The organism is Variovorax sp. FW301-JW7 (genome assembly GCF_058788795.1).
The window spans coordinates 2,541-115,901 of sequence record NZ_JBYTBC010000008.1 but is presented as its reverse complement, the minus strand read 5'-3'; the positions used below and the strand labels follow the sequence as shown (position 1 = coordinate 115,901).

Sequence of the window (113,361 nt, the reverse complement as noted above, 5' to 3'; positions counted from 1 at the left end):
CTTGTTCACCGTGATCGCCGCGCTCGGCGTGCACATCGACCAGCCGGCGGTCAAGAACCTCGTGTCGTACTACCTGGCGGAGCCGCGCGACGGCTTCCTGTTCGGGCTGCTGCTGATCTACGAGCCGCCGCTGCTGGACATCCTGCCGATGTACATCTTCTTCATGCTCATGAGCCCCTGGGTGCTGGCCTTTGCCATGCGCCACGGCTGGACGCTCGTGATGGTGGCCAGCGCCACGGTCTGGGCGATGGCGCAGTTCGGGCTCAGCGAGTGGGTCTATGGGTTGGCGGTGCGCTACCTCGGCATGCCGGTGCCGTTCCACGAGATGGGCGCCTTCAACACCTACGCCTGGCAGTTCCTGTGGTTCGCCGGCCTGTGCCTGGGCGCCAGCCGCAACGCGCCCGACGCCCGGCCGCTGCGCTTTCCGGCCTGGCTGCTGGTGCTGGCGGCGGGCATTGCGCTGTACGGTTTCTACTGGCGCCACACCGGCATCAACGGCCAGGCGCCGTTCGGCGGCGATGTGGAAATGAACCTGCTGTTCGACAAGTGGCAGCTCGGCCCGCTGCGCATCGTGAACCTGGTGGCGCTGGGCATTCTGGCGGTGCGCTTCGGGCCCTGGCTCATGCGCAAGATCCCGCGCCTGCACTGGCTCGAAGCCATGGGCTCGGCCTCGCTGCCGGTGTTCTGCGCGCACCTCGTGGCGGTGCTGCTGGTGCTGGCCTTCTACGGCGACAACCAGATGGCGCGGCCCTGGTGGGGCGACGGCCTGCTGCTGGCGGCGGTGTTCGCGGGGATGTACTTCGTGGCGCGCTTCACGCGCGGCGCCGACGTGCCGCCGCCGGCGGACGATGTGCCTTCGGAGCCTGCGCCGGCGTGAAAGAACTCGCCCCCAGGCTTCGCGCACTTCGTGTCGCTTCTCCTACCCCCTGCCGGGGGCGACACCTGCAGCCCGGCAAAGCCGGTTCCGCGGTGTCTCGCGAATGAATCGCGTCGGCTGTCGGCTCAGGGCTGTACCGCAGGCGGCATCGGCAAGTGCGGCGCCACCACCGACTGCCACAGCCGGTAGCCCTCGTCCGTCAGGTGCAGCCGGTCGCCGCGGAACAGCTCGGGGCGTGGCCGTCCATCCGCGCCGAGCATCGGCGTGTGGATGTCGATGTACTCGCTGTTGGGCAGCAGGTTCAGGTAGGCCGAGATCACGTGGTTGGTCTCGCGGATCTGCGGCATGAGCTGCTCGCGCGACGGGCTGGGCTTGACCGAGATGAAGCTGATGCGCGCGTCGGGCAGCTCGGCGCGCACCGCGTTGGCAAAGCGCGCGAAGCTGTCGAGCACCTGCAGCGGCGTGCGGCCTTCGGCCAGGTCGTTGTCGCCCGCATAGAGCACCACCTGCCGGGGCTTGTAGCGCACCACGAGGTCGCGCGCGAACAGGGCGCAGTCGGCCAGCGTCGAGCCGCCGAAGCCGCGGTTGACGATGCCGCCCGGCACGCGGGAAAAATCCTGCGACAGGCGCGTCCACATGCGCACGGTCGAGCTGCCCACGAACACCACGCCGCCGGGTTGCGGAAAGCGCTCCTGGTCGGCGCGCGCGAAGGCGGCCAGTTCGTTGTGCCAGCGGGCCTTGGCGGCGAGGTAGGCGGGGGCGGTGTCGGCGGCCGTGGCGCCGTCGGCTTCGTAGGGGAAGGCGGCGGCTGCGGTTTGCGCTTGGGCGGTGAAGGCGAGGGCGGCTGCAAGAAGCAGCGCCGCCGCGCGGACGGATTTCATCGAAGGCATCGAACGGACAGGAGACAGGGAATTCAGAACAGGGTCAGAGCGTCTTTTCGATCAGCGGGCCATGGAACAGCACCGGCCCGGTCGGGCCGCCCGCGCTCGGGACGCCGCCCTTGGGCTCCAGGCTGATCGCCAGCGCCGGCACGCGCACATCGGATTCCGAGGCGGCCAGCCGCAGCGCCGGTGCATTGTCCAGCACGCCGAGCGAGCGCGGCGCGCCGCCGGGCGGCAGGGCCCACAGCTGCAGCGACTTGTCGGTGCCTTCGCGGAAGTTGCCCACGCGCTGCAGCACGAGCTGCTTCTTCTTCGGATCGAAGGTCACGAGCATGGAGGCGGCGGCCTTGTCGTCGGACAGCACGGCCACGTACTGCACGGCGGGCGCGTTGATCAGCTGTTCGCGCAGGTTCAGGCCCACGCCCACGGCGAGCACAGCCACGAGCGCGCCGGCCGCGGCGGCGCCGCGCCACAGCGCGAGGCTGCGCAGCCAGCCGCCCGTCGATGCAGACGCAATGGGCGCGGCCTTGTCGCGCTGCCGCGCGAGGGCCTGCTGCGCCTGCTCGGCGTCGATCAGGTTGCGGATGCGGGTCCAGACGGCCGGGTCGGGCGTGACCGGCTGTTGCAGCTCGGTCATGCCGGCCAGCCGGCCCTGCCAGACCAGCGCGGCGGCGCGCACGGGCGCCTGCTCGCGCGCCAGGGTTTCGAAGCGGCGGCGGGCGCCGCCGCGCAGCGTGCCGAGTGCATGGCTGGCGGCCAGCAGTTCGAGCAGTTCGGGGTGGGCAAGGAGGTTCATGGGGCGGGTCTCGTGATCAGGCGAAGCGGCCCATGCAGGTGCGCAGCTTGTCGAGCCCGCGCCGGATCCAGGTCTTCACGGTGCCCAGCGGGAGCTTGAGCTGGTCGGCCAGCTCGCTGTGGCTCATCTCGCGCAGGTAAGCCAGGCTGACCATCTCGCGCTGGCGGCCCTCGAGCTGGCTCAGGCACTGGTGCAGCGCCCAGGCCTGCTCGCTCGCATCGGCCATGTCGGCCGGGTTGGGCGTGTCGGATTCGAAGGTGTCGGCCATCAGCTCGTCGAATTCCTGCGTGAGCTGGGCGCGGTCGGCGGTGCGGCGGCGCAGCAGGTCGAGCGAGCGGCTGCGCACGATGAGCCCCAGCCAGGCCAGCGGCGGACTCAGCGAAGCGCGGTAGTCGCCGGCCACGCGCCAGACGGTGAGAAAGGACTCCTGCAGCACGTCTTCGGCCCATTCGCGCTGGCGCACCACGCGCATCGCCAGGCCCATGAGGCGGGGCGAGGTGCGGTCGTACAGCTGCCGCAGGGCGGCTTCGTCGCGATGGCCGATCCGGTCGATCAGCGCCATCAGTTCGGCGTCGGGGCTGGGTGCGGTCATCCGCGGATTGTGGGGCATCGGTGCGCATGCCCAAGGTACGGCCCGGTGGCGTCGGCGGATTCAGCGCGACCGGTCTGAATCCAATGGGCGTCGGGCTGCGTACACGGGGCAGGGGGGCGTCGACATGCAGAACTCCAGACGGCGGCTCTTTCTTTTTCACCACCGATCAGACACCAAGGAAACGACCATGCACATCCGCACCCTGACCGTCCTGGCCTCCACCACCGCAGCGGCGCTTGGCCTGGCCGCCTGTTCCGGCATGGGCGCCCAGCCCCTGCCGATGTTCTCGCAGGCCAGCCTGCCCGACGCCGTGAAAGTGCCCGCCGGCCACCGCGTGGCCATGGAAACCGTGGGCGCCGGCGACATCACCTACGAATGCCGTGCCAAGGCCAACACGCCGGGCGCGCACGAGTGGGTGTTCGTCGGCCCCGACGCCCGGCTGATGGACCGCGCCGGCAAGCAGGTCGGCAAATACTACGGCCCGCCTGCCACCTGGGAGAACGCGGACGGCTCGAAGGTCACGGCCACACAGGTGGCGGTGGCGCCGAACGGCACCGGCAACATTCCCCACCAATTGGTGAAGGCCAACCCCGCCACCGGCATGGGCGCCATGCAGGGCGTGAGCTACATCCAGCGCGTCGCCACGCAGGGCGGCGTGGCCCCCGCTGCCGCTTGCGGCGCCACGAACATGGGCCAGAAACAGGTCGTGAAGTACCAGGCCGACTACATCTTCTACCGCGCGGGCTAAGGCCGGCCGAGCCCCCGTTTCGCCGCCGTTTGGAAACATTCGGCAACGTATACTGCGCCGCAAAACGGAGCGGGACCGCGTGCGCGCGGGGGCGGGAATGAAGCAAATTGCGATCGTGATCGCGCTCTGTGTGGGCGCGTGGTTCTTCTTTGTCGGTGGCCGCAAGCTCGACGAGGCGATGGTGCGCGACTACTACCAGAAGGAAGCCCACGCCGTGTACGCGCGCGACGCCGACGCGCTGTGCAAGCGGCTGAGCCGCAAGGCCGTGATCGAGGGCAAGGTCACGGCGATGGGCCGCACCGTCGAGAGCAGCCAGACCCGCGACGAAGCCTGCGAGACGATGAAGACGAACCTCGAGCTGTTTCGCACCGTCGGCGACCGCATGGGCGGCATCCTCACCATCGAGTACGACTACCACATCGACAACATCGAGGTGGCCACCGACCGCAAGAGCGCGACCGTCACGGGCACCAGCGTGCTGAAGATGGGCGAGTCGGTGCTTCAGTACAAGAGCAGTTTCACCCAGCGCCTGGAGCGCGAACTCGGCCAGATGCGCCTCGTGCATTCCAACGGCGTCACCGTGGTGCGCCTGGGCGGCGCGGGCGCGATGAGCCAGAGCGATTTCTTCCGCAAGTAGCCGCAGCCGCAGAACAGGCCCCGCCATGATCGACCGCGACTCCCTGCCGCCGCCTCCGCCGTTCTGGCACCGCCTCAACAGCTTCTTCGCCTTTCCGCTCCAGCTGCGACCGCTGGCCTACGGCCTGGTGCTGTCGTTCTGCAGCCTGCTGTTCGAGGCCGTGTTCTTCCTGCCCGATGCGTTGGCCTTCATCGTCATCGAGGTCGGCATCATCCTGGCGGCCAGCCGCTACGGCTTCAAGGTCATTGCGCTGGGCGCGCGCGGCATCCGCGACTCGGCGGACTTCGGGCGCGAAGCCAGCGACGAGTGGACCTACCTGCCGTGGAAGCTCTTCGCCATCTCGCTGGTGCAGACGATGCTCATCGGCTGGCTCGCGTGGTACGAGCCGGTGCTGGGCACGGTGGGGCTGTTCATCATGTCCTTCACCTTCCCGGCCGCGGTGATCGTGCTGGTGCAGTCGGGCAGCTTCTTCCAGGCCATGAACCCGGGCTACGTGATGGACGCGATGCGCACCATCGGCTGGCCTTACGCGCTGCTGTGCTTCTTTTTGTTCCTGCTGAGCACGGGCGCGCAGGTGGCGATCTCGATGGTGCTGCCGGTGTTCGACGGGCGCATCGTGCTGCCGATCGTCAACTTCGCGTTCATCTACTTCGGCTGGGTGATGGCGAGCCTGCTGGGCTACGTGATGTACCAGCACCACGACGCCTTCGGCATCGACCTCGTGCCCGGCGCGGGCGCCGACGAGGGCGCGCCGGCCGACCGCCGCACGCCCGCGCAGATCGCCGCGCAGCGCACCGATGCCGAGGTGGCGCAGTGCATCACCGAAGGCGACCTGCCTGCCGCGCTGGGCATTGCGTATGAGGCGCAGCGCACCGCCGACGCCGACGACCTGGCCGCGCAGCGCCGCTACCACCGCGTGCTGGCGCTCATGCCCGACAAGAAGGACACGCTGTTCGACCACGCGCGCCGCTTCATTCCGCTCTTGATGCGGCGCGACCTCGCATCGGACGCGCTGAAGGTCTTCAAGGCCTGCCGCGCGATCGACAAGACCTTCGTGCTCGACGACCCGGCCATGGTCATCGCGATGGCCCGCGCCGAATGGCGTGGCGGCGACGCGCACGGCACGCTCGCGCTGCTGTCGGGCTTCGACAAGCGCTTCCGCGGCCACGCGGCGATCCCGCAGGCCTACGAACTCGCGGCCCGCGCGCTGGTGCAGGGGCTGGGCCGCGCGGACATGGCGCAGCCGATCCTCACCACGCTCGAGGCCCGCTACCCCGAGAGCGAGCAGACGCAGGAAGTGCGCTGGCTGTTGCGGCCGGCGGCCTGAGAGAGGGCCGGCCCGCGGATCAGGGCAAAATTCCGCACGCCGCGCCGGCCGGACCTGCGGACCTGCCTCCCATGCCGCCCCTTTCGCCCGAACCGTCCCTTCCTGCTTCCTCTTCTGCCCCCACGCGCTCCCGTCGCCGCGCGCTGGTGGCCTGGGCGGCCGTCCTCGTGCTGGCCCTGCTGCTGATCGCCGTGGCCGGCCAGTGGGCGGCGCGGCGCGAGGCGAACTTCCAGGCCGACTCGATCCGCCGCGCCATGGAAGTGCACGTGCTCGGCCTGCGCGACGCCGCCGGCAAGTACGGCTACCTGCCGTTCACCGCCGGCATGCACCCCGACGTGCTCGCCGTGCTGGCCCATCCGCAGGACCCCGCCGCGCGGCAGCGCGCCAACCACCACATCGAAGAGGTGAACCGCCTCGCGGGTTCCGACGCGCTGTACCTCACCGATCCGCAGGGCCTCACGCTGGCCGCGAGCAACTGGGCCACGCCGCAGAGCTTCGTGGGGGAGTCGTACGCCAACCGGCCGTACTTTCTCGACGCGCGGGCCGGGCGGCGCGGCCTGTTCTACGGCGTGGGCCAGACCACGGGCGAGCCGGGGCTGTTCATGTCGGCGCCGGTGCGCGCCGAGGGCGGCGGCGAGGTGCTGGGCGTGGTCACCGTCAAGGTCAGCCTGCGCCAGCTGCACGACGCCTGGGCCTTCGTGCGCGATCCGATTTTGCTGACCGACGCGCGCGGCATCGTGTTCCTGAGCTCGGTGCCGGACTGGATGTACCAGGCCACGCGGACGCTGAGCCCCGCCGACCTGGCCGGCATCGCGCACGACCAGCAGTACGGCGCGCGCACCCGCTTCGCGCCGCTGCCCTGGCGCGTCGAGCACCTCGAGGGCGCGCCGGGCTACCTGGTGCGCACCACGGTCGGCGGCAAGGCGCGCCGTTTTCTTGCCGTGGACGAGCCGCTGCCCGACCTGGGCTGGACCCTGACGGTGATGGCCGACCACGCCGAAGTCACGCGCGCGCGCGAGCGCACCTGGATGCTCGGCCTGCTGGGCGCCGGCGTGCTGCTGCTGGGCGCGCTGTACTGGCGGCTGCGCGAGCGCCGCTTCGCCGAGCAGCGCGACGCGCGGCGCGACCTCGAGCTGCGCGTGCGCGAGCGCACCCACGAGCTGGACCAGGCCCATGCCTTCCGCAAGGCGATGGAAGACTCGTTGCTGGTCGGCATGCGCGCGCGCGACCTGCAGGGCCGCATCATCTACGTCAACCCGGCCTTCTGCGAGATGACCGGCTACGGCGCCGACGAGCTGCTGGGGCGGCTGCCGCCGTACCCCTACTGGCACCCCGACGACGTGACGCAGCACTGGTTCCACTACGAGGCCATGATGAGCGGGCAGCCCGCGCGCTCGGGCTTCGAGTCGCGCCTGCGGCACCGCGACGGGCACGAGGTCATCACCATGGTCTACACCGCGCGGCTCATCGACGCCGACGGGCGCCACAGCGGCTGGATGAGCTCGGTGGTCGACATCACCGAGCAGAAGCGCGCCGAGCTGCGCCAGCGCCAGAACGACGAGCAGCTGCAGCACGCGCAGCGTCTGGCCAGCCTGGGCGAGATGGCCTCCACGCTGGCGCACGAACTCAACCAGCCGCTGATGGCGCTGAGCAACTTCGCCAGCGCCGCCAAGGCCTTCGCCGCGCAGGGCAACCAGCCGCTGCTGGCCAGCAGCCTCGACGAGACCGTGGCGCAGGCCAAGCGCAGCGCCGAGATCGTGCGGCGCATCCGCGGCTTCGTGCGCCAGCGCACCGCCGGCACCGAAGACTGCGCCGTGGCCGCGCTGGTGGCCAATGCGCTGGCGCTGCTGCAGGGCGAGATGCGTCAGCGGCAGGTGCGCGCCGAGGTGCGCATTCCGCCCGCGCTGCCGCCGGTGCGCGGCGACCGCGTGCTGCTCGAGCAGGTGCTGCTGAACCTGCTGTCCAACAGCCTGCAGGCGATGCAGCAGGGCACGCCGCCCGACCGGCGCGTGGTCGAGGTCGAGGCCGAACTGCGCGAAGGCCGCGTGCACATCCGCATCGCCGACCACGGCCCGGGCATCGACGCCGCGCTGGCCGAGCAGGTCTTCGCACCGTTCTTCACCACCAAGGCCGGCGGCCTCGGGCTGGGCCTGAACATCTGCCGCACCATCGTGGAGGCCCACCGCGGCCGGCTGTCGTTCGCCGACCGGCCTGGCGGCGGCACGGTCTTCACCCTCGAACTGGAGGCTTCCCCGTGAACGCACCCCTGCTTGCCAACCACCTGTGCGTCGTCGACGACGACGAGGCCGTGCGCCGCTCCCTGGGCCTGCTGCTGCTGTCGCGCGGCCATGCGGTGCAGGCCTTCGCCTCGGGCGAGGCCTTCCTGGCCGGCGCCGACCTGCAGCGCCCGGGCTGCGCCATCCTCGACCTGCGCATGGAGGGCATGAGCGGCCTGCAGGTGTTCGACGCGCTGCGCGCGCAGGACAGCCCGCTGGTCGTGATCTTCCTGTCCGGGCACGGCGACATCCCGATGGCGGTCGAGGCGGTGCAGAACGGCGCTTTCGGCTGGCTGGAAAAGCCCTGCAACGACGAGCGACTGCTCGACAGCATCGCCAAGGCACTGCACAAGGCCGAAGAGATCGCCGTGCGCCGCCAGGCCCGGCAGGCCGCGCAGGCGCTGTGGGCCAAGCTCACGCCGCGCGAGATGCAGGTCGCCCGGCTCGTGGCCGAAGGCCTGCCCAACAAGCGCATCGCGCAGGAACTGGCGCCGCTGGAGTTGCGCACGGTGGAGACGCACCGGGCGCACATGTTCGCGAAGCTGGGCTTTTCGAGCAGCCTGGAGCTGGATCGCTTCTTGCGCGAGCACGGCCTCTAGAACTTAGGGTTTACCCCTGCGTACGGGTACGCAGTCCCGCGGCCGGGGTCTACGGACGACAGCGAGCCCCCGGCGGACCAGACTCCCCGGCACGGCTTTCCGCGGGCTTCGCGGGGGCTGCAGCCAGAGACAAGGACCCCCGCATGACCGCCATTGCCAGCAGCAGCACGAGCGCCGGCGCTTCCAGCCCGGACGCGACCCGCGACACCACCCCCTACACCTTCGAGGAAAAGCGCAAGCGCATCTTCGCCATCTTTGCCGCCTCGTCCGGCAACCTGGTGGAGTGGTTCGACTTCTACGTCTACGCCTTCTGCGCGATCTACTTCGCGCCCTCGTTCTTCCCCAAGTCGGACCCGACGGTCCAGCTGCTGAACACCGCCGGCGTGTTCGCCGCCGGCTTCCTGATGCGCCCGATCGGCGGCTGGCTGTTCGGCCGGCTGGCCGACCGCAAGGGCCGCAAGACCTCGATGGTGACCTCGGTCGTCATGATGTGCGTCGGTTCGCTGGTCATTGCCTGCCTGCCCACCTACGCGCAGATCGGCGCCTGGGCGCCCGCGCTGCTGCTGGCCGCGCGCCTGCTGCAGGGCCTGTCGGTCGGCGGCGAGTACGGCACCACCGCCACCTACATGAGCGAAGTGGCGATGCGCGGCCAGCGCGGCTTCTTCTCGTCGTTCCAGTACGTCACGCTGATCGGCGGCCAGCTGCTGGCCGTGGTGGCCGTGGTGGTGCTGCAGCAGCTGCTCACCGAGGCCGAGCTCAAGGCCTGGGGCTGGCGCATTCCCTTCGTGCTGGGTGCCCTGGCCGCCGTCGTGGCGCTGATGCTGCGCCGCACGCTGACCGAGACCGCCAGCACCAAGACCCGCGCCGCCAAGGGCGCCGGCAGCGTCGCGGAGCTGTTCAAGCACCACAAGCGCGCCTTCCTCGTGGTGCTGGGCTACACGGCCGGCGGCTCGCTGATCTTCTACACCTTCACCACCTACATGCAGAAGTACCTGGTGAACTCGGCCGGCATGTCGATCAAGACCGCCAGCAACGTGATGACGGCCTGCCTCTTCCTGTACATGTGCATGCAGCCGCTGTTCGGCGCGCTGTCGGACCGCATCGGCCGTCGCAGCAACATGCTGCTGTTCGGCGCCCTGGGCGCGCTGATGACGGTGCCCGTGCTGAGCAACCTGCAAAGTGTGAGCAGCCCGCTGATGGCCGGCGTGCTGATCACGCTGGCGCTGGCGGTGGTGAGCTTCTACACCTCGATCAGCGGCATCGTGAAGGCCGAGATGTTCCCGCCCGAAGTGCGCGCGCTGGGCGTGGGCCTGTCGTACGCGGTGGGCAACGCCATCTTCGGCGGCAGCGCCGAGTACGTGGCGCTGGGGCTGAAGTCGATCGGCCACGAGTCGTACTTCTACTGGTACGTGACGGCGATGATGGGCGTGGCCTTCCTGGTCAGCCTGCTGCTGCCAAAGCAGGCAACGTACCTGCACAACGACAAGTAAGCGCAGCGCCGCTTCATCAACGAACCCGGCCTCGCGCCGGGTTTTTTACGTGCGCTGCAAGGCGCGCGTGACCATGTCGTTGGGCGCCAGCCGCAGCAGGTGCGGCAGCAGGCCCAGGGCGCGATCGCGTTCGCCCGCGTGCAGCAGGCCGTTGGCGCACACCGAGAGCGTGTCGGCCAGCTCGGGATGGTCGGGCGCGGTCTTCAGCAGGATGCGGCAGAGCTTGTCGGCGTCGCCGAACTGGCGGATGCGCGCGAAGCGGCGCGCCAGCCGGGCCATGTCGTCGGGCTTCAGGCGCACGCCCGGTCTGGCCTGGTCGAGGTAGGTCGTGAAGCTGGCGTGCTGCAGCGCCAGCGTGTCGGCGTCGGTGGCGGGCAGGCGGAAGATGCGGCGCGCGGCCTGGTGGAAGTCGTCGCTGGCGGGCTGCAGGCGCGCCGTGTTGAACCAGGCGCGCAGCGTGTCGGTGTCGCCGGGGCGCAGGGCCGCGGCGGCGCGCCATTCGGCACACGCGGGCTCGAACTTCATCGCCGCCGACAGCTTGCGCGCGGCGGCCACGTGCTGCTCGAAGCGGTGGTCGTCGGTCACCATTTCCGACTTGACGGTCTCGGGCGTCTTCACGCGGCCCAGCCACATGGCGCCGGCCATCAGCGCCGCGCCCGTCAGCAGGCCGCCCAGGTGGGCCATGTAGCCCACGCCCTGGTCCCCCATCCATTGCTGCAGCAGCTCGTTGGCGATCCAGGCCGGCAGCAAGAGCAGGGCGGGCGCCGTGACGTAGCTGAAATAGAAGAACAGCTGGTAGAAAAAGCGGATGCGCCGCAGCCGGTACATCACGGCGTACATGCCCATCAGCGCCGAGATCGCCCCCGAGGCGCCCAGGCCGTGGCCGCCGTTGCCGGCATAGGCCCAGCTGGCCAGCAGCGACGAGCCGACGGCGCCCAGCAGGTAGAAGCACAGGTAGGTGCCGCGCCCCAGCGCCAGTTCGACCGAGAAGCCGAACAGGAAGAGGAACAGCATGTTGCCCAGCAGGTGGCCGGTGTCGGCGTGCAGGAAGGCCGCGGTGACCCAGGTCCAGGGCTTGAACGCGGCGCCCTTGTTCTGGTCGAGCGACCAGCGCTCGGTGAAAGGCGCGGGCAGCATCGCTTCGTACTGGCGGCGTTCGCGTTGCCATTCGTCGAAGCGCGGGTTCGCGGGCGTCACGACCTCGTCGGCACGCAGCTTCTTCAGGAAGGGCTGGTCGTTCTGCAGCGCTTCGAGCAGTTGCGGGTAGGCCTCTTCATGCCCCAGCGCGCGGCGCGCCCTCTTGCCGCGCTTGGGGTCGGTTTTTTCGAGCCATTCGACGAAGGGCGGCAGTTCCAGCTCGGGCAGCACGCTCTGCACGTAGAACTGCGCCGCGCGCTCGCGGCCGTTCTCTTCGCTGCGCTGCGGACCCCAGAACACGATCATGTTCAAGAGGATCAGCAGCACCGTCATCCACGGCGGGTTGTGCCAGCTCGGTTTGTTTTCGAGCGGGATGGCGTAGAACATGAAGCGCGGCCCTCGGTGGTGCGGCCGCGGGCTTCAGCCCAGGCGGGCGCGGTGGCGGGCGACCTGTGCCTTCACTTGCACGGGCGCGGTGCCGCCCAGCACGTTGCGTGCGTTGAGCGAGCCGCGCAGGCTCAGCACGTCGTACACGTCCTTCTCGATGTTCGGATTGAACTGCTGCAGCACCGACAGCGGCAGCTCCGACAGGTCGACCTGGTGCGAGGTGGCGGCCTTCACGGCGTGGGCCACGGTTTCGTGCGCGTCGCGGAAGGGCAGGCCCTTCTTCACGAGGTAGTCGGCCAGGTCGGTGGCGGTGGCGTAGCCGCGCAGCGCGGCGGCTTCCATGGCCTCGGGCTTCACGGTGATGCCGCCGATCATCTCGGCAAAGATGCGCAGGGTGTCCTTGAGCGTGTCGACGGTGTCGAACAGCGGCTCCTTGTCTTCCTGGTTGTCCTTGTTGTAGGCCAGCGGCTGGCCCTTCATGAGCGTGATGAGCGCCATCAGGTGGCCGACCACGCGGCCGGTCTTGCCGCGCGCCAGCTCGGGCACGTCGGGGTTCTTCTTCTGCGGCATGATCGACGAGCCGGTGGTGAAGCGGTCGGCGATGTTGATGAAGCCGAAGTTCTGGCTCATCCAGATGATGAGCTCTTCGCTCAGGCGGCTCACGTGCACCATGCACAGGCTGGCGGCAGCGGTGAACTCGATCGCGAAGTCGCGGTCGCTCACGGCGTCCAGGCTGTTCTGGCAGACGCTGTCCATCTTCAGGGTGCGCGCCACGAGCTCGCGGTCCAGCGGGTAGCTGGTGCCGGCCAGGGCGGCGGCGCCCAGCGGCAGGCGGTTGACGCGCTTGCGCACCTCGCCCATGCGCTCGGCGTCGCGGCTGAACATTTCCACGTAGGCCAGCATGTGGTGGCCGAAGCTCACGGGCTGGGCCACCTGCAGGTGGGTGAAGCCGGGCAGGATCACCTCGACGTTCTTCTCGGCGATGTCGACCAGCGCCTTCTGCAGCTCGACCAGCAGGTCGCCGATGAGGTCGATCTCGCCGCGCAGCCACAGGCGCACGTCGGTGGCGACCTGGTCGTTGCGGCTGCGGCCGGTGTGCAGGCGCTTGCCGGCGTCGCCGACCAGCTGGGTCAGGCGGGCCTCGATGTTCAGGTGCACGTCCTCGAGGTCGAGCTTCCATTCGAAGCTGCCGGCCTCGATCTCGCCGCGGATCTGCGTCATGCCGCGCTCGATGGCGGCGTGGTCCGTCACGCTGATGATGCCCTGGGCCGCGAGCATGCCGGCGTGCGCCAGCGAGCCCTCGATGTCGGCCTGCCACAGGCGCTTGTCGAAGAAGACGCTGGAGGTGTAGCGCTTCACCAGGTCGCTCATCGGTTCGGAGAACAGGGCCGACCAGGCTTCGGATTTCTTGTCGAGTTGGTTTTGGGTCATGGGAGCCGTCCAGGAAGGCAATAATGGGTTGGTCACCCGATGGATCTGATGTCTGCGATGCGCAACCCGGCGATTTTATCGGCCAGCTCCCCCTCCACGTCCGCTTCGTCCCCGGAACGCGTGCGCGCGCCCGTGCGCGGCGGCCCGGCGCTGTTCGACGCCTGCCAGATCGGCGTGGTGCTGCGCACCGTGGTGTTCGTCGAAGCGGTGGTGGCGGTGGCCACGCTGTTCGTGGTCGGCTCCTTCGGCGAATGGCTGGTGCAGGCGGCCACGGTCACCGGCGGCGCGCTGCCCGCCACGTTGCTGTGGCTGGTGGCGGCCTGCGGGCTCAAGAAGCAATTGCGGCGCCTGCCGCCCCCGGGCCAGTACGCCGCGGGCGCCGTGCTGGGCGCCGTGGCCTCGCTCTACGGCTGCGGCCTGCTGCGCCTGACCGGCGTGATCGCCAGCGCGCCCTGGCTGGCCAGTGCGCTGGCCGGCGCGCTGTTCGCGGGGCTGGTGATGGCGGCGATGGTGCTGCGCGCGCGCGGCCAGACGCCGGCCGCGACCACGGCCCGGCTCGAAGAGCTGCAGTCGCGCATCCGCCCGCACTTCCTGTTCAACACGCTCAACAGCGCCATTGCGCTGGTGCGCGAGGAGCCCGCCAAGGCCGAGACCATGCTCGAAGACCTGGCCGAGCTGTTCCGCCAGGCGCTCACCGTGCCGGGCGAATCGGGCACGCTGGCCGACGAGATCGCGCTGGCCGAGCGCTACCTGGCCATCGAGCAGGTGCGCTTCGGCGAGCGCCTGCGCATCCGCTGGGACCTCGATGCCGCCGCCAGCGACGCGCGCCTGCCGCCGCTGCTGCTGCAGCCGCTGGTCGAGAACGCCATCAAGCACGGCGTGGAGCCCAGCCCCGACGGCGGCAAGCTGCGCATCCGCACCGAGCGGCGTGGCGGCATGGTCGTGATCGAGGTGGTCAACAGCCTGCCGCCGCTGCGCTGGGCCGACGAGCCGCTGCCGCGCGGCCACGGCATCGCCCTGGACAACGTGCGCGAGCGGCTGCGCCTGCTGCACGACATGCAGATGCAGTTCAGCGCCGGCATGGACCAGAAGAACTACCGCGTACGCATTGCCATTCCCGCCGAATCATGAGCCTCAAGACCCTGATCGTTGACGACGAAGCCCTGGCCCGCTCGCGCCTGCGCACGCTGCTGCGCGACTGCACCTCGCCCGCCGCCGAGGTGACGGCCGAGGCCGCGCAGGGCGAAGAGGCGCTGGCGCACCTGGCCGCGATGGACCTCGACCTGGTGCTGCTCGACGTGCACATGCCCGGCGTCGACGGCATCGAGGTGGCGCGCGCGTTGCGCCACCGGCCCGACGCGCCGGCCGTGGTGTTCGTGACGGCGCACGCCAGCCACGCGGTCACGGCCTTCGAGCTGGAAGCGGTCGACTACCTCACCAAGCCCGTGCGCGCCGAGCGGCTGCAGCAGGCGCTGCAGAAGGTCGAGCGCTTCCTGAAGGAGCGCCGCGCCGCCCAGCCGGCCCCCGAGGCCACGCCCGAGTGCGTGCTGATCCAGGACCGGGGCCGCGCCGAGCGCGTGCCGCTGTCCGAGGTGCTCTACCTCAAGTCCGAATACAAGTACCTCACGGTGCGCACCGCCACGCGCAGCCACATCCTCGATGGCTCGCTCAACGATTTCGAGGAGCGCTACCCGAACCGCTTCCTGCGCGTGCACCGCAACGCGCTGGTGGCGCGCTCGGCGATCCGCGCGCTCGAGCGCTACGACGACGGCGAGGACGCCGATGGCTGGGCGCTGCGGCTGGACTCGGTGCCCGAGCCCGTGGCGGTGTCGCGCCGCCAGCTGGCTGCGGTGCGCGAGATGCTGAAGGAATCGCGATGACCGACGACGTCCCGGCCGGCCCGAAGCCCCCGCCCGAGCGGCCGGTGGCTGCGGACGAGCCGCCGCCTGCGCCTGCGCCCGCTCCGGCGCCGCCGGCCGAGCCCGCTGCGCCGGCCGAGCCCGCTGCGCCGGTCGAGCCGCAGGAAGATTCCTCCTCCGCCCTGCGCAGGCGCTTCGTGCTGCACATGCCGGTCGACGTGCGCAGCGCCTCGCTCGTGGTGCTGGCCGTGCTCGCCAGCGTCTTCGCGCTGCGCTGGGGCCAGGCCGTGTTCGTGCCGCTGATGCTGAGCCTGCTGCTGAACTACGCGTTGTCGCCGCTGGTCGAGCGCCTGCACCGCTGGCGCGTGCCGCGCTGGATCGGTTCGGCGGTGATCCTGCTGGGCCTGTTCGGCGGGCTCGGGTGGACCGGCTATTCGCTCTCGGGCAGCGCCTCGCAACTGCTCGACTCGCTGCCGGTCGCCGCGCAGAAACTGGGCCAGGCCATGCGCCGCGACAAGAACGCCAGCGCCACGCCGCTGGACAGCGTGCAGCAGGCCGCCGCGCAATTGGAGAAAGCGGCCGAGGAAAACTCCGCGCGCGTCGCCTCGCGCAAGGGCGTGGCGCGCGTCGTGATCGAGCGCCCGGGCTTCAACGTGCGCGACTACCTGCTCAGCGGCACCGTCGGCCTGCTCAACGCCTTGGGACAGCTCACGCTGGTGGCCTTCCTCACCTACTTCGCGCTCTGCTCGGGCGACACCTTCCGGCGCAAGCTCATCAAGATCACCGGGCCCAGCCTGCAGAAGAAGAAGGTCACGGTGCACGTGCTGGACGACATCACGCGCAACATCGAACGCTACCTGCTGGTGCAGATATTGGTGAGCGCGCTGGTGGGGCTCGCCACCGGCCTGGCGTTCTGGCTCATGGGCGTGGAGAACGCGGCCGTGTGGGGAATCATCGCGGCCGTGACCAACCTCATTCCCTACATCGGCTCGGTGATCGTGCTGGTGGCGGCGGGGCTCATGGCCTTCCTGCAGTTCAGCAGCATCGAGATGGCGCTGCTGGTGGGCGGCGTGTCGCTGGCCATCCACACGGTGGTGGGCAACCTGCTGATGCCCTGGCTCACCAGCCGCACCAGCCGCATGAACCCGGTGGCGGTGTTCGTGGGCGTGATCTTCTGGGGCTGGCTGTGGGGCATCTGGGGGCTGCTGCTGGGCATCCCGATCACCATGGTCATCAAGTCGATCTGCGACCGGGTGGAAGACCTGCAGCCGATCGGCGAGCTGCTGGGCGAGTAGCAGGCCCGCTCAGGCGACGGGCACCGGCAGCTTCTGCACCACGGTGTCGGCCGCCTCGAGCGGCTGGCCATCGCGCGTGCGCAGCTCGATCGGCGCCACGGGCTGGCCGCTGCCGCGCTCCAGCAGCACCGAGTGCGGCTCGCCGGGCGCGAACAGGTTGGCCTCGCCCCAGTGCCGCAGGCCGACCACCACGGGGAACAGGCCGCGCCCCTTGGCCGTCAGCGCGTACTCCTGGTAGAGCGAGCCGTCCGAGGCGGGCACGAGATCGAACACGCCTTCCTGCACCAGCCACTTCAGCCGGTCGGCCAGGATGTTCTTGGCCACGCCCAGGCTCTGCTGGAACTCGCCGAAGCGCCGCATGCCGTCGAAGGCGTCGCGCACGATCAGCAGCGACCACTGGTCGCCGACGATCTCGAGCGCGCGTGCCATCGGGCAAGCGTCGAACCTCAGACTTTTTCTCCTGGCCATCGTGTGTTTCCTCTGCGTCCCTGGGATGGCGGGATTAGACCGTAGCGCCGGATTGGTTGCAAATTAAAACCAATGCGACTAGCATCCACATGGTTTTAATTTGAAACCTGAAATGGCCATGACCCTCCCGACCCCCGCTCCCCACGACATCCCTTCCGGCGGCGACGCCGTGCCCGGCCTGCGCGCCAGCCCCGTGCGCGTGGCCGTCGTGCAGTTCGACCCGCAGGTCGGCGTCGAGAACCTCGCGCGCAACGCCGCCGCGGTGCGCGCACAACTCGACGCGGCGGTGGCCGGCGGCGCACAGCTCATCGTGCTGCCCGAGCTGGCGACCACCGGCTACTGCTTCAACGGCCGCGCCGAGGCTTTCGCCCATGCCGAGCCCGTGCCGCACGGCCCCACCGTGCAGGGCTGGGTCGCGTTCGCGGCGCAGCACGGCGTGTACCTCGTCGGCTGTCTGGCCGAGCAGGACGGCATGCAGCTGTTCGACACCGCCGTGCTGGTCGGCCCCGACGGCTACATCGGCCGCTACCGCAAGACCCACCTGTGGAACAACGAGAAGCTGTGGTTCACGCCCGGCAACGAGGGCTACCCGGTGTTCGAGACGAAGATCGGCCGCATCGGCCTGCTCGTGTGCTGGGACATCTGGTTTCCCGAGGCGCCGCGCATCGTGGCGCAGCAGGGCGCCGACATCCTCTGCGTGCCCACGGGCTGGGTCTGGACGCCGCCGCCGCTGTACGACGCCAGCGGCGTGTGCATGGCGGCCTACCTGACGATGACGGCCGCGCACGCCAACAACGTCTTCATCGCCACCGCCGACCGCGTGGGCCGCGAGCGCGGCACGGGCTTCATGGGCAACTCGCTGATCGCGGGCACGAACGGCTGGCCGATGGGGCGCATCGCCGGGCCCGAGGAAGAAACCATCCTCTATGCCGACGTCGACCTGGGCGCCGCGCGCTCCGCGCCGATCTGGACGCCGCTCAACGACCTGCACCGCGACCGGCGAACCGATCTGTACGACGCGATGCTGGGCTATCGAGGGGCGCAGGCCCTACCGCGCTGACTCGCGCTGAGCCGCGCGAAGCGCACGATCATCCACGGCCCGAGCAGCGCCCCGAGTCCGACCGAGCTCCACGCCGCCACCCACGCGTACGTGCTGCCGAAACCGAACCGTGCCTGCCCCCAGTCGAGCGCCAGCCCGAACACCCAGGGGCTGAGCGCGCCCGCGCCGAAGCCCATCACCGAGCGCACCGAGAAGGCCACGCCGAGCCGGTGCGGCGCCACCACGTCGGTCAGTGCGGTCGAGTAGACCGACGAATCGGCGATGGCGAGCAGGTTGTACAGCGCCGCCATCGCGGCCAGCAGCCACAGCGGCCAGGTCCACATCCAGCCGAAGCTGAACGACAGGGCCAGGCTCGCGAGGGTGGCGATCATCATCACGCGCGCGCGGCCCAGCCGGTCGGAGGCCGCGCCGCCCACCACGCTGCCGAACACGCTCACGAGGTGCGCGAACGCCGCCAGCGCGATGCCCGCGGCCGGCCACGCGGTCGCGCCGCCGCGGGACGAGGCCATGAGGTAGGCGGGCAGCCAGGCCCACAGCGCCATGAGTTCCCAGCAGTGGAAGGCGTAGGCCCAGTTGCCGGCCATCGCGGGCCGGTCGCGCACGGTCGCGTTCAGCGCCTGCAGCACGCCTTCGCGCGGCGCACCGGCGACCCGTGGCGCAGGCGGCGCCATGCGCCGCAGCGCGAGCTGGGCCAGCAGCACGCCCATCACCGTGCAGCCCGCCGCCACCAGCAGCCCGGTGCGCCAGTGCGCCACCACGCTGAAGCCCGCCACCACCGCGAGCGACAGCGCATAGCCCATCGACGCCGCGCCGAGGAAGAGGCCCATCGCGCGCCCGCGCACCGCAGGCCCGGCGTTGAGCGACAGCAGCTGCAGCCCCGGCGTGTACGAGGCGCCCGCGCACAGGCCCGCCAGGCCGTACAGCAGCAGCGCCGAGCGGTGGTCGTGCGCGAAAAGCGCGAAGGCCAGCGATGCGGCCGCGCCGATCACGCCACCGATCGCGAAGATGCGGTGCGGGCCAAAGCGGTCGGCCAGCAGGCCCACCGCGAACAGCGAGCTCATGTAGCCCACGTGCCACGCGCTCTGGATCGAGCCGGCCTGCGCGGCCGTCATCTGCCAGTCGTCGCGCATGAACGGCAGCACGCCCGAGTAGGCCGTGACGATCATCCCCTGCAGCAGCCGGCTCGCGCACAGCAGCGCGAGCCATCCGCGCCGCGGTGCCGTCGGGGTGGGGTCAGCGCAATGCACGCTGCATCAGCACGGTGTCGACCCACCGGCCGAACTTGAAGCCGACGTTGCGCAGCACGCCGACCGTCTCGAAACCCAGGCTCGCATGCAGCCGCTGCGAGCCCGCGTTGCCACTGTGGCCGATGCACGCGACCATCTGCGTGAAGCCGGCTTCGGTGCAGCGGTGGATCACCGCCTGCAGCAGCGCCGTGCCGATGCCGTGGCCGTGCATGTCGGGTGCGACGTAGATCGAGTCTTCCACCGTGTGCCGGTAGGCCGAGCGCGCGCGGTAGGGGCCGGCGTAGGCGTAGCCGGCGACCTCGCCATCCTTCAGCGCCACGAGGTAGGGCAGGCCGCGTTCCTGCACGTCGATGCGGCGCGTCTGCATCTGCGCGACGGGGGGCACTTCTTCTTCGAAGGAGCACAGGTCGTGCTGCACGTAGTGGCTGTAGATGGCCTGCACGCGGGCCATGTGGTGGGGCTCGGCATCGGCGATGTCGAGCGCGGTGGAGGCAACGGAAGAGGAGGACATGGCCCGATCTTGACGAGGCAAGATCGATAAGTGAAGCTTGGCCTGCCTATGCAGCGCATAAGGAATACTTTGGAAAAGAACCTCAACCTCGACCAGCTAGCCACCTTCACCCTGGTGATCGACACCGGCAGCTTCTCCGCCGCGGCCGACCGGCTCGGCCTGTCGCAGCCGGCCGTGAGCCTGCAGGTGCGCCAGCTCGAACGACGGCTCGCCGTGCGGCTCATTGAGCGCGTCGGCAAGCGCGCGCGGGCCACGCCGGCCGGCGCCGAGCTGCTGCGCCATGTGCCGCAGATCGAAGCGGCAGTCGAGAACGCCGTCGACGCGCTGGCCGACCACGCGCGCGGCGTCACGGGCCGCGTGCGGCTGGGCACGGGCGCCACGGCCTGCCTGTACTTTCTGCCCTCTGTGCTGCGCCAGCTGCGCGAGGCCTTCCCGGCGCTGAGCGTGGTGGTGAGCACCGGCAACACCGATGAGCACGTGCGCAAGGTGGAAGACAACAGCATCGACCTCGCACTGGTCACGCTGCCCGCCGCGGGGCGTTCGCTGAGCGTGATGCCGGTGTGCGACGACGAGTTCGTCGCCATCGGCCGCGCCGACCTCGCGCCGCTCAAGGCCCGCGTCACGCCGGCCGACCTGGCGACGCTGCCGCTGGTGCTGTTCGAGCCCGCGGCCAACACGCGCAAGCTGGTCGACCGCTGGTTCGCGGCCGAAGGCCTGCAGCCGCAGCCCGTGATGGAGCTAGGCAGCGTCGAGGCGATGAAGGAGATGGTGGCCGCGGGGCTGGGCTACGGCCTGGTGCCCGGCATGTCGATGGCGGGGCGCGGCGCCCACCCGGCGCTGAAGGCCAGCCGCCTCGCCCCGCGCATGCACCGCACGCTGGCGGTGGTGATCCGTCGCGACAAGCCGCTCAACAAGGCGCTGCGCACGGTGCTCGAGGCGATCGTGGCGGCCGGCAAGAAGCCGGGCCGCCGCTAGGAGTCTTTACTCTGGAATGGCCGCCAGCGGCGCCGCGCCGCCGCGTGCGCGGCCCAGCGTGCCGACGATGAGCGCGGCGATCAGCACCAGCACGCCGCTGAGCACCATCGTGGGCGAGATGCCACGGCTGTCGACCATCAGGCCGCCGATCAGCGCGCCCGAGGCGATCGCCACCTGGAAGCCCGTCACCAGCAGGGCCTGGCCGGCTTCCTGCGCGTCGGGCACGGCTTCCATCATCCAGCCGGTGAGCGCCACCGGGATCAGGCCGAAGGCCACGCCCCAGATCACCACCACCACCGCGCCGGCCACCATGCCGGTGCCGATCACCGTGGTCAGCAGCAAGGCCGTCGCGAGCATCAGCGCCGCCAGCAGCGTGGTGCCGCGCACGCTGCGCGCCACCAGGCTGCCGCCCAGGAAGGTGCCGATGAAGCCCACCGCACCGTAGACCAGCAGCAGCGTCGAGACCGCGTTGGCCTGCAGACCGAACACCTGCTGCAGCAGCGGCTTCAGGTAGGTGTAGGCCGCGAAGTGGCCGGCAATGAAGAACAGCACCGCGAGCAGGCCGACCTGCGCCATGCGGCGCGTGAGCGGCGTGAGCAGGTCGCGCGCACCGATGGCGCGTTGCGGCGGGATGGCGGGCAGCAGCCACAGCTGCACCAGCAGCACGGCTGCGGCCAGCGCGCCGGTCACGGCGAACGAGGCGCGCCAGCCGAACATCGTGCCCAGCCACGAGCCCGCGGGCACGCCGAGCACCGTGGCGGCCGACACGCCGGCCAGCACCAGCGACATGGCGCGCGGCTTCGAGGCGTCGGGCACCAGCTGCGTGGCGGCAGCGGGCGCGAAGGTCCAGAAGCCGCCCACGGCCAGGCCGAGCATCAGGCGCGCGACCACCATCGTCGTGAAGTTGGGCGCGAACGCGGCCAGCAGGTTCGAGGCGATCAAGAGCAGCGTGAGCGCGATCAGCACCGTGCGCCGGTCGAGCCGGCCCGAGGCGACGATCAGCGCCGGCCCGGCAAAGGCGGCGAGCACGCCGGGCATGGTGATCATCAGGCCGGCTGTGCCGTCCGACACGTTCAGGCCGCGCGCGATGTCGGTGAGCAGGCCGATGGGCATGAACTCGGTCGACACCATCGCGAAGGTGCCGACGGCGATGGAGCCGACCGCGAGCCACGCGGAGCGGGTGGGGGCGGCCACGGCGTCGCGCGCGGGCGCCGCCAGGTCGTCGATGCAGGGGTTGCTGCCGGAAGAATTCATCATGGAGATGCAGTCCTTGAACGCATCGGCGATGAAGGCGCCAATGCCGGTGAGGGGGCATTGGAGTGTGCGAGCCGGGGGGCTTGCGACCAAGGGGCGGTGGAGCAGTAGACAGTTTCCCTGCGGCGAACAATCGACCCCTTTGCTGTCTGCAGCCGCCCGGGGATGCGGCAATGGCGCCTTTCGCCATCACCGTCTTTTTGAGTTGCCGAGATTAAGTGTGGGCAGGGCGCAACTGCAGCGCTCGTCCATCGGCCACGAACGATTCGTCGACCAGCACGCGGAAGGCCGTGCCCTGAACGAACTTCGGCTGCGCGACGGCCGGCGAGAGAAATTCGATGTCGAGCGCGATCGGCGTGCCGCGCGCGAGCAACGTGCCCTGCGGCACGCGCCAGCGCACCGAGAAGCCTTCGGTGTCGAGCACCAGCGCGCCCCGGTATTCGCCGGGGCCCAGCGGCACGTCCTGCGACGGCACCGAGGGGCGGCGGAAGGTCAGCTCCGCTTGCAGGTGCGGCGTGAACGCGGGCAGCGCGTCGAAGCCCGCGGGCGGCGCCTGCTTGGGCGCGCGGCGCGGCAGCTTGCCGATGAGCCAGGTGATCACGTTGCCGATGATCGGCACCCACAGCACCATCAGCAGCGTGGCGATGTCGCGCGTGGTGGAGCCGGGCGCCGCGTAGTGCCGCACGATGCCGCCGCCCACGGCCACGCACAGGAGGATCAGGACGATGACGCGTCGGCGGAACTGGATTTTGGTCATGAATGCGCGGAGGGGCGGGGGTGAAAGCGGCTTCGGACCTTACCCTACCCGCAGCACCGCATCCGCCGGCAGCGCCTGCCAGTCGATCCATTCGCCCACCGCCACATGGTGCGTGGGTGCAGCGGCGCCTTCGACGGTGCCCCACTGCAGCGTGAGCCGGCGCTGGCCGAGTCGCAGCGCGACTTCGAAGCCCGGCCAGTGCGCAGGCACATGCGGCGTCATCGACAACTGCCTGCCCTTCACGTTCAGGCCCAACAAGGTCTCGATGGCCGCGCGATGCAGCCACGCGGCCGAGCCGGTGTACCAGCTCCAGCCGCCCCGGCCCACATAGGGCGCGGCGCCGTAGACATCGCCCGCCATCACATAGGGCTCCAGCTCGTAGACCGGGCCGCGCTCGGGGTGCTGCGAACGGTGGGCCGGACTCAGGCCTTCGAAGCTTTGCCACGCCGCTTCATGGTCGCCCTGCAGCGCCTGCGCCATCAGCGCCCACACGGCGCCGTGCGAGTACTGGCCGCCGTTCTCGCGCACGCCCGGCGGGTAGGCCTGGATGTAGCCCGGGTTGGGGGTCGACTGGGCAAACGGCGGCGCCAGCAGCCGCAGCAGGCCGGCCGGTTCGTCGTGCAGGTGCTTCTGGATGGCGGCCATGGCCGGGCCGGTGTGGGCCGCGTCCGAGGCACCCGACAGCACCGACCAGGCCTGTGCGATCAGGTCGATGCGGCACTCGCTGTTGATCGACGAGCCCAGCGGCGCGCCGTTGTCGAAGAAGGCGCGGCGGAACCAGGCGCCGTCCCAACCGGCGTCGTGCAGCGCGGCGATCCAGCCCGTGCGCGCTTCGGTCCAGCGCGCGGCGCGTTCGTGTTCGCCGCGCGCCTCTGCGACGGGCGCGAAGCGCTCGACCACGCTGCACAGGAACCACGCGAGCCACACCGATTCGCCACGGCCTTCATGGCCGACGCGGTTCATGCCGTCGTTCCAGTCGCCGGTGCCCATCAGCGGCAGGCCGTGCACGCCGGTCTTCAGGCTGCGGTCGATGGCGCGCGCGCCATGGTCGAACACGGTGGCCATGCGGCCGCTGTTCTGCGGCGCGTAGTAGGCGTCTTCGGCGCCCTCGGGAATGCCGGGGCCTTCGATGAAGCCGACCATTTCGTCGAGCAGCGAGGCATCGCCCGTCACCTCGACGTAGTGCGCCGACGCATACGGCAGCCACAGCAGGTCGTCCGAGAAATGCGTGCGCACGCCGGCACCGCCGGGCATGTGCCACCAGTGCTGCACGTCGCCTTCGGGGAACTGGCGCGCTGCGTTCACGAGGATCTGCGCGCGCAGGCGCGACGGGTCGGTGAGCGCGAAAGCCATCGCGTCCTGCAGCTGGTCGCGAAAGCCGAAGGCGCCACCGGCCTGGTAGAAGCCGGCCTTCGACCAGAGCCGGCACGCCAGCGTCTGGTACACGAGCCAGCGGTTGACCAGCGCATCGAACAGCGGGTCGGGCGTGCGCACCTGCAGGCGGCCCAGCAGCTCGTCCCAGAAGCCGCGCACCTGCGCCAGCGCCTCGGGCACGTCGCGCTGCCGCCAGCGGCGCGCAAGCTCGAGCGCCGCGTCGGCATTACCCGCGTGACCCAGCACGAAGCTGAAGCGCGCGGTTTCGCCGGCCGCCACGACAAACTCACCGCCAATCGCCGCGCAGGCATCGAGCCCGCTGCCCGCGCGTCGTGCCAGCGTGTCGGGCACTTCGACGATGCCGCGGCCGGCGAAGAACTCGCTGCGGTCGCAGGTCCATTGCGTGGCCCCGGTCGTTGCGCCCTGCAGGCCGGCAAGCAGCAGAAAAGCCGCGCTGCCGCCGAAGCCCGCGCTCGATTCGCGTTGCTGGCCGAACACGGCCGGCTGGTCTTCGGGCTTCCAGCAATGCACGGTGCGCCGTTCGCCGCGCGCGGCGCCCAGTTGCCACTCGACCATCGCGAGCGCGCGCAGGCGGCGCTGGCCGGCGCCTTCGTTGCGCACGCGCACATGCACCAGCTTGACGGCCTCGTCGCGGTCCGCGAAGAAGGTGGTGTCGAGCACGAGGTCGCCGTGGCGGCACTCGAAGACGGTGTAGCCCTGCCCGTGCCGCACGCGGTGGCGGGTGGTGCCGTCGCCACCGCCGGCAGGTGTCAGCGGCAGCATCTCGCGCGAGGCCACGTCCTGCAGCAGGTAATGCTCGAAGGCCGGGTCCTGCACCGGGTCGTTCGACCACGGCGTGACCTGGTGCATGCGGCTGTTGCCGGCCCAGGTGTAGCCGGTGCCCCATTCGGACACCTGGAAGCCGAAGGTGGCGTTGGCGATCACGTTGATCCACGGGCGCGGCGTGCGGCGGTCGGGGCCGACCTCGAAGCGGAACTCGCCGCTCTCGGCGTCGAAGTCGCCGGTGGGGGCTGTGTGGGTCGGCGAGGTTGCCTGCCGGCTCAACAGCGGCGTGCGGTGCTGCACCGGTGCGCTGCTGTCGTCCGCAATCGTGGGGCTGCGTGCTTCATGCAACGCCGCCACCTGCACTTCGAGCGCGCGGCCGTCGGCCGTGAACACCACGCGCGCCAGGCTGGAGAGCGCGGCCTTTTCCGACGGCACCACGTCCTGGTCGCGCAAGAGGTAGAAGCCGGCGGTGTCGTTGCGCGGAAAGCTGTTCTGCGTCTGCTGTGCGACGCGCGTGCGCAGCATCTCGATCTCGCGCTGCAGCGGCATGAGGTACGAGTTCGGTTCGCTGTTGAGCACCACCAGGTCGCAGGCCACGCCGCCGAAACCCCACCACGGCTGCGCGCGCAGCAGCGTGTTGATGAGGCCCATGCCGTTCATCGAGTGGATGTAGACGAGCACGATGGGCTTGTCGCCCGAGATGCCGAAGCGCCAGATCTGGCGCAGGTCGATCAGCCCGCGGTCGCTCATCACGCGCGGCGTGGTGTAGGTGAGGATGGTCGTCAGGTCCTGCAGCGCCAGGTTCTGCGCGGGCGCGATGCTCAGGTCGCGCAGCCGCACCTGCGCCAGCGTGGCGGCCATGCGGGTGGCGCGCTCCACGTGCATGGGCTGCAGATAGCGGTCGATGCAGGGCATCAGCGCCTCGATGCTCTCGTCGGCGGCGGTGGCGAAGCTCAGGCGCGCGGTGGTGCCCGGCGCAATCGACAGGCGCACGCGCAGGCAGGCGATGGGGTCCAGGCCGTTCATCGGCTTGCCCTGGGCCGTGAGCGGTTGCGGGTCGAGCGCAGGGTCGGCCAGCGTGCGGTTGCGGCCGATGAAGGCGCGCCGGTCGGTCATGCAGTCGATCGACAGCACGTGGGCATCGACCGAGGCCACGAAGTGCACCGCGGCCACCACCGCATCGCCATGCAGGCGCGGCTTGCGCGACAGCAGCAGCGCGCGCCACGTGGGCTCCCAGCGCGATTCGACGAACAGGTTGGCAAAGGCCGGATGCGCCTCGTCGGCCTTGGGGTTCGACAGCACGGGCTCGAAGTAGGAGACGAGTTCGAGCGTGCGCGTTTCGTCGCCCGAGTTGTGCAGCGTGATGTTGCGCAGCTCGGTGTCGTCCTCGGGGCTGATGAGCACCGTGGTGCGCACCTGCAGGCCGGGGCCGGCCGCATCGAACTGCACCTGGTCGGCCAGGAAGCGGGTGCGGTAGTGCCAGTCGGCGCCGGGCGCGGGCAGGGCGGTGAGCGAGGTGAGCTCGGCTTTCCCTTCGTCGCGTACATAGAAGAAAGTGCCGTAGCTGTCGCGCAGCGGATCGTCGCGCCAGCGCGTCACATTGAACGCGCGCCAGCGGCTCACGCCCGCGCCGTTGGCCCGCAGCGCCACCGTGTAGCGGCCGTTCGACAGCAGGTGCGTGGGCTGGAAGCCCGGCCCCGTCGGATCGACCACGCGCGGCTGGAACAGCGGCGCCAGCTCGGCCTGGCTGGGCTCGGGCGGCGTGCGCGGGTCGGCGCTGCCGATGATCTGGCGCGGCGTGCGCTCGTGCAGCAGCGACTCGTGCGCCTGCACCAGCGCGGCGCTGCCGAACCAGCGGCGCGGCGCGTCGTCGCGCAGCACGTTGCACAGCGCCACCAGCGACATGCCCTGGTGGTGCGCCATGAAGTTGCGCACGACGGTGAAGTCCTGGCCCTCGGCCTGGCGCGAGGTGGTGAAGTCGATCGCGTCGTGAAAACCGAATTCGCCGCGCGCGCCGAGCGATTCGAGTAGTTCGAGATTGATGACGGCCGCTTCGGGCGCGAACGGTGCGGCCATCAGGCTGGCGTAAGGCGCCACCACGCGGTCGGTCGGTGGCGTGCGCCGCAGCGCCAGGCGCGGCACGCCGAAGGGCGAGTACTGGTACGCCAGCGAATGGTCTTGCGCGAAGTAGGCCGACTCGGACACGCCCCACGGCATGTTCTGCGCACGGCCGAAAGCCTGCTGCTCGGCGATGGCCGCGGCGTTGGCCACCTGCAGCAGGCCATCGGTGGGCTCCGTCATCACGAGCGCCGGCATCAAGTACTCGAACATCGAGCCCGACCACGACTTCAGGCTGGGCTGGAAGCCCACCAGCAGGAACGGGCGGCCCAGCGCCATCCAGTGGCGGCGGGGCACGTCGCCCTTCGCAATCGCCAGGAAGCTCAACAGGCGCGACTCGGAGGCCAGCAGGTCGTAGTAGCTCGCGTCGAGCACGTTCTCTTCGACGCGCAGGCCGATGTGGAACAGGTGGCGCTTGGCGTCGTAGAGGCCGCTGAAGTCCATGCCGTCGTGCAGTGCGTCGCAGCGTCGGGCCAGTGCTTCCAGCGCGGCGGCTTCATGACTCTGGCAGCTTTCTTCCGCCGCGAAGGCGCGGCAGGCCTGCGCCACGGCCACGAGGTGGCCCGCGAAGTTGCCGCTGTCCACGCTCGACACATAGTCCGGCGGCAACGGTTTGAGTGTCTGCGTGTCGTACCAGTTGAACAGGTGGCCGTTGTGCTTGTGCATGCGGTCGACGGTGTCGAGCGTGGCTGTGAGGCGCGCCAGCAAGGCTGCTGTGTCGATCCAGCCGAACTCGCGCGCGCAGCAGGTGGCCAGCAGGTACATGCCGATGTTGGTCGGCGAGGTGCGGTGCGCGAGGGTCGGCTGCGGCTCGAGCTGCAGGTTGTCGGGCGGCAGGTGGTGGTCGCCCGGGCCCACCACGTGCTCGAAGAAGCGCCAGGTGTCGTGCGCCAGCGTCTCGAGGTAGCTGCGTTGCGCGGGCGCGAGCGGGTCTTCGGCGTGTGCGTCGACACGGCTGCCCCACCAGGCCGCGAGGGGCGCCAGCGACCACAGCACGAAGAGCAGCGGCCCGAGCACCGGCCAGGCGCTCCAGTTGGCGAGCACGGCCAGCACCAGGCACACCGCGCTGCTGAGGGCCGCGCTGCGCACGAAGGGCTTCAGGCGCTGGCTCGATTGCGCCTGCGCCTGGTCGGCCGTCGTCCACTGCAGCAGGTGCCTGCGGCTCACGACCAGTCGCCAGGTGGCGAGAAAGGCCGCGTCGAGCAGCAGGCGCGTCTGCGCCGCCAGCTGCACGAACTGCCAGGCCGCACCGGCCATGGCGCGCAGCAGCTCGACCGCGCCCACGTCGAAGAAGTGGCGCAGCTCGATGGCGCGCCGCGTCGGCACCAGGCCGGCCAGCGCGCCCAGCAGTGGGCCCAGCGTGAGCGCCGCGCCGACGGCCGCCAGCGCCCAGCCGAGCGGCATGGCCTGCGTGAAGATCACCAGCACCAGAAGCGCGAAAGACGCCGGCGCGACCAGCGAGCGGCGCAGGTTGTCGCACATTTTCCAGAGGCCCAGCGCGTCGATGCCGAAGCGGCGCGCGCGCCACATCAGCGGCAGCAGCTGCCAGTCGCCGCGCACCCAGCGGTGCACGCGCGAGGCGGCCACGCCGGCATGGTGCGGATGGTCTTCGACCAGCACCACGTCGCTGACCATCGCGCAGCGCGCGACGCTGCCTTCGAGCAGGTCGTGGCTCAGCACGGCGCTGTCGGGCAGGCGGTCGTTCAGCGTGGCGTGCACGGCGCGCACGTTGAGCAAGCCCTTGCCGGTGAAGGAGCCGCTGCCGAACACGTCCTGGTAGATGTCGGACGCGCCGCTGCCGTACGGGTCGAGCCCGCACTGCCCGGCGAACACCCAGTGGAAGAAGGAGCGCTCGCTGCGCATCGGGAACGGCGTGACGATGCGCGGCTGCAGGATGCCGAAGCCCGCGACCACGCGCCGGCTCGGCATGTCGATCTCGGGCGCGTTCAGCGGGTGCGCGGCAATGGACACGAGGTCGCGCAGCGCGCCGGGCGGCAGGCCCGTGTCGCTGTCGAGCGTCAGCACATAGGGCGTGCGGCCGGGCGCGAGCTGCTGGCCCGGTGCGAGCGGCAGAAAGCCGCTGGCGTCGCCGTTGGCCAGCAGGCGCATCAGCATTTCGAGCTTGCCGCGCTTGCGTTCCCAGCCCATCCAGCGCTGCTCGGTCTCGCTCCAGCTGCGCGGACGGTGCAGCAACAGGAAGCGCGGTGCCGTGCCTTCGGCCGGCGGGTACTTGGCGTTGAGCGCGGCGATGCGCTGCTGGGCGTCGTCGAGCAAGGGCGCGTCGTCGGGCATCGCGGCCTGCGACGCGTCGGCCCAGTCGGTCAGCAGCGCGAACTGCGCGTGCGCCTCGCGGTTGGCGAGCCAGTGCAGTTCGAGCCGGTGTGCGAGCTTGGCGTTGTTCGCGGTCGAACCCAGCATCGTGGGCATGACGACGAGCGCGCGGTGCCGCTCGGGAATGCCGTTCGCGAAATCGAGGCGTGGCAGGGCCTGCACGCGCACCGACTCCGCCATGATGCGTTGCGCCAGCGCAATCAGCGCTTCGGACAGCGGCCACGCGAGCAGCAGCAACGCCGCGACGGCGGTCCAGTCGCTGCGATGCGGCAGGCCGTGCAGCACGGCGGCCAGCAGCAGCGCGGTGCCGAGGGCGACGGATCCCACGTAGACGGGCAGGCGCCAACCGCGATGGTTGCGCGCGGGGCGTGTGCGCGCGGTGCGTGCGGCTTGGCCCGGCGTGGCGTTCGCCTGCAGCGATGCGATCAGCGCGGGGCGGCCCTGGCCGAAGAGGTAGTAGCCGGCGGTGCCGTCGGCGCGGTCGGTCTCCGCGCCGGCTTCGTCGGCCGGCGCACTGGACGCCAGCGTGACCACGGCCTGCGCCACTTCGCGCTCGGGCCGTTCGGTGCTGCGCGCCACCTGCTCCATCGCATGCGTGATCTGCTGGCGCGTGAGTTCGCTCTCGTTCGCAAAGCTCGGCAGTTCGCGCAGCACGCGCAGCGAGCGGCTCACGGGTTCGATGAGGTCGCTCCACTCGACCTGGCCGATCATGCGCAAGGTCGTGATGATGTTGCCGACCGTGAGGTTGGCCGCGGCCTGCGCGTTCTGCGCGTCGCCGATCAGCGCCGGGCCGTTGGGGCAGTGCTGTTCGGTCCAGCGCACCAGCGCGGGCATGTCGTCGCCGTGCTCGACGGGCAGGCGCTGCCACAGCTGCGTGAGGTAGCTGTCCTGCAGGCCGTGGCTTTGCAATGCGCGGTAGAGCACGTCGAGGTCTTGCACCGAAAGGTGCGGCGCCGCGTCCCACGCGGCATGCGCGATCTCGCGCGCGACCTTGTTCTCGGCAATGCGCTCGGCCACGCGGCGCAGGTTTTCGAGCAGCACCACGCGCAGGGTGGTGGGCAGCGCCCACAGCTCGCCGAGCATCAGCTCGTCGATGTCCTGGTAGGCGTTGAGGAAGGCCGTGAACAGCGTCTTGTTGAGCACGCTGTCGGTGTGCGCCACATAGGCCCACGCAATGCCGTACACGCGCGGCAGTCCCGCCAGGGGCGGCGTGACGAGCTTGGGCAGGCGCGCGTAGTAGCTGCGCGGCACGCCGTCATGGATCTGCTGGAGCTGCGCCTCGACGAGGTGGAAGTTGTCGAGCAGCCATTCGGCCGCCGGCGACACATAGCGCCCGCTCTGCGAGATCAGCGCGATGTAGTCGAAGGCGGCGCGCAGCGACTCGAGGTTCTCGTCGACCCGCGGAAAGAAGGGCGCGCCTTCGCGCGCGCGGTGGTGTGCGTCTTCCACCACCTGGGCACGGGCCAGGCTGTGGCCGTGCTGTTCGAAACGTTGGGCGCCGAAGAGTTCGGCGCGGATCGCGGGTGCTGCCAGGTCGTGCGGACCGAGCAGAAGGGTCCGGGCGTAGTGACTGAGCCCTTGGAGGCGGTCGACGACGGCAGCGGCGCTCAAGTGACGGCGAACAGGCCGATGCCCAGAACCACGGCCACGCAGGCCATCGTGACAATGCGGCCCGCAGCGAGCGCGCGCACACGTTGCATGTGGCTTCGCAGCGAGAACCACCGCCCGTGGGCACGCGCGCAATGGCGCATGTGGGAGGCCAGGGCTTCGAAATCGCTGCCGACGAAATCGACATGCGAATGGGAAAGGGACTGTGGGACGGACATTGCAACGGGCTCCTGTGAAACGACTTCGAGCTGCCGCGCGATTGCGAGAACTGTGAACGTGTCCCGACCGTACCCTTTTAAATGACCTTACAGGTACCTCATTGCCGACAGCGCACGTAGGAAAGGGCGCACAAGGCGCCCTTTGTCCATGGAGGCTGCCCGCCGATCAGCCCGTGTTGCGCAGCCCCGCCGCCACCCCGTTGATCGAGATGTGGATGCCGCGCTGCAGCCGCTCGCCGCCATCGCCCGCGCGATAGCGCCGCATCAGCTCGACCTGCAGGTGGTGCAGCGGGTCGATGTAGGGGAAGCGGTGGCGCACCGAGCGCTGCATCTCGGCATTGCCCTCGAGCCGCTGCTTGGCGCCCGTGATGAGCGTGAGCGCGTCCGAGGTGCGTTGCCATTCGGCCTCGATCATCGAGAACACCTTCAGGCGCAGCTTGCGGTCGATGACCAGCTCGGCATAGCGCGAGGCCAGCGCGAGGTCGCTCTTGGCCAGCACCATGTCCATGTTCGACAGCAGCGTGCGAAAGAACGGCCACTGCGCGTACATGCGCTGCAGCAGCGCCTGGCGTTCCTTCTTGCCCGCGGCGGTGCCGGCGGCGGCCAGGAACTGCTCCACGCCCGAGCCGAAGCCGAACCAGCCCGGCAGCGTGAGGCGGCACTGGCCCCAGCTGAAGCTCCACGGCACGGCGCGCAGGTCGTCGATCTTGTGGCTCGGGTTGCGCGAGGCGGGGCGCGAGCCGATGTTGAGTTCGGCGATCTCGCGGATCGGCGTGGAGCCGAAGAAGTAGTCGCCGAAGCCCGGGGTCTCGTACACGAGCTTGCGGTACGCGGCCATGCTCGCGGTCGACAGTTCGCCCGCGGCCGAGAGGAAGTTCGCCGGTGCCGACTTGCCCTGCGGCAGCAGCGTGGCTTCGAGCGTGGCGGCCACCAGCGTCTCGAGGTTGCGCCGGCCGATCTCGCGGTTGGCGTACTTCGAGCCGATGACTTCGCCCTGTTCGGTGAGGCGGATCTGGCCGCGCACCGTGCCGGGCGGCTGCGCCAGGATGGCCTGGTAGCTCGGGCCGCCGCCGCGTCCCACCGTGCCGCCGCGGCCGTGGAACATGCGCAGGCGGATCGGGTTCTTTTTCTTCTTGTTCAGCTCGTCGAACAGCGACACCAGCGCGATGCCCGCGCGGTACAGCTCCCAGTTGCTGGTGAAGATGCCGCCGTCCTTGTTGCTGTCGGAGTAGCCCAGCATCACGTCCTGCTCGGCACCCGAGCGTTCGATGAGCGCCTGGATGTTCGGCAGCGCGTAGAAGGCGCGCACGATGGGCGCGGCGTTGCGCAGGTCTTCGATGGTTTCGAACAGCGGCACCACGATCAGGTCGCAGGTCGCGTTGCTGTCCATCGCGCCGCGCAGCAGGCCCACTTCCTTTTGCAGCAGCAGGGCTTCGAGCAGGTCGCTCACCGTTTCGGTGTGGCTGATGATGTAGTGGCGGATGGCCGCCGCGCCGTAGCGTGCACGCGCGGTGCGCGCGGCCGCGAAGATGGCCAGCTCGCTTCTGGCGAGCGGCGAGTAGTCGGCGTCGGGCACGCGCAGCGGGCGGGCGTCGTCGAGCAGCTTGAGCAGCAGCGTCTGCTTGGCCTCTTCGGCCAGCGACGCATACGAGGGCTCGATGCGCGCGGTGGCCAGCAGCTCGGCGATCACGGCCTCGTGCTTGTCGGAACTCTGGCGCAGGTCGACCGTGGCCAGGTGGAAGCCGAACACCTCCACCGCGCGGATCAGCGGACGCAGGCGCGGCGCCGCGAGCACGGTGCCGTGCTTCTCGACCAGCGACTCTTCGATGGTGCGCAGCTCGGCCAGGAATTCTTCGGCGTTCGCATACGGGTTCTGCGGCGCGACCGCATGGCGCGCGGCCTCGCCGCCGCTGAGTTCGCGCAGCGTGGCCGCCAGGCGCGCGTACACGCCGGTGAGGGCGCGGCGGTAGGGCTCGTCCTTGCGGTGCTCATTGGTGTCGGGCGAGCGTTCGGCCAGCGCCTGCATCTCGACCGACACGTCGACCAGCGTGGCCGACAGCGACAGCTCGCCGCCCAGGTAGTGCACCTCGGTGAGGTAGTGGCGCAGCGCGAGTTCCGACTGGCGGCTCAGCGCGTACTCGAGCGTCTCGGCCGTGACGTTGGGGTTGCCGTCGCGGTCGCCGCCGATCCACTGGCCCATGCGCAGGAAGGGCGCGACCGAGGGCGTCTGTCCGCCTTGCACCAGCGCCTTCTCGAGGTCGGCGTACACGCGCGGAATCTCGCGCAGGAAGGTGGCCTCGTAGTAGCTCAGCGCGTTCTCGATCTCGTCGGCCACGGTGAGCTTGGAGAAACGCAGGATGCGCGTCTGCCAGATCTGCGTGACGCGGATGCGCACCTGGGTTTCGTTCTCGGCCAGTTCGATGGGCGAGAGCGCGTCTTTTCCGCCCGCGTAGGCGTTCTGGCGCAGCTTGATCTCGTCGCGCGTGGTGAGCAGCAGGGCGATGGCGCGCTCGGCGTCGAGGATGCTCTTGCGCTGCACTTCGGTCGGGTGCGCCGTGAGCACGGGCGACACGTAGCTGTGGGCCAGCGAGGCGACGATCTCGTCGGGCTTGATGCCGGCCTTGCGGATGCGGGCCAGCGCGGTCTGCAGGTCGCCGTCGGCCTGCACGCCTTCGCGCTCGGCCTCGGTGCGGCGGCGGATCTGGTGGCGGTCTTCGGCCAGGTTGGCCAGGTGGCTGAAGTAGGTGAAGGCGCGGATCACGCGCACCGTTTCGGCGGCGCTCAGGCCTTTGAGCAGGTTCTTCAGCGCGCGGTCGGCGGCATGGTCGGCGTCGCGCCGGAACGACACCGACAGGGTGCGGATCTTCTCGACCAGCGCGTAGGTTTCGTCGCCCTCCTGCTCCCGGATCACGTCGCCGAGGATTCGGCCCAACAGCCGGATGTCGTCGATCAATGGCTGGTCTTCGGTCTGGCGGCGCTTGGCGGGGGATGCAGGAGTCTTGCTGGCTTTCATTCGATGTTGTTCCTGGGGACTTGAATGGACGCGCCGCCTCCGTTGCTGCGGCGCAACATGCTAGCATTCCAGAGGTCAGAAACCATGTACTTTTTTGGGAGCGATCTTGAGCAACATCGTGATCGCCACGCGCGAAAGCCGGCTGGCCCTGTGGCAGGCCGAACACGTGCAAACGCTTTTGCAAGAACGAGGCCACAGCGTCAGCCTGCTGGGCATGACGACCCGTGGTGACCAGATCCTGGACCGCACGCTGAGCAAGGTCGGCGGCAAGGGCCTCTTCGTCAAGGAACTCGAAGCCGCGCTCGAAGACGGGCGTGCCGACATCGCCGTGCATTCGCTCAAGGATGTGCCGATGGAGCTGCCCGAGGGCTTCAAGCTGGCCTGCGTGCTGGAGCGCGAAGACCCGCGCGACGCGCTGGTGTCGCCGCGCTACGCCTCGCTCGACGCACTGCCGCAGGGCGCGGTGGTCGGCACCTCCAGCCTGCGCCGCGTGGTGCTGCTGCGCGCGCAGCGGCCCGACCTGCGCATCGAACCGCTGCGCGGCAACCTCGACACCCGCCTGCGCAAGCTCGACGAAGGCCACTACGACGCCATCGTGCTGGCGGCGGCCGGGCTCAAGCGGCTGGGCCTCGAAGACCGCATCCGCGTCGCCTTCGACCCCGACACCATGCTGCCCGCCGCAGGGCAGGGCGCCCTCGGCATCGAGGTGCGCGCCGACCGCCAGGACCTCATCGACCTGCTGGCGCCGCTGGCCCATAAGGGCGACTGGCTCAGCACCACCGCCGAGCGCGCCGTGAGCCGCGCGATGGGCGGCAGCTGCTCCATGCCGCTCGCGGCCCATGCGCGCCGCCAGCCCGACGGCACGCTGCGTATCGATGCCGCCTGGGGCGACCCGGAAGGCGACGCGCCGCTGGTGCGTGTGCACGCCCAGGCCGAGGCCGGCGACTTCGCGGGGGCCGATGCCCTCGGCCAGCACGCCGCCGGGCTGCTGCGCGACGCCGGTGCCCACTGATCACGGTGGGCGCCGAGCGATGCGCGCGGGGCCTGTCATCGTCACGCGGCCGGCGCACGAAGCGGCGGCGTGGGTTCGTGATTTCCAGTCGGCCGGCCTTGATGCCGTGGCGCTGCCGCTGATCGCCATTGCGCCCGCGCTCGACGTGGAACCGCTGCGCGCCGCGTGGACGCGGCTCGCGGACTACGCGGCGCTCATGTTCGTGAGCGCCACCGCCGTCGATCACTTCTTCCAGCACCGTGGCAGCTCGACCCTCGCCGGTTGCCGCTTCTGGGCCACCGGCCCCGGCACCGAGCGCGCGCTGCTGCGTGCCGGCGTGCCGCCCGCCGCCATCGACGCCCCGCCACCCGGCGCCACGCGCTTCGACTCCGAGGCGCTGTGGGCGCTGGCGCACGGGCAGGTGTCGCCGGGCGTGCGCGTGCTCATCGTGCGCGGCGGCGATGAAGCCGGCCAGCCGGCCGGGCGGCAATGGCTGGCCCGCGAGATCGATGCCGCCGGCGGCGTGCGCGACACCGTCGTGGCCTACCGGCGTCTCGCGCCCGCACTCGACGATGCACAGCGCCGCATCGCGACCGAAGCCGCCGCCGGACACGGCATCTGGCTCTTCAGCAGCTCGGAAGCCATCGGCAACCTGCAGCGCGCGCTGCCGGGCACAAGTTGGCAGGCCGCGCGCGCCATCGCCACCCATGCACGCATCGGCGAAGCCGCGCAGGCCGCGGGTTTCGGGGCGTTGCGTGTCTGCACACCCCTGCGGGAAGCGCTGATCGCGTCGATAGAATCCTTCGCATGAGCGCCGCGTCCCCGTCCGACGACCTTTCTCCCCCTTCCGCCGCCCCTGTGCAGGTGCCCGCCACGGTGGCGCCGCACCAGACGCCCGCCGCCCAGGCGGCCGCGGCCACCCTGCTGGCGCGCATCGGCATGGGCCTCGTGGCCCTCGTGGCGCTGATCGCGCTGCTGTCGACCATCGCGCTGTGGCAGAAGGTCAGCGGCATGAAGGAACAGCTCGCGCGCCAGAGCGCCGAGGCCACCGCCCAGTCGATGGAAGCGCGCACGCTGGCCCGCCAGGCCAGCGACACGGTGCGCGATGCCGCCGCCCGCGTGGCCCTCATCGAGACCCGCGTGGCCGAAGTCGCGCTGCAGCGCTCGCAGCTGGAAGAACTCATTCAAAGCCTCTCGCGTTCGCGCGACGAGAACCTGGTGATCGACATCGAATCCGCCGTGCGCCTTGCGCTGCAGCAGGCGCAGGTCACGGGCAGCCTCGAGCCGCTGCTCGCCGCCCTCAAGGCCGGCGACCTGCGCATCGCACGCGCCGCGCAACCGCGGCTCGCGCCCGTGCAGCGCGCCATGCAGCGCGATGCCGACCGCCTGCGCAGCAGCGCCAGCACCGACAGCGCCGAAGCGCTGCAGAAGCTCGACGAACTGGTGCGCAGCGTGGACGACCTGCCCACGCTCAACGCGGTGGCCGTGCGCGGCACCGGCGTCAACGCCTGGCGGCCCGAACCCATTCCGGCCGATGCGCCCTGGTGGCAGCGCGTGCTGCTGACCATCCGCGGCGAGGCCCGCTCGCTGGTGCGCGTGGGCCGCATCGAGAGTCCCGAAGCGGTGCTGCTGGCGCCCGAGCAGTCGTACTTCCTGCGCGAGAACCTCAAGCTGAAGCTGCTCAATGCACGGCTGTCGCTGCTGTCGCGCCAGATGGACGCCGCACGCGGCGAGCTGGGCCAGGTCACCGCGTCGCTCAACCGCTATTTCGATCCGGCCTCGCGCCGCACGCAGGCCGCGGCCACGCAGCTGCAGCAATTGCAGCAGCTCGTGCGCAGCACGGAGCCGGTGCGCATCGACGACACGCTGGCCGCGCTGACCACCGCGGCCGCAGGACGCTGATCCGTTCATGCGCGCTGCAATCTGGCTCCTCGCGCTGTTCGCCGTCGCCGCGGCGGTGGCGCTGTTCGCCGGCAACAACCAGGGCACGATCACCGTGTTCTGGCCGCCGTGGCGGGTCGATCTCTCGCTGAACCTCGTGCTCGTGATCCTGCTGCTGACCTTCGTGCTGCTGCACGTCGCGTTGCGCGCGCTCGCGGCGCTGTTCTCGCTGCCCACGCAGGCGCGCCACTGGCGGCTGCAGCAGAAGGAACGCATGCTGCACTCCGCCTTGCTCGATGCGATGGTGCAGCTGATCGCCGGCCGCTTCTCGCGCGCCCGCAAGGCGGCGCAAGCCGCGCTCACCCAAGAAAAGACACTGGCCGCGCTCGGCGCCGACCTGCCGCAGGCGCAGCAGGTGCGGGTGCTGTCGCACCTGCTGGCCGCCGAAAGCGCACAGGCCCTGCAGGACAAGGCCGCGCGTGACGCCCACCTGCAGCAGGCCCTCAACGAAAGCGCCGACCGCACCGTGCTCGCGAGCCCGGAAACCCGCGAAGGCGTGCAGCTGCGCGCCGCGCGCTGGGCGCTCGACGACCGCGACCCGACGGCCGCGCTCGCACGGCTCGAAGAACTGCCGCAAGGCGCGCAACGCCGCACGCTGGCGCTGCGGCTGCGCCTCAAGGCCGCGCGGCAGGACCGTCGCACGGTCGAGGCGCTCGACACCGCGCGCCTGCTGGCCAAGCACCGCGCTTTCTCCGACGCGGCGGCACAAAGCATCGTGCGCGGCCTCGCGACCGAACTGCTGACCGGCGCGCACGACCCGGCGCAGCTGCTGCGCGCATGGTCCGAACTCGATTCCGCCGAACGCCAGATGCCCGAAGTGGCCATCCACGCGGCCCAGCGGATGGTCGCGCTGCGCGGTGACCTGGCGCTGGCACGCGGCTGGCTGCTGCCGGCCTGGGAGCGCATGGTGGCGAACCCGCGCGGCCTCGGCGACGGGCTGCGCGTGAAGCTCACGCGCGCACTCGAAGCGGGGCTCGACTCGGTGGACGCCGACTGGCTCGCACGCATCGAGAGCGCGCAGCGCAACAACCCGCGCGACCCGAACCTGCAGTACCTCGCCGGCATGGCCTGCATGAAGCGTCAGCTCTGGGGCAAGGCCCAGCAGCTGCTCACGCAGGCCGGGCTGGGCCTGCAGGACCCCGACCTCTACCGGCGCGCTTGGCTCGCGCTGGCCCAGCTGGCGGAGGCGCGCGAAGACCACGCGCAGGCCGCCGACGCGTGGAAGCGCGCGGCGCAGATCGACAACACGCCCTGAGCGTTGATTGGTTCTGTCGTGCGTCCTGGCCTCAGGAGCACGCGGATTCCTTGGCGGCCGTCAGGCCCGCCGCTCGCGCCGACGGCTTGCCGTTGCCGAAGATCAACAGGCTCAGGCCGGCCAGCACCCACACCCCGATGCCACCGTAGAGCATCACCCATCCGAAGCTGTGCACAAGCGCCGCATGCACGGCGGCGCCTGACGGGTCGGCCTGTGACAGCACCGGAAAACTCTCGGGCAGCGACGCGAAGCTGCCCGCCGCGACCTTCTCCGCCAGCGCGCGCAGCTGTTCTGCATCCAGCGATGTCGACAGGGCGCTCTTCAGGTGCGCGTGAATGCCTTCGAGCAGCAGGAACCCCATCAGCGCGATGTTCACGGCCAGCGTGATCAGCCGCGCGCTCATGTCCATGCCCGAGGCCATGCCCGCGCGCGCGCTCGACACCGAGCCGGTGGTGGTGTTGGTCACGGGCGTGTTCGTCAGGCCCAGCCCGATGCCGGCCAGCAGGCAGCCGGGCAGCAGCGTGAGCCAGCTCGCATGCGCCACGCCGCTGCCCCAGCGCATCGCGATGAAACCGAGCCCGATCACGAACAGCCCCGCCGGAATGACGATGCCGGGCCGGTAGCGCATCGACAGCCGCTCGGCCAGCGGCGGCAGCACGAGCGTGGGCAGCGTGTAGGCCAGCAGCGCCGAGCCGGCCGTGACGGCGTCGTAGCCCAGACCGCTCTGGAAGTAGATCGGCAGGTAGATCATGAATGGCCAGAAGCTGAAGTTCATGCCGATGGAGCCGACGATCGAGCCCGAGAAGTTGCGGATGCGAAAGACCGAGAAGTCGAACATCGGGTGCGGGTTGATCTTCTCGACCCACACGAAGACCGCGAAGCAGGCCAGCGTCGCCACGAGGATGCCGATGGCCACGGGGCTTGCGAACCCGAGGCCCGGCCCCTGCGTGATGAAGTAGGTGAGGCCGAACACCGCGAGCGACAGCGTGACGATGCCTGGCAGGTCGAGCCGCTTCGCGTCGGGGTCGCTGGACTCTTCCACGCTGCCCCACACGAGCGCCAGCGCCACCACGGCCAGCGGCACGTGGACCAGGAACACCCATTCCCAGCTCGACAGCGCGACGATCGCGCCGCCGACGATCGGCCCGAAGCCCAGCCCCATGCCGAACACCACGCCCCAGATCGCGAAGGCCTTGCTGCGTTCCTTGCCTTCCTGGAACTGGTGCGACAGCACCGCGAGCTGGCAGATCAGCATCGCACCGCCGGCCAGGCCCTGCAGGAAGCGGCTGACGATCAGCACCCATGCGTTGCCCGCGATGCCGCACGCCAGCGAGGTGAGGCCGAACAGCACCACGCCGACGATCAGCACGCGCTTGCGGCCGTAGCGGTCGGCCACGGTGCCGGCCGCCATCAAGACCGTGGTGCAGGCGAGGGTGTAGGCGTTCATGATCCACTGCATGTCGCTGAAGTCGCCGTGCAGTGATTTTTCAAGCGTGGGAAGAATGACCGGCACGCTGGAGATTTCCAGGCCGAACATCAAGGCAATCAGGCAGACCGCGGACAGGGCGATCCGGTTCTTGCCGGCGGGGGAGAGGGACATCGGACGGTTTCCAAAAAGGCAGAGCGGCCGATTCTGGTGAAACCCTCTTCATGATGGAAATGATTTGATTTCCTAGAATTCATTAGGAAACATCATTGATCAAGATTCGCCATGGACTTCGACCCCACGCTGTTGCGCGCCTTCGTGGCCGTCAAGGAAACCGGCGGCTTCACGCGCGCCGCCGAGCGCCTGCACCTGACCCAGTCGGCCATCAGCCACCAGATCCGCAAGCTCGAAGAGCAGGTGGGCCGGCCGCTGCTGCACCGCACGACGCGCCGCCTCACGGTGACCGAGGACGGTGAAGACTTCCTGCGCTACGCGACGCAGATCCTCGACACGCTCGACGCCATGACGCGGCGCTTCCAGCCCTCGCCGATCTCGGGCGTGGTGCGTTTCGGCGTGCCGGACAACTTCATGGGCGACCGCCTGCCGCCGCTGCTCTCGCAGTTCGCGCGCGGGTTCCCGGCGGTGCGCATGGAGGTCTGCGTGAGCATGCACACCGACTTGCGCGCGGCCATCCGCGCCGGCGAGCTCGACCTCGCGGTCGTGATGTCGCCGCCCGACGTGGTGGAGGGCACCTGCCTGCGGCGCACGCAGCTGGTGTGGGCCGCGGCCGAGACCTTCGAGGTGCCGAAGGGCGCATCGCTGCCGCTGGCCTTCTTTCCGAAGCCGTGCGTCAACCGGCAGGTGGCCGGGTCGGCGCTCGACCTCACGTCGTCGCTCGACTGGCACGTGGTCTTCACCTCGGCCAGTCCGCAGGGCATTCGCGCGGCGGTGCTGGCGGGGCTCGCGGTGACGGTGCTCACGCGCGAGGAGGTGGAGCCGGGCATGAAGATCGTCGACGGCCGCTACGGCCTGCCGCCGCTGCCGAGCGTGAACTTCTCGCTGATCTGGAGCGAGAACGGCAAGACGCCGTGCGCCTGCCGCTTCGGGCAGCTGATCCTGGAGATGCCGGACCTGCCCGGCGTCGAGGCGCTGCCACCGCAGGCCTGAAGCAGCGCGAGACCAAAAAAAACGGCGCCACGAAGGCGCCGTTTTCATTTGCGAGGGAGCAGGGCTCAGAGCGAGCGCTGCTGTTCCTCCGGCTGCTGCTGTTGCTCGAACGGCAGCGACATCGAACCGAGGTCGCGGCGGGTTTCGACCAGCACCAGCGGACCTTCGTCGAGCACGATCACCGGCGGGCGCTCGCGCGGCACGTGCACCGGCTTCGGCTCGGCGGCGATTGCGGCGCGCGCCTGCGCGATGCGGTCGGCATCCGAGTTGACCCACTGCAGGCCCGAGCTTTCGGCGATCTGCGCGAGTTCGTTCAGCGGCAGTTCGAAGGCCTGCACCTTGGGCAGTGCGCGGCCGTTGCTGGCGGGCGCTGCGGCTGCGGGCTTGGCTGAGGCTTCGACCACGATGGGCGCTGCTGCGACAGGTGCCGGTGCGGGCGCAGCGGGGCGCTCGAAGTGCGGCTGCTCCTGCACCTGCGGTGCGGGTTCGCGCACTTCGACAGCGGTGGCCACCACAGCCACGGCAGCGGCTTCCGCCACCAGCGGCAGTTGCTGCTGGGGCTGGCGCTCGGCCTGGCCTTCGGCAGCAGCCACGGCGCCTTCGGCGACCGGTGCGGCTTCCGCGCCGTTGGCTTCGTTGCCACCGTTGCCGGCGTCGTCACGCGGACCGCGTTCGCGGCGGTCACGGCCGTAACGGTCACGCGAACGGCCGCGGCGCTCTTCGCCTTCGCGGCGCGGGGCTTGCTGCTCGTTGCCTTCGTTGTTGTTGCCTTGCTCGGCATCGCCAGCGGCAGCCGATTCGGCCACGCGTGCGTCGCCTTCGTTGGCGGCAGGTGCGTCGTTGCGGCGCTCGCGGCGGCCGTCGTTGCGTTCACCGCGCGGACCGCGCGACTCGTCGCCACGGCCGTTGCGGGGCTGGCGCTCGCCGTCGCCGGCGGGTGCTGCTTCATCGCGCGGCTGTTGCTGCTGCGCGTCGTCGTTGCGCTCACCGCGCTCGTTGCGTTCGCCGCCACGTTCACCACGCTCGCCGCGCTCGCCACGTTCACGGCGCTCGCCGCGGGCGCGCGGTGCGCGTTCCGCTGCGGCATTGCCGTTCTCGTCGCCGCCGGTTGCCGGCTGCTGTTGCTGCGCGTCGAGGTTCAGGTTGCCGTCGAGCAGGGCTTCGGCCGGCGCGTTGCGGCCTTCGCCGCCTTCGCGGCGCTCGCCGCGACCGCCACGGCGTTGTTCGCCGTCGCGCGGGGCGCGTGCTTCACGGGGCTCGCGTTGCTCGCGTGCCGGGTTGGTGCTGTCGTTGCGCTGCTCGGTGTTGCGAGCCTCGCCGCGGCGTTCGCCACCGCCGCCTTCACGGCGCTCGCCGCCGCGTCCGCCACGGCGGTCGCCGTCGCGTCCGCCCGAACGGCCGCCGCCTTCGCCACGGCCTTCGCCGCCGCGTCCGCCACGGCGCTGTTCGCCGTCGGCGCCGCGCGCACCGCGCGTTTCGCCGTCACGGCCTGCACCACGACCGCCATCGCGGCGGGGCTTCGGTGCTTCGACCGGAATGGCGCTGGGTGCCGGAGCCGGTGCGGGCGCCGGCGAGGCGCCGCCGAAGAAGCTCTTGATCCAGGCCATGAAGCCGGTCTGTGCCGGGGCTGGAGCAACCACCACGGGCGGGGCCACCGGCGCGGGAGCGGGCGCAGCGCGCACCGCTTCGGGCTTGGGCGGGACCACCGGCGCGGGCGCGTCGGGCAGCACGCCCTTGATGACCGGCGTTTGCTTGTTGGTGGGTTCTTGCGAACGGCGCGTGACCGAGGTCGGGTCTTCGATCTCGTCGGCCATCTTGTAGCTGGCTTCGATGTGATCGAGGCGCGGATCGTCGTGCTTGAGGCGCTCGAGCTTGTAGTTCGGCGTTTCGAGCGTCTTGTTGGGCACCATCAGCACGGTGACGCGCTGCTTGAGCTCGATCTTGGCGATTTCGGGGCGCTTTTCGTTCAGCAGGAACGAAGCGACTTCCACGGGCACCTGCACATGCACGGCGGCCGTGTTGTCCTTCATGGACTCTTCCTGAATGATGCGCAGGATCTGCAGCGCGCTCGATTCGGTGTCGCGGATGTGGCCCGAGCCGCCGCAACGAGGGCAGGGGATCGACGAACCTTCGGACAGCGCCGGCTTCAGGCGCTGGCGGCTCATTTCCATCAGGCCGAACTTGCTGATCGAACCGAACTGCACGCGGGCGCGGTCCTGGCGCAGCGCGTCGCGCAGGCGGCTTTCGACTTCGCGGCGGTTTTTCGACTCGTCCATGTCGATGAAGTCGATGACGATCAGGCCGCCCAGGTCGCGCAGGCGCATCTGGCGGGCCACTTCGTCGGCGGCTTCGAGGTTGGTGCGGGTGGCGGTTTCTTCGATGTCGCCGCCCTTGATGGCGCGGGCCGAGTTCACGTCGACCGACACCAGTGCTTCGGTGTGGTCGATCACGATGGCGCCGCCCGAGGGCAGTTGCACGGTGCGGGCGTAGGCCGACTCGATCTGGTGCTCGATCTGGAAGCGGCTGAACAGCGCCGCGTCGTCGCGGTAGCGCTTCACGCGGGCGGCATGCTCGGGCATGACGTGCGCCATGAACTGCTGCGCCTGGTCGTAGATGTCGTCGGTGTCGATCAGGATGTCGCCGATGTCGTGATTGAAGTAATCACGGATGGCGCGGATGACGAGCGACGATTCCTGATAGATCAGGAAGGCGCCCTTGCCGCCCTTGGCCGCGCCGTCGATGGCGGTCCACAGCTTGAGCAGGTAGTTCAGGTCCCACTGGAGTTCGGGCGCCGAGCGACCGATGCCGGCGGTGCGCGCGATGATGCTCATGCCCTTCGGGTACTCGAGCTGGTCCATCGCCTCCTTGAGTTCGGCCCGGTCGTCGCCCTCGATGCGGCGCGACACGCCACCGCCACGGGGGTTGTTGGGCATCAGCACGACATAGCGGCCGGCCAGCGAGATGAAGGTGGTGAGGGCGGCGCCCTTGTTGCCGCGTTCTTCCTTTTCGACCTGGACGGTGAGTTCCTGGCCTTCACGGATCACGTCCTGGATGCGGGCCTGGCTGGCCGACACGCCTTCGGCGAAGTACTGCTTGGAGATTTCCTTGAACGGCAGGAAGCCGTGGCGGTCTTCGCCGTAGTCGACGAAACAGGCTTCGAGCGAAGGCTCGACGCGGGTCACGACCGCCTTGTAGATGTTGCCTTTGCGCTGTTCGCGCCCTTCGATTTCGATTTCGTAGTCGAGCAGTTTCTGCCCGTCGACGATGGCCAGGCGGCGTTCTTCGGCCTGCGTGGCATTGATCAGCATCCGCTTCATGATGCGTTGTCCTTATATGTATCGTTCTTGCGGCTCATGACGAGCCAACGATGCACGGACGACGCCCGCGAAACCAGGGAATTGCCGCTTGGCCCCGGATGCTGTGACTGCCGCGCCAGGCGCGAGCAGGCCTCTCGAGCGTCAGCTCAAGAAGACAGCCGGGGTGGGGGCGCGTGGATGGGCGCGAGCCAGATTCGGTGTTGGGTAGCTATCTTTTTGATAGCCGATTGCGCAAGGGTGGCGCGCACTGCGGGCGATTCAATGCCTGAGGCGACTGGTCGAAACCAGGTCGACCAGCGCAGGCATATTTGAATCAGCAGCATCAACACAACAAGGGACTCGCTTCGATCCGCCTGCAGCTTGGAAGCTGCAGGCTGGGTATTCCGTATCGGTGTTTCGTGGGTGTCGGCTTGACTTGGGTGCCTGGCCTGCCACTTTGCGCGATTGCGCGGGGTTTGCAGGCTGGACGCCAAAGCGGCATCGACCTCACAGCATGGTCGTCAGTGCTCTAAACTTCTGTCTAATCAAGCACTTACACGACCGCGCTGGTGAAAAACATTATAGGTGCGAAGAAAAGCCCCGCGGGGGCTCCAAATCCCGCGGATCGACCCGCGGGCGCCGACACCGGCACGCCGCACGCCGCCATCCACTTCCTGACCGTCGACGCCGAATCGGCCGGGCAGCGGCTCGACAATTTCCTGTTTCGCCATCTGAAAGGCGTGCCGAAGACGCACGTCTACCGGATCATCCGGTCGGGCGAGGTGCGCATCAACAAGGGCCGCGCCCAGGCCGACACCCGCATCGAAGACGGTGATCAGGTCCGTATTCCGCCGGTGCGGATTTCGCCGCGCGCCGAAGAGGGCGCCACGCCGCCCGCGCCGGCGCGCGAGTTTCCGGTGCTGCTCGAAGACGAGGCGGTGCTGGCCATCGACAAGCCGGCCGGTGTCGCGGTGCACGGCGGCAGTGGCGTGAGCTTCGGCGTGATCGAACAATTGCGCACGGCGCGTCCGGGCGCCAAGTTCCTGGAACTGGTGCATCGGCTCGACCGCGAAACCTCCGGCATCCTGCTGGTCGCCAAGAAGCGCAGCGCACTGGTGGCATTGCAGGACCAGTTTCGCGAACGTGAAACCGGCAAGACCTACCTGGCGCTGGTCGAAGGCGACTGGCCGGCCAACAAGAAGGTGCTCGACGCGCCGCTGGCCAAGTACCTGCTGCCCGATGGTTCGGGCGCCGGTGCCGGCGAGCGCCGCGTGCGCGTGGTCGCCAAGGACCACCCCGACGCGATGCGCGCCGTCACGCTGGTGCGCGTGCTGGCCCGCCTCAGCCTGCCGGGCGACGCCACGCCGCTGTCATTGCTGGCGGTGACCATCAAGACCGGGCGCACCCATCAGATCCGCGTGCACCTGGCCTCGGCCGGGCATCCGATTGCCGGCGACGACAAGTACGGCGAGTCCGACCGCCAGCGCGCCTTGCACAAACTCGGCCTCAAGCGCATGTTCCTGCATGCGTGGCGGCTGCAATTCAACCACCCGGCCAGCGGCGAGCGCATCGCGCTGCAGGCCGGACTGCCGCCCGAGTTGCATGCGCTGATGTCGCGTGCGGCGCTCGAGGCGATGGCGCAACACCCCACCCCCACGGCCCATGACTGATTCTTCTGTTCGCCCCGCTCGCTTCGACCTGATCGCCTTCGACTGGGACGGCACGCTCTACGACTCCACCCGCCTGATCGTGCGCTGCATCCAGGCGGCCGTGGTCGATGTCGGCGGTGCCAAGCCCAGCGAGGACGATGCCGCCTGGGTGATCGGCCTGGGCCTGGCCGAGGCGCTCGCGCGCGCGGCGCCCGACGTGCCCAAGGAAAAGTACCCGGAACTCGGCGCCCGCTACCGCTACCACTTCCTGCAGCACCAGGACGACCTCGTGCTGTTCGACGGCGTGCTGCCCATGCTCGACGCGCTGCGCGCGCGCGGCCACAAGCTGGCCGTGGCCACGGGCAAGTCGCGTCGCGGCCTCAACGAGGCCCTGAAGACGGTGGCGCTGCGCGACCGCTTCGACGCTTCGCGCACCGCCGACGAAACCTTCGGCAAGCCGCATCCGCGCATGCTGCTCGAGCTGATGGAAGAACTCGACGTGCCGGCCGAGCGCACGCTGATGATCGGCGACACCACGCACGACCTGCAGCTGGCGCAGAACGCCGGCTGCGCCAGCGTGGGCGTGGGCTTCGGCGCGCATGCGTCGTCGACCTTCGACGAATTCAAGCCGCTGTACGTGGCGCAGTCGATCGCCGAGCTGCAGGCCTGGCTGCTCGACAACGCCTGAGGACGTCGGCATGAGCGACCAGCGCATCCCGTTGTGCAATGCCTCGGACCTGGTCGAGGGCGGCAACGCCGTGCCCTTCGACGTGGTCCACGGCGGCGAAACCTGCCGTGCCTTCGCGGTGCGCTTCGAAGGCCTGCCGCATGCGTACCTCAACCGTTGCAGCCATGTGGCGATGGAGATGGACTTCCAGCCCGACCGCTTCTTCGACGACTCCGGCCAGTGGCTGCTGTGCGCCACCCACGGCGCCGTCTACAAGCCCGACACCGGCGAATGCGCGGGCGGGCCGTGTCGCGGCGGGCTCGTGAAGATCGCGCTGAGCGAAGAAGACGGCGTGGTGCACTGGCATACTGACTGGAACCTCCAACCTCTTTCCTTCTGACATGACCGATCCGAACCGCAGGGAACCCCAAGGTTTCGACCCGCTGGAGCCGGTCGCCCCCCTCATGACATCCCAGGACAGTCCCAGCACCATGGCCCAAGATCCCACGCAGCGCCCCGGGTGGGAGCGCGCCACCCTCGAAAAGCTCGCCTTCGCCTCCCTGAACGAGCAGAAGGCCACGCGTCGTTGGAAGACCTTCGTGCGCCTGGGCTGGCTGGCCTTCTTCGTGTTCCTGGCCTGGTTTGCGTTCTCGCGCAGCACGCCCAGCACCGCCAAGACCACGGCCCACACGGCCGTCGTCGAGATCAAGGGCGAGATCGCCAACGGCGGCGACGCCAGTGCCGAGTTCGTGATCGCCGCCATGAAGACGGCCTTCGAGGACGAGGGCGCCAAGGGCGTGGTGCTGCTGATCAACTCGCCCGGCGGCAGCCCGGTGCAGGCCGGCATCATCAACGACGAGATCAAGCGCCTGAAGGCCAAGCACAAGAAGCCGGTCTACGCGGTGGTCGAAGAGACCTGCGCTTCGGCGGCGTACTACATCGCCGCGGCCGCCGACAAGATCTTCGTCGACAAGGCCAGCATCGTCGGCAGCATCGGCGTGCTGATGGACGGCTTCGGCTTCACCGGCGTGATGGAAAAGGTCGGCGTGGAGCGCCGGTTGCTGACCGCCGGCGAGAACAAGGGCTTCCTCGACCCGTTCAGCCCGATGAGCGACGCACAGCGCGCGCATGCCCAGACGATGCTCAACCAGATCCACACGCAGTTCATCAACGTCGTGAAGACCGGCCGCGGCGACCGCCTCAAGCTCGACACCCCGGGCCTGTTCAGCGGCCTCTTCTGGAGCGGCGAGCAGGCTGTCGAATTCGGCCTGGCCGACCAACTGGGCAACGTCGACTTCGTGGCACGCGAAGTGATCAAGGCCGAGGAAGTCATCGACTACACGCGCCGCGACAACGTGGCCGAGAAGCTGGCCAAGAAATTCGGCGCCGCCATGGGCGCGGCTTCGGTAAGCGCACTGAGAACTTCGCCGGCGCTGCGCTGAGCGCGGCTTCTTTCAGGCGGCACTGTCGGTGCTGCTGCCGGTGAACCGGGCCGAGGCCGCCAGCGCGGCGGCAAAGGCCACCACCACATAGAGCGCGGCGGTCAGCGAGCTGACCCGCGCCAGCAGGCCGATCACCGCAGGCCCTGCCATGAACCCCAAGTAAGCGATGGCCGACACGGCCGCAATGCCGTTGGCGGGCGCCACGCCCGGCACGCGGGCTGAGGCCCCGAACAGGATCGGCACCACGTTCGCAAAACCGACGCCGACCCCCGCGAAGCCGAGCAGCGCGAGCCAGGGCAGGTCGGTCAGCAGCACCAGCGTCATGGCCGCTGCCGCGAGCAGGCCGCTGCCACGCAGCAATGCAGTGGGTGAGAAACGGGCGCGCATCGCATCACCGCCGAAACGCGCAGCCGCCATCGCGGCGGAAAAGCTCGCATAGGCCAGTGCGGCCTGCTGCTGCGGGCTGCCCAGTTCCTGCTGCATGTAGAGCACGCTCCAGTCGTAGATGGCGCCCTCGGCGATCAACCCCAGCGCGGCCAGCACGCCGAGCACTGCGAGCACGCCGCGCGGCAGGCGGAAGCCGTGGTCCGCTGCTGTCGCACCGTCAGCGGGGGCGGTCGGTGTGGGCAGCATGCGCGTCGACGCGATTGCGACGACCCCGATCATCACCACGGCCACCGTCCACAAGTGCGTTTGCGGCGCCGTGCCGGCGGCCAGTGCCGCGCTGCCGCTCGCGGCGCCGACCATGCCGCCGAGGCTGAACATGCCGTGCATGCCGCTCATCAACGGTTGGCCGCCGCGCAGTTCGAGCTGTGCGGCCTCGGTGTTGATCGCCACGTCGAACACGCTGGTGACCAGGCCGAACACCGCCAGCAGGCCCAGCAGCGCGGTGTAGCCCGGCATCGCGATGAGGCCGGCAATCAGCAGGGCGTAGATGCAGCCGCAGAGCGCGGCCATGCGGCGCGGGCCGTGGCGGCCGATCCAGCGACCGGCGCTGGTCAGGCCGACCATCGCGCCGGCGCCTGCCGCGAGCATGGCGAGCCCGAGCTGCGCCTCGTCGATGGCGTAGTGCGCCTTGACCGTGGGCACGTGCACGCCCCAGGTCGCGAAGATGAAGCCCGACGCGAAGAACTGGGCGCGCGATGCCCAGCGCGTACCGGCCGTGACGCCCGGCCCCACCGTCAGCGCCCGATCGCGAACACGGCGGGCAGGCGCTCGTCGGTCACGGCCTGCGGCTTGGCGGCGCGCCAGCTTTTCACCGTCTCGCTGCGCACCTGTGCGGTCGCCAGCGTCAGGCCGCGCGCGACGGCGAGCCGGGTGTTGTGCTGCAGCGTCTGCACCAGCGCCTGCAGCAGGGCGGCGTTGCGGTACGGCGTTTCGATGAAGAGCTGCGTCTGGCCGGTCTTGAGTGCGAGCGCCTCGAGCTCGCGGATACGCGCCTGGCGTTCGCCGCCGTCCTGCGGCAGGTAGCCGACGAAGGCGAAGTTCTGTCCGTTCAGGCCGCTCGCGGCCAGGGCCAGCAGCAGCGACACCGGGCCGGTGAGCGGCACGACGGTGATGCCCAGGTCGTGCGCGGCGCGCGCCACCGACGAACCGGGGTCGGCCACCGCGGGCATGCCGGCTTCGCTCAGCAGGCCGATGTCGTGGCCTTCGAGCGCGGCGGCCAGCAGCGGGCGGGCGTCGAACTGGCCGGCGTGGTCGCCTTTCTTGTGCACTTCGCGCGGCAGTTCCTGGATGTTCTGTGCCTGCAGCGGCGCGGCCAGCGGAGCGACCGCGTCGATGCGCTTCAGGTAGGCGCGCGCCGACTTGGCGTTCTCGCAGATCCAGTGCGTGATGCCGGCGGCGGCCTGCAATGTGCCCAGGGGCAGGGCGTCCTGCAGCGGTGCCTGGAGATCGCAGCCGAAATCGAGCGGCGCGGGGACGAGGTAGAGCTTGCCTGGGGTGGTCACAGCAGGTCGACCCCCGCGGCGCGCAGCATCCGGCAGGTGCGGATCAGGGGCAGGCCGACCAGCGCGGTCGGGTCGTCGCTGTCGATGGCGTCGAGCAGCGCGATGCCGAAGCCTTCGCTCTTGGCGCTGCCGGCGCAGTCGTAGGGCTGCTCTGCCAATAGATAGCGCTCGATGGCGGCATCGGAGAGATCGCGGAACACCACGCGCACGGGGGCGATGTCGCGCTGGACGAAGCCCGTGGCGTGGCAGACGACGGCCACGGCGGTCTGGAAGATGAGCGTCTGGCCGCGCATGCGGCGCAGCTGGGCGGTGGCCCGTGCGTGGTCGCCGGGCTTGCCGAGCGCTTCGCCCGCCAGGTCGGCGACCTGGTCGGAGCCGATCACCACCGCGTCGGGAAAGCGTGTGGCCACGGCGTTGGCCTTTTCCAGCGCCAGGCGCTCGGCCAGCGCACGCGGCGTTTCGCCGGCGTGCGGGGTTTCGTCGACGTCGGGGGCGTGCACCTCGAAGGGCAGATGGAGGCGGGTGAGCAGTTCGCGGCGGTAGCGCGAGGTCGAGGCAAGGATCACGGTGCGTTGCATGCAGCGATTGTGCGTGAGCGACCGGACCCGACCCGTGCGGTGGGTTGCTCGCCTGGGAAGGCGGCCGGCGCGCTAGACTGGGACGGATGAAGAGAGAATTTGCCCCCGAAAGGCTCAATGTGCCCGCGTTCACCGCGGCGGCCGCCACCCTGGACGGCGACGACCCGGTTCCTGGCTTTGCGCGCCTCGTCGCCGAACTGGCAACGCCGGCCACCGATGCGGTGGTCCACTGGGAAGCGACTGGCGAGGAGCGCCCCGGCGCCGACGGCAAGGCGACGTCCTGGCTGCACCTGGACGTCGAAGCCACCGTGCCGCTGGTGTGTCAGCGCTGCCTGTCGCCCGTCGATACCGAGCTGTTCGTGGACCGCTGGTTCCGTTTCGTGGCCGACGAAGCCACGGCGGAGGCGGAAGACGAGGATTCCGACGAGGACCTGCTGGTGATCAGCCGTGATTTCGATTTGCGCGAGCTCATCGAGGACGAGCTGCTGATGGAAATCCCCACCATGCCGGTCCACGACGTGTGCCCGACGCCGGTTCGCCTGTCGTCCAGCGACGACGATTTCCAGGCGGCCGAAGAGGCCAAGCCGAACCCCTTTGCCGTGCTCGGCGCGTTGCGTCCGCGCAAGCCGGAAGAGGGCAAGTAGCCCTTTCTCTGCGGCTGGGCTATAATCATGGGCTTCGCGCGCGCCGCCGTGAGCAGCAATGCATACAAGGCAAAGGCAGAACGTGGCATTCCATGCATGCCGCCGGAGCTTTCGCCTCATTGCCACCGCTTGAGCCCGCATCCAGTCACCCACCTAACCGTCCAGGAGCCATCATGGCCGTCCAGCAAAACAAGAAGTCGCCTTCCAAGCGCGGCATGCACCGTTCACACAACGCTCTGGTTGTCCCCGGCATCGCCGTGGAGCCGACCACTGGCGAAACGCACCTGCGCCACCACATCAGCCCCAACGGTTTCTACCGTGGCCGTCAGGTGCTCAAGAACAAGTCCGAAGCCTGATCTCGAATCCCAAGGCCAAGGCCCGAAGCTACTTTTGCTGTAGCGTCGGGCCTTTGTTTTGATGGCTGCGCCTTTTTCTCCCGAACTCACTGCTGCGCCCGCCGCAATCACGCTCGCCGTGGATTGCATGGGGGGTGACCATGGGCCGCGTGTCACGCTCGCGGCCTGCCGCGCGTTTCTCGAGCGGCACAGCGAAGCCTCGTTGCTGCTGGTCGGTGCGCCGGCCGCTTTGGCAGGGTTCGCCGACCATCCGCGCGCCCGCATTGTGCCGGCCAGTGAAGTGGTCGGCATGGACGATCCCATTGAAATCGCCTTGCGCAAGAAGAAGGACTCTTCGATGCGCGTCGCGATCCAGCAGGTCAAAGATGGCAGTGCGCAAGCGGCCATATCTGCTGGCAACACGGGTGCATTGATGGCGATTGCGCGCTATCTGCTGAAGACGCTCGACGGTATCGATCGGCCCGCCATCGCGCCCCAGCTGCCGAACGTGAAGGGCGGGGCGACCACCGTGCTCGACCTCGGTGCGAACGTCGATTGCGATGCCGAAGACCTGCTGCAGTTCGCCGTGCTTGGCTCGGCGCTCGTTTCGGCGCTGACTGGCAACGAGTCGCCTTCGGTAGGTCTGCTCAATATTGGCGAAGAGGCCATCAAGGGCAGCGAAACCATCAAGAAGGCGAGCCAACTGCTGCGTACGGCTGCCAACTCCAAGGATCTGAACTTCTACGGCAACGTGGAAGGCAACGACATCTTCAAGGGTACGACCGACATCGTCGTGTGCGACGGATTTGTCGGCAATGTGGCGTTGAAGGCCAGCGAAGGCGTCGCCTCGATGATCGGCGAGTTCATTCGGGTCGAGTTCTCGCGGAATATCTTCACCAAGCTGGTCGCAATTGTTGCTTACCCGGTTCTAAAAGCGTTCAAAGGTCGTCTGGATCACCGTCGTTACAACGGTGCAGCCCTTTTGGGTCTGCGCGGGCTGGTATTCAAGAGCCATGGCTCGGCCGACGAAGTGGCTTTCGGCCATGCGTTGGATCGCGCTTATGATGCCGCTCGCAACAACCTGCTCGATCGCGTGCGGGCCCGCATCGCCCACGCCGCGCCTTTGCTCGCGCGGCAGGAGCCGGCGGCGCCGGCCGACGCGACAGCCCTTCACGCTTGATGACCCCTTTTTCGCGCATTACCGGCACCGGCAGCTACCTGCCCCCGCGCCGCGTCACCAATGACGACCTTGCCAAGGATCTGGCGACACGCGGCATCGAAACTTCCGATCAGTGGATCGTCGAGCGCACCGGCATCCATGCGCGTCACTTCGCCGCGCCCGATGTCAGCAGCAGCGATCTCGGCCTCGAAGCCGCGAAGCACGCGCTGGAAGCCGCCGGCCGCAAGGCGAGCGACGTCGACCTGATCATCGTCGCGACCTCGACGCCGGACATGGTGTTCCCGTCGTCGGCCGCGATTCTTCAGCACAAGCTCGGCATCGCCGGCTGCCCGGCCTTCGACGTCCAGGCGGTCTGCAGCGGTTTTGTCTACGCACTGACGGTGGCCGACGCGATGATCCGCACGGGCACCGCGCGTTGCGCGCTGGTGATTGGCGCGGAAGTGTTCTCCCGCATCCTCGACTTCAACGACCGCACGACCTGCGTGCTGTTCGGCGACGGCGCGGGCGCGGTGGTGCTCGAGGCTTCCGACGAACCCGGCATCCTGGCCAGCGACCTGCATGCGGACGGCAAGCACGTCGGCATCCTGTGCGTACCGGGCCATGTGTCGGGCGGCAACGTGCTCGGCACGCCGCTGCTGCACATGGATGGCCAGGCGGTCTTCAAGCTGGCAGTCCGCGTGCTCGAAGACGCCGCGCGCGCCACGCTCGCCAAGGCCGGCAAGACCGAAGCCGACATCGACTGGCTGATCCCGCACCAGGCCAACATCCGCATCATGGAAGGCACAGCCAAGAAGCTGAAGCTGCCGCGCGAGAAGCTGGTGGTCACGGTGCACGAGCACGGCAACACCTCGGCCGCCTCGATCCCGCTGGCGCTCGACGAAGCCGTGCGCTCGGGCAAAGTGAAAAAGGGTGAGACCCTCATGCTGGAAGGCGTGGGCGGTGGCTTCACCTGGGGCGCGGTGCTATTGAATCTGTAGTGCGTTGCGGCGCCCTGGAGCGGGCGTCGGCGCGGTGACGAAGAAACAACAATGAAATCCTTTGCTTTTGTCTTTCCGGGTCAGGGCTCGCAGGCGGTCGGCATGCTCGACGCCTGGGGCGATCACCCGGCCGTGGTCGAGACCTTGCGCGAAGCCTCCGAAGCGCTGGGCGAAGACATCGGCGCGCTGATCAAGAACGGCCCCAAGGAAGAACTGGCGCTCACCACCAACACGCAGCCCGTGATGCTGGTGGCTGGCGTGGCCGCCTGGCGTGCCTGGCTGGCTGAAGGCGGCGCCACGCCGTCCGTCGTGGCCGGCCATTCGCTGGGCGAGTATTCGGCGCTGGTGGCTTCGGGCGTGCTCACGCTCGCGCAGGCCGCGCCGCTGGTGCGTTTTCGTGCGCAGGCCATGCAGCTGGCGGTGCCGGTCGGTGTCGGCGCGATGGCGGCGATCCTCGGCATGGCGTCCGACAAGGTGGTCGCCGGCTGCGCCGAAGCCACCGCCACGTTCGGCCCCGGCAGCGCCGAAGTGGTCGAGGCCGTGAATTTCAACGATCCGATGCAGACCGTGATCGCCGGCAGCAAGGCCGCGGTCGACAAGGCCTGCGAGCTGTTGAAGGCCAACGGCGCCAAGCGCGCGCTGCCGCTGCCGGTGTCGGCACCCTTCCATTCGAGCCTGATGAAGCCGGCGGCTGAAGCCCTGCGCGAGAAGCTCGCGAGCGTGGTGCTGGCCGTCCCGCAGATTCCGGTGCTCAACAACATCGACGTGGCCGTCGAGACCGATGCCGACCGCATCCGCGACGCCCTGGTGCGCCAGGCTGCTGGTCCGGTGCGCTGGGTCGAGAGCGTTCAGGCCTTGAAACTGCGCGGTGCAACCGCCATCATCGAGTGCGGTCCCGGCAAGGTGCTGGCCGGCATGGTGAAGCGCATCGCCCCCGAACTGGAAGCCGCGTCGGTGTACGACCCGGCCACCCTCGCGGACGTCCGACAATCGCTCGCCGGCTGAACGCCGCCAGGCCCCGATACTTTTTCTCTTTTATGAGCACTCCCAAATTCGAAGGCCAGGTCGCCCTGGTCACCGGCGCAACGCGCGGCATCGGTGCCGCCATTGCGCTCGAACTCGCGCAGCGCGGCCTGAAGGTCGTGGGCACCGGCACCACCGATGACGGCGCCGCCAAGATCACCCAGGCGCTGAGCGCGTTCGACGGCCGCGGCCGTGCGCTCGACGTGAACGACGGCGCTGCCGTCGAGGCCCTGATCGACGAGATCGTGCAGGCTTACGGCGCGATCCACGTGCTGGTCAACAACGCCGGCATCACGCGCGACACGCTCGCCATGCGCATGAAGGACGACGACTGGGACGCGGTGCTCGACACCAACCTCAAGGCCGTGTTCCGCCTCTCGCGCGCGGTGATCCGCCCGATGATGAAGCAGCGCTACGGCCGCATCATCAGCATCACGAGCGTGGTGGGTGCGTCCGGCAATGCCGGCCAGGCCAACTACGCGGCCGCCAAGGCCGGCGTGTCGGGCATGACCCGCGCACTGGCCCGCGAACTCGGCAGCCGCAACATCACGGTCAACTGCGTCGCGCCGGGCTTCATCGAAACCGACATGACGGCCAGCCTGCCGGAAGCCCAGCAACAGGCGCTGCTCTCGCAGATCCCGCTGGGCCACCTGGGCAAGCCGGCCGACATCGCGCATGCCGTGGCTTACCTTGCATCGCCGCAGGCCTCGTACGTGACGGGGCAGGAACTGCACGTCAACGGCGGCATGCACATGTAGCCGAAAGGCGCAATCTTTTTCCGTACCGGAGCGCGGGGCAAATGCCACGGGCCGCCCGGCTAAAATCCACCAGTTACCTACAACCCTTAGAGGGAATCAAATGAGCGATATCGAAGCACGTGTCAAGAAAATCATCGCCGAGCAGCTCGGCGTGGAAGAGTCCCAAGTGACGAACGAAAAGGCTTTCGTGGCCGACCTCGGCGCTGACTCGCTCGACACGGTCGAACTCGTGATGGCACTCGAAGACGAGTTCGGCATCGAGATCCCGGACGAAGACGCAGAGAAGATCACGACGGTGCAGAACGCCGTCGACTACGCCACCAAGAATCAAAAGGCCTGATCGGCCAGCTGACACTGCAACGACGGCCGGCGGCTCTTTTTTCAACCGCCCGCGCCGCTCGGCAGTGGTCCAGCGCTTCCAGAAAGGTTTGCCGGCATGACCAAACGCCGCGTCGTCGTGACCGGACTCGGTTGCATCGCTCCTGTCGGAAACACCGCAACCGAATCCTGGACCAACCTGTTGGCCGGGAAGTCGGGCATTGCGAACATCACCGCGTTCGATGCAAGCGCCTTCGCCTGCAAGTTCGCCGGTGAGGTCAAGGGTTTCGACATCACCCAATACATCTCGGAGAAAGAAGCGCGTCACATGGACCGCTTCATTCATCTGGGACTCGCCGCCGCCATCCAGGCGGTGCAGGACAGCGGACTGCCGACCGGCGACGCGCTGTCCTATGAAAAGGCCGTGCGCATCGGCTGCAACATCGGTTCGGGCATCGGCGGTCTGCCGATGATCGAGCAGACGCACGGCGAATACGCGAGCCGCGGCCCGCGCCGCATTTCGCCGTTCTTCGTGCCGGCGTCGATCATCAACATGATCTCGGGCCACGTGTCGATCAAGTACGGCTTCAAGGGCCCGAACATCGCCGTCGTGACCGCCTGCACCACCGGCCTGCATGCCATCGGCACGTCGGCACGCATGATCGAGTACGGCGACGCCGACGTCATGATCGCGGGCGGCGCCGAATCGACCATCTCTCCGCTCGGCATCGGCGGCTTCACCGCGCCTCGCGCGCTGAGCACCCGCAACGACGATCCCACCACGGCCTCGCGCCCGTGGGACAAGGACCGCGACGGCTTCGTGCTGGGCGAGGGCTCCGGCGTGCTGGTGCTCGAAGAGTACGAACACGCCAAGGCGCGCGGCGCCAAGATCTACGCCGAAGTCTCCGGCTTTGGCATGACCGGCGACGCGTACCACATGACCGCGCCCGACGTCGACGGCCCCCGCCGTTCGATGGCGATGGCACTGGCCAATGCGGGTGTCAATGCCGACGAGGTCCAGTACCTGAACGCGCACGGCACCTCGACGCTGATCGGTGACCTCAACGAAACCAACGCGGTCAAGCTCGCCTTCGGCGATCACGCGAAGAAGCTCGTCGTCAATTCGACCAAGTCCATGACCGGCCACCTGCTCGGCGGCGCGGGCGGCATCGAATCGGTGTTCACGGTGCTGGCGCTGCATCACCAGAAGAGCCCGCCGACGATCAACATCTTCAACCAGGATCCGGAGTGCGATCTCGACTACTGCGCCAACGAGGCGCGCGATCTGAAGATCGATGTCGCGGTCAAGAACAACTTCGGCTTCGGCGGTACCAACGGTACGCTGGTGTTCAAGCGCGCTTGAGCGTCGCTCTCCCATGCACAGCGCACCGTCGGTGACCTATCCGGTGGGGCGCACCCGCGGCGCAACCCGGATTCTCCTGGCCCTTTGGACCCTGGGCGTCTGCTGCGCGGGCGCGGCTTGCTATCTGTTCGATAGCAATGGCTGGCGCCAGCTGCTGCTGCTCCTCAGCGTCGTCTTTTCCGGTGTCGCCGCGGGCTTTGGCCTGCGGCGGGACGGTGCAGCCACGTTGCACTTCGACGGATCGCACTGGTCGCTGACCGGTGCCGATCCGACGCGTGGCGTGCTCGCCGCGCGCGCCGTCGTGGCGCTCGATTTCCAGTCGCTGCTGCTGATCCGCCTGGCCGAACCCGGCCGCGCGGCGCGTTGGGTCTGGCTCGAGCAGCGGGCTATGCCCGAACGCTGGCGCGACGTGCGCCGTGCGGTCTACGCGCGGCCCCCGGCGGCCGAACCGGCCGGCGACCCCTGGCGCGCGACCGCTCCGGCCGATGCGCCCTGATCCGTTTCGATGACCACTTCCTTGCCGCCCGCGCCCCCGGAGTCCGCGCCGCCCGATGGGGCGGCCGAGGCGCCGCGTCCGGGTGAGGTCGACTTCCAGCTGGTCCAGCGCACCGTCGCGGGCGACCAGAAGGCGTTCGAGTTGCTGGTCATCAAGTACCAGCGTCGCATCGAGCGCCTGATCGGGCGCATGGTGCGCGATGTCGACCTGATCGAGGACATCGCCCAGGAAACCTTCATCCGCGCCTACCGCGCGCTGCACCAGTTCCGCGGCGAGGCGCAGTTCTACACCTGGCTGTACCGGATCGCGGTGAACACCGCCAAGAAGGCGCTGGTGGACATGAAGCGCGATCCGACCGTCTCCGAAAGCGCACTGCGTTCGTCCTCGGACGACGAAGATGAAACTTACCGCCCTGGAAACGAACCAACCACCGATGAAACCCCCGAATCGGTCATGGCGGCGAACGAAATCGCCAGTGCCGTCGAGGCTGCCATGGAGGCGCTCCCGACCGAGTTGCGCCAGGCGGTCACGCTGCGCGAGATCGAGGGGATGAGTTACGAAGAGATTGCCGAGGTCATGGATTGTCCGATCGGCACGGTGCGTTCGCGTATTTTCCGGGCGCGCGAGGCCATTTCGGCCAGGGTCAAGCCGCTGCTGGACAACCAGTCCGGCAAGCGTTGGTAGATCAGCAGGTGAATGACATGAATCAGACGATGACGGTTCGGGAACAGGTGTCCGCACTCGCGGACGGCCATTTGCAGGGCGAAGCGTTCGCGCGTGCGATCGAATCCGTCTGCGCTGAAGACGACTCGCGCGACGCTTGGCACGCGTACCACGTGGTGGGCGATGTGTTGCGCTCGTCGGCGCATTCGCGCTGCAGCGATACCTCGGCCTTCCTGGCGCGCTTCCAGCAGCGGCTCGCCGAAGAGCCGGTCGTGATCGCTCCGCCCGCGGCCGTGGCGCCCTTGGCCGCCGTGCCGGCTGCGATGCCCGTGCGGCAGCGCGCCGAAGCGGCCAACGAGCCGGTGTTCCGCTGGAAGCTGGTGGCTGGCGCCGCGTCACTGATGGCCGTGGCGGCCATCAGTTGGACGCTGGTCGGCAATGGCGCTGCGGTGCCGAACGGCGGTGCCCAGTTGGCCGCGGTGCAGCCGCCCGTGGCGAACTCGGTGCTGGCGACCGCGGCCGGTGGCAGCGAGCTGCCGGGCAACGGCGCCCTGACACCGACCCGCGTGCTGGTCGGCAATGGCAACCCGCAGGTCATGCTGCGCGATCCGCGCCTTGACCAGCTGCTCGAAGCTCACCAGCAGGCTGGTGGTGCATCGCAAATGCCGTCCGGTTTCCTGCGCAACGCCACCTTCGAGGGCCCCACGCGCTGAATGCGCGCCCGTCGCCGCCTGCAATGACCGTTGTTCACATGCCGATTTCCGCACGCACCCTGGTGCTCGCGTTTGCTGTTCTTTGCCTGGGGCAGATGGCCACCGCGCAGACCCGCTACGGTGCGGCGAACACGAAGAGCGTGCCCTCGGCGCAGACCGACGAACCGCCGGCCATGGGTGTGACCGAATGGCTGCAGCGCATGCACGCAGGGGCACGGCAGCGCAGTTACGTGGGCACCTTCGTGGTGTCGGCCCCGGGCGGCGACCTGTCGAGCGCGCGCATCTGGCATGTGCGCGACGGCGATCACCAGCTGGAGCGCATCGAAGCGCTGTCGGGCCCGCCGCGCTCGACCTTCCGGCGCAACCGCAACGTGATGACCTTCCTGCCCGAGGCGAAGGTCGTGAAGGTCGAGAAGCGCGAGAACCTCGACCTCTTCCCCAATCTGCCCGACAAGCCCGATTCGTCGGTGGGCGACTACTACGACGTGCGCGCCATCGGCAAGGACCGCGTCGCGGGCTTCGATACCGACGTGGTGCAGCTGGTGCCGCGCGACGGCCTGCGCTTCGGCTACCGCATCTGGAGCGAACGACGCTCCGGCCTCGTGGTGAAACTCCAGACCGTCGACAGCGACACCCGCGTGGTCGAGCAGTCGGCGTTCTCCGAGCTGCAGCTCGATGCGCCCGTGAAGGCGCAGGCGCTGGCGCAGATGATGGCCAACACGAATGGCTACCGCATCGAGAAGCTCGAACTCGAGCGCAGCACTGCGCAGGACGAAGGCTGGATGCTGCGCACACCCGTGGCCGGATTCAAGCCCCGAAGCTTCTTCCGCCGCCCCGCGTTGCCCGGCAGCGATGGCAAGCCGCCCAAGCCCGAAGCGACCACGGTGCAGTGGACCTTCTCCGACGGCCTTGCGACGGTCTCGCTCTTCATCGAACGCTACGACCCCACGCGCACGCCGGGCGACGGCGTGCTGACCATCGGCGCCACCAACGCGATCCGTCGGCGACTGCCCGCACCGGCCAGCGACTGGTGGTTGACGGCGGTCGGCGAGGTGCCGCAGCAGACGCTCAATGCCTTTGCCCAGAGCCTTGCGCGCACGCGCTGACGGGCGATGGGCTGACGCCATGCAGGCGCTCATGCTGAACCAAGCCGGCGTCGCGCACTCATAGCCTCTGTCGTTATTTGCAGCTCTGTTCTTTTTGAAAGACAACCGATGATGTTCAAAGTCGAGGGACACAAGCTTCGTTCCGGTCTGCTGGCCTTTGCGCTGGCGCTGACGGCCGGTGCCACTTTCCTGCCGGTCGAGTCGGTGCATGCGCAGACGCGCACGCTGCCCGACTTCACCGATCTGGTCGACCAGGTCGGTCCGTCCGTGGTCAACATCCGCACCGTCGAGAAGGTCGCGCAGCGTGGCGGCGGCAACGGCGAGATGGACGAGGAGATGCAGGAGTTCTTCCGTCGCTTCTTCGGTCAGCCGACGCCGGGCACCCCGCGCCAGGGACCGCGCCCGAACCGTCCGCAGCAGGAAGAAGAGCGACCGCGTGGCGTGGGCTCGGGCTTCATCCTGACAGGCGACGGCTACGTCATGACCAATGCGCACGTGGTGGAAGACGCCTCCGAGGTGCTGGTCACGCTGCCCGACAAGCGCGAGTTCAAGGCCAAGATCATCGGCGCCGACAAGCGCACCGACGTGGCCGTGGTCAAGATCGAAGCCACGGGCCTGCCTGCGGTGAAGGTGGGTGACATCTCGAAGCTGCGTGTCGGCGAGTGGGTGATGGCGATCGGCTCGCCCTTCGGCCTCGAGAACACCGTCACGGCCGGCATTGTGAGCGCCAAGCAGCGCGACACCGGCGAATACCTGCCGTTCATCCAGACCGACGTGGCCATCAACCCCGGCAACTCGGGCGGCCCGCTGATCAACATGCGCGGCGAAGTGGTGGGCATCAACAGCCAGATCTATTCGCGCTCGGGCGGCTTCATGGGCATCTCGTTCTCGATCCCGATCGACGAAGCCATCCGTGTGAGCGACCAGCTGCGCACTTCGGGGCGCGTGTCGCGCGGCCGCATCGGTGTGCAGATCGACCAGGTCACCAAGGACGTGGCCGAAGCCATCGGCCTGAGCAAGGCGCAGGGTGCGCTGGTGCGCGGCGTCGAAGCCGGTTCGCCGGGCGAGAAGGCCGGCGTGGAGCCGGGCGACGTCATCACCAAGTTCGACGGCAAGGCGATCGAGAAGCCGAGCGACCTGCCGCGCCTCGTGGGCAACACCAAGCCGGGCACCAAGAGCACGCTCACCGTGTTCCGCCGCGGCAGCGCGCGCGACCTCAGCGTGACCATCGCCGAGATCGAGCCCGACAAGCCGGCCAAGCGCGCGAGCGATCGTGACGAGCCGGCCGCGAAGCCGTCGGCCTCCGCAGCCCTGAAGTCGCTGGGCCTCGGGGTCAGCGACCTCACCGACGCGCAAAAGAAAGAGCTCAAGCTCAAGGGCGGCGTGAAGGTCGATGCCGCCAACGATGCTGCCGCGCGGGCCGGCCTGCGCGAGGGCGACATCATCATGGCCGTGGGCAATCTCGAGGTGGCGAATGCCCGCGAATTCGAGGCGGCGGTCGCCAAGGCGGACAAGGGCAAGCCGCTGAGCGTGCTCTATCGCCGGGGCGACTGGGCGCAGTACGCCCTGATCCGACCCGCACGCTGATACGGCGCCGGCGTCAAGTGGCCCCACCCGGCAGTCGGGTTTGGGGCCATTTTTTCGAGGTGTTTACGACGCTTCGGCTCCGGCACCTAAAAAAATCCGGAGCCTTGAAAACGCCAAGATTTGTTTGCAATCACTAACTTATAAAAGGCCTAAGGACGAATTTCGGTAGAATAGACAGCTCCTGGCGGCCAGTCAGCGCATAAAGAGGGCGATGGCCTTCACGATGCGAGATGTCAGACAGCCGTCCACCGGTGCTCCACAGATCGCCCACAAGTTGTTCAGTGAGTGCTCCACCCATCCTGTGGATAACCTGTTTGTATCTTTGATGTTGTGGACCTGCAACGAGCCCTTTGGACCCTGTTCCCGGATGTACGTGCTTCCCTTTTTGCCTACAATGAAGTTCCAACTACTGCAGTTGCCATTGCTTGTTGGTTCAGGGCGCGTCTCCAGAAGACGCGCCCTTTTTTCTTGGCCTCGCCCCTCGGCGCCCGAGCCAATTCAAGTACTTAAGCGTTCCCGTTGATGAATCACATCAGAAATTTTTCGATCATTGCGCACATCGACCATGGCAAGTCGACACTCGCAGACCGTTTGATCCAGCGTTGCGGCGGTCTCGCTGAACGCGAGATGGAAGCGCAGGTGCTCGACTCGATGGACATCGAAAAAGAGCGTGGGATAACCATCAAGGCACAGACCGCCGCGCTGCACTACAAGGCACGCGATGGACAGGTCTACAACCTCAATCTGATCGACACACCGGGCCACGTCGACTTCTCGTACGAAGTGAGCCGCTCGCTGTCGGCGTGCGAAGGCGCATTGCTCGTCGTCGATGCATCGCAAGGCGTCGAAGCGCAGACGGTGGCCAACTGCTACACCGCGCTCGACCTTGGCGTCGAAGTGATCCCGGTGCTCAACAAGATCGATCTGCCGAACGCAGATCTCGACAACGCGCGCACCGAAATCGAAGACGTGATCGGCATCGACGCGACCGACGCGATTCCGTGCTCCGCAAAAACCGGCGTCGGCATCGACGAGATTCTCGAGACCATCGTCGCGCGCATGCCTGCGCCGCGCGGCAACCCCGACGGCCCGCTGCGCGCGATGATCATCGACAGCTGGTTCGACGCGTACGTCGGCGTGGTCATGCTGGTGCGTGTGGTCGACGGCCGCCTCGTGAAAGGCGAGCGCATCAAGATGATGGCGTCGGGCGCGATGTACAACGCCGACAGCATCGGCGTCTTCACGCCCGCCAACGAAGCGCGCGCGTCGCTCGAAGCCGGCGAGGTGGGCTACATCATCGCGGGCATCAAGGAGCTGCAGGCGGCCAAGGTCGGTGACACGGTCACGTTGATCCGCCCCGGCACCGGCGGTGCCGCCGCCACGGCCACCGAGGCGCTGCCCGGCTTCAAGGAAATCCAGCCGCAGGTGTTCGCGGGCCTGTACCCGACCGAAGCCAGCGAGTACGACTCGCTGCGCGACGCGCTCGAGAAGCTCAAGCTCAACGACTCGTCGCTGCGCTACGAACCCGAAGTGAGCCAGGCGCTGGGTTTCGGCTTCCGCTGCGGCTTCCTCGGCCTGCTGCACATGGAGATCGTGCAGGAGCGCCTGGAGCGCGAGTTCGACCAGGACCTGATCACGACCGCGCCGAGCGTGGTCTACCAGGTGGTGCGCAACGACGGCGAAGTGATCATGGTCGAGAACCCGTCCAAGATGCCCGACGTCGGCAAGATGGCGGAGATCCGCGAGCCCATCGTCACCGTGCACCTGTACATGCCGCAGGAATACGTCGGCTCCGTCATGACGCTGGCCAACCAGAAGCGCGGCGTGCAGCTGAACATGGCCTACCACGGCCGCCAGGTCATGCTGACCTACGAGATGCCGCTGGGCGAAATCGTGCTCGACTTCTTCGACAAGCTGAAGTCGGTGAGCCGCGGCTACGCCTCCATGGACTACGAGTTCAAGGAGTACCGCGCCTCCGACGTGGTGAAGGTCGACATCCTGCTCAACGGCGACAAGGTCGATGCGCTGTCGATCATCGTGCACCGCAGCCAGTCGCAGTACCGCGGCCGGGCCGTGGTGTCGAAGATGCGCGAGATCATTTCGCGCCAGATGTACGACGTGGCGATCCAGGCGGCCATCGGGGTCACGATCATTGCGCGTGAGACAATCAAGGCGCTTCGCAAGAACGTGCTCGCCAAGTGCTACGGCGGCGACATCTCCCGCAAGAAGAAGCTGCTCGAGAAGCAGAAGGCGGGCAAGAAAAGAATGAAGCAGATCGGCTCCGTCGAAGTCCCGCAAGAGGCCTTCCTCGCGATTCTGCAAGTCGAAGACTGATCACCACGAACATGGCATACCTCACCACCCTGGTTCTCGCGGCGTTCGCCAGCTACGTCGGCGCCTGGTATTTCGGCGCGCTCGAAGGCAACTTCGCGCTGCTGCTGTTCGTGGCCACGGTGGTCACCGGGGTCTACTGGCTGGCCGAGCGCTTCTACTTCCTGCCGCAGCGCGAACGCGCCGCCGCCACGCTCGAGAGCTCCATCGCCGAACGCAACACGCGGCTGGCAGGGCAGGGCATCACCCAGGTCGACACCACCGATGCCAAGGCCAGCGAGCGCCTGCTGATGCAGCCCTGGTGGCTCGACTGGACGGCGGGCCTGTTCCCCGTGATCCTGGTGGTGTTCCTGCTGCGCTCGTTCCTGTACGAGCCCTTCAAGATTCCCTCGGGCTCGATGATGCCCACGCTGCTGACCGGCGACCTGATCCTGGTGAACAAGTTCACCTATGGCCTGCGCCTGCCGGTCATCAACACCAAGATCACCGACGGCACGCCGCTGGCGCGTGGCGACGTGGTGGTGTTCCGCTACCCGCCCAAGCCCAGCATGGACTACATCAAGCGCGTGGTCGGCATTCCGGGCGACGAGGTGGCTTACCTGAACAAGAAGCTCACGATCAACGGCCAGCCGGTGGGCAAGGCCCCGATCGCCGACTACCTCGATGGCGAGTCGATGCGCATCCTGAAGCAGTTCGACGAAGACCTCGGCGGCAAGCAGCACAAGATCCTCAACGACGAGAACGCTCCCGCCTTCGTGCCAGGGGCCAGCGACTTCCCGTTCCGCGAGAACTGCCGCTACTCGGTCGAGGGCGTGGTGTGCAAGGTGCCCGAAGGCAACTACTTCATGATGGGCGACAACCGCGATAATTCGGCCGATTCCCGTTTCTGGGGGTTCGTGCCGGACAAGAACATCGTGGGCAGGGCCTTCTTTGTCTGGATGAACTTCGGCGATCTCGGTCGCATCGGTCCGTTTCAATAATTAATCAACAGTCAACGTTACTGTTCGAGGGGTAAGAGGGCATGAGAACCAACAGTCGGTCCGTCCGTGGCAGTGCCGCGCACCAGCGCGGCATCTCGTTCATCGGCCTGGTGTTCGTCGCGGCGGTGCTGGGCTGCGCGGGCGTCGTCATCGCGCAGGTCATTCCGACGCTGATCGAGTGGCAGGCCATCGACAAGGCCGCCAACAAGGCCAAGGAAGGCGCCACGGTGCCCGAGATCCGCGCGATCTTCGACCGCGCCCAGGCCATCGACGACTTCAAGTCGGTCAGCGGCCGGGACCTCGAGATCAAGAAGGTGGGCGACAAGGTCGTCGTGTCGTATGCGTACGAACGCGAGATTCCCCTGTTCGGGCCGGCCTACCTGACGCTCAAATACAAGGGCGCGTCCCGCTGACCGCGGTGTCGAACAAGAAGGTGGACGGCAGCCTCGTCGCGCTGCAGGCGCGCCTTCAGCACACGTTTTCGGACCCGCGGCTGCTCCAGCTCGCGCTCACGCACCGCAGTTTCTCGGCCGACCACAACGAGCGCCTCGAGTTTCTCGGCGACTCGGTGCTGAACCTGGCCGTTTCGCATCTGCTGTACATCCGTCTCTCGGCGCTGCCCGAGGGCGACCTGTCGCGCGTGCGGGCCAACCTGGTCAAGCAGGACACGCTGCACCAGCTCGCGCTGGGGCTGGCGTTGTCGCCGCTGTTGCGCCTGGGCGAGGGCGAAGCCCGCTCGGGCGGCCCGAACCGGCCCTCCATCCTGGCCGACGCGCTCGAAGCGCTGATCGGCGCGGTCTACCTCGACGCCGGCTTTGCCGCCGCGCAGGCGCTGGTGCACCGGCTCTACGAGGCGGTCGAGATCAATCCGCGCATGGAAGCCGCCGCGAAAGACCCGAAGACCGAATTGCAGGAATGGCTGCAGGGCCACAAAATGAAGCTGCCGGTGTACCGCGTGGCAGCGACGCTGGGTGCAGCGCACAAGCAGACCTTCGATGTCGAGTGCGAGGTGCCCGAGCTGGGCCTTCGCGAGCGCGGCATCGGCGGCTCGCGCCGCGCCGGCGAGCAAGCTGCCGCGGCCGCCATGTTGATCCGGCTCAAGGCACGCGGCGCCGCGTGAAATCAGAATGAACGATGTAACCCATCCCGAAGCGGGACCCGAAGACACCGCAGGCGACACGGCGCCTGCCACCGGGCCGCAGCACTGCGGCCTGATCGCCATCGTCGGCAAGCCCAATGTGGGCAAATCGACGCTGCTCAATGCGCTGGTCGGCCAGAAGATCAGCATCACCTCGCGCAAGGCGCAGACCACGCGCCACCGCATCACCGGCATGCGCACGCTGGGCGCCACGCAGTTCGTGTTCGTCGACACGCCGGGTTTCCAGACCCTGCATGCCAACGCGCTGAACAAGTCGCTCAACAAGACTGTGCAGGGCGCGGTCGGCGATGTGGACCTGATCCTGTTCGTGGTCGAGGCCGGCAGCTTCACGCCGGCCGACGAGCGCGTGCTCAAGCTGCTCGGCAAGGGCATCCCCACGGTGCTGCTGGCCAACAAGCTGGACAACGTGCACCGCCGCGGCGACATCGCGCCCTGGCTGCAGACCATGCAGGCCAAGCACAGCTTCGCTGAATTCGTGCCGATGTCGGCCAAGAACGCGAAGGACGTCGAGCGCCTGTTCGGCATCTGCGAGAAGTACCTGCCCGAACAGCCCTGGTTCTACGACGAAGACGAACTCACCGACCGCAGCGAGAAATTCCTCGCCGGCGAGCTGGTGCGCGAAAAGCTCTTCCGCCTCACGGGCGACGAGCTGCCCTACACCTCGACCGTCATCATCGACAAGTTCGAGGAGGAGCCGCCCCAGAAGAAGGGCCAGAAGCGCCTGCTGCGCATTGCCGCCACCATCGTGGTCGAGCGCGACGGCCACAAGGCCATGGTGATCGGCGACAAGGGCGAGCGCATCAAGCGCATCGGCATGGAAACCCGCGTCGAGCTCGAGAAGCTGGCCGACGCCAAGGTGTTCCTCGAGCTGTGGGTGAAGGTGCGCTCCGGCTGGGCCGACGACGAAGCCCGCGTCCGTTCGTTCGGCTACGAATGAAGTGGCCGCTGCTCATCGCGTTTCGCATGAACCGGCTTACGTGCTCCATCGCTACGACTGGAGCGAGTCGAGCCTGATCCTCGAGGTCTTCACCCGCCACCACGGGCGCATCGCGCTCGTGGCCAAGGGGGCGAAGCGGCCGAGTTCCAATTTCCGTCCGGTGCTGCTGCCGCTGCAGCCGCTGCAGCTCAACTACGGCGGCGACGCCGAGATCCGCACGCTGAAAGGCGCTGAATGGATGGGCGGCCACGTCATGCCGACGGGAGAGGCGCTGCTCTCCGGCTACTACGTCAACGAACTGCTGCTGCGCCTGCTGGCGCGCGACGACGCGCACGAGGCACTGTTCGACGCCTATGCCGGCGTGGTGCAGGTGCTGGCCGGCGACCACGCGGGCGCCCAGGCCGCGACGCAGGCCGCCGCGCTGCGCGCCTTCGAACTGCTGCTGCTGCGTTCGGTCGGCCTGCTGCCTTCGCTCGACGCGCAGACGCTCACCCTGGAGCCGCTGGCGGCCCGCGCGCGCTACACCCTCGTGCCCGAAGCCGGCCTGCGCCAGGCGGCCAAGGACGAGGCTGCGTTGGCCGGTGCCGACTGGCGGGCGCTGCAAGAGGTGCTCGACGATCGCACGCCGTTCACCGCCACCCTGCGCGAGGTCGCGACGATGAACGCCGGCAGCAACAGTGCCCTGCGCAACCAGCTGCGGGCCTTGCTCAACTACCATTGCGGCGTGACCACGCTGCGCACGCGGCAAATGATGAGAGATCTGCAAGCACTATGAGCACTTCTTCGGGCGATGCCGGTACCACGGCCCTGTCAGTCAATCTCAACAAGGTCGCCCTGGTGCGCAACACGCGCCACCTCGGCATCCCGAGCGTGGTGGGCGCCGCCCAGGCCTGCCTGGCCGCGGGCGCGCAGGGCATCACCGTGCACCCGCGGCCCGACGCGCGCCACATCCGCGCGCACGACGTGAGCGACCTGTCGGAACTGCTCGCCAAGGACTGGCCGGCCATCGAGTTCAACATCGAAGGCAACCCCTTCCACAACCTGATGGACTTCGTGCGCGAGCTCAAGCCGCACCAGGCCACCTTCGTGCCCGACAGCGAAACCCAGTCGACCAGCGACCACGGCTGGAGCTTCCCGGAAGACGCCGAGCGCCTGCGCCCGCTGGTCGCCGAAGCCAAGGCGCTGGGCGTGCGTGTGAGCCTGTTCATGGATCCGATCCCCGAGATGATGGCCGCCGTCAAGGCCGTGGGCGCCGACCGCGTCGAGCTCTACACCGAAGGCTACGCCGCCTCGCGCGGCACGCCGCAGGAAGCCGCCGTGCTCGCGCGCTACGTGGCCGCGGCGCAAGCCGCCTACGCGGCGGGCCTGGGCGTCAACGCCGGCCACGACCTGAGCCGCGACAACCTCACGCCGTTCCTGCGCGCGGTGCGCGGCGTGCACGAGGTGTCGATCGGTCATGCCTTCGTCGCCGATGCGCTCGAACTCGGGTACGCCGCCACCACGCGCGACTACCTGCGCTGCATCGCCGACGCCGCATGATCTACGGCATTGGGACCGACATCTGCGACGTGCGCCGCATCGCGGCCACCTTCGAGCGCCAGGGCGAGCGCTTCGCCCGCCGGGTCCTGAGCGACGCCGAGTTCGCCGTCTGGCAGGCCCGCGCTGCACGCTGGCCCAAGCGCGGCCTGAGCTACCTCGCCACGCGCTTTTCCGCCAAGGAAGCCTTCAGCAAGGCCATCGGCCTGGGCATGCGCATGCCGATGAGCTGGCGCCTGTGCGAGATCGCCAACCTGCGCAGCGGCAAGCCGGTGATCGTGCTGCACGGCGAGCTGAAAGACTGGTTCGAGGCGCAGGGCCTGACGGCGCACGTGACCGTCACCGACGAAACCGAGTACGCCGCCAGTTTCGTGGTGGTGGAAAAGGCCTGAACGAAGCTCCGGCGCCACGCCGACCGATCGACTGACCGACAGACATGACCGAACTGAACCACGCGCCGCTCCTCATCGATGTGGCCGGCACCGAACTCACCGCCGCCGACCGCCGGCGCCTCGCGAACCCGCATGTGGGCGGCGTGATCCACTTCACCCGCAACTGGCAGGACCGCGCGCAGATGACCGCGCTCAATGCCGAGATCAAGGCGATCCGGCCCGACCTGCTGATCTGCGTCGACCACGAAGGCGGCCGCGTGCAGCGCTTTCGCACCGACGGCTTCACGCGGCTGCCCTCGATGCGCAGCCTGGGCGAACTGTGGATGCACGACGCCCTGCGCGCCACGCAGGTCGCCACCGCTGCCGGGCAGGTGCTGGCCGGCGAACTGCGCGCCTGCGGCGTCGACTTCAGCTTCGCGCCGGTGCTCGACCTGGACTACGGTGGCAGCAGCGTGATCGGCGACCGCAGCTTCCACCGCGACCCGCGCGTGGTCGCGCTCCTCGCCAAGAGCGTGATGCACGGCATGCTGCAGATGGGCATGCGCAACTGCGGCAAGCACTTTCCGGGGCATGGCTTCGTGCAGGCCGATTCGCACGTCGAGATCCCGGTCGACCGGCGCAGCCTGACAGCCATCCTGGCCGACGACGCGCGGCCCTACGACTGGCTGGGCGGCACGCTCGCGGCCGTGATGCCGGCGCATGTGATCTACCCGAAGGTCGACAAGCGGCCGGCGGGTTTCTCCGAGAAATGGCTGAAGGACATCCTGCGCCAGCGCTTCGCGTTCGACGGCGCCGTGTTCAGCGACGACCTGAGCATGGAGGCCGGGCGCTACATCGACGGCCAGCTGCTGAGCTACACCGATGCCGTGCTGGCGGCGCTCGCGGCGGGTTGCGACCTGGCGCTGCTGTGCAACCAGAGCATCGGCGAAGGCCGGCCGCTGGACGAGATGCTCGACGGCTTCACCGCCGCGGTGGCCGACGGCCGCTGGCAGGGCGATGCGGCCAGCGAAGCACGGCGCCGGTCGCTGCTGCCGGGCGATGAAGCGCTCGACTGGCAGGCGCTCACGGCCTCGACGCGCTACGTGCAGGCGCAGCGCCTGCTGGCCGGCGCTCAGTCGCGGAAGGGCCGCACCGGCAGTTGATTCGCCGCGGGGCCGAGCAACGCGGCCACCTCGGGCGTCTCGAACAGCGATTCCAGCCAGGGCTTGTCGGCCAGGCCGGCACGGAAGAACACCTGCAGCAGCCGCAGGGTTTCGGTGCGCAGCGCGCGCGTCAGCATTTCAGCGTCGATCCGCGGCGTGCCGGCGGGCACAAGCGCCGTGCAGGCCTGCGCCACGGTGCGCAGCAGCTGTTCGGCAAAGTCGCGCTGCGGCGGCCACAGATGGGCGTAGAGCTGGGCGATCAGGTCGATGTCTTCCACGCGGCTGCGCGGCAGCAGGTGGCGCAGCACCGCGCGCCGCGCGCGCATGGCGAGCGAGACCGCATGCGCGAGGTTGGCTGGCGGCGCGACCGGTGCCGCGCGATGCAGCAGCTCGGGAATGACCGCGAAGCGCGCGCCGGCCACGATGCAGCGGCACAGCATCTGCAGGTCGTCGTGCACCGTCGCGAACTCGGGGTCGTGGCGCACGCCGGTGCGTTCCAGGAAGTCGCGGCGGACCAGGCAGGCCGACAGCCGCAGCGGCTCGGGGCCCAAGGCTTCGGCCACGATTTCATCGTGCCGCTGGGCGTACTTCAGCGGTCCGGCCGGCGTCTCGCTCCAGCAGCCGACGATGTCCAGGTCCGGGCAGGCGGCGAGCAGCGCGGCCTGGCGCTGCAGGCGGCCGGGCAGGGCGCGGTCGCCGGCATCGGCGAAGACCACGTGGTCGCCGGTGGCCTGTGCGAGCGCGAGGTTGCGCAGGGTGGGGCGGTCGCAGGCCATGGGCAGTGTGATCCACCGCAGGTCGGGAGCGATGGCGCGTGCTTCGCTTTCAGCCGCTGCGGGCAGGCCTGCTGCCACCACGACCAGCTCCAGCGCCACGTCGGCCTGCGCTGCCCAGTCGCGCAAGTCCTGCAGCCAGTCGTCGCGGCTGCCGTCGGGCGTCAGGCAGACCGTCACGCGCGGCATTGCGACGGGCGGTACGCGGTCGGGCTGCTGGGCGCGCCAGGCGAAGTAGCGTTCGAGCGCGGGGCCGATGTCCGGCGGCGCCACGGCCGCGTTGATCTTGTCGAGTCCCTCGCGTTCGAGTCGTGCGCGGCGCGGCGCATCGGCGACCAGCGTCACGACGGTGTCGACCAGCTGGTCGTAAGGCACGCCCACCACCGCATCTCGGAAGGCGGGATCGACCTCGCTGTCGGGGTAAAGCTCGCAGACCACAGCCTTGCGGTGGCGCAGCAGGGTCGACAGGCGCGGCGTCTCGACCACGCGCGAGTCTTCCCAGTTGTGCAGGTTCAGCAGGACCTTGGTGCGGCGCATGGTCGCTTCGCGCTCTTCCAGCGACCAGAACCCGGTGTGCGTGATCTCGACGCGCAGCCCCCGCGCCCGCAGCGCCTCGATGATGTCGATGCGCCGCCGCGTGAGCGAGCCGAAGAAGCAGACATCGATGTCGCGTGCTTCCTCGGGCAGCACCTCGGACCACGGCAGGGTGCGCGCCGCGTCAGACTCCCAGCCGAGCGGCACGCAGTCGGCGTTCTGGTAGCCCAGCTCGCGGTGGCACTGGAAGTTGGTCTTGCTGTACTCCCACAGGTAGCAGCGCGGGAGCAGGTCCAGGTAGTTGGCGTTCCAGGCGTGCGTGCCCTCGACCATCGGCTCGAGGTTGACGACGATGCAGTTGGGATGCAGCGGCGCGATGCTCGTCCAGGGAATGTTCCAGAAGAAGAACAGCAGGTTGATCGCGTCCGGGTCGACGACGGCCGGGGCGTAGGCCGTCGGGTAGCCCAGCCGTTCGGCCGCCAGCTGGTAGGTGCGCACGATGTCGCCGCAGACCGCGTCCTCGGACAGTGACGTGAAGTGCAGCCGTGGCAGGGTCATGGCGACGACTGTAGCGGGTCAGGTCAATCCGAACCTGGCGCGCCCACCACCGTGGGCCACAGCGGTGCGCCGCCCGCCTCCAGGTGCGTCATGTACAGCCGCAGCTCGAACTCGAAGCGGTGGTACTCGGGCTCCATGTGCGTGCACAGCGCGTAGAAGGGCTTGTCGTGGTTCTTCTCGCGCGTGTGGGCCAGTTCGTGCACGACGATCATGCGCAGCCATTCGAGCGGCACGGTCTTGAACAGGCTGGCCACGCGGATCTCGCGCTTGGTCTTGAGCTTGCTGCCCTGCACGCGGGCGATGGTGGTGTGGGTGCCCAGCGCGTGGCGCACCACATGCAGCTTGTTGTCGAACACCGCCTTGGCCAGCGGCTCGGCCTTGCGCATGTACTCGCCCTTGAGCTCGCAGGCGTAGTCGTACAGCGCGCGGTCGGTGCGGATGTCGTGCAGGCCGGCGTAGCGTCCGCGCAGCAGGGCGCCGAGCTTGTCGGCCGCCATCAGCTCGCTCACCTGCGCCAGCAGCGCGGGCGGGTACGCGGACAGGTACTTCATCTGCGGCTCACCCCGCCGTGCGCGCCGAATAGGCGAGCCCGGCCGCCACGCCGCCGAGCAGGTCGCCTTCGATCAGCGGCACGCCAGCGAAACTCGCGCGCAGCGCCCGCTGGAACGGGCGCAGGGCCGACGAGCCGCCGGTGAGGTAGATGGCGTCGAGGTCGCCGCTGCGCAGGCCGGCGCGCTTCACGCAGGCGTGGGCGCAGGCCACCACGTTCTCCAGCGGTGCCGCGAGCTGCTGCGCCATGTCGGCCGGCGTCAGCGCCGACACCAGCCCCGCCTCGATGCACGACAGGTCGATCTGTACCTCGGCGTCGCTGACTGAGCCGTTGATCTTGGCCTGTTCGACCTCGCTGGCGATGCGATGGCCGTGGCGCTCCTCGAGCACCGTCATCAGGCGGTCGTGCAGCTGCCGGTCGCTGTAGCTGGTGCGCAGCTCGCGCGCCTGGCGCACCGCCTTGGGGGCGTAGAGCCAGTTGATCAGGTGCCAGGACGACAGTTCGAAGAACACCTTGCTGGGCACCTCGCGCCCGCTCGGGCCGAGGTGGCGCAGGCCGAGCAGCGGCATCACGCGCTCCAGGTTCAGGCGCTGGTCGAAGTCGGTGCCGCCGATGTGCACGCCGCTGGTGGCCAGCACGTCGTCGGCGCGGTCGGCGCGCGTCATGCGCTCGGGGCCCAGGCGCACCACGGTGAAGTCGGAGGTGCCGCCGCCGATGTCCACGATCAGGATCAGCGATTCGCGCGTGACGCGCTGCTCGTAGTCGAAGGCCGCGGCAATGGGTTCGTACTGGAAGGACACGTCGCGCAGGCCGGCCGCACGCGCGGCGTGGCGCATGCTTTCTTCGGCACGCTGGTCGCGCTTGGCGTCGTCGTCCACGAAATGCACAGGGCGGCCGATGACCACGCGCTCGGGGCGCTGGCCCAGCTCGCGTTCGGCGCGCGTCACCAGCTCGTGCAGGAAGCGCGCGATGATGTCCTCGAAGCTGACCAGCCCGTCGTAGACGGCGGTCTTCTCCTGCATCAGCGGGCTGCCGAGCAGGCTCTTGAGCGAGCGCATGAGCCGGCCTTCGACGCCGGACAGGTACAGCGCGATGGCGTCGCGGCCGAAGTGCGTGCTGCGGTCCTCGGCGTTGAAGAAAAGGGCGGTCGGCAGGGTGGTGGCGCTGCCTTCGATGGGCAGCAGGCGCGCGGCCTCGCCGGGGGAGGCGTAGGAGACCGCGGAATTCGAAGTGCCGAAATCGATGCCGATGGCCGGGGTGCGTAGGGGATTCATTCAAGCAGGAAATCGGAGGGCCCAAGAGTGTAGAGGGTCGGCCGGAGCGCGCGATAGACTGCGGCCCAATGACCACCCCACCCGGACGCCGTCGATGCCGCTGTGCCTGACCTTCTTCGACCGGCTCGACGAGCCGGTGCTGCGCAACCACAGCCACTACTGCCGACGTTTCGGCTACCCCCATGCCTGGGTGGAGACCGAGCGCGCCGGGCACCCCGCGCTGCGCGACTGCGCGAAATACGCCGAGATGCTGCGCCGCCTGCGCGGGCTCGACGAGGGCGACTGGCTGCTCTTTCTCGATGGTGATTCGGTGGTGTTCCACCCGGTGGCCGTCGAAACGCTCTTGGAGGGCCGCGACCTGCTCGTGGTGGATGGGCCCAAGGGCCTGCCGCTGTGCAACCTGATGATCCTGCGCAACACGGCGGCCAACCGCGCGTTGTTGCATGCGCTCATCCGGGCGGCGAGCCAGGTCGTCGCGCGCGTCACGCCCCGTCTCGACGCGGCGGCGCTGCTGCAGCCGGCCGGCCTGCTGCCGTGCAACGGGCCCATCGGCGACTGCTATGTGAACGTCTCGTGGCGCATCGCGACCTGGTTCCATGCCCGCATCTTCGTGGTGCACCTGGCGGCCCTGCCGGAGCTGGATGCCGAAGGCCGCGTGATGGAAGAGCTGCTGCACGACGCGAACCTGCAGCGCCTGCTGGTGCGCCGGGTGAACGCGGCACTGATCGATGGCGAGCCCGTGCTGCCGCCGCCGGCCTACCCGGCGATCTCGGAGGACGCGTATTCGTGCGTCAACCCGCAGGCGTCCATCGCCTTCGTCACGCTCTACACGCACCACATCAACGACTACGCGCGCGTGTCGGAGCACAACGTGCGGCGCTACTGCGAGCGGCACGGGTATGGCTACCACGTCTACCGCGGCATCCCGGACGAACTCGATCCGTCGATCAGCGGCGCCTGGGTGAAGAGCTGGCTCGTGAAGCGGCACCTCGCACAGCACCAGTGGGTGGTGTGGATCGACGCCGACACGCTGTTCGTCAACCAGACGAAACGCATCGAGCCGCTGCTCGAAGGCCGCGACCTGCTGTTCGCGAAGGACATCGGCGCGTGGGACGTGAATTCGGGCGTGATGGGCTTCCGCCACACCGAGGGCAACCTCGCGCTGCTCACGCAGCTGTGGGAGCGCATCACCGGCGTCGACGACAAGTCGACCGTGTACGCCAGCCAGGGCGACCAGTACTACACGAACGTGGTGCTCGGCGAGCACGGCCTGATCGGCGATGCGGTGATTACCGACCTGCTGAGCATCAACACGCCGCCGCACCTGGCGGGCGACGACAGCCTGCTGGTGCACTTCGTGGGGCTCGGGGAGCCTTACCGGTCGGTGTACATGGCGGACGTGGACGCGCGCTCGAAGCGGCTGGGCGGCTGACCAACGCCGCATTTCGTCCGCTGGGCGCGAACGGAATGCCTCCCGGCATCACCCGCCGTAGGCGTAGGTCTGCGGATAGGCGTTGGACGCCATCTCCCGTTCGGCCTCGTCGCGGAACTCGCCGTGGTGCGGGCTGAGCACGTAGAGATTCTGGTCGGCGCACAACCGGGCCAGGTCGGCCATGGACTGCACCTGCACCGTCAGGCCTTCAAGGGACAGGGCGGCCGGAAACACGTCCGCCTTGTGGCGTTCGAAGATGTCACGGCCGGGGCCGGGGAAGCTGAACCGGTGATCGAGCACGCGGAAGCCTGTTTGGTAGAACATCTTGCGCGCATCAAAATCGGTGAAGAAGCGCAGGTGCGTGAAGTCGAGCAGGCCCCAGTGGGTGTAGCGCCAGTGCCCCCGGAACGCGTCGTACAGCAAAGGCAGGTTGGACGCGTTGGGGAGGCTGATCAGGATGTGCGCATCGTGCGCGACCATGCGTTTCAGGCCGCTGAGCAACTGCCACGGGTTGACCAGGTGCTCAAGCACGTCGAACAGGCACACGAGGTCGAAGGGGCGGGTGAGCCCCAGCGCGGCGAAATCGACTGTCTCCACGTCCTGCTCGACGACCTGGTCGAAGTGTTCGCGCGCCACCTGCGCTGCCGCGGCGTTGAACTCGCAACCCCAGAGTTCGCAGCCGGGGTAGCGCTGGCGCAATGCGTGGCCGACACCGCCGGAACCGCAACCGATGTCGAGGGCGACCGTGGGAGGACGCTGGATCATGTCCAGGCATTCGGGCCTGGGATTGAACGGGTAGACGTACTCTTTTTTGTCGCGGTCTTGCCAGAGAAAGTCAGTCACATTGTCCCCGTCGGGTAGGTCAGAGTTCGCGGCGCAGCGCCGGGAACAGGATCACGTCGCGGATGCTCGGCGAATCGGTCAGCAGCATCATCAGGCGGTCGATGCCGATGCCGCAGCCGCCGGTGGGCGGCATGCCGTATTCGAGGGCGCGCACGAAGTCGTGGTCGTAGAACATGGCTTCGTCGTCACCGCTGTCCTTGGCGGCCACCTGCGCGTTGAAGCGCGCGGCCTGGTCTTCGGCGTCGTTCAGCTCGCTGAAACCGTTGCCGAATTCGCGGCCCGTGATGTACAGCTCGAAGCGCTCGGTGACCTCGGGGCGCTCGTCGTTGGCGCGCGCCAGCGGCGAGATCTCGGTCGGGTGCTCCATGATGAAGGTCGGCTGCCAGAGCTTCTCTTCGACGGTCTCTTCGAAGTACATCACCTGCAGGCTGGCCAGGCTGCGCTGCGAGAGCTTGTCTTTCTCTTCGTTCAGGCCGAGCTTGCGCAGGGCGTTGATGAGCCAGACGGTGTCGTCCACGCCATCACCGGCATCGGTGTGCTTGAGGATCGCTTCGCGGATCGTCAGGCGCTCGAAGGGCTGCGTCAGGTCGACGGCCTTGCCGCCGTAGGTGAGCTGCTGCGTGCCCACGGCCTTGTCGGCGATGGTGCGGATCAGCGTCTCGGTGAAGTCCATGAGGTCGCGGTAGTTCCAGTAGGCCGCGTAGAACTCCATCATCGTGAACTCGGGGTTGTGCCGCACCGAGATGCCCTCGTTGCGGTAGCTCCGGTTGATCTCGAACACGCGCTCGAAGCCGCCGACGATCAGGCGCTTGAGGTACAGCTCGGGCGCGATGCGCAGGAACATCTCCTGGTCGAGCGCGTTGTGGTGCGTCTTGAAGGGCTTGGCGTTGGCGCCGCCCGGAATGGGGTGCAGCATGGGCGTCTCGACTTCGAGGAAGTCGTGCGACACCATGAATTCGCGCAGCGCGCTCACGGCCTTGCTGCGCGCGGTGAAGCGCACGCGGGCCGACTCGTCGGTGATCAGGTCGACATAGCGCTGGCGGTACTTCTGTTCCTGGTCGGCCATGCCGTGGAACTTGTCGGGCAGCGGGCGCAGGCTCTTGGTGAGCAGGCGCAGGCGGCTGACCTTGATCGACAGCTCGCCGGTCTTGGTCTTCATCAGCGTGCCTTCGGCACCGAGGATGTCGCCGAGGTCCCAGCGCTTGAAGTCGGCGTACGCCTCTTCGCCGATGGCGTCGCGCGTCACGTACAGCTGGATGCGGCCGGTGGCGTCCTGCACGGTCGCGAAGCTGGCCTTGCCCATCACGCGCTTGAGCATCATGCGGCCGGCCACGCTGACGGCCACGGCCTGCGCTTCCAGCGCCTCGGGCTCGGTGCCGCCGTGCTGCTCGACCAGTCCCGCGGCGCGGTGGCCGGGTTTGAAGTCGTTCGGGAATGCGACCCCCTTGCCTTCGGTCTGCGCCGTGCGCAGCAGCTTGAGCTTTTCGCGGCGTTCGACGATGAGCTGGTTGTCGTCGACGGCGGGCGTGGAAACGGGGGGGGTCTGTGGGTCGGACATGGGAGGCGGGTGAGGCGCAACCGGGAGCGTGCGCGGGGTTGGCATTTTAGCCGATAGGTCTTGCGCAAAAGCTGCAGCGAGCGCCCGTCGGTCTTGTGCAATGCGCTATGAAAAAAGGAGCGCCTCAGTCAAAGGCGCTCCTTGCGTGGGTCAGATTTTTCCGATCAGTTGATCGCGCGCGGGGGCCAGGAAGTACGCGACTTCCGGGGTGTCCATGCGCTGCGTCAGCCAGGCGGTGTCGATCAGCCCGGCCATGCGGTAGCGAAGGATCAGCCGCACGGCCTCGCGCCGGAGCACGCGCGCCAGCGTGGCGCGCTCCAGGTCCGGGGAGAGCGAGGGCAGCGCGGCCACCTGCGCCATCCGCGTGAGCATGGACACGGCGAACGCGGCATCGGGCGGCCAGTAGGCGGCGCGCATCTGCGCCAGCTGTTCGTGTGCGTGCGCAGCGAGCGAGGGGAAGTACCCGCGCAGCAAGGCGTGCTGCGAACGAACGGCGGCATCGCTGGCCGCGAGGGCCTCGTCCTCGCTCGGCGTCGTCGGCGCACCGCGGTGGCACAGCGGCGCGGCGATGGCGGCCAGGCGGGCGCCCGCCGTCGCGCAGCGGTGCAGGAAATACTGAGCCTCGAGGTCGCCGTCGAACGCATCGTCATGGCGCAGGTTGTGCCGCACGAGGAATTCGCGCCGGTACATGCAGGTGCGCGCGCGCAGCACGCGGTCGGTGCCGAGAAACTCGGCGCGGATTTCGTGGTCGAGTTCCGGCGTCCGGTGCAGTTGCAGGGCCTCGCCTTCGCCTTCCTCGAACCAGCTGCCGACGATGTCGATCTCGGGGTGCGCGGCCAGGAAGGTGGCTTGGCGGTGGAGCCGGTCGGGGGCGGCGGCGTCGCCTTCGTCCCAGAACACGAGGTAGTCGGCATCGGCCTGGCGGACCGCGGCGTCGCGGGCGTTGGCCCGGTTGAACGGGCCCGGCAGCAGGATGACCGTGTCGTCGGGGTGAGCCGCCATCTCGCCGGCGCGCGCAGCGGAGGTGACCCGGATGACGGCCAGCTCGCATTGCACTTGCGCCGCGAGGCCGGGCAGGGGGTGGGTTGCGGCGTGTTCCGCCGCAATCACGACCGCCACCCGGAATCGCTGCGCCTGCGCCGCCTCGCTCCAGGTGCCGGGCTGTTGCGCCTGCCATTGGAAGTAACGGTCCAGCGCCGGGCCGAGCCAGCGCGTCTGCGCCCGGGCGGTCAGGCGCTCGTACCCGATGCGCTCCAGCTCGGCCCGCCGCGCCGGGTTGGCCAGCAGGCGAAGCGTGGCGTCGACCAGACCCTCCCACGGGGCGCCTTCCACCGCGTCGCGCAGGCTCGGGTCGAGGTCGCTGTCCGGGTAGAGCTCGCAGACCACCGCCTTGCGGTTGCGCAGAAGCACCGTCAACCGGGGAATTTCGACAATGCGCGAGTTGTCCAGCTGGTGCATGTTGATCACCACCTTGGCGCGTCGCAGGTGGGCATCGCGCTCGGCATTGCGCCACGGCTTCGGCATGGGCAGGACCACGCGAACGCCCCGCGCGATCAGCGCTTCCAGCACCTGGACGCGGCGCGGGGTGGTGGCGCCGAAGAAGACGACGTCGATGTCTTGCTCGGCATCGGGCAGGACGGTTTCCGCTGCCGGCTCGGCGCCGGCGCCGCGCTGGTAGGCGAGCGGCACATGGTCGGACGCGGTGAAGCCCAGTTCGACGTTCTTCTGGAAATTGGCGAGGCTGTACTCCCAGAGGTAGCAGTTGCGCAGCGTCGCCTGGTACGCCTCGGAGAAGCAGAAATTGCCCGGCGTCAGGTGCTCGAAGTTGACGATGATGCAGCGCGGGTGGAGCTTGTCGAACCACTGCCAGTCGGTCCGCCAGACAAAGAACACGACGTTCACGACCTTGGGGTCGAGCTGGTGCGGCGCAAAGCTCGTTGTGTAGCCGAGGGCTTCCGCCGCCAGCCTGTACGACTCGACGATGTCGTCGAACTGGTCCACGTCGGGGATGCCGTGCAGGTGCGTGAAGTGCAGCCGTTGCCTGCGTTGCTCGCGCTGCGCCGGCTGCGACCATGGCACCGGGGCTGCTTCGCGCGGGCCGCTGGCGCCGTGTTCGATGCGCAGGGCGTCATGGCCCATGACCACCGCCCGGAAGCGATCCGGGTACCCCATGTAGTGCAGCATGAAGCTGTCGGCGTCGTGCAGGGCAGGGTGCGAGTTGAAGGACACGCTGTCAGACAGCGGCATCACCGCCTCGCCGCCCGCTTCCCGCCAGGCGGCGACGAAGAATGCCTGGTCGCCGCCGGACAGGTAGATGCCGCTCTTGTCGGCGACCTCGTCGATCAGCGCCTGCACGCGTTCGAGGTACGCGATGCAGGCCGGCGTGTTCGAGAACACCATGAAGCCGCTGTTGAACTCGTAGCCCGACACATCGCGCGCCAGCGCCACCGGCCGACCGCGCAGCAGGGACGCGAGCGGCCGTGTGCGGTCGTGGATGAGGATGTCGGCATCGACCCAGGCGACCTGTTCGTGCGCGGCCAGGTGCTTGAGCAGCAGCCGGGGCTTGATCCAGTTGCCGGCCACGCGGCCCCGCAGGTTGGCGGGCAGGTCACGGTAGACGTGGTGGGTGTAGCCGTGGTGGTCGGCGTAGGCGGCGATGTTGCGCTCCGACAGCGTGGCATAGCCGGCGATGTTGGGCGTGTAGCTGGTCAGCAAGGCAACGGGGCGGCCGGCGTTGCGCACTGCGTAGTCCGGCTCGCCCGTGGGGGCCGGCGGCAGGTCGTCGTAGAGCCGGCCGTCGCGCGCCAGCACCGTGTTGAGGTAGTCCACGAAGATGCCCCGCACCCGCCTGTCCTGCACATCGACGTGGACCGCAGGATTGAACGAGAGCACGAAGGCCGAAACCTCCGGCAGGTAGTGGCCGAAGCGGGCGAACAGCAGGTTGGGGTAGTGCCGGCCGTCGATGAGCTGGTGGTGCGGATGGGCCGCCAGGCCTTCGAGCTCGCGGTGCGCCCAGCGGTCGGTGTCCGCCTCGGTCGCCATGCGCAGGCGGTCGAGCACGGCGTCCACCAGGGCCGTGGCTTCAGGGCCGGCGCGCAGCATGAAGCAGCTGCCCTCGGGGCGGTGGTGGTGCTCGTTCTCGGCGATCCAGTGCGCTGCGTCGCCGATCACGGCCGGTGCCGGCAGCGGCGCGAGAAAGGCCGCGTCGTCGTCCGCGAAGACCAGCAGCGTGCCGTCGGGCGCATCGGCCAGCGCGGCGCTCACCACGCTGTACTTGTAGACCAGCAGCGTGCGCGCGCTGTTGTGCGGCGTGCCGATGGCGTGCAGCCGGTGCGTGTAGCCCCAGCGGGCGCAGTAGGTGCGGTGGTTGTCCGCGAAGGCGTCCGCGCCCGCGCGCAGCAGGATCGAGTGGAAGCGGACCGGCGCCGGGCTCATCTCGCCGACCGATCTATTCGGTGATGCCGGTGCGCGCCAGCAGGTCGCTGACCAGTTCCAGGCGCATCAGCGGGCTGTCGAGTTCCATCAGTCGCTGCTTCAGCTCGACCTGCATCGGCACCAGCTCGCACCAGCGGTTGGCCACCCAGCCGCAATCGTCGAAGCGGTAAGGCGCGCCGATCGGCAGGCGCACCGCGTCGCCTTGCGCGCGGCGGCGCTCTTCGAGGGTGTCGATGAGGCGGCGCAGCGCGGTGGTGGTGTGGCGCAGGTCGTCGGGGATTTCGAGGTCGACATCGTCGGCGACGGCGTCGACCTCGGCGATCCACAGGCCGTGCTTTTGCAGCTCGCTGCTGCGCACGCGAAAGCGCTGTGTGCCGACGCATTCGATCTGCAGCAGGCCGCTTTGCGGCGCGTCGAACGTGCGGATGTCGGCGAGCGTGCCGACGGCGGCAAAGCTTTCGGCTTCGGCGCCGGCCTTGCGCACCTCGGTGCCGCTGGTCAGGCTGACGACGCCGAAGGGGGTGCCGGCCTTGCGGCACTTGCCGATCATGTCGAGGTAGCGGACCTCGAAGACACGCAGTGGCAGCAGGCCGTCGGGGAACAGGACCGTACCGAGCGGGAAGAGGGGAATGAGCACGTTGAAAAAGACCGGGTCACAAGCCGCGGTCAGCTGGGTTGAAGGATCAGGTTGAGGACGGTCGCGTGTTCGGGCTGCAGTATCCCCTGCGTCTGGAAGGCGTGGCGCGCGTGGTTGAGCAGGTTCAGGATCGACTGCTGGCACTCGCCGGCGCTCTGGCCCCAGCGTGTGTCGACCTCGGACAAGGCACTGTGTGCCGCGCGATGCAGGTCGACCAGGTGGGCCAGGGTCTGGGGCATGTCGTCGGGGCTGCGATACAGCGTCAGCAACTGCTCGCACTCGCGGCCCCGCAGGCGCGGGAAGACCAGCGGCAGCAGGCGTCGGTAGATGCGGTCCCTCGAGGTGTAAAGGCGGTCGCGCGGCAAGCTGCGCGAGGTCATGCCCGGGTGGATGCGGTAGCGCGTCAGCGGCTCTGGCAGGTTCGCGAAATGCGCTCCATGCAGCATGCAATCGACCCAGAAACCGAGGTCGTCGACGGCATAGAGATTGGGGTCGAACTGCAGCCCGTGCGCACGGTAGAAGTCCAGCCGCCCGGTCGTGCTCTGGTTCGCGAGGTAGTCGTAGCCTTCGACCATGCGGGCCTTGATCGTCGCGTCGTCCAGCGGCAGGCCGGTGACGCCGGCCTGGTCCTGGAAGTGCTCGAGCTGGCTGCCGACGACGGTGACCGACGGGTTGCCTTGCAGGAACGCGACCTGCTTGGCGAAGCGGTCCGGCGTGGCGCAGTCGTCGTGGTCGACGCGCGCCAGGTAGGTGCCCCGGGCCATCGCCATCGCGATGTTCATGTTGGTCGGCAGGCCGAGGTTGCAGGCGTTGCGGTGCAGCCGGATGCGCGGGTCGTCGAAGGCGGCCAGGCGCTCCCAGGTGCCGTCGGTGCTGGCGTCGTCCATGACCAGCAGTTCGAAGTCGGTGAAGGTCTGTGCCTGCAGCGACTGCAGCGTCTCGATGAGGAACTCCCCGCTGTTGAAGGTGGGGAGAACGACGCTGAGCAAAGGCATGGAGTTCCGTAGGGCGGTGTGGCCGGGGGCGAGGCTTGTGGTCCAGAATCGGAGCAGTCGCGCGCGTGCGCACCTCTCTGCCCATCCGACATGTTGTACCAGATACCTTCGTTTCTTCTCGACGTGATCGTCGGCCTGCTTGGCGGCGCCTGCCTGCTGCGCCTGTACATGCAGTACCACCGCGTGCCCTTCGGCAATCCGCTGGGGCGTTTCGTGTTCGCCATCACCGACTGGATCGTGCTGCCGCTGCGGCGCATCGTGCCCGCGGTGAAGCGCTGGGACCTCGCGAGCCTGATCGCGGCCTGGCTGCTGGTGATGCTCAAGTTCCTGGTGCTGTGGCTGCTGGCCGGCAGCCTGGCGCGGATCACGGCGCTGCCGCTGGTGTCGCTGGTCGGCCTGCTGCAGCTGGCGGTGTCGGGCCTGACGGCGCTGCTGGTGGTGTACGCGGTGCTGTCGTGGATTCCGGGCGCCTCGCCGATGCTGCTCGACCTGATCTCGCGCCTGGCCGAGCCGCTGGTGCGGCCCTTCCGGCGCTTCATTCCGCTGATCGGCGGGGTCGACCTGTCGCCGCTGGCCGCCATCGTGGTGCTGCAGGTGGCGGCGATCGTGCTGGGAAACCTGCTGGTCTTCGCGTTCCGGCTCGGCGCCTGACGCGTCGGGGTACCCCAGACAGCAAAACGCCCGCACCGCCTTTCGGCGTGCGGGCGTACAGGCCGAGGCCCGAAGCGGTCAGAGCACCGCGTCGGCCGGCTGGCGCAGCAGCATGGCCAGCGTGCTGGCGATGGTCTTGCGCAGTTCGCGGCGGTCGCTGATGAAGTCGATCGCGCCCTTGGTCTGCAGGAATTCGGCGCGCTGGAAGCCTTCGGGCAAGGTCACGCGCACGGTCGATTCGATCACGCGCGGGCCGGCAAAGCCGATCAACGCCTTGGGCTCGGCAATCACCACGTCACCCACGAAGGCGAAGCCGGCGCTCACGCCGCCCATGGTCGGGTCGGTCAGCACGCTGATGTAGGGCAGGCCCTTCTTCGCCAGGCGCGTGAGCGCGGCGTTGGTCTTGGCCATCTGCATCAGCGAGAGCAGGCCTTCCTGCATGCGCGCGCCACCGGTGGCGGTGAAGCAGATGAAGGGCACCTTCTGCTCGATGGCGGTCTCGACGCCGCGCACGAAGCGCTCGCCGACCACGCTGCCCATGGAGCCGCCCATGAACTCGAACTCGAAACAGGCCACGACCACGCTGATGCTGTGGACGGAGCCGCCCAGCACGACCAGCGCGTCGGTCTCGCCGGTGTTCTCCAGCGCTTCTTTCAGGCGCTCGGGGTACTTGCGGCTGTCCTTGAACTTCAGGGCATCGACCGGCAGCACTTCCTGGCCGACTTCGTAGCGGCCTTCGGCGTCCAGGAAGGCATCCAGGCGCGCGCGGGCGCCGATGCGGTGGTGGTGGCTGCAGCTCGGGCAGACGTTCTGGTTGTGCTCGAGGTCGGTCTTGTACAGAACGGTCTCGCAGGCCGGGCATTTGATCCACAGGCCCTCGGGCACCTGGCGGCGCTCGGACGGGTCGGTTTGTGCGATCTTGGCGGGTAGCAGTTTTTCAAGCCAGCTCATGGGACTCCGAATTTCTCAGGAAGGATGCCTTCCTGACACTTAGCTCCCCTCTCCCGCACGGGAGAGGGGTTGGGGGTGAGGGCAGCAGCGATTATCGGCCAGCCGCGTTCTTGGCGGTAGCCGCCGGCAGGGCGTCGAGCGCTTCCCGGATGCCGGCCAGGAATTCGCTCACCGTGGGCACCACGTTCTCGCGCGGCTGGTCTTCGATGAGTTGAATGATCTTCGTGCCGATGACCACGGCGTCCGCTGCCGAGCCGATGGCCTGCGCCGTGCGCGCGTCGCGGATGCCGAAGCCCACGCCGACCGGAATGCTCACGTGCTCGCGGATGCGCGGGATCATGCGCCCGACCGCCTCGGTGTCGAGGTGGCCGGCGCCGGTCACGCCCTTGAGCGACACGTAGTACACGTAGCCGCTCGCGATGCGCGCCACCTGCGCCATGCGCTCGGCGGTGCTGGTGGGGGCCAGCAGGAAGATCAGGTCGATGCCGGCGGCCTTGAGGTCGGCGGCGAAGTCCTCGCATTCCTCGGGCGGGTAGTCGACGACCAGCAGGCCGTCGACGCCGGCCGCAGCCGCGTCGCGGATGAAGGCCTTCTTGCCGTGCACGAGGTCGTAGCGCTCGACCGGGTTGGCGTAGCCCATGAGCACGACCGGCGTGGTCGTGTCCTGGGCGCGGAACGCGGCCACCATGGCGAGCACCTGCTTCATGCCGACGCCCAGCGCCAGCGCGGCCTCGCCGGCCTTCTGGATCACGGGGCCGTCGGCCATCGGGTCGGAAAAAGGCACGCCCAGCTCGATCACGTCGGCACCCGCCTCGACCATGCCGTGCATGAGCTCGGGCGTGATGTCGGCGAAGGGGAAACCGGCGGTGACGTAGGGGATCAGCGCGCGACGGCCTTGCGCCTGCAGGGCCTGGAACTTGGCGGCAATGCGGCTCATCACTTGCCTCCCTTCACGCTCAGACCGCGCATCGAGGGCCGGTCGTAGAAGTCGACGCCCGACAGGTCGGCGACGGTGCCGATGTCCTTGTCGCCGCGGCCCGAGAGGTTCACGAGGATGGACTGGTCGGGGCGCATGGTCTTGGCGAGCTTCAGGGCGTAGGCCATGGCGTGGCTGGATTCGAGCGCGGGAATGATGCCCTCCGTGCGGCACAGGTAGTGGAAGGCTTCGAGCGCCTCGACGTCGGTGATGCCGACGTACTCGGCGCGGCCGATGTCGGCCAGGTAGGCGTGCTCGGGGCCCACGCCCGGGTAGTCGAGGCCGGCGCTGACGCTGTGCGTCTCGGTGATCTGGCCGTCGTCGTTCTGCAGCAGGTAGGTGCGATTGCCGTGCAGCACGCCGGGGCTGCCGCGCAGGATCGAGGCGGCGTGCTTGCCGCTGTCCAGGCCTTCGCCGGCCGCTTCCACGCCGATCAGGCGCGTGCCCGCGAACGGAATGTAGGGATGGAAGATGCCGATCGCATTGCTGCCGCCGCCCACGCAGGCGACGACCACGTCGGGCTGTTTGCCCTCGGCTTCACCGGTGATGCCGTCGGCCGCGAGCATGGCGGGCATCTGCGCGATGCACTCGGTGCCGATCACGCTCTGGAAGTCGCGCACCATGGTCGGGTAGGGGTGCGGGCCCGCCACCGTGCCGATGATGTAGAAGGTGTTTTCGACGTTCGTGACCCAGTCGCGCATGGCCTCGTTGAGCGCGTCCTTCAGCGTCTTGCTGCCCGATTCGACGGGCACGACGGTCGCGCCCAGCAGGTTCATGCGGTAGACGTTGGGGCTCTGGCGCTTCACGTCCTGGCTGCCCATGTAGACCACGCATTCGAGGCCGTAGCGCGCACAGATGGTGGCGGTGGCCACGCCGTGCTGGCCGGCGCCGGTTTCGGCGATCACGCGGGGCTTGCCCATGCGGCGCGCGAGCATCGCCTGGCCGATCACGTTGTTGATCTTGTGCGCACCGGTGTGGTTCAGGTCTTCGCGCTTCAGGTAGATCTGCGCGCCGCCCATTTCACGGCTGGTGCGCGCGGCGTGGTAGATCGGCGAGGGGCGGCCGACGAAGTGCTTCAGCTCGTAGTGGAACTCGGCCAGGAAGGCCGGGTCGTCCTTGAACTTGGCATACGCGTCGCGCAGCTCGTTGATCGCGTGGGTGAGCGTCTCGCTCGCGAAGGTGCCGCCGTAGGGGCCGAAGTGGCCGCTGGCGTCGGGTTGCTGGTAGTCCTGGAATTGGCTTTGCATGGTTCTCGATCGATGGGCCGCAGCCCGAGTGCGATCGGGTGCGGCGGCTAACTGGAGAAGGACGAAGCGTCGGCTGCCGAAGCTTTGACAGTGTGCGCCGCATCTGCGGCTCTCACGGCGGCGACGAATGCCCGGATCTTTCCGGCGTCCTTGAGGCCCTTGTGCCCGGGACCGTCGATTTCGACGCCCGAGCTCACATCAACGGACAGCGTCTTGCAGCGCGTCCGCAGGCTGTGAATGCCATCGCTCACGTTTGCAGGTGTGAGCCCACCACTCAAGACGAGGTGAGCGTCGACGGCGGGTGGAAGAAGTGACCAATCGAAAGCCTTGCCGCCTCCGCCATACCCTTCGACATGGGCGTCGAGCAGGATGGCCTGGGCGCGGGAGTAATCGGACGCGTATTTTACGAGGTCGAAGCCGGCCCCGGCAGCCCCCAGCGGAATCCGGGCGGCGCGCATGTAACGAAAGCGTCCCGAGCCGGTGGCTTCCTCGCACTGCTCGGGCGTTTCTTCCCCGTGGAACTGCGCGATAGCGCCCTTCACGCGAGCCAGGGAGGCCAGGACTTCGGGAGCGTCCGCGTTCACGAACAGCAGCACGGGCGTGATGAAGGGCGGCAGGCGCGAGGCCAGCTCGGCGGCGCGCTCGGCGCTCACGGCGCGCGGGCTCTTCGGGTAGAGCACGAAGCCGATCGCGTCGGCGCCGGCCTCGACCGCCGCGTCCACGTCGGCCTCACGGGTGAGGCCACAGATCTTGATGCGCGTGCGCGGGGCGAGAGGAGCGGGGGATGTCATGGCGGGCCATCATACGAAGCCCGCTTGCCCTGGAACGTGGCCTCGGCCGGCAGACCCCACTGGGCGTCGTACAACGGGCCGAGGAAATACAGGCCGTCGGCCGAGAAGGTGGGCGCCGCCACCTTGCGGCTGCGCGCCTCGAGCACCTCGGTGATCCATTCGGGCCGTTCGTCGCCGCGGCCGATGCGCACCAGGCTGCCCATCAGGTTGCGGATCATGTGGTGCAGGAAGGCGTCGGCCTCGAACTCGAAGTGCCAGCGGCAGCGCTCGCCGTCGCCCACGCGCGTGATCTCCAGGCGCCGCAGGTCCTTGACCGGCGAAAGGGCCTGGCAGGCCGAGGCGCGGAACGAGCTGAAATCGTGCCGGCCCACCAGCAGCGCCGCCGCGGCGCGCATCGCATCGCCGTCGAGCGGGTACATCGACCAGCCGACCCGGCCCGCGTCGAGGCTGGGCCGCACGGGCGACTGCGAGAGCACGTAGACGTAGCGGCGCGCCAGGGCGCTGGCGCGGCAATGGAATTCGTCGGGCACCGGGTGCGCCCATTGCACCGCGATGTCGTCGGGCAGGTAGCGGTTGGTGCCGCGCATCCAGGAGAACGGATCGCGTTCGATGTCGGTGTCGAAGTGCACCACCTGCATCAGCCCGTGCACGCCGGCGTCGGTGCGGCCGGCGCACAGCGTGCTGACCCGGCTGCCGGCGGGCAGCCCGGCGAACTTCGCGAGGGCGGCTTCGAGCTTGTCCTGCACCGTGCGGCCCGAGCGCTGGCTCTGCCAGCCCTCGTATGCCTGGCCGTTGTAGCGGATGCCGAGTGCCAGCCTCACGAAGCGATCAGAAGGGCAGTCGGCAACCGGCTCAGCGCAGTTCGGCGAGCAGCTGCTTGGCTTGCGACTTGAGGTCGCCAGCGCTTTCGGCTTCGACTTCCTCGACCAGCGAGCGCGCGCCTTCGACGTCGCCGATGGCCTGCAGTTCGCGGGCCAGCGAAAGCTTCACGGCGTGCGGGTTGTCGTCGCCATCGTCGTCCAGTGCGGACGGCGAGGTGGCCACGGCCGCGGAGCGCGGTGCTTCGGCGGCGGCGGAGCGGGCCGGCAGACCGGCGAGGGCGCTCATGTCGAACTCAATGAAGCCGGAGTCAGCGGGCAGTGCATCGCGCAGCATGGCCGGGCGGGTGTTGTGCTCTGCGTCGTTCAGCGACGAGGGACGCGTGTGGGCCGTCAGTGCGCCAGGGGCCGTGTCGAAGTCGTTTTCAAGGTCGACAGGTGCCGCGGCGTGGCCGTTGCTCAGCGGGGCGGGGGCGGCCGTCGGGGCGTAGACCGACTTCGGCAGGCTGGCGCCCACGGGCGCAGGTGCCGGTGCGGGCGGCTGGGTCAGGTCGAGGTCGAAGTCCAGCGGTGCGACCGAAGGCATGAAGGCCGGCGGGGCCGACGCCACGGGCGGTGCCGCCGGGGGGGGCGGTGCCACGACGGCTGCTGCGGCTGCGACAGCCGGCTTGGCAGCGGCTGCCAGCGCGCCGGCAAATGCGGCGGTTTCGGCCTGGCTGGCGCCACGCGCGGTGCCCGTGCCCGATTCGTACAGCGGGTTGCCCGGATCGAGGTCCTTGCCCATGTCGACCACGCGGTTCCATTCGGAGCCTGCGCCATTGGTCAGCTTGTGCACTTCGGTGGCCAGGCCATCGAAGGCGCGCACATCGCGGCGCTTGGCGTGGATCTCGAGCAGCTTGAGGTGGATGGCGGTGCGGTCCGGGTTCAGGCGCAGCGCTTCACGCAGGATTTCCTCGGCCTGCAGGTCGCGGCCATAGGCCAGGTAGACGTCGGCTTCGGCGACCGGATCGACATCGCCCGCATCGAGCTGGCTCGGCGAGTACGACAGCGACGAGACCGTGGAATCGCCGCGGTTCTTGGTGTCGACCGATTCGCCGCCGCTGGCGCCGAAGAACGAGTCCTTGGGAATGCGGCTCTCGAGGAACACGCTCTCGCTCATCTCTTCGCGGCGGCGGCCCAGCACGCGGTACAGCAGGAAGCCGACCAGCAACGCGATCAGCGCGGCGCCCGCGAGCATCAGCGGGTTGTCGAGCAACTCGTCGAAGAAGCTGCGCTCCGGCGGGGGCGGCGGCGGAGCGGCCTTGACCACAGGCTTGGGAGCGACGATGGGCGCGGCGGCGGCTGCAGCGCTGGCTGCGGCTGCCACGGGCAGGGCGGCTGCGTCGGTGGCCGACGGGGCGGCGGCTGCGGCGGGCGCTGCAGCAGAGGCCGCAGCGACGGGGGGCGTTGCAGCGGGAGCGGTTGGTGCGGCTGCCGGCGCCGGCGTTGCCGGTGTGGTGGCTGCAGCGGCGGGGGCCGTGGCGGGCGCAGGAGCGGCCGCGACCGCTGGCGTCGGCGTCGTGGCCCCGGCCAGCGGCGCGGGAACAGCGATGCCGGGCGTGGTGGCCGGCACTGCAGGCGCGGCGGCCGCAGCGGACGATCCGGTGCCGGTGCCAGCACCGGCCTTGAGCTTGTTCAGCTCGTTGATGTTCTTCGCGAGTTCGGCGACGCGGTTGCTGCTGTCCTGCGCCTGGCGGGCTTGGGCGACCTTTTCATCGGCGGCGCGCGCGGCGGCGTTGCCTTGCGACACCGTGAGCTTGTCGGGTGCGCTGGCGGCGGCATTGCGGTCTTCCACGCTGGCCTGCAGCTTGCCCGAGGCCTGGCGGCTCGCGGCGGCGACGTTGGTGGTCGGAGCGTTTTCGGCGAGGCGCTGGCGATAGCTGCCGAAGTCGCGGCTTTGCGCGGTGATCGTGCGGCGCGCGTCGGCGGCCGGCACGGCGGCCGCTGCGGCGGCGTTCGGCAGGTCGAGCACGGCACCGGCCTTCATCCGGTTGACGTTGCCGCCGACGAAGGCGTCGGGGTTGGCGTTCAGCAGCGCGACCAGCATCTGGTCGAGCGACACATCGGCAGGCTTGTGGGCCGAGGCGATCTTGCCGGCGGTGTCGCCACGGCGCGTTGTGACTTGCTCGCCACTGCCGCCACTGGGCGCGGCGACGGCGGCACGTGCCGGCGCAGGAGCCGGTGCGGCCGCAGGGGCCGGCGCAGTCGCAGCGGGTGCGGGCGTCGCGGCCACTGCAGGCGCGGGTTCGCGCCGCACGCGCGGGGCCGGCGTGGGGCGCTCCACCGGCGTGGTGATCTGCGGCGCGATGGGCGCGACCGGCGCAGCTGCCGCCTGGCGCGTGGCCGGCGGATCGAGCAGCACGGTGTAGTCGCGCACGATGCGGCCCGAGGCGCCATTGGCTTCGAGCAGCAGGTCGATGAAGGGGTCGTTGAGCGGACGGTTGCCGGCCAGGCGCACCACGTACTGGCCGCCGGCGCGGCGTTGCAGCGTGGCTTTCACGTCGCCCAGGGCCGCGTTGTACGGGATGCCTGCGTTCTTGAAGGCTTCGGCCGTGGCGATGTTGATCTTCAGGCCTTCCGCCTCGTTGGCGGCCATTTCAGTGACATCGATCTCGGCGCGCAGCGGTTCGCCCAGTGCCGACTGCACCCGCAGCGGCCCCAGCGCGAAGGCGCTGGCGTCGGCGCTGGCCAGTCCCAGCGTCAGGGCCGCAGCGGCACCCAGGATGGAAAGGCGCCAGCCATTCGACGGCAGGGCGGGGCGGGCGGCCGAAGGGCGGGCCGCGGGCAACAGATGTCTTGTCATGCTGATAGGGGCGGCTCAGGCCCTGAATTTGTAAGAGGACGTTAGCATCATCACCATGCACTGACAAGGCAATGCGCCTGATCTACCCAGTGCGCGCATACTTCCGATGACATCCTGTGTTGCCTTTCGGCAACATTTTTGTATTTCAAGGGCCTGAGCAGCCCGCATCAGGCTTCGAGCAGGATGCGCAGCATGCGGCGCAGCGGTTCGGCCGCGCCCCACAGCAGCTGGTCGCCGATGGTGAAGGCGCCGACGTACTCGGGGCCCATCGCCAGCTTGCGGATACGGCCCACCGGGATGTCCATGGTGCCGGTCACGGCCACCGGCGTCAGGTCCTTCACGGTGGCTTCGCGCGTGTTCGGCACGACCTTGGCCCAGGGGTTGTCGGCGGCGATCATCGCTTCGATGTCGGCCACCGGCACGTCCTTCTTGAGCTTGAAGGTCAGGGCCTGGCTGTGGCAGCGCATCGCGCCGATGCGCACGCAGAAGCCGTCGACCGGCGTGGCGGCGGTGCCGAAGCCCGCGCCCTGGCCGAGGATCTTGTTGGTCTCGGCGCCGCCCTTCCACTCTTCCTTGGACATGCCGTCGCCCAGGTCCTTGTCGATCCAGGGGATCAGCGAGCCGCCCAGCGGGGCGCCGAAATTGGCGATTTCGGAGGCGCTCAGGTTCTGCTGCTTGTGCAGCACCTTGCGATCGATCTCGAGGATGGCCGACTTCGGATCGTCGAGCAGGGCGCGCACTTCGGCGTTCAGCGTGCCGAATTGGGTCAGCAGCTCGCGCATGTGCTGCGCGCCGCCGCCCGAGGCTGCCTGGTAGGTCATGCTGGTCATCCACTCGACCAGGCCGGCCTTGTAGAGGGCGCCCACGCCCATGAGCATGCAGCTCACGGTGCAGTTGCCGCCGACCCAGTTCTTGCCGCCCTTGGCGAGCGCGTTCTGGATCACGGGCAGGTTGACGGGGTCGAGCACGATGATCGCGTCATCGTTCATGCGCAGCGTGGAAGCCGCGTCGATCCAGTGGCCGTTCCAGCCTGCGGCGCGCAGCTTGGGGAAGACCTCGCTGGTGTAGTCGCCGCCCTGGCAGGTGATGACGATGTCGCACTTCTTCAGTGCCTCGATGTCGTTCGCATCCTTGAGCGTGGTTTCGTTCTTGGCCATCGCCGGGGCCTTGCCGCCCGCGTTCGAGGTCGAGAAGAAGACCGGCTCGATGAGGCCGAAGTCGCCTTCGGCCTGCATGCGGTCCATGAGGACCGAGCCGACCATGCCGCGCCAGCCCACGAGGCCGACCAGAGGTTGCTTGGATGCGTTCGCCATTTCAGTTTGCCCTTAGTGAAGAAAGAAAAAATCAGTCTTTTTTGCGCCCGACTCGTCGGCCGGGGGAGGGCGTGACGAAGCGGGCTGCGGTTAGCCGGTAATCGTCTTTTTGGTGATGGCTGCTACGACCGCGTCGCCCATTTCGCGGGTGCCGACGCGCTTCGTGCCTTCGGACCAGATGTCGCCCGTACGCAGCCCGGAGGCGAGCACGTGCTTGACCGCCGACTCGATACGGTCGGCAGCTTCGGGCTGGTTGAGGGAGAAGCGGAGCATCATGGCAGCGGACAGGATTGTAGCCAAAGGATTGGCAACCCCTTTGCCAGCAATGTCGGGCGCGCTGCCGTGGCTGGGCTCGTACAGGCCCTGGTTGCTCGCATTGAGCGAGGCCGAGGGCAGCATGCCGATGGAGCCGGTGAGCATCGCGGCCTCGTCCGAGAGGATGTCGCCGAACATGTTGCCGGTGACGACCACGTCGAACTTCTTGGGCGCCTTCACGAGCTGCATGGCCGCGTTGTCGACGTACATGTGGTCGAGTTCGACGTCCGGATATTCCTTGCCGACCTCGGTCACGATGTCCTTCCAGAACTGGAAGGTCTCGAGCACGTTGGCCTTGTCGACGCTGGTCACGCGCTTGCTGCGCTTGCGGGCCGCCTCGAAGGCGACGCGGGCGATGCGCTCGACCTCGGGGCGCGAGTAGCGCATGGTGTCGAAGGCCTCTTCGGCGCCCGGGAAGTGCCCGTCGGTGGCGATGCGGCGCCCGCGCGGCTGGCCGAAGTAGATGTCGCCGGTCAGCTCGCGGATGATGAGGATGTCCAGGCCCGCGATCAGCTCGGGCTTCAGGCTCGAGGCGCCCACCAGCTGCTCGTAGCAGATGGCCGGGCGGAAGTTGGCGAACAGCCCCAGGTTCTTGCGCAGCCCCAGGATGGCCTGCTCGGGCCGCAGCGGGCGGTCGAGCTTGTCGTACTTCCAGTCGCCGACGGCGCCGAACAGCACCGCGTCGGCGTCCTTGGCGAGCTTGAGCGTCGACTCGGGCAGCGGGTGGCCGTGCGCCTCGTAGGCCGCGCCGCCGACCAGGGCCGATTCCATCTCGAACTTCAGGTCGAGGACTTCGAGCACCCTGACGGCTTCCGCCACGATTTCGGTGCCGATGCCGTCACCCGGGAGAACTGCGATTTTCATAGTTGGTCTGAGGTTTTTTCTTGAAAACGGAAATGCGGTGAACGGTCACGAGATCATCGTGTGCGCGAGCCAGGGCTTCTGCGCCAGGCGCTCGGTCTCGAAGGCCTTGATCTTGTCCTTGTGGCGCAGCGTGAGGCCGATGTCGTCCAGCCCATTGATCAGGCAGTACTTGCGGAAGGCCTGCACGTCGAACGCGAACTCCTGGCCGTCGGGCTTCACGACCACCTGGCGCTCCAGGTCGATGGTCAGCGTGTAGCCCGGGAAGGCGAAGGCTTCGTCGAACAGCTGCGAGACCTGCGACTCGGGCAGCACGATCGGCAGCAGGCCGTTCTTGAAGCTGTTGTTGAAGAAGATGTCGGCGTAGCTCGGCGCAATGATCGCGCGAAAGCCGTACTGGTCCAGCGCCCACGGCGCGTGCTCGCGCGACGAGCCGCAGCCGAAGTTCTTGCGCGCCAGCAGCACCGAAGCGCCCGCGTAGCGCGGCTGGTTCAGCACGAAGTCGGGGTTCGGCTTGCGGCTGGCCGGGTCCTGGCCCGGAAAGCCGGCGTCCAGGTAGCGCCACTCGTCGAACAGGTTCACGCCGAAGCCGGTCTTCTTGATCGACTTGAGGAACTGCTTGGGGATGATCGCGTCGGTGTCGACGTTCTCGCGGTCCATGGGGGCCACGAGGCCCTTGTGCACGGTGAATTTCTGCATGTGATGTCTCCAGATCAGGCGAAGGTGCGCACGTCGACGAAGTGGCCGTGCACCGCGGCGGCGGCGGCCATCGCCGGGCTCACGAGGTGGGTGCGGCCACCGGCGCCCTGGCGGCCTTCGAAGTTGCGGTTGCTGGTCGATGCACAGCGCTCGCCGGGCTCGAGCCGGTCGGCGTTCATCGCCAGGCACATCGAGCAGCCGGGCTCGCGCCATTCGAAGCCCGCGGCCTTGAAGATCAGGTCGAGGCCTTCGCGTTCGGCCTGTTCCTTCACCACGCCCGAACCGGGCACGACCATCGCGAGCTTCACGTTCTTCGCGACCTTCTGGCCGAGCTTCTTCACCACGGCGGCGGCTTCGCGCATGTCCTCGATGCGGCTGTTGGTGCACGAGCCGATGAACACCTTGTCGATGAAGATGTCGTTCATGGCCTTGTTGGGCTCCAGGCCCATGTAGACCAGCGCACGCTCGATGGCGCCGCGCTTGCTCGCGTCCTTTTCCTTGTCGGGATCGGGCACGCGGCCGTTGATGTCGACCACCATTTCGGGCGAGGTGCCCCAGGTGACCTGCGGCGGGATCTGCGCGGCGTCAAGCTCGACCACGGCGTCGAAGGTCGCGCCGGGGTCGGACTGCAGCGTGCGCCAGTAGCCCACGGCCTGGTCCCACTCGACGCCGCTGGGCGCGAGCGGGCGGCCCTTCACGTAGCTGATGGTCTTCTCGTCGACCGCCACCAGCCCGGCGCGTGCGCCGGCCTCGATGGCCATGTTGCAGACCGTCATGCGGCCTTCCATGCTCAGGTCGCGAATCGCCGAGCCCGCGAATTCGATCGTGTAGCCCGTGCCGCCGGCCGTGCCGATCTTGCCGATGATGGCCAGCACGATGTCCTTGGCCGTGCAGCCAAGCGGCAGCTTGCCTTCGACCTTCACGAGCATGTTCTTCGCCTTCTTGCCCAGCAGCGTCTGCGTGGCCATCACGTGCTCGACCTCGCTGGTGCCGATGCCGTGTGCGAGTGCGCCGAACGCGCCGTGCGTGGAGGTGTGCGAGTCGCCGCAGACGACCGTCATGCCCGGCAGCGTCGCGCCGCTTTCCGGGCCGATCACGTGCACGATGCCCTGGCGCTTGCTCAGGAACGGGAAGAACGCGGCGGCGCCGAACTCGGCGATGTTGTGGTCCAGCGTGGTGACCTGCTCCTTGCTGGTCGGGTCGGCAATGCCTTCGTAGCCGCGCTCCCAGCCGGTGGTCGGCGTGTTGTGGTCGGCGGTGGCCACCACCGAGCTGATGCGCCACAGCTTGCGGCCGGCTTCGCGCAGGCCTTCGAAGGCTTGCGGGCTGGTCACTTCGTGCACCAGGTGGCGGTCGATGTAGAGGATCGCGGTGCCGTCTTCCTCGGTGTGGACGACGTGTTCGTCCCAGATCTTGTCGTAGAGCGTGCGTGCCATGTCGGTCTCTTCTTTCGTGGGGAAATGGATTGTCTGTCGACGCGGTCTAGGCCGCGAGTCGTTCGGTGGCGTCAGCCGAATCGGCCGCTGCGTGCAGGTGGTTCACCAGCGTGCGCGCCGCCACCGGCAGGGTGGAGAAGTCGCGCGCCACCAGCCGGATCTCGCGCGCCGCCCAGGCGTCGTTGAGCGTCACGCTCACGAGGCCGCGGCCGATGCCGTTGTGCATGAGTTCGAAGGCGCGCTGCGGCATCACGCCGATGCCCAGGCCGTTGTCGATCATCCGGCACATGGCGTCCAGGCCCGTGACGTGGATGCGCAGCTTCACGCTGCGGCCGGCGCTCAGCGCCGCTTCGTGCATCGCCACGTAGATCGAGCTGTTGGTGTGCAGGCCGACGTGGTCGAAGGCCAGCGAGTCGATGAAATCGATCGCTTCGTGCGCGGCCAGCGCGTGCCCCTCGGGAACGATCAGCGCGAGGCGGTCGTGCCGGTAGGAAAGGCTCTGCAGCTCGCCCGCGCCGCCGGCCACGTGGCACACGCCCAGGTCGGCCGCGCCTTCCTGCACCGCGCGGATCACTTCGCTGCTCAGGTGCTCCTCGAGGTCGATCTTGATGGCCTCGTGCGCGCGCGAGAACACGCCCAGGTCTTCCGGCAGGAACTGCACGATGGCCGAGATGTTGGCGTGCACCCGCACGTGCCCGCGCACGCCGTCGGCGTATTCGCTGAGCTCGCCCTGCATCTTCTCGAGGCTGTAGAGCACCGAGCGGGCGTGGTGCAGCAGGCTTTCGCCGGCCGGCGTGAGGTCGACGCCGCGCGCATGGCGGTAGAGCAGGGCGGTGCCGAGCGTGGCCTCCAGGTCGGACAGCCGCTTGCTCACGGCCGAGGCCGCGATGAACTCGCGCTCCGCCGCGCGCCCGATGCTGCCCAGCTCGCACACAGCCACGAACAGCTGCAGCGACGTGAGGTCGATGCGGCGGGCGAAGTTGCGTTCGGAGGTGCTCATGGGGGCTTGGGCATCGCATTTGGCGATGAGTTGTCTATTTTCTTCCTGTTTTTAGGCCGCTGCCATCGCGATGCGCGATGACCTCGCTGCCGACTGGCGAGGAGGGGCATGCCGAACGGGCAATAAAAAAGCTGCCCGAGGGCAGCTTTTTCAGGGAGCGGAGATTCCGCGCTCGATCGATCAGCGGGCCGAGATCGGCTTCACGTCACGCTTGGGCGAGCCTTCGAACAGCTGGCGCGGGCGGCCGATCTTGTACTCGGGGTCGCCGATCATTTCGTTCAGCTGGGCGATCCAGCCGACCGTGCGGGCCAGCGCGAAGATCGCGGTGAACAGCGGCACGGGGATGCCGATGGCGCGCTGCACGATGCCCGAGTAGAAGTCGACGTTCGGGTAGAGCTTGCGCGACACGAAGTACTCGTCTTCCAGGGCGATCTTCTCGAGTTCCTTGGCGAGCTTGAACAGCGGGTCGTTTTCCAGGCCCAGCTCGGTCAGCACTTCGTTGCAGGTTTCCTGCATCAGCTTGGCGCGCGGGTCGTAGTTCTTGTACACGCGATGGCCGAAGCCCATCAGCTTGACGTTCGAGTTCTTGTCCTTGACCTTCTTGATGAACTCGCCGATCTTTTCCACGCCGCCTTCGCGCTGAATGTCGTACAGCATGTTCAGCGCCGCTTCGTTGGCACCGCCGTGGGCCGGGCCCCACAGGCACGCCACGCCGGCTGCAATGGCCGCGAAGGGGTTGGTGCCCGACGAGCCGCACAGGCGCACGGTCGAGGTCGATGCGTTCTGCTCGTGGTCTGCGTGCAGGATGAAGATGCGGTCGAGCGCGCGCTCGAGCACCGGGTTCACCTTGTACTCTTCGCACGGCGTGGCGAACATCATGTGCAGGAAGTTGCCTGCATAGCTGAGTTCGTTCTTCGGGTACATGTACGGCTGGCCGACGGTGTACTTGTAGGCCATGGCCACGAGCGTGGGCATCTTCGCGATCAGGCGGATCGCGGCGATCTCGCGGTGCTCGGGATTGTTGATGTCCGTGCTGTCGTGATAGAAGGCCGACAGGGCGCCCACGAGGCCGGTCATGATGGCCATCGGGTGGGCATCGCGACGGAAGCCGCGCAGGAAGAACTGCATCTGCTCGTTGACCATCGTGTGGTTCGTCACGAGCTTGGTGAAGCTGGCCTTCTTGCCTGCGTCCGGCAGTTCACCGTACAGCAGCAGGTGGCAGGTCTCCATGAAGTCGCAGTTGGTCGCGAGCTGCTCGATGGGGTAGCCGCGGTACAGCAGCTCGCCCTTGTCACCGTCGATGTAGGTGATGGCCGACTGGCAGGCGGCGGTCGACATGAAGCCCGGGTCGTACGTGAACATGCCGGTCTGTGCATACAGCTTGCGGATGTCGATCACGTCAGGGCCGATGGTGCCCTTGTAGATCGGCAGTTCGACGTTGTCGCCGCCATTGCTGAACGACAGCGTGGCCTTGGTATCGGATGCTTTCATTTCGGTTTACTTTCAGAGGAGGATTCAGGACGAAGGAGAGATTGCGGGACGCTGCGCGCCATCGGTACGCATCAGATGCAGCAATGCGACCACCTCGGCGCCGGCCCATTCGGGCTCGGGCTCCTTTCTGCGCAGCAAAAGGTCCAGGAGGTCGTTGTCCGACAGGTCCATCAATGTCTCCATCGCTCCCGCCTGACCGTTGGTCATGTGGGATTCGTGCCGCTCGAAGAAGCGGGCGATGAACAGGTCGTTCTCGAGCAGGCCGCGCCGGCAACGCCATTTCAGTTTGCTCAGCGCACGTTCGCTGAGCGGCTGCTGGAGTTCGTCGGCGGTTTGCATGGTGGTGTCTTGAAAAAAGGTCAGATGGCGCGACGCACCATCAGTTCCTTGATCTTGCCGATGGCCTTGGTGGGGTTCAGGCTCTTCGGGCACACGTCGACGCAGTTCATGATCGTGTGGCAGCGGAACAGGCGGTACGGGTCTTCCAGGTTGTCCAGGCGCTCGGCGGTGGCTTCGTCGCGGCTGTCGGCGATGAAGCGGTAGGCCTGCAGCAGACCGGCCGGGCCGACGAACTTGTCGGGGTTCCACCAGAAGCTCGGGCAGCTCGTGGAGCAGCTCGCGCACAGGATGCACTCGTACAGGCCGTCGAGCTCTTCACGCTCTTCGGGCGACTGCAGGCGTTCCTTCTCGGGCGGCACGGTGTCGTTCTGCAGGTACGGCTTGATCGAGTTGTACTGCTTGAAGAACTGGGTCATGTCGACGATCAGGTCGCGGATGACGGGCAGGCCCGGCAGCGGCTTGAGCACGACGGTGCCCTTGAGCGTGTTCATGTTGGTCAGGCAGGCCAGACCGTTCTTGCCGTTGATGTTCATCGCGTCGGAACCGCAGACGCCTTCGCGGCACGAGCGGCGGAACGACAGCGTGGGATCCTGCGCCTTGAGCTTCATCAGGGCGTCCAGCAGCATGCGTTCGTGGCCGTCGAGTTCGACCTCGACCGTCTGCATGTAGGGCTTGGCGTCCTTGTCCGGGTCGTAGCGGTAGATCTGGAATGTGCGCTTCATCGTATGGACCTTGTAAATATTCTTAGAACGTGCGGACCTTGGGCGGCACGGATGCCACCGTCAGCGGCTGCAGCTTGACGGGCTTGTACGAGAGGCGGTTGTCCGCGCTGTACCAGAGCGTGTGCTTCATCCAGTTGGCGTCGTCGCGGCCCAGCGGTGCGACCGGGTCGTCCGCGGGACGCTCGTAGTCTTCCACCGTGTGGGCGCCGCGGCATTCCTTGCGGGCGGCGGCCGAGACCATCGTGGCCTGCGCCACTTCGATCAGGTTGTCGACTTCCAGCGCTTCGATGCGGGCGGTGTTGAACACCTTGGACTTGTCCTTCAGGCCGATCGACTTGACGCGCTCGCGCACGGCGGCGATCTTGACCACGCCTTCGTCCATCGAGGCCTGCTTGCGGAACACGGCGGCGTGCTGCTGCATGACGGCGCGGATCTCGCCGGCCACGTCCTGGGCGTACTCGCCGCCGGTGGAGGCTTCGAGTTCGTTCAGGCGCTGCAGGGTGCGGTCGGCCGCATCCTTGGGCAACTCCTTGTGTTCCTTGAGCTTGTCGTTGAACTCGACGATGTGGTTGCCGGCCGCGCGGCCGAACACCAAGAGGTCGAGCAGCGAGTTGGTGCCCAGGCGGTTGGCGCCGTGCACGCTCACGCAGGAGCATTCGCCCACGGCGTAGAGGCCGTTCACCACGGCGCTGTTGTCTTCACCCTTCTGGATGACGACCTGGCCGTTGATGTTCGTCGGGATGCCGCCCATCTGGTAGTGGATGGTGGGCACCACGGGAATCGGTTCCTTGGTGACGTCGACGTTGGCGAAGTTGATGCCGATCTCGTAGACCGACGGCAGTCGCTTGTGGATGGTGTCGGCACCCAGGTGGTCCAGCTTCATGTGGATGTAGTCCTTGTTGGGACCACAGCCACGGCCTTCCTTGATTTCCTGGTCCATCGAGCGCGACACGAAGTCGCGCGGTGCCAGGTCCTTCAGGGTGGGCGCGTAGCGCTCCATGAAGCGTTCGCCGTTGCTGTTCAGCAGGATGGCGCCTTCGCCGCGGCAGCCTTCGGTCAGCAGCACGCCCGCGCCGGCCACGCCGGTGGGGTGGAACTGCCAGAACTCCATGTCCTGCAGCGGGATGCCCGAACGTGCGGCCATGCCCAGGCCGTCGCCGGTGTTGATGAAGGCGTTGGTGGACGCACCGAAGATGCGGCCTGCGCCGCCGGTGGCCAGCAGCACGGTCTTGGCCTGCAGGATGTGCAGGTCGCCGGTTTCCATTTCGAGGGCCGTGACGCCGACCACGTCGCCTTCGTCGTCACGGATGAGGTCGAGCGCCATCCATTCGACGAAGAACTGGGTGCGGGCTTCCACGTTCTTCTGGTAGAGCGTGTGCAGCATCGCGTGGCCGGTGCGGTCGGCTGCGGCACAGGCGCGCTGCACGGCCTTCTCGCCGTAGTTGGCGGTGTGACCGCCGAACGGACGCTGGTAGATGGTGCCGTCGGGGTTGCGGTCGAAGGGCATGCCGAAGTGTTCGAGCTCGTACACGACCTTCGGGGCTTCACGGCACATGAACTCGATCGCGTCCTGGTCGCCGAGCCAGTCGGAACCCTTGATCGTGTCGTAGAAGTGGTAGTGCCAGTTGTCTTCGCTCATGTTGCCGAGCGAGGCGCCCACGCCGCCCTGGGCAGCGACGGTGTGCGAACGGGTCGGGAACACCTTGGAGAGCACGGCCACGTTGAGGCCGGCACGGGCGAGTTGCAGCGAGGCGCGCATGCCGGAGCCGCCGGCACCGACGATGACGACGTCGAACTTGCGCTTGGTGATGTTTTCTTTTGTGTAGGTCATGGTGGGTCAGATCTTCCAAAGCACTTGAATGGCCCAACCCGCACAACCGACAAGCCAGACGATGGTGAAAACTTGCAGCACGAGACGGATGGCGACAGGCTGGACGTAGTCCATCCACACGTCGCGCATGCCGACCCACACGTGATAGAGCAGGGCAACGATCACGGAGAAGGTCAGGACCTTCATCCACTGTGCGGCGAAGATGCCGGCCCACAGGTCATAGCCGATGGGGCCGCGCGAGAAGACCACCTGCGCGAGCAGGATGATCGTGAAGAGCGCCATCAGGGCGCCGGTGATGCGCTGGCTGAGCCAGTCGCGCAGACCGTAGTGCGCGCCGACGACGATGCGCTTGGAGCCGTAATTCACAGACATGGGGGGCTCCTTTTCAGTACAGGCCGAACAGCTTGGCGCCCAGCACCAGCGTGAGGATGATGCTCGCGCCCAGCGTGAAGAGGGCGGAGGTGTGACCGAATTCCTTGGTCACGGCAGAGTGGCTCACGTCCATCCAGAGGTGACGCAGGCCGGCGATGAAGTGGTGCAGGTAGGCCCAGATGAGCGCTAGTGCGACGAGCTTGAAGAACCATCCCGGAGCGAAGCCGATGCCGATGTTGAACGCGGACTTGAATTTCGCGAACGAATAGTCAGATGACAGCGAGGTGTCGAACATCCAGATGATGAAGGGCATCAGCAGGAACATCAGCACACCGCTCACGCGGTGCAGGATCGACACGATGCCGGCCGGCGGCAGCCGGTAGGTCGTGAGATCGGTGAAGGCGTTGATGTTCCGGAATTCGCGACGCGGCGGCCGGGGGGGAGTTGCAAGCTCTGTCATAGGGAGATGGCTTTCGTGGCTTTGTGACTTGTTGGCTTGTTCTGAGAGCGAACGCTTTTGTTTCTTCTGCGGAATGCAAACAACGCAAAATTCTATTGCAATGCACCATCGCGCACCGGACGCACAGGAGTCAACGCACTGCGGCAGTCGGATGCTCGGGGATTGAGGTTGCGTTGCGCGGGCTGAGTGTGCGCGTTTGTGCCCGCGCGGGCGAGGTTCTTCGGCGCCATCGGATCAGCCCAACTGGTTGCGGTAGTGGTGGGTGTCGGTGCGGTACAGGCCGCGGCGCAGTTCCATCGGCATGTCGTGGTACGTGTGCGCCACGCGCTCCACGCTCAACAGCGGCATCTGCAGCGGCACGTCGAGCAGCTGCGCCTGTTCGGCATCGGGCAGCACGGCGCGGATCTTTTCTTCGGCACGCACCATGCGCACGCCGAACTCGGTTTCGAACATCGCGTACATCGGGCCGGGCCAGGCACGCAAGCGGTCGGCCGTGAGTCCCTTGAACGGCGCGCCGGGCAGCCAGAGGTCTTCGAGGATGGTCGGCACGCCGGCGTAGGCGAGCACGCGGCGCACCTGCAGCACGGCGTCGCCGGTGCGCAGGCTCAGCGCGCGCGCCACGTCGGCCGAGGCGCGCAGGCGCTTGCAGTCGACGATGGTGCGCTCGGCCGGGCCTTCGGCGCTCGGGCTGCCTGCGTCGGGCACGAGCTTCAGAAAACGGTACTGCACATGCTGCTCGGCATGCGTGGCGACAAAGGTGCCCTTGCCCTGGCGGCGCACCACCAGGTTTTCGGCCGACAGCTCGTCGATCGCCTTGCGAACCGTGCCCTGGCTCACGCGGTAACGTACGGCCAGGTCCATCTCGCTGGGGATGGGCTCGCCCGGCTTCCACTCGCCGGCCTGCAGGCTCTGCAGGATCAGGGTCTTGATCTGCTGGTAGAGCGGACTGAAGGACGGCGTCGTGGGCTCGTCGAGGGTGGAGGGCGTGTTCATGGCAGCGGTGGGGTGCGCCGTGGCGGACCCCCAGAGGATATCTTATATAAGACATAAGACGGCCTTTGTCGAATCGGCTTAAAATGCGGCCCGGTCCCGCGCCGCGGGAAAGCTTCCCCCCGCAGGACCGCTGGCGCCCCACGAGAGCGCTGCCCCGTTTCACTACCTTCTGGAGTCTTCCCATGAGCAAAAAGCCTGTCCGCGTTGCCGTTACCGGTGCCGCCGGTCAAATCGGTTACGCCCTGTTGTTCCGTATCGCTTCCGGCGAAATGCTCGGCAAAGACCAGCCGGTCATCCTGCAACTGCTCGAAATCCCCGACGAGAAGGCCCAGAAGGCGCTCAAGGGCGTGATGATGGAACTCGACGACTGCGCCTTCCCGCTGCTGGCCGGCATGGAAGCCCACGGCGACCCGATGACCGCCTTCAAGGACGCCGACTACGCCCTGCTGGTCGGTTCGCGCCCCCGCGGCCCCGGCATGGAGCGTGCCGAGCTGCTGGCCGTCAACGGCGCCATCTTCACGGCACAAGGCAAGGCGCTGAACGCCGTGGCCTCGCGCAACGTGAAGGTGCTGGTCGTGGGCAACCCCGCCAACACCAACGCCTACATCGCCATGAAGTCGGCACCGGACCTGCCGCGCAAGAACTTCACCGCCATGCTGCGCCTGGACCACAACCGCGCTGCCAGCCAGATCGCCGCCAAGACCGGCAAGGCCGTGGCCGACATCGAAAAGCTCACCGTCTGGGGCAACCACTCGCCCACGATGTACGCCGACTACCGCTTTGCGACCATCAACGGCGAAAGCGTCGCCAAGATGATCAACGACCAGGAATGGAACGCCAACACCTTCCTGCCGACCGTCGGCAAGCGCGGCGCGGCCATCATCGAAGCCCGCGGCCTGTCGTCGGCTGCTTCGGCTGCCAACGCCGCCATCGACCACATGCGCGACTGGGCCCTGGGCACCAACGGCAAGTGGGTCACGATGGGCATCCCGTCGGACGGCCAGTACGGCATTCCGAAGGACGTGATGTTCGGCTTCCCGGTCACCTGCGAAAACGGTGAGTACAAGCTGGTCGAAGGCCTCGAGATCGATGCATTCAGCCAGGAACGCATCAACAAGACGCTCGAAGAGCTCGAAGGCGAACGCGCCGGCGTCGCCCACCTGCTGTAAAGCAAACCCGCCAGCATGCTCGACTGGAACCCCGCGCTCTACCGTCGCTACGAGGACGAGCGCACCCGGCCCGCACAGGAACTCCTGGCGCGGGTCCCGCTTGCCGAGGCCGCCCGCGTGGTCGACCTCGGATGCGGACCGGGCAATTCCACCGAGCTGCTGGCACATCGGTTCCCGACGGCGCAGGTCACGGGCACCGACAACTCCGAAGCCATGCTGGTCAGCGCGCGCGAGCGCCTGCCGGCGGCGCGCTTCGAGTTGAGCGACATCGCGACCTGGGCGCCGCGTGAAAAAGAAGCGCCCGATCTCATTTATGCCAACGCGTCCCTGCAATGGGTGCCGGATCACGAAACGCTGATCCCCCGCCTGTTCGACGCGCTGGCCCCGGGCGGCGTGCTCGCCGTCCAGATGCCCGACAACCGCCAGGAGCCCACGCACCGCCTGATGCGGGCGGTGGCGGCCGAAGCGCCCTGGGCCGAGCCCATCGGCGACGCCGACAAGCTGCGCACTCTGCTGTTGCCGCTCGGCGGTTACTACGACCTGCTGGCGCCGCAGGCGGCCAACGTCGATGTCTGGCACACCATTTATCAGCACCGCATGGCCGATGCCGCCTCCATCGTCGAATGGGTGCGCGGCACGGGCCTGAAGCCTTTCGTCGACCGGTTGCCGCCCGACCTGCAGGCGAGCTACCTCGCCGAATACGAACGCCGGGTGGACGAGGCCTACCCGGTGCGCACCGACGGCAAGCGCCTGCTGGCCTTTCCGCGCATGTTCATCGTGGCGCACAAGAAAAAAGACGCATGACCACCAAGAACGCCGCCCATCCCGCGGACGTGCTGCTCGGCGCACAGGCCGGCGCCGTGACCCTGCCGGTGTGCGACCACTACAGCGGCGTCGAAGCCCGCATGAAGAAGAGCCTCGCGCTCCAGGCCGAGATGGCGCAGGAGTTCGGCGCCTGCGTGTTCGACGTCACCCTCGACTGCGAAGACGGCGCCCCGGTCGGCGGCGAGGCGGAGCATGCCGCGCTCGTCACCGAGCTGGCGCTGGCCGCGAAGCCCGGCATGCGCGTCGGCGTGCGCGTGCATCCCGTCGATCACCCCGCATTCGCTGGCGACGTGATCACCATTGCCGGTCGTGCGGGCGATCGCCTGAGCCACCTGATGGTGCCCAAGGTCGAATCCGTGGCCGATGTGTGTCAGGCTGTTGCCGCGCTCGACGCCGCCGATGCCGCCGCGCTGCCGCTGCACGTGCTGATCGAATCGCCCCTGGCGGTGCACAACGCCTTCGAGATCGCCGCGCATCCGCGCGTGCAGTCGCTGAGCTTCGGCCTCATGGATTTCGTGTCGGCGCATGCCGGCGCCATTCCCGCCGACGGCATGGGCGCGGCGGGGCAGTTCAGCCATCCGCTGGTCGTGCGTGCCAAGCTGGCACTGGCCTCGGCCGCGCATGCCTACGGCAAGGTGCCCTCGCATTGCGTGGTCACCGAGTTCAACGACATGGATGCGATGCGCACCGCGGCCCGCAAGGCGGCCACCGAATTCGGCTACACGCGCATGTGGAGCATCCACCCGAACCAGATCCGGCCGATCCTCGAGGCCTTCGCGCCCGACGAGGCGCAGATTCAAATTGCCACAAAAATCATTACAAAAGCCGCAGACGCGGATTGGGCACCGACACAAATTGATGGCACATTGCACGACCGCGCGAGCTACCGCCACTTCTGGCAGGTCCTGACGCGCGCCCACGCAACAGGGCGCGCGTTGCCCTCCGAGGCGAAAGCCTGGTTTGCATCGCGGTCTCCTGAAACCCACTGAATCAGCCTGAAGGAACCCCGCACATGAAGAAAATTGCACTGATCGCCGCCGTTGCCCTGGCCCTGCCGTTGGCCGCCGTGGCGCAGAACGCCACCGCCACCAAGCCGGCTGCCGTCAAGGCCGAAGCCAAGAAGACCCCGCCGAAGCGCCAGGTGACCCGCAAGGCCGCCAAGGCCGTCGAAGAAGTGACGCCGATCAACACCGACACCGATGTCGTGCTCAACGACGCCGATCTGGCCGTGGCGCAGCGCGTGTCCACCGGCAAGGCCCAGTGCGAACTCGGCGCCGACGTGACCGTGACGGCCGACGAGAAGAAGCCCGGCTTCTTCAACGTGACCACCAAGGGCTTGAAGTACCGCATGCACCCGGTCGAAAGCCGCACCGGCGCCATCCGCCTCGAAGACCCGCGTGCCGGCGCCATGTGGCTCCAGCTGGGCAACAAGTCGATGCTGATGAACCAGAAGGCCGGCCTGCGCATCGCCGACGAATGCCAGACCGCCGCTCAGGTCGCCTTCGCCGACGAGATGAAGAAGAACCCCCCGAAGGCCCTTTTCGAAGGTGCCGACGCAGCCAAGAAGTAAGAAGAGCACCGAACCCGGGGTGCGGCGCGGCTCTTGCTTGGCCGCTCGAGACCGCTGCGCACACCCGATAGCCTAGTTTCCGGAGAAAAGAAGATGTTGCAAGCCTACGTTGATCATGTTGCCGAACGCGCCGCGCTCGGTATCCCGCCGCTGCCCCTGAGCGCGAAGCAGACCGCCGAAGCGATCGAGCTCCTGAAGAGCGCGAATGCCAAGGACGGCGCCTTCCTGCTGGACCTGCTCACCTACCGTGTGCCCGCCGGCGTCGACGACGCCGCCAAGGTCAAGGCGAGCTACCTCGCGGCCGTGGCCCACGGCACCGAGAAGAATGCGTTCATCACGCGCGCCCGCGCCACTGAACTGCTCGGCACCATGCTCGGCGGCTACAACATCAGCCCCATGATCGACCTGCTGGACGACGCCGAAGTCGGCGCTGTCGCAGCCGAAGGCCTGAAGAAAACCCTGCTGATGTTCGACCAGTTCCACGACGTCAAGGAAAAGGCCGACAAGGGCAACGCCCACGCCAAGGGCGTGCTGCAAAGCTGGGCCGATGCCGAGTGGTTCACCAGCCGCCCGGAAGTGCCCAAGAGCATCACCGTCAGCATCTTCAAGGTGGCTGGCGAAATCAACACCGACGACCTGTCGCCCGCACCCGATGCGACGACGCGTCCCGACATTCCGATGCACGCCCTGGCGATGCACAAGAACGCCCGCCCCGGCATCGTTCCTGAAGAAGACGGCAAGCGCGGCCCGGTGAAGTTCATCGAAGACCTGCGCGCGCGCGGCCATCTCGTGGCCTACGCTGGCGACGTGGTCGGCACGGGTTCGTCGCGCAAGAGCGCCACCAACTCGGTGCTGTGGTTCACCGGCGAAGACATTCCCTTCGTGCCGAACAAGCGTTTCGGCGGCGTCTGCCTCGGCGGCAAGATCGCTCCCATCTTCTACAACACGATGGAAGACTCGGGCGCACTGCCCATCGAGCTCGACGTGACGCAGATGAACATGGGCGACGTGGTCGAGCTGCGTCCCTACGAAGGCAAGGCCCTGAAGGGCGGCCAGGTCATCGCCGAATTCCAGGTCAAGAGCGACGTGCTGTTCGACGAAGTGCGCGCCGGCGGCCGCATTCCGCTGATCATCGGCCGTGGCCTCACGGCCAAGGCGCGCGAGGCCCTCGGCCTGCCCGTTTCCACGCTGTTCCGCCTGCCGCAAAGCCCGGTCGACACCAAGAAGGGCTTCTCGCTCGCACAGAAGATGGTCGGCCGCGCCTGCGGCCTGCCCGAAGGCCAGGGCGTGCGCCCGGGCACGTACTGCGAACCCAAGATGACCTCGGTCGGCTCGCAGGACACCACCGGCCCGATGACCCGCGACGAGCTGAAGGACCTGGCCTGCCTCGGCTTCTCGGCCGACCTCGTCATGCAGTCGTTCTGCCACACGGCGGCGTACCCCAAGAAGGTCGACGTCAAGATGCACCACGAACTCCCCGAGTTCATGGCCAACCGCGGCGGCGTGTCGCTGCGTCCGGGCGACGGCGTGATCCACAGCTGGCTCAACCGCCTGCTGACGCCCGACACCGTGGGCACGGGCGGCGACAGCCACACCCGCTTCCCCATCGGCATCAGCTTCCCCGCGGGCTCCGGCCTCGTGGCTTTTGCAGCCGCCACCGGCGTGATGCCGCTGGACATGCCCGAGTCGGTGCTCGTGCGCTTCAAGGGCAAGATGCAGCCCGGCGTCACGCTGCGTGACCTGGTCAACGCCATTCCGCTGTACGCCATCAAGTCGGGTCTGCTGACCGTGGCCAAGCAAGGCAAGAAGAACATCTTCTCGGGCCGCATCCTCGAAATCGAAGGCCTGCCCGACCTGAAGGTCGAACAAGCCTTCGAGCTGAGCGACGCCTCGGCCGAACGCTCGGCCGCCGGCTGCACGGTGCACCTGAACAAGGAACCGATCCAGGAGTACATCAACAGCAACATCACGCTGATGAAGTGGATGATTGCCGAAGGCTACGCCGACGCCCGCACGCTGGCACGCCGCATCGCCGCGCAGGAAGCCTGGCTCAAGGACCCGCAGCTGCTCAAGGGCGATGCCGACGCCGAATACGCCGCCGTGATCGAGATCGACCTGGCCGAGATCCACGAACCCATCGTGGCCTGCCCGAACGACCCCGACGACGTGAAGACGCTGAGCGACGTGGCCGGTGCGCAGATCGACGAAGTGTTCATCGGCTCGTGCATGACCAACATCGGCCACTTCCGCGCCGCATCGAAGCTGCTCGAAGGCAAGCGCGACATCCCGGTCAAGCTGTGGATTGCGCCGCCGACCAAGATGGACGCGCAGCAACTCACCGAAGAAGGCCACTACGGCGTGTTCGGCAACGCCGGCGCCCGCACCGAAATGCCGGGCTGCTCGCTGTGCATGGGCAACCAGGCACAGGTGCGCGAAGGCGCGACGGTGATGTCGACCAGCACCCGCAACTTCCCGAACCGCCTGGGCAAGAACACGAACGTGTACCTGGGCTCGGCCGAACTGGCCGCCATCTGCTCGCGCCTGGGCCGCATCCCGACCCGCGAGGAGTACATGGCCGCCACGGGCGTGATCGACGCGTCCAGCGCGCAGATCTACCAGTACCTGAACTTCGACAAGATCGAGGACTACAAGGGCGTGGCGGATACGGTCACGGCCTGAGGGTCGTTGCGGCCGGCGAGCGACTCGCCGGCCCCATGAAAAAGCCCCGCTTCGGCGGGGCTTTTTCATGAGCGTTCGCTGGCGGTGTCAGCCCGGCGGCGGATTCGGCTTCAGGTGTTCCTGGCCCTTCAGCACCATCGCCATCCCAGCGGGGCCGCCTACCGCATAGGGCAGCGACGCCTGCAGCGAGTGCGCGAAATCGCCGCGGTACAGCTTGGCGCCCTGGTGGGTCAGGTTCGAATTGGCGTCGATGTAGATCGACTCGCCCAGCCCTGACCACAGCCGGCAGAAGCCGTAGTCTTCCGACAGGTAGCGCCGCGTGACCGGGTCGACCATCACGTCGAAGAAACGGTAGTGCAGCCCGCGGTCGGCTTCGCCGATGCTGTCGGGCACGTACTGCAGCTCGGGGTAGGCGGCCATGAGCCGTTCGAACACATGGCGCCGGATCGCCATGAAGCCTGTGGGCGCCTCCGTCATCTTCATGAAGCCGTCGGGCTGCACCTCGAGTTCGATCTGCGATGCGCCTTCTTCGGCCTTGGCGTTGACCGTGTAGCGCGTGAACGCGGCCTCGAACTGCTGCTGCGTGGTGCCGGCCGCCACGCCGCCGGCTGGCCAGTCTTCGCGCTTGAGCGGGTAGACGCCGGCGGCGATGTCGTAGCCCGACAGCAGCAGGCGGAACGCCGCCTCGGCAGAGAAGCCGATGTCCGCGTCGATCCAGAACAGGTGGGTCCACTCGGTGTTGGCCAGGAACTGGGCCACGCAGTTGTTGCGTGCACGCGTGACCAGGCTCTCGCCCTGGTGCATCAGCACCTGCACCTTCATGCCGGCACGCTCGGCGCTCACGGTGAAGTTCAGCAGCGACGCCACGTAGTTCTGGAAGAACTTGCCGTCGTGGCTCGGCGTCACGATCACGGGGTAGAAATTCCGGAGTTCGGACGGATCGAGCATGCGGGGGGGCTCCGTGTGTCGGGTGCCTGGCTAGCGGGCAGGGCGCTGCATCAGGCCCTGCAGCAGCGTGTTGTAGGTCTGCGTGGCCACCGCGTCGCCGGGCAGGTAGCGCGCGATGAGCGCGCGTTGCCGGTCGCGGTAGGCTTGGGCCTGTGCGTCGTGCCCGTCGATCGCCTCGAGCACGCGGGCGCTGCCCGCGGCCACGTCGTTTTCTGCGTAGTAGTAGCCCAGGTCCGCGCACAGGTGCGCGTTGTGCACCAGCGGATAGCCCTGCCAGCAGGTCTCCAGGTAGAAGTAGTTGAGCGGGTTCTCCCACTGGTGGGAGACCACGATGTCGGTGTTCTGCGCCAGGAACACCGGCGTTTCGTGCCGGCCCAGGAAGACCGCCTTGTGTTGGCGCACCAGGTCGAGCTGGTTCATCAGCGTGATGAACTCCATGCTGTCCTTGGCCATGCGCTCCACGTTCGTGACCTGCAGCAGCCCGATCGCGTCGGGCCGGGCGCGATACGCCAGCTCGGCGATCAGGATGGGGTAGACGCAGAACTTCACGACGTTGATGTTCGGCTCCATCACGCTGAGCCGCCGCGGGCCGCTGCGCGGCTGGTACGCGCCGCCCTCAGGCAAGGCGCGGGCGCGCTCTTGCAGGAACACCGGGCTCCAGACGAAGGGCACGGCGCGCGCCTCGGCGCGGCGCAGCACCTCGAAGTACGGCTGGCTGATGTGGGCCACCTGCGGAACCATCCAGATGTCGTCGTAGCGCTGGTTGATGAACAGGTTGCGGCCCCACAGCGGCTTGCCGAACAGCATCGACTCCATCGCGTGCACGTACTCGAAGCCGCAGCAGTACGACACCAGCCGCGCGCCGCGGCGCTTCAGGTGGTCGGTCTGGTCGGCGTCGATCTGGCCGCCCAGTTCGATCAGCACGTCCACGCTGTCCTTGGCCGCCTCGAAAGTCACGGTCGGCCAGCGGGCCTGGTCCCAGGGCAGGGCGGGGGTGATGGGGGTGGCGGTGGTGTTGACCAGCACCACCGAGGCGACGCTGGGGCAGTGCTTCAGCGCCTCTGCCAGGAACACGGCGTTCTGCTTGATGCCGTTGTTCCAGAGGGTCTCGGCCTCGTGGTGAAGGCCGATCGTGATGCCGATGCGCAGGCCGGCACCCGAGGCGGTGGTCATTGGTTTTCGCGGGGGATGTAGCCGGTCAGGCGCCAGCCTTGGGGTTCGAGGCGGAAGCTGACTTTTTCGAAGACGGTCTTGTCGTTGGTCAGGCGGGTGGCGAAGTCGACGTTGGCGTACAGGCCCGGCGGAATGCCGGCGCTGTCGTCCAGGTAGCGGATGCGCGTCACGCTGGCCCAGTCGCGGCGGGCCACAGTCCCTACGGTCTGGCGCGAGCGTTGCGTGTTGGCAACAAATTCGGCCTTGGGAAAGCGAGTCTTCACAAACGCCGACGCGACGTCCCAGATCTCTCCCGCCCGGTTCTCATCGATCTGCTTGAGGCTGGTGAGGCCCGCCTGGATGAGTTCGTCGGCGGAGTTGCCGTCCTGCGCCAGGGCGCAGGAACCGGCCAGGGCCAGCGTGCATGCGGCCAGGAAACGGGGGAGAAACGGCTTCATTGGGCACCTTTTGTGAGGAAAACCGCTGTGACAGACAGCGGCGGCGATTCTAGGCGTGGCGTTCGGATCGACGTTCCACAGCGACATCGGCGGGCTGGGATTTGTCGCCAATCGTGAAAGTTTGTGAACTAAATCATCATTTGCCGGTTTCCGGTAGTCCGAAATGGCTGCAAATGTAAACGGCTGCGTACATTACCGCGTCCATTGTGAACGTCAGGGTAACTACGACCCTGGCTGGGGCGACGAACCGCGGGCGTTCGTCGCTCTTCTCCTCCGCCGTTGATACCGCGCCCGCCCTCTGCGAACCGAGCTCGAAGAATATGAATAAGTCTTACCGAAGTATCTGGAATGAAGCCCTGGGGGCCTGGGTTGCGGCGTCTGAAATCACTTCGGCGAGGGGGAAGAAGAGCGGTTCGAAGTTGGTGCGGGCGGCAGTCGCAGCTGCGACGCTCATGGCTGTCGTGACAGGGGGGCATGCTTCCTATCAGGTCGCCGGCGGGTATGCGCCGAACTCGGTGACCAATGCCATCGCCATTGGCAATGGCAATGGCAATGGCACCGCGAACAACAACAGTGCGTATGCAACTGCTGATTACTCTCTCGCGATCGGGAACAACGCCCAGGCGAGCTTTCACAGCTCAACGGCAATCGGCTCTGGCGCCAAAGCCTTGGGCAAAGGGGCTTACGCCCTGGGCAACGACGCCAAGGCCAGCGGGACTTCATCGGTCGCGGTAGGGGGCGGGGACGGCACGGGCAACGGTGGCTCTGTCGCGTCGGGCGAGCAGGCCGTGGCCATCGGCCGGGCGACAAATGCCAGCGGGACGAACAGCGTGGCCATCGGCGGCAACCTGACGGTGGATGGCGGCGCGAAGAGCGCCGGCGCCAACGCCGTGGCGATCGGCACGGGAGCCAGCGCTGGCACCGACAACAGCGTCGCGCTTGGTAGCAACAGCGTGACCGCCGCGGCGGTACCGACTGCCAGTACGACGGTCAACGGGGTTGCGCTGACCGGGTTTGCCGGCGCCACACCGACCAGCGTCGTGAGCGTTGGTTCGGCGGGCGCTGAGCGCCAGATCACCAATGTGGCCGCGGGCCAGGTGAACTCCACCTCGACCGATGCGATCAATGGCAGCCAGCTGTACTCGGTCGCCAGCGCGGTGGGGTCGCTGTCGACCTCCACGTCCTCGGGGCTGAGCACCGCCAACAGCCGCGTCAACAGTCTGTCGACCTCGACGTCGTCAGGGCTGAGTACAACGAACAGCAATGTCAGCAGCCTGTCGACGTCCACGTCGTCCGGTTTGAGTACGGCCACCAGCGGTATCTCCAGCCTGTCCACCGGCTTGAGCACGACGAACAGCAACGTGAGCAGCCTGTCGACGTCCACGTCGTCGGGTCTGAGCACGGCGAACAGCCGCGTCAACAGCCTTTCGACGTCCACATCGAGCGGGTTGAGCACGGCGACCAGCGGCATCTCCAGCCTGTCCACGGGCTTGAGTACGGTGAACAGCGAAGTGGACAGTCTGTCGACTTCCACGTCGAGCGGATTGAGCACGGCGACCAGCGGTATTTCCAGCCTGTCGACCAGCCTGAGCACCACAAATAGCAATGTCGGCAGCCTGTCGACGTCCACGTCGTCGGGCCTGAGCACGGCGAACAGCCGCATCAACAGCCTGTCGACCTCGACCTCGTCAGGGCTGAGCACGGCCACGAGCGGCATCTCGAGCCTGTCCACGGGCTTGAGTACGGTGAACAGCGAAGTGGACAGTCTGTCGACGTCGACTTCGAGCGGTTTGAGCACAGCCACCAGTGG

General features: G+C 68.3%; 97 protein-coding genes and 2 pseudogenes (1 of these 99 cut by a window edge). 52 read left to right on the top strand and 47 right to left on the bottom strand.

Annotated features, from left to right (window positions below; all coding sequences use genetic code 11):
• On the top strand, positions 1-877 hold the 3' portion of the coding sequence (gene opgC, locus AC3WQM_RS21660) for an OpgC domain-containing protein (RefSeq protein WP_492681577.1). The gene continues 266 nt to the left of window position 1, outside the view; only the last 877 of its 1,143 coding nucleotides appear in the window; the start codon falls outside the window, past its left edge; its stop codon occupies positions 875-877.
• A 125-nt stretch (positions 878-1,002) separates the two neighbouring features.
• On the opposite strand, the gene AC3WQM_RS21655 is transcribed toward opgC, so the two are convergent.
• Genes AC3WQM_RS21655 through AC3WQM_RS21645 form a run of 3 tightly spaced genes read right to left on the bottom strand, consistent with a single transcriptional unit; the run spans position 1,003 to position 3,146 of the window.
• The gene (locus AC3WQM_RS21655; RefSeq protein ID WP_492681575.1) at positions 1,003-1,758 is read right to left on the bottom strand and encodes an SGNH/GDSL hydrolase family protein; all 756 of its coding nucleotides are present in this window, start codon (positions 1,756-1,758) and stop codon (positions 1,003-1,005) included.
• 43 nt (positions 1,759-1,801) lie between these two features.
• On the bottom strand, positions 1,802-2,554 hold the full coding sequence (locus AC3WQM_RS21650; RefSeq protein WP_492681573.1) for an anti-sigma factor: 753 nt from the start codon (positions 2,552-2,554) through the stop codon (positions 1,802-1,804).
• A gap of 16 nt (positions 2,555-2,570) precedes the next feature.
• On the bottom strand, positions 2,571-3,146 hold the full coding sequence (locus AC3WQM_RS21645) for an RNA polymerase sigma factor (RefSeq protein ID WP_492681571.1): 576 nt from the start codon (positions 3,144-3,146) through the stop codon (positions 2,571-2,573).
• A gap of 187 nt (positions 3,147-3,333) precedes the next feature.
• On the opposite strand from AC3WQM_RS21645, the gene AC3WQM_RS21640 reads away from it, so the two are divergent.
• The 6 genes from AC3WQM_RS21640 to AC3WQM_RS21615 all read left to right on the top strand — a co-directional run bounded on the left by AC3WQM_RS21640 (position 3,334) and on the right by AC3WQM_RS21615 (position 10,223).
• Complete coding sequence (locus tag AC3WQM_RS21640) at positions 3,334-3,894, top strand: DUF3455 domain-containing protein (protein WP_492681569.1); 561 nt, start codon at positions 3,334-3,336, stop codon at positions 3,892-3,894.
• A 115-nt stretch (positions 3,895-4,009) separates the two neighbouring features.
• The gene (locus AC3WQM_RS21635) at positions 4,010-4,531 is read left to right on the top strand and encodes a hypothetical protein (RefSeq protein WP_492681567.1); all 522 of its coding nucleotides are present in this window, start codon (positions 4,010-4,012) and stop codon (positions 4,529-4,531) included.
• 25 nt (positions 4,532-4,556) lie between these two features.
• Positions 4,557-5,858 (top strand): hypothetical protein, encoded by a 1,302-nt coding sequence (locus AC3WQM_RS21630; RefSeq protein ID WP_492681565.1) that lies wholly within the window; start codon positions 4,557-4,559, stop codon positions 5,856-5,858.
• Positions 5,859-5,929: 71 nt separating this feature from the next.
• A complete protein-coding gene (locus AC3WQM_RS21625) occupies positions 5,930-8,116 on the top strand; it encodes an ATP-binding protein (protein WP_492681563.1) in 2,187 nt (728 codons plus the stop codon).
• Positions 8,113-8,733: a response regulator transcription factor gene (locus AC3WQM_RS21620; RefSeq protein ID WP_139702402.1), complete on the top strand. Its 621-nt coding sequence runs from the start codon at positions 8,113-8,115 to the stop codon at positions 8,731-8,733. The genes AC3WQM_RS21625 and AC3WQM_RS21620 overlap by 4 nt, the downstream gene beginning before the upstream one ends.
• Positions 8,734-8,876: 143 nt before the next feature.
• Positions 8,877-10,223 (top strand): MFS family transporter, encoded by a 1,347-nt coding sequence (locus tag AC3WQM_RS21615; protein WP_070062216.1) that lies wholly within the window; start codon positions 8,877-8,879, stop codon positions 10,221-10,223.
• Between the two features lie 45 nt (positions 10,224-10,268).
• Here AC3WQM_RS21615 and AC3WQM_RS21610 read toward each other — a convergent pair whose 3' ends face one another.
• Together AC3WQM_RS21610 and argH are read right to left on the bottom strand one after the other, a co-directional pair.
• Positions 10,269-11,747 carry a rhomboid family intramembrane serine protease gene (locus AC3WQM_RS21610; RefSeq protein ID WP_492681561.1) on the bottom strand — a complete coding sequence of 493 codons (1,479 nt, stop codon included), beginning with the start codon at positions 11,745-11,747 and terminating at the stop codon, positions 10,269-10,271.
• Positions 11,748-11,780: 33 nt separating this feature from the next.
• Entirely contained in the window at positions 11,781-13,178 is a 1,398-nt protein-coding gene (gene argH, locus AC3WQM_RS21605; protein WP_489057919.1) for an argininosuccinate lyase, read from the bottom strand.
• Positions 13,179-13,235: 57 nt separating this feature from the next.
• Here argH and AC3WQM_RS21600 point away from each other — a divergent pair, with 57 nt between their 5' ends.
• Genes AC3WQM_RS21600 through AC3WQM_RS21590 form a run of 3 tightly spaced genes read left to right on the top strand, consistent with a single transcriptional unit; the run spans position 13,236 to position 16,332 of the window.
• Entirely contained in the window at positions 13,236-14,309 is a 1,074-nt protein-coding gene (locus tag AC3WQM_RS21600; protein WP_070062285.1) for a sensor histidine kinase, read from the top strand.
• Positions 14,306-15,058 carry a LytR/AlgR family response regulator transcription factor gene (locus tag AC3WQM_RS21595; RefSeq protein WP_492681560.1) on the top strand — a complete coding sequence of 251 codons (753 nt, stop codon included), beginning with the start codon at positions 14,306-14,308 and terminating at the stop codon, positions 15,056-15,058. The genes AC3WQM_RS21600 and AC3WQM_RS21595 overlap by 4 nt, the downstream gene beginning before the upstream one ends.
• A complete protein-coding gene (locus AC3WQM_RS21590; protein ID WP_492681558.1) occupies positions 15,055-16,332 on the top strand; it encodes an AI-2E family transporter in 1,278 nt (425 codons plus the stop codon). The genes AC3WQM_RS21595 and AC3WQM_RS21590 overlap by 4 nt, the downstream gene beginning before the upstream one ends.
• Positions 16,333-16,341: 9 nt before the next feature.
• Here the strand turns inward: AC3WQM_RS21590 and AC3WQM_RS21585 are convergent, their stop codons facing one another.
• On the bottom strand, positions 16,342-16,800 hold the full coding sequence (locus tag AC3WQM_RS21585; RefSeq protein ID WP_492681556.1) for a winged helix-turn-helix transcriptional regulator: 459 nt from the start codon (positions 16,798-16,800) through the stop codon (positions 16,342-16,344).
• A gap of 118 nt (positions 16,801-16,918) precedes the next feature.
• Between AC3WQM_RS21585 and AC3WQM_RS21580 the strand changes: the two genes are divergently transcribed.
• Complete coding sequence (locus AC3WQM_RS21580; protein WP_492681554.1) at positions 16,919-17,860, top strand: nitrilase family protein; 942 nt, start codon at positions 16,919-16,921, stop codon at positions 17,858-17,860.
• Here the strand turns inward: AC3WQM_RS21580 and AC3WQM_RS21575 are convergent.
• Together AC3WQM_RS21575 and AC3WQM_RS21570 are read right to left on the bottom strand one after the other, a co-directional pair.
• Positions 17,830-19,107: an MFS transporter gene (locus AC3WQM_RS21575; protein WP_492681552.1), complete on the bottom strand. Its 1,278-nt coding sequence runs from the start codon at positions 19,105-19,107 to the stop codon at positions 17,830-17,832. The two genes, AC3WQM_RS21580 and AC3WQM_RS21575, sit on opposite strands and share 31 nt — an antisense overlap.
• Entirely contained in the window at positions 19,094-19,618 is a 525-nt protein-coding gene (locus AC3WQM_RS21570) for a GNAT family N-acetyltransferase (RefSeq protein WP_492681550.1), read from the bottom strand. Before AC3WQM_RS21570 ends, AC3WQM_RS21575 begins: the two co-directional genes overlap by 14 nt.
• A gap of 48 nt (positions 19,619-19,666) precedes the next feature.
• On the opposite strand from AC3WQM_RS21570, the gene AC3WQM_RS21565 reads away from it, so the two are divergent.
• Entirely contained in the window at positions 19,667-20,593 is a 927-nt protein-coding gene (locus AC3WQM_RS21565) for a LysR family transcriptional regulator (RefSeq protein WP_492681548.1), read from the top strand.
• A 6-nt stretch (positions 20,594-20,599) separates the two neighbouring features.
• Here the strand turns inward: AC3WQM_RS21565 and AC3WQM_RS21560 are convergent, their stop codons facing one another.
• The 5 genes from AC3WQM_RS21560 to ppc all read right to left on the bottom strand — a co-directional run bounded on the left by AC3WQM_RS21560 (position 20,600) and on the right by ppc (position 34,052).
• Positions 20,600-21,850 carry an MFS transporter gene (locus AC3WQM_RS21560; RefSeq protein WP_492681546.1) on the bottom strand — a complete coding sequence of 417 codons (1,251 nt, stop codon included), beginning with the start codon at positions 21,848-21,850 and terminating at the stop codon, positions 20,600-20,602.
• Between the two features lie 211 nt (positions 21,851-22,061).
• Positions 22,062-22,604, bottom strand: coding sequence for a hypothetical protein (locus tag AC3WQM_RS21555; protein WP_492681544.1), 543 nt, complete (start codon positions 22,602-22,604; stop codon positions 22,062-22,064).
• A 39-nt stretch (positions 22,605-22,643) separates the two neighbouring features.
• Positions 22,644-30,824, bottom strand: coding sequence for a glycoside hydrolase family 94 protein (locus tag AC3WQM_RS21550; RefSeq protein ID WP_492681542.1), 8,181 nt, complete (start codon positions 30,822-30,824; stop codon positions 22,644-22,646).
• Positions 30,821-31,039, bottom strand: a complete 219-nt coding sequence (locus AC3WQM_RS21545) for a hypothetical protein (RefSeq protein ID WP_492681540.1) — start codon at positions 31,037-31,039, stop codon at positions 30,821-30,823. The genes AC3WQM_RS21550 and AC3WQM_RS21545 overlap by 4 nt, the downstream gene beginning before the upstream one ends.
• A 166-nt stretch (positions 31,040-31,205) precedes the next feature.
• Positions 31,206-34,052, bottom strand: coding sequence for a phosphoenolpyruvate carboxylase (ppc, locus tag AC3WQM_RS21540; RefSeq protein ID WP_492681538.1), 2,847 nt, complete (start codon positions 34,050-34,052; stop codon positions 31,206-31,208).
• A 106-nt stretch (positions 34,053-34,158) separates the two neighbouring features.
• On the opposite strand from ppc, the gene hemC reads away from it, so the two are divergent.
• The 4 genes from hemC to AC3WQM_RS21520 are packed head-to-tail and all read left to right on the top strand — an operon-like array spanning position 34,159 to position 38,239.
• Positions 34,159-35,064, top strand: a complete 906-nt coding sequence (gene hemC / locus AC3WQM_RS21535; protein WP_492681536.1) for a hydroxymethylbilane synthase — start codon at positions 34,159-34,161, stop codon at positions 35,062-35,064.
• Positions 35,065-35,083: 19 nt separating this feature from the next.
• Entirely contained in the window at positions 35,084-35,854 is a 771-nt protein-coding gene (locus tag AC3WQM_RS21530) for a uroporphyrinogen-III synthase (RefSeq protein ID WP_492681534.1), read from the top strand.
• Complete coding sequence (locus AC3WQM_RS21525) at positions 35,851-36,945, top strand: uroporphyrinogen-III C-methyltransferase (protein ID WP_492681532.1); 1,095 nt, start codon at positions 35,851-35,853, stop codon at positions 36,943-36,945. The genes AC3WQM_RS21530 and AC3WQM_RS21525 overlap by 4 nt, the downstream gene beginning before the upstream one ends.
• A gap of 7 nt (positions 36,946-36,952) precedes the next feature.
• Complete coding sequence (locus AC3WQM_RS21520) at positions 36,953-38,239, top strand: heme biosynthesis protein HemY (RefSeq protein ID WP_492681530.1); 1,287 nt, start codon at positions 36,953-36,955, stop codon at positions 38,237-38,239.
• A gap of 31 nt (positions 38,240-38,270) precedes the next feature.
• On the opposite strand, the gene AC3WQM_RS21515 is transcribed toward AC3WQM_RS21520, so the two are convergent.
• Positions 38,271-39,839 carry an MFS transporter gene (locus tag AC3WQM_RS21515; protein ID WP_492681528.1) on the bottom strand — a complete coding sequence of 523 codons (1,569 nt, stop codon included), beginning with the start codon at positions 39,837-39,839 and terminating at the stop codon, positions 38,271-38,273.
• Between the two features lie 111 nt (positions 39,840-39,950).
• On the opposite strand from AC3WQM_RS21515, the gene AC3WQM_RS21510 reads away from it, so the two are divergent.
• Complete coding sequence (locus AC3WQM_RS21510) at positions 39,951-40,832, top strand: LysR family transcriptional regulator (RefSeq protein WP_489057937.1); 882 nt, start codon at positions 39,951-39,953, stop codon at positions 40,830-40,832.
• A 65-nt stretch (positions 40,833-40,897) separates the two neighbouring features.
• On the opposite strand, the gene AC3WQM_RS21505 is transcribed toward AC3WQM_RS21510, so the two are convergent.
• Complete coding sequence (locus AC3WQM_RS21505) at positions 40,898-44,149, bottom strand: Rne/Rng family ribonuclease (RefSeq protein WP_492681526.1); 3,252 nt, start codon at positions 44,147-44,149, stop codon at positions 40,898-40,900.
• A gap of 548 nt (positions 44,150-44,697) precedes the next feature.
• On the opposite strand from AC3WQM_RS21505, the gene AC3WQM_RS21500 reads away from it, so the two are divergent.
• From AC3WQM_RS21500 to AC3WQM_RS21485, 4 genes are read left to right on the top strand one after another with little or no spacing between them, the layout of a single operon-like run.
• Positions 44,698-45,798: an RluA family pseudouridine synthase gene (locus AC3WQM_RS21500; protein WP_492681524.1), complete on the top strand. Its 1,101-nt coding sequence runs from the start codon at positions 44,698-44,700 to the stop codon at positions 45,796-45,798.
• Positions 45,791-46,465, top strand: a complete 675-nt coding sequence (locus tag AC3WQM_RS21495; protein WP_492681522.1) for an HAD family hydrolase — start codon at positions 45,791-45,793, stop codon at positions 46,463-46,465. The genes AC3WQM_RS21500 and AC3WQM_RS21495 overlap by 8 nt, the downstream gene beginning before the upstream one ends.
• 10 nt (positions 46,466-46,475) lie before the next feature.
• Positions 46,476-46,844 carry a Rieske (2Fe-2S) protein gene (locus tag AC3WQM_RS21490; RefSeq protein WP_062475569.1) on the top strand — a complete coding sequence of 123 codons (369 nt, stop codon included), beginning with the start codon at positions 46,476-46,478 and terminating at the stop codon, positions 46,842-46,844.
• 1 nt (position 46,845) lies between these two features.
• Entirely contained in the window at positions 46,846-47,886 is a 1,041-nt protein-coding gene (locus AC3WQM_RS21485; RefSeq protein WP_492681520.1) for a S49 family peptidase, read from the top strand.
• A 12-nt stretch (positions 47,887-47,898) separates the two neighbouring features.
• Here the strand turns inward: AC3WQM_RS21485 and AC3WQM_RS21480 are convergent, their stop codons facing one another.
• The 3 genes from AC3WQM_RS21480 to AC3WQM_RS21470 are packed head-to-tail and all read right to left on the bottom strand — an operon-like array spanning position 47,899 to position 50,413.
• Positions 47,899-49,065 carry an MFS transporter gene (locus tag AC3WQM_RS21480; protein WP_492681518.1) on the bottom strand — a complete coding sequence of 389 codons (1,167 nt, stop codon included), beginning with the start codon at positions 49,063-49,065 and terminating at the stop codon, positions 47,899-47,901.
• Between the two features lie 2 nt (positions 49,066-49,067).
• Positions 49,068-49,835: an SAM-dependent methyltransferase gene (locus tag AC3WQM_RS21475; protein WP_492681516.1), complete on the bottom strand. Its 768-nt coding sequence runs from the start codon at positions 49,833-49,835 to the stop codon at positions 49,068-49,070.
• Positions 49,832-50,413, bottom strand: a complete 582-nt coding sequence (locus AC3WQM_RS21470) for a Maf family protein (RefSeq protein WP_492681514.1) — start codon at positions 50,411-50,413, stop codon at positions 49,832-49,834. Before AC3WQM_RS21470 ends, AC3WQM_RS21475 begins: the two co-directional genes overlap by 4 nt.
• 86 nt (positions 50,414-50,499) lie before the next feature.
• Between AC3WQM_RS21470 and AC3WQM_RS21465 the strand changes: the two genes are divergently transcribed.
• The 22 genes from AC3WQM_RS21465 to nagZ all read left to right on the top strand — a co-directional run bounded on the left by AC3WQM_RS21465 (position 50,500) and on the right by nagZ (position 70,053).
• Positions 50,500-51,057 carry a YceD family protein gene (locus AC3WQM_RS21465; protein ID WP_492681512.1) on the top strand — a complete coding sequence of 186 codons (558 nt, stop codon included), beginning with the start codon at positions 50,500-50,502 and terminating at the stop codon, positions 51,055-51,057.
• A gap of 173 nt (positions 51,058-51,230) precedes the next feature.
• On the top strand, positions 51,231-51,413 hold the full coding sequence (gene rpmF, locus AC3WQM_RS21460) for a 50S ribosomal protein L32 (protein ID WP_007830466.1): 183 nt from the start codon (positions 51,231-51,233) through the stop codon (positions 51,411-51,413).
• A gap of 61 nt (positions 51,414-51,474) precedes the next feature.
• On the top strand, positions 51,475-52,572 hold the full coding sequence (gene plsX, locus AC3WQM_RS21455; RefSeq protein ID WP_492681510.1) for a phosphate acyltransferase PlsX: 1,098 nt from the start codon (positions 51,475-51,477) through the stop codon (positions 52,570-52,572).
• The gene (locus tag AC3WQM_RS21450) at positions 52,572-53,549 is read left to right on the top strand and encodes a beta-ketoacyl-ACP synthase III (RefSeq protein WP_070062242.1); all 978 of its coding nucleotides are present in this window, start codon (positions 52,572-52,574) and stop codon (positions 53,547-53,549) included. The genes plsX and AC3WQM_RS21450 overlap by 1 nt, the downstream gene beginning before the upstream one ends.
• 51 nt (positions 53,550-53,600) lie before the next feature.
• Positions 53,601-54,554, top strand: a complete 954-nt coding sequence (fabD, locus tag AC3WQM_RS21445) for an ACP S-malonyltransferase (RefSeq protein ID WP_492681508.1) — start codon at positions 53,601-53,603, stop codon at positions 54,552-54,554.
• A 32-nt stretch (positions 54,555-54,586) separates the two neighbouring features.
• Positions 54,587-55,330, top strand: coding sequence for a 3-oxoacyl-ACP reductase FabG (gene fabG / locus AC3WQM_RS21440; RefSeq protein WP_062475549.1), 744 nt, complete (start codon positions 54,587-54,589; stop codon positions 55,328-55,330).
• A 100-nt stretch (positions 55,331-55,430) separates the two neighbouring features.
• On the top strand, positions 55,431-55,670 hold the full coding sequence (acpP, locus tag AC3WQM_RS21435; protein ID WP_007830471.1) for an acyl carrier protein: 240 nt from the start codon (positions 55,431-55,433) through the stop codon (positions 55,668-55,670).
• A 96-nt stretch (positions 55,671-55,766) separates the two neighbouring features.
• The gene (gene fabF / locus AC3WQM_RS21430; RefSeq protein ID WP_354342747.1) at positions 55,767-57,011 is read left to right on the top strand and encodes a beta-ketoacyl-ACP synthase II; all 1,245 of its coding nucleotides are present in this window, start codon (positions 55,767-55,769) and stop codon (positions 57,009-57,011) included.
• A 13-nt stretch (positions 57,012-57,024) separates the two neighbouring features.
• Complete coding sequence (locus AC3WQM_RS21425; protein WP_492681506.1) at positions 57,025-57,507, top strand: hypothetical protein; 483 nt, start codon at positions 57,025-57,027, stop codon at positions 57,505-57,507.
• Positions 57,508-57,516: 9 nt separating this feature from the next.
• On the top strand, positions 57,517-58,191 hold the full coding sequence (rpoE, locus tag AC3WQM_RS21420; RefSeq protein ID WP_307694818.1) for an RNA polymerase sigma factor RpoE: 675 nt from the start codon (positions 57,517-57,519) through the stop codon (positions 58,189-58,191).
• A 17-nt stretch (positions 58,192-58,208) separates the two neighbouring features.
• Positions 58,209-58,883, top strand: coding sequence for a sigma-E factor negative regulatory protein (locus AC3WQM_RS21415; protein WP_492681504.1), 675 nt, complete (start codon positions 58,209-58,211; stop codon positions 58,881-58,883).
• Between the two features lie 38 nt (positions 58,884-58,921).
• Positions 58,922-59,989, top strand: a complete 1,068-nt coding sequence (locus tag AC3WQM_RS21410) for a MucB/RseB C-terminal domain-containing protein (protein WP_492681502.1) — start codon at positions 58,922-58,924, stop codon at positions 59,987-59,989.
• Positions 59,990-60,097: 108 nt separating this feature from the next.
• A complete protein-coding gene (locus tag AC3WQM_RS21405; RefSeq protein WP_492681500.1) occupies positions 60,098-61,576 on the top strand; it encodes a DegQ family serine endoprotease in 1,479 nt (492 codons plus the stop codon).
• 522 nt (positions 61,577-62,098) lie between these two features.
• Positions 62,099-63,910 carry a translation elongation factor 4 gene (gene lepA, locus AC3WQM_RS21400; RefSeq protein WP_489057954.1) on the top strand — a complete coding sequence of 604 codons (1,812 nt, stop codon included), beginning with the start codon at positions 62,099-62,101 and terminating at the stop codon, positions 63,908-63,910.
• Positions 63,911-63,921: 11 nt separating this feature from the next.
• Positions 63,922-64,887 (top strand): signal peptidase I, encoded by a 966-nt coding sequence (gene lepB / locus AC3WQM_RS21395; protein ID WP_159275634.1) that lies wholly within the window; start codon positions 63,922-63,924, stop codon positions 64,885-64,887.
• A gap of 41 nt (positions 64,888-64,928) precedes the next feature.
• Positions 64,929-65,300, top strand: coding sequence for a DUF4845 domain-containing protein (locus AC3WQM_RS21390; protein ID WP_489057956.1), 372 nt, complete (start codon positions 64,929-64,931; stop codon positions 65,298-65,300).
• A gap of 20 nt (positions 65,301-65,320) precedes the next feature.
• Positions 65,321-66,007, top strand: a complete 687-nt coding sequence (gene rnc / locus AC3WQM_RS21385) for a ribonuclease III (protein WP_489058338.1) — start codon at positions 65,321-65,323, stop codon at positions 66,005-66,007.
• Positions 66,008-66,014: 7 nt separating this feature from the next.
• Positions 66,015-66,983, top strand: a complete 969-nt coding sequence (gene era, locus AC3WQM_RS21380; protein ID WP_492681498.1) for a GTPase Era — start codon at positions 66,015-66,017, stop codon at positions 66,981-66,983.
• 1 nt (position 66,984) lies between these two features.
• Positions 66,985-67,758 (top strand): DNA repair protein RecO, encoded by a 774-nt coding sequence (gene recO / locus AC3WQM_RS21375; RefSeq protein ID WP_492681496.1) that lies wholly within the window; start codon positions 66,985-66,987, stop codon positions 67,756-67,758.
• Entirely contained in the window at positions 67,755-68,522 is a 768-nt protein-coding gene (locus tag AC3WQM_RS21370) for a pyridoxine 5'-phosphate synthase (protein ID WP_492681494.1), read from the top strand. The genes recO and AC3WQM_RS21370 overlap by 4 nt, the downstream gene beginning before the upstream one ends.
• The gene (gene acpS, locus AC3WQM_RS21365) at positions 68,519-68,911 is read left to right on the top strand and encodes a holo-ACP synthase (protein ID WP_489057961.1); all 393 of its coding nucleotides are present in this window, start codon (positions 68,519-68,521) and stop codon (positions 68,909-68,911) included. The genes AC3WQM_RS21370 and acpS overlap by 4 nt, the downstream gene beginning before the upstream one ends.
• A gap of 44 nt (positions 68,912-68,955) precedes the next feature.
• On the top strand, positions 68,956-70,053 hold the full coding sequence (nagZ, locus tag AC3WQM_RS21360; RefSeq protein WP_492681492.1) for a beta-N-acetylhexosaminidase: 1,098 nt from the start codon (positions 68,956-68,958) through the stop codon (positions 70,051-70,053).
• On the opposite strand, the gene AC3WQM_RS21355 is transcribed toward nagZ, so the two are convergent.
• Genes AC3WQM_RS21355 through AC3WQM_RS21345 form a run of 3 tightly spaced genes read right to left on the bottom strand, consistent with a single transcriptional unit; the run spans position 70,023 to position 73,742 of the window.
• Positions 70,023-71,918: a glycosyltransferase family A protein gene (locus AC3WQM_RS21355; protein WP_492681490.1), complete on the bottom strand. Its 1,896-nt coding sequence runs from the start codon at positions 71,916-71,918 to the stop codon at positions 70,023-70,025. The two genes, nagZ and AC3WQM_RS21355, sit on opposite strands and share 31 nt — an antisense overlap.
• A gap of 23 nt (positions 71,919-71,941) precedes the next feature.
• Entirely contained in the window at positions 71,942-72,469 is a 528-nt protein-coding gene (locus tag AC3WQM_RS21350) for a YgjP-like metallopeptidase domain-containing protein (protein ID WP_492681488.1), read from the bottom strand.
• 7 nt (positions 72,470-72,476) lie between these two features.
• Positions 72,477-73,742, bottom strand: coding sequence for an Hsp70 family protein (locus tag AC3WQM_RS21345; protein WP_492681486.1), 1,266 nt, complete (start codon positions 73,740-73,742; stop codon positions 72,477-72,479).
• 94 nt (positions 73,743-73,836) lie between these two features.
• Between AC3WQM_RS21345 and AC3WQM_RS21340 the strand changes: the two genes are divergently transcribed.
• A complete protein-coding gene (locus tag AC3WQM_RS21340; protein WP_492681484.1) occupies positions 73,837-75,174 on the top strand; it encodes a galactosyl transferase GMA12/MNN10 family protein in 1,338 nt (445 codons plus the stop codon).
• 48 nt (positions 75,175-75,222) lie between these two features.
• On the opposite strand, the gene AC3WQM_RS21335 is transcribed toward AC3WQM_RS21340, so the two are convergent.
• The 5 genes from AC3WQM_RS21335 to AC3WQM_RS21315 all read right to left on the bottom strand — a co-directional run bounded on the left by AC3WQM_RS21335 (position 75,223) and on the right by AC3WQM_RS21315 (position 82,642).
• A complete protein-coding gene (locus AC3WQM_RS21335) occupies positions 75,223-75,939 on the bottom strand; it encodes a class I SAM-dependent methyltransferase (protein ID WP_492681482.1) in 717 nt (238 codons plus the stop codon).
• A 97-nt stretch (positions 75,940-76,036) separates the two neighbouring features.
• The gene (gene lysS / locus AC3WQM_RS21330) at positions 76,037-77,575 is read right to left on the bottom strand and encodes a lysine--tRNA ligase (RefSeq protein ID WP_492681480.1); all 1,539 of its coding nucleotides are present in this window, start codon (positions 77,573-77,575) and stop codon (positions 76,037-76,039) included.
• A 150-nt stretch (positions 77,576-77,725) separates the two neighbouring features.
• Positions 77,726-81,010, bottom strand: a complete 3,285-nt coding sequence (locus AC3WQM_RS21325) for a glycosyltransferase (protein WP_492681478.1) — start codon at positions 81,008-81,010, stop codon at positions 77,726-77,728.
• Positions 81,011-81,023: 13 nt separating this feature from the next.
• Positions 81,024-81,647, bottom strand: coding sequence for an LON peptidase substrate-binding domain-containing protein (locus tag AC3WQM_RS21320; RefSeq protein ID WP_492681476.1), 624 nt, complete (start codon positions 81,645-81,647; stop codon positions 81,024-81,026).
• A 29-nt stretch (positions 81,648-81,676) separates the two neighbouring features.
• Positions 81,677-82,642 carry a glycosyltransferase family 2 protein gene (locus AC3WQM_RS21315; RefSeq protein ID WP_492681474.1) on the bottom strand — a complete coding sequence of 322 codons (966 nt, stop codon included), beginning with the start codon at positions 82,640-82,642 and terminating at the stop codon, positions 81,677-81,679.
• 90 nt (positions 82,643-82,732) lie between these two features.
• Here AC3WQM_RS21315 and AC3WQM_RS21310 point away from each other — a divergent pair, with 90 nt between their 5' ends.
• Positions 82,733-83,293 (top strand): YggT family protein, encoded by a 561-nt coding sequence (locus tag AC3WQM_RS21310; RefSeq protein WP_119556833.1) that lies wholly within the window; start codon positions 82,733-82,735, stop codon positions 83,291-83,293.
• Positions 83,294-83,371: 78 nt separating this feature from the next.
• Here the strand turns inward: AC3WQM_RS21310 and accD are convergent, their stop codons facing one another.
• From accD to AC3WQM_RS21220, 18 genes are all read right to left on the bottom strand, one after another.
• On the bottom strand, positions 83,372-84,244 hold the full coding sequence (gene accD / locus AC3WQM_RS21305; RefSeq protein WP_101493314.1) for an acetyl-CoA carboxylase, carboxyltransferase subunit beta: 873 nt from the start codon (positions 84,242-84,244) through the stop codon (positions 83,372-83,374).
• A 91-nt stretch (positions 84,245-84,335) separates the two neighbouring features.
• Positions 84,336-85,181 (bottom strand): tryptophan synthase subunit alpha, encoded by an 846-nt coding sequence (trpA, locus tag AC3WQM_RS21300; protein ID WP_492681472.1) that lies wholly within the window; start codon positions 85,179-85,181, stop codon positions 84,336-84,338.
• On the bottom strand, positions 85,181-86,467 hold the full coding sequence (gene trpB / locus AC3WQM_RS21295; RefSeq protein ID WP_062475486.1) for a tryptophan synthase subunit beta: 1,287 nt from the start codon (positions 86,465-86,467) through the stop codon (positions 85,181-85,183). The genes trpA and trpB overlap by 1 nt, the downstream gene beginning before the upstream one ends.
• Before the next feature lie 47 nt (positions 86,468-86,514).
• On the bottom strand, positions 86,515-87,258 hold the full coding sequence (locus AC3WQM_RS21290; RefSeq protein WP_492681470.1) for a phosphoribosylanthranilate isomerase: 744 nt from the start codon (positions 87,256-87,258) through the stop codon (positions 86,515-86,517).
• The gene (gene truA, locus AC3WQM_RS21285) at positions 87,255-88,079 is read right to left on the bottom strand and encodes a tRNA pseudouridine(38-40) synthase TruA (protein WP_492681468.1); all 825 of its coding nucleotides are present in this window, start codon (positions 88,077-88,079) and stop codon (positions 87,255-87,257) included. The genes AC3WQM_RS21290 and truA overlap by 4 nt, the downstream gene beginning before the upstream one ends.
• Positions 88,080-88,110: 31 nt before the next feature.
• Positions 88,111-90,918: a FimV/HubP family polar landmark protein gene (locus tag AC3WQM_RS21280; protein ID WP_492681466.1), complete on the bottom strand. Its 2,808-nt coding sequence runs from the start codon at positions 90,916-90,918 to the stop codon at positions 88,111-88,113.
• Between the two features lie 167 nt (positions 90,919-91,085).
• Complete coding sequence (gene asd, locus AC3WQM_RS21275) at positions 91,086-92,231, bottom strand: aspartate-semialdehyde dehydrogenase (protein ID WP_062479697.1); 1,146 nt, start codon at positions 92,229-92,231, stop codon at positions 91,086-91,088.
• Positions 92,232-92,321: 90 nt separating this feature from the next.
• Entirely contained in the window at positions 92,322-93,410 is a 1,089-nt protein-coding gene (leuB, locus tag AC3WQM_RS21270; protein WP_062479698.1) for a 3-isopropylmalate dehydrogenase, read from the bottom strand.
• Between the two features lie 45 nt (positions 93,411-93,455).
• The gene (leuD, locus tag AC3WQM_RS21265) at positions 93,456-94,106 is read right to left on the bottom strand and encodes a 3-isopropylmalate dehydratase small subunit (RefSeq protein WP_062479700.1); all 651 of its coding nucleotides are present in this window, start codon (positions 94,104-94,106) and stop codon (positions 93,456-93,458) included.
• 14 nt (positions 94,107-94,120) lie between these two features.
• A complete protein-coding gene (gene leuC / locus AC3WQM_RS21260) occupies positions 94,121-95,542 on the bottom strand; it encodes a 3-isopropylmalate dehydratase large subunit (RefSeq protein ID WP_492681464.1) in 1,422 nt (473 codons plus the stop codon).
• 46 nt (positions 95,543-95,588) lie between these two features.
• The gene (locus AC3WQM_RS21255; RefSeq protein ID WP_489057979.1) at positions 95,589-96,542 is read right to left on the bottom strand and encodes a LysR substrate-binding domain-containing protein; all 954 of its coding nucleotides are present in this window, start codon (positions 96,540-96,542) and stop codon (positions 95,589-95,591) included.
• Between the two features lie 180 nt (positions 96,543-96,722).
• Positions 96,723-98,033, bottom strand: coding sequence for a citrate synthase (gene gltA, locus AC3WQM_RS21250; protein WP_062479703.1), 1,311 nt, complete (start codon positions 98,031-98,033; stop codon positions 96,723-96,725).
• Between the two features lie 24 nt (positions 98,034-98,057).
• The gene (locus AC3WQM_RS21245; RefSeq protein ID WP_099795593.1) at positions 98,058-98,372 is read right to left on the bottom strand and encodes an FAD assembly factor SdhE; all 315 of its coding nucleotides are present in this window, start codon (positions 98,370-98,372) and stop codon (positions 98,058-98,060) included.
• Between the two features lie 20 nt (positions 98,373-98,392).
• On the bottom strand, positions 98,393-99,094 hold the full coding sequence (locus AC3WQM_RS21240; RefSeq protein ID WP_062479706.1) for a succinate dehydrogenase iron-sulfur subunit: 702 nt from the start codon (positions 99,092-99,094) through the stop codon (positions 98,393-98,395).
• Between the two features lie 22 nt (positions 99,095-99,116).
• Complete coding sequence (gene sdhA, locus AC3WQM_RS21235) at positions 99,117-100,925, bottom strand: succinate dehydrogenase flavoprotein subunit (RefSeq protein ID WP_056572028.1); 1,809 nt, start codon at positions 100,923-100,925, stop codon at positions 99,117-99,119.
• A gap of 6 nt (positions 100,926-100,931) precedes the next feature.
• On the bottom strand, positions 100,932-101,297 hold the full coding sequence (sdhD, locus tag AC3WQM_RS21230) for a succinate dehydrogenase, hydrophobic membrane anchor protein (RefSeq protein ID WP_099795596.1): 366 nt from the start codon (positions 101,295-101,297) through the stop codon (positions 100,932-100,934).
• A gap of 13 nt (positions 101,298-101,310) precedes the next feature.
• Positions 101,311-101,757 (bottom strand): succinate dehydrogenase, cytochrome b556 subunit, encoded by a 447-nt coding sequence (gene sdhC, locus AC3WQM_RS21225; protein ID WP_492681462.1) that lies wholly within the window; start codon positions 101,755-101,757, stop codon positions 101,311-101,313.
• Between the two features lie 234 nt (positions 101,758-101,991).
• Positions 101,992-102,750: a GntR family transcriptional regulator gene (locus AC3WQM_RS21220; RefSeq protein WP_099795598.1), complete on the bottom strand. Its 759-nt coding sequence runs from the start codon at positions 102,748-102,750 to the stop codon at positions 101,992-101,994.
• Between the two features lie 182 nt (positions 102,751-102,932).
• Here AC3WQM_RS21220 and AC3WQM_RS21215 point away from each other — a divergent pair, with 182 nt between their 5' ends.
• From AC3WQM_RS21215 to AC3WQM_RS21195, 5 genes are all read left to right on the top strand, one after another.
• A complete protein-coding gene (locus tag AC3WQM_RS21215; RefSeq protein ID WP_042578072.1) occupies positions 102,933-103,919 on the top strand; it encodes a malate dehydrogenase in 987 nt (328 codons plus the stop codon).
• Positions 103,920-103,934: 15 nt separating this feature from the next.
• The gene (tam, locus tag AC3WQM_RS21210) at positions 103,935-104,723 is read left to right on the top strand and encodes a trans-aconitate 2-methyltransferase (protein WP_492681460.1); all 789 of its coding nucleotides are present in this window, start codon (positions 103,935-103,937) and stop codon (positions 104,721-104,723) included.
• A complete protein-coding gene (locus AC3WQM_RS21205; protein WP_492681458.1) occupies positions 104,720-105,733 on the top strand; it encodes an HpcH/HpaI aldolase/citrate lyase family protein in 1,014 nt (337 codons plus the stop codon). The genes tam and AC3WQM_RS21205 overlap by 4 nt, the downstream gene beginning before the upstream one ends.
• Positions 105,734-105,756: 23 nt before the next feature.
• Complete coding sequence (locus AC3WQM_RS21200) at positions 105,757-106,314, top strand: hypothetical protein (RefSeq protein ID WP_492681456.1); 558 nt, start codon at positions 105,757-105,759, stop codon at positions 106,312-106,314.
• 93 nt (positions 106,315-106,407) lie between these two features.
• Positions 106,408-108,993: a bifunctional aconitate hydratase 2/2-methylisocitrate dehydratase gene (locus AC3WQM_RS21195; protein WP_492681454.1), complete on the top strand. Its 2,586-nt coding sequence runs from the start codon at positions 106,408-106,410 to the stop codon at positions 108,991-108,993.
• A gap of 87 nt (positions 108,994-109,080) precedes the next feature.
• On the opposite strand, the gene AC3WQM_RS21190 is transcribed toward AC3WQM_RS21195, so the two are convergent.
• The 3 genes from AC3WQM_RS21190 to AC3WQM_RS21180 are packed head-to-tail and all read right to left on the bottom strand — an operon-like array spanning position 109,081 to position 111,551.
• The gene (locus AC3WQM_RS21190) at positions 109,081-109,941 is read right to left on the bottom strand and encodes a hypothetical protein (protein ID WP_492681452.1); all 861 of its coding nucleotides are present in this window, start codon (positions 109,939-109,941) and stop codon (positions 109,081-109,083) included.
• A gap of 30 nt (positions 109,942-109,971) precedes the next feature.
• Positions 109,972-111,114, bottom strand: coding sequence for a DUF2827 domain-containing protein (locus AC3WQM_RS21185; RefSeq protein ID WP_492681450.1), 1,143 nt, complete (start codon positions 111,112-111,114; stop codon positions 109,972-109,974).
• The gene (locus AC3WQM_RS21180) at positions 111,111-111,551 is read right to left on the bottom strand and encodes a DUF4019 domain-containing protein (protein WP_492681448.1); all 441 of its coding nucleotides are present in this window, start codon (positions 111,549-111,551) and stop codon (positions 111,111-111,113) included. Before AC3WQM_RS21180 ends, AC3WQM_RS21185 begins: the two co-directional genes overlap by 4 nt.
• A 320-nt stretch (positions 111,552-111,871) precedes the next feature.
• On the opposite strand from AC3WQM_RS21180, the pseudogene AC3WQM_RS21175 reads away from it, so the two are divergent.
• Both AC3WQM_RS21175 and AC3WQM_RS21170 read left to right on the top strand, forming a co-directional pair.
• Positions 111,872-111,952: pseudogene (locus AC3WQM_RS21175) on the top strand (ESPR domain-containing protein); the annotation flags it as partial.
• Positions 111,953-112,069: 117 nt separating this feature from the next.
• Positions 112,070-113,361: pseudogene (locus AC3WQM_RS21170) on the top strand (hemagglutinin); the annotation flags it as partial.

What these genes read in the sequence shown, in the direction of transcription:
- AC3WQM_RS21655 (WP_492681575.1), bottom strand. Translation starts at nt 1,758, where the DNA reads ATGAAATCCGTCCGCGCGGCGGCGCTGCTTCTTGCAGCCGCCCTCGCC.
- AC3WQM_RS21650 (WP_492681573.1), bottom strand. Translation starts at nt 2,554, where the DNA reads ATGAACCTCCTTGCCCACCCCGAACTGCTCGAACTGCTGGCCGCCAGC.
- AC3WQM_RS21645 (WP_492681571.1), bottom strand. Translation starts at nt 3,146, where the DNA reads ATGACCGCACCCAGCCCCGACGCCGAACTGATGGCGCTGATCGACCGG.
- AC3WQM_RS21640 (WP_492681569.1), top strand. Translation starts at nt 3,334, where the DNA reads ATGCACATCCGCACCCTGACCGTCCTGGCCTCCACCACCGCAGCGGCG.
- AC3WQM_RS21630 (WP_492681565.1), top strand. Translation starts at nt 4,557, where the DNA reads ATGATCGACCGCGACTCCCTGCCGCCGCCTCCGCCGTTCTGGCACCGC.
- AC3WQM_RS21625 (WP_492681563.1), top strand. Translation starts at nt 5,930, where the DNA reads ATGCCGCCCCTTTCGCCCGAACCGTCCCTTCCTGCTTCCTCTTCTGCC.
- AC3WQM_RS21615 (WP_070062216.1), top strand. Translation starts at nt 8,877, where the DNA reads ATGACCGCCATTGCCAGCAGCAGCACGAGCGCCGGCGCTTCCAGCCCG.
- AC3WQM_RS21610 (WP_492681561.1), bottom strand. Translation starts at nt 11,747, where the DNA reads ATGTTCTACGCCATCCCGCTCGAAAACAAACCGAGCTGGCACAACCCG.
- argH (WP_489057919.1), bottom strand. Translation starts at nt 13,178, where the DNA reads ATGACCCAAAACCAACTCGACAAGAAATCCGAAGCCTGGTCGGCCCTG.
- AC3WQM_RS21600 (WP_070062285.1), top strand. Translation starts at nt 13,236, where the DNA reads ATGCGCAACCCGGCGATTTTATCGGCCAGCTCCCCCTCCACGTCCGCT.
- AC3WQM_RS21595 (WP_492681560.1), top strand. Translation starts at nt 14,306, where the DNA reads ATGAGCCTCAAGACCCTGATCGTTGACGACGAAGCCCTGGCCCGCTCG.
- AC3WQM_RS21590 (WP_492681558.1), top strand. Translation starts at nt 15,055, where the DNA reads ATGACCGACGACGTCCCGGCCGGCCCGAAGCCCCCGCCCGAGCGGCCG.
- AC3WQM_RS21585 (WP_492681556.1), bottom strand. Translation starts at nt 16,800, where the DNA reads ATGGCCAGGAGAAAAAGTCTGAGGTTCGACGCTTGCCCGATGGCACGC.
- AC3WQM_RS21580 (WP_492681554.1), top strand. Translation starts at nt 16,919, where the DNA reads ATGACCCTCCCGACCCCCGCTCCCCACGACATCCCTTCCGGCGGCGAC.
- AC3WQM_RS21570 (WP_492681550.1), bottom strand. Translation starts at nt 19,618, where the DNA reads ATGTCCTCCTCTTCCGTTGCCTCCACCGCGCTCGACATCGCCGATGCC.
- AC3WQM_RS21565 (WP_492681548.1), top strand. Translation starts at nt 19,667, where the DNA reads ATGCAGCGCATAAGGAATACTTTGGAAAAGAACCTCAACCTCGACCAG.
- AC3WQM_RS21560 (WP_492681546.1), bottom strand. Translation starts at nt 21,850, where the DNA reads ATGATGAATTCTTCCGGCAGCAACCCCTGCATCGACGACCTGGCGGCG.
- AC3WQM_RS21555 (WP_492681544.1), bottom strand. Translation starts at nt 22,604, where the DNA reads ATGACCAAAATCCAGTTCCGCCGACGCGTCATCGTCCTGATCCTCCTG.
- AC3WQM_RS21545 (WP_492681540.1), bottom strand. Translation starts at nt 31,039, where the DNA reads ATGTCCGTCCCACAGTCCCTTTCCCATTCGCATGTCGATTTCGTCGGC.
- ppc (WP_492681538.1), bottom strand. Translation starts at nt 34,052, where the DNA reads ATGAAAGCCAGCAAGACTCCTGCATCCCCCGCCAAGCGCCGCCAGACC.
- AC3WQM_RS21530 (WP_492681534.1), top strand. Translation starts at nt 35,084, where the DNA reads ATGCGCGCGGGGCCTGTCATCGTCACGCGGCCGGCGCACGAAGCGGCG.
- AC3WQM_RS21525 (WP_492681532.1), top strand. Translation starts at nt 35,851, where the DNA reads ATGAGCGCCGCGTCCCCGTCCGACGACCTTTCTCCCCCTTCCGCCGCC.
- AC3WQM_RS21520 (WP_492681530.1), top strand. Translation starts at nt 36,953, where the DNA reads ATGCGCGCTGCAATCTGGCTCCTCGCGCTGTTCGCCGTCGCCGCGGCG.
- AC3WQM_RS21515 (WP_492681528.1), bottom strand. Translation starts at nt 39,839, where the DNA reads ATGTCCCTCTCCCCCGCCGGCAAGAACCGGATCGCCCTGTCCGCGGTC.
- AC3WQM_RS21510 (WP_489057937.1), top strand. Translation starts at nt 39,951, where the DNA reads ATGGACTTCGACCCCACGCTGTTGCGCGCCTTCGTGGCCGTCAAGGAA.
- AC3WQM_RS21505 (WP_492681526.1), bottom strand. Translation starts at nt 44,149, where the DNA reads ATGAAGCGGATGCTGATCAATGCCACGCAGGCCGAAGAACGCCGCCTG.
- AC3WQM_RS21495 (WP_492681522.1), top strand. Translation starts at nt 45,791, where the DNA reads ATGACTGATTCTTCTGTTCGCCCCGCTCGCTTCGACCTGATCGCCTTC.
- AC3WQM_RS21490 (WP_062475569.1), top strand. Translation starts at nt 46,476, where the DNA reads ATGAGCGACCAGCGCATCCCGTTGTGCAATGCCTCGGACCTGGTCGAG.
- AC3WQM_RS21485 (WP_492681520.1), top strand. Translation starts at nt 46,846, where the DNA reads ATGACCGATCCGAACCGCAGGGAACCCCAAGGTTTCGACCCGCTGGAG.
- AC3WQM_RS21470 (WP_492681514.1), bottom strand. Translation starts at nt 50,413, where the DNA reads ATGCAACGCACCGTGATCCTTGCCTCGACCTCGCGCTACCGCCGCGAA.
- AC3WQM_RS21465 (WP_492681512.1), top strand. Translation starts at nt 50,500, where the DNA reads ATGAAGAGAGAATTTGCCCCCGAAAGGCTCAATGTGCCCGCGTTCACC.
- rpmF (WP_007830466.1), top strand. Translation starts at nt 51,231, where the DNA reads ATGGCCGTCCAGCAAAACAAGAAGTCGCCTTCCAAGCGCGGCATGCAC.
- plsX (WP_492681510.1), top strand. Translation starts at nt 51,475, where the DNA reads ATGGCTGCGCCTTTTTCTCCCGAACTCACTGCTGCGCCCGCCGCAATC.
- AC3WQM_RS21450 (WP_070062242.1), top strand. Translation starts at nt 52,572, where the DNA reads ATGACCCCTTTTTCGCGCATTACCGGCACCGGCAGCTACCTGCCCCCG.
- fabD (WP_492681508.1), top strand. Translation starts at nt 53,601, where the DNA reads ATGAAATCCTTTGCTTTTGTCTTTCCGGGTCAGGGCTCGCAGGCGGTC.
- fabG (WP_062475549.1), top strand. Translation starts at nt 54,587, where the DNA reads ATGAGCACTCCCAAATTCGAAGGCCAGGTCGCCCTGGTCACCGGCGCA.
- acpP (WP_007830471.1), top strand. Translation starts at nt 55,431, where the DNA reads ATGAGCGATATCGAAGCACGTGTCAAGAAAATCATCGCCGAGCAGCTC.
- fabF (WP_354342747.1), top strand. Translation starts at nt 55,767, where the DNA reads ATGACCAAACGCCGCGTCGTCGTGACCGGACTCGGTTGCATCGCTCCT.
- AC3WQM_RS21425 (WP_492681506.1), top strand. Translation starts at nt 57,025, where the DNA reads ATGCACAGCGCACCGTCGGTGACCTATCCGGTGGGGCGCACCCGCGGC.
- rpoE (WP_307694818.1), top strand. Translation starts at nt 57,517, where the DNA reads ATGACCACTTCCTTGCCGCCCGCGCCCCCGGAGTCCGCGCCGCCCGAT.
- AC3WQM_RS21415 (WP_492681504.1), top strand. Translation starts at nt 58,209, where the DNA reads ATGAATCAGACGATGACGGTTCGGGAACAGGTGTCCGCACTCGCGGAC.
- AC3WQM_RS21410 (WP_492681502.1), top strand. Translation starts at nt 58,922, where the DNA reads ATGCCGATTTCCGCACGCACCCTGGTGCTCGCGTTTGCTGTTCTTTGC.
- AC3WQM_RS21405 (WP_492681500.1), top strand. Translation starts at nt 60,098, where the DNA reads ATGATGTTCAAAGTCGAGGGACACAAGCTTCGTTCCGGTCTGCTGGCC.
- lepA (WP_489057954.1), top strand. Translation starts at nt 62,099, where the DNA reads ATGAATCACATCAGAAATTTTTCGATCATTGCGCACATCGACCATGGC.
- lepB (WP_159275634.1), top strand. Translation starts at nt 63,922, where the DNA reads ATGGCATACCTCACCACCCTGGTTCTCGCGGCGTTCGCCAGCTACGTC.
- AC3WQM_RS21390 (WP_489057956.1), top strand. Translation starts at nt 64,929, where the DNA reads ATGAGAACCAACAGTCGGTCCGTCCGTGGCAGTGCCGCGCACCAGCGC.
- era (WP_492681498.1), top strand. Translation starts at nt 66,015, where the DNA reads ATGAACGATGTAACCCATCCCGAAGCGGGACCCGAAGACACCGCAGGC.
- AC3WQM_RS21370 (WP_492681494.1), top strand. Translation starts at nt 67,755, where the DNA reads ATGAGCACTTCTTCGGGCGATGCCGGTACCACGGCCCTGTCAGTCAAT.
- acpS (WP_489057961.1), top strand. Translation starts at nt 68,519, where the DNA reads ATGATCTACGGCATTGGGACCGACATCTGCGACGTGCGCCGCATCGCG.
- nagZ (WP_492681492.1), top strand. Translation starts at nt 68,956, where the DNA reads ATGACCGAACTGAACCACGCGCCGCTCCTCATCGATGTGGCCGGCACC.
- AC3WQM_RS21355 (WP_492681490.1), bottom strand. Translation starts at nt 71,918, where the DNA reads ATGACCCTGCCACGGCTGCACTTCACGTCACTGTCCGAGGACGCGGTC.
- AC3WQM_RS21350 (WP_492681488.1), bottom strand. Translation starts at nt 72,469, where the DNA reads ATGAAGTACCTGTCCGCGTACCCGCCCGCGCTGCTGGCGCAGGTGAGC.
- AC3WQM_RS21345 (WP_492681486.1), bottom strand. Translation starts at nt 73,742, where the DNA reads ATGAATCCCCTACGCACCCCGGCCATCGGCATCGATTTCGGCACTTCG.
- AC3WQM_RS21340 (WP_492681484.1), top strand. Translation starts at nt 73,837, where the DNA reads ATGCCGCTGTGCCTGACCTTCTTCGACCGGCTCGACGAGCCGGTGCTG.
- AC3WQM_RS21335 (WP_492681482.1), bottom strand. Translation starts at nt 75,939, where the DNA reads ATGATCCAGCGTCCTCCCACGGTCGCCCTCGACATCGGTTGCGGTTCC.
- lysS (WP_492681480.1), bottom strand. Translation starts at nt 77,575, where the DNA reads ATGTCCGACCCACAGACCCCCCCCGTTTCCACGCCCGCCGTCGACGAC.
- AC3WQM_RS21325 (WP_492681478.1), bottom strand. Translation starts at nt 81,010, where the DNA reads ATGAGCCCGGCGCCGGTCCGCTTCCACTCGATCCTGCTGCGCGCGGGC.
- AC3WQM_RS21315 (WP_492681474.1), bottom strand. Translation starts at nt 82,642, where the DNA reads ATGCCTTTGCTCAGCGTCGTTCTCCCCACCTTCAACAGCGGGGAGTTC.
- AC3WQM_RS21310 (WP_119556833.1), top strand. Translation starts at nt 82,733, where the DNA reads ATGTTGTACCAGATACCTTCGTTTCTTCTCGACGTGATCGTCGGCCTG.
- accD (WP_101493314.1), bottom strand. Translation starts at nt 84,244, where the DNA reads ATGAGCTGGCTTGAAAAACTGCTACCCGCCAAGATCGCACAAACCGAC.
- trpA (WP_492681472.1), bottom strand. Translation starts at nt 85,181, where the DNA reads ATGAGCCGCATTGCCGCCAAGTTCCAGGCCCTGCAGGCGCAAGGCCGT.
- trpB (WP_062475486.1), bottom strand. Translation starts at nt 86,467, where the DNA reads ATGCAAAGCCAATTCCAGGACTACCAGCAACCCGACGCCAGCGGCCAC.
- AC3WQM_RS21290 (WP_492681470.1), bottom strand. Translation starts at nt 87,258, where the DNA reads ATGACATCCCCCGCTCCTCTCGCCCCGCGCACGCGCATCAAGATCTGT.
- AC3WQM_RS21280 (WP_492681466.1), bottom strand. Translation starts at nt 90,918, where the DNA reads ATGACAAGACATCTGTTGCCCGCGGCCCGCCCTTCGGCCGCCCGCCCC.
- asd (WP_062479697.1), bottom strand. Translation starts at nt 92,231, where the DNA reads ATGGCGAACGCATCCAAGCAACCTCTGGTCGGCCTCGTGGGCTGGCGC.
- leuB (WP_062479698.1), bottom strand. Translation starts at nt 93,410, where the DNA reads ATGAAAATCGCAGTTCTCCCGGGTGACGGCATCGGCACCGAAATCGTG.
- leuD (WP_062479700.1), bottom strand. Translation starts at nt 94,106, where the DNA reads ATGCAGAAATTCACCGTGCACAAGGGCCTCGTGGCCCCCATGGACCGC.
- leuC (WP_492681464.1), bottom strand. Translation starts at nt 95,542, where the DNA reads ATGGCACGCACGCTCTACGACAAGATCTGGGACGAACACGTCGTCCAC.
- AC3WQM_RS21255 (WP_489057979.1), bottom strand. Translation starts at nt 96,542, where the DNA reads ATGAGCACCTCCGAACGCAACTTCGCCCGCCGCATCGACCTCACGTCG.
- gltA (WP_062479703.1), bottom strand. Translation starts at nt 98,033, where the DNA reads ATGAAAGCATCCGATACCAAGGCCACGCTGTCGTTCAGCAATGGCGGC.
- AC3WQM_RS21245 (WP_099795593.1), bottom strand. Translation starts at nt 98,372, where the DNA reads ATGCAAACCGCCGACGAACTCCAGCAGCCGCTCAGCGAACGTGCGCTG.
- AC3WQM_RS21240 (WP_062479706.1), bottom strand. Translation starts at nt 99,094, where the DNA reads ATGAAGCGCACATTCCAGATCTACCGCTACGACCCGGACAAGGACGCC.
- sdhA (WP_056572028.1), bottom strand. Translation starts at nt 100,925, where the DNA reads ATGACCTACACAAAAGAAAACATCACCAAGCGCAAGTTCGACGTCGTC.
- sdhD (WP_099795596.1), bottom strand. Translation starts at nt 101,297, where the DNA reads ATGTCTGTGAATTACGGCTCCAAGCGCATCGTCGTCGGCGCGCACTAC.
- sdhC (WP_492681462.1), bottom strand. Translation starts at nt 101,757, where the DNA reads ATGACAGAGCTTGCAACTCCCCCCCGGCCGCCGCGTCGCGAATTCCGG.
- AC3WQM_RS21220 (WP_099795598.1), bottom strand. Translation starts at nt 102,750, where the DNA reads ATGAACACGCCCTCCACCCTCGACGAGCCCACGACGCCGTCCTTCAGT.
- AC3WQM_RS21215 (WP_042578072.1), top strand. Translation starts at nt 102,933, where the DNA reads ATGAGCAAAAAGCCTGTCCGCGTTGCCGTTACCGGTGCCGCCGGTCAA.
- tam (WP_492681460.1), top strand. Translation starts at nt 103,935, where the DNA reads ATGCTCGACTGGAACCCCGCGCTCTACCGTCGCTACGAGGACGAGCGC.
- AC3WQM_RS21205 (WP_492681458.1), top strand. Translation starts at nt 104,720, where the DNA reads ATGACCACCAAGAACGCCGCCCATCCCGCGGACGTGCTGCTCGGCGCA.
- AC3WQM_RS21200 (WP_492681456.1), top strand. Translation starts at nt 105,757, where the DNA reads ATGAAGAAAATTGCACTGATCGCCGCCGTTGCCCTGGCCCTGCCGTTG.
- AC3WQM_RS21195 (WP_492681454.1), top strand. Translation starts at nt 106,408, where the DNA reads ATGTTGCAAGCCTACGTTGATCATGTTGCCGAACGCGCCGCGCTCGGT.
- AC3WQM_RS21190 (WP_492681452.1), bottom strand. Translation starts at nt 109,941, where the DNA reads ATGCTCGATCCGTCCGAACTCCGGAATTTCTACCCCGTGATCGTGACG.
- AC3WQM_RS21185 (WP_492681450.1), bottom strand. Translation starts at nt 111,114, where the DNA reads ATGACCACCGCCTCGGGTGCCGGCCTGCGCATCGGCATCACGATCGGC.
- AC3WQM_RS21180 (WP_492681448.1), bottom strand. Translation starts at nt 111,551, where the DNA reads ATGAAGCCGTTTCTCCCCCGTTTCCTGGCCGCATGCACGCTGGCCCTG.